The following is a 115,343-nucleotide window of genomic DNA, read 5'->3' as shown; positions in this document are numbered from 1 at the left end:
TATTTAGCTGATTTAGGGATTGATGCCATCTGGTTAAGTCCAGTTTATCAATCCCCTAATGACGATAATGGATATGATATTAGCGATTATCAAGCAATTTCTCCAGAATTCGGAACAATGGATGACATGGATGAGCTTATTCGAAAGTCCAATGATTTAGGAATCCGAATTGTCATGGATCTAGTTGTCAATCATACTTCTGATGAGCATTCTTGGTTCATAGAATCACGAAAAAACAAAGACAATGGATATCGAGACTATTATATTTGGCGAGAGGGACAACCCGATGACACGCCTCCTAATGAGTTAACGTCCATCTTCAGCGGATCGGCATGGGAGTTGGATGAACAAACCAATCAATATTATTTGCATCTATATAGTAAGAAACAGCCAGATTTAAATTGGGAGAATCCAAAAGTTCGCAATGAGATTTGGCAAATGATGAATTTTTGGCTGGATAAAGGGATCGGTGGATTTCGAATGGATGTTATTGATCTAATTGGAAAAATTCCAGATGAACTAATTACCGGCAATGGTCCGATGTTGCATACGTATCTTCAAGAAATGCATCAAAAAACATTTGGCAAGCTAGATGTTTTAACAGTAGGTGAGACTTGGGGAGTAACGACTGAAGATGCCAAATTATATTCTGCACCTGAGCGCAATGAATTATCGATGGTTTTCCAATTTGAGCATATTGGTTTAGACGAACAACCTGGTAAACCCAAATGGGATACTAGGCCCTTGGACTTTATTAAATTAAAACAAGTCTTTACAAAGTGGCAGTTAGCTTTGGATGGAGACGGTTGGAATAGTTTGTTTTGGAACAATCATGATATTCCACGCATTGTATCTAGTTGGGGCAACGATTCTTCGCAATACCGTGTCGTTTCCGCCAAGATGTTTGCGACTTTTTTACATTTTTTAAAAGGAACGCCATACATCTACCAAGGTGAAGAAATAGGTTTAACGAATACACCGATCTCTTCTATAGAAGAAGTTAACGATATAGAAAGTATTAATATGTACAATGAACGATTGCAGCAAGGTTACAACAAAGAAGAGATTATTCGTGCTATTAATAAAAAAGGACGAGATAATGCTAGGCGTCCGATTCCGTGGGATGAGTCTTTAAATGGAGGATTTACTACTGATACTCCCTGGTTGGCGCTCAATACTAACTATCAAGACTTGAATGTCAAAAAAGATCAACAAGACGAAGAATCCATTTTTAACTATTACAAAAAGTTGATTCGTTTAAGAAAAGAACACGAACTGATTGTATGGGGCGATTATAAAGAATTATTGCCAAATGATCCTCAACTTTTTGTTTATGAAAGAAGTTATCATGGTGAAACATGGCTAATAGTCATTAATTTTTATGAAAAACCGACCATTTATAAAGATAATGAACGGAAGGTTGAGACCATTGTAATCAGTAATTATAAGGACAGCAGTAAAAAAACAGATAAGTTAGAATTACGTCCATTTGAATCGATTGTTTATAAGTTAAAGAAAAGTCTCTAACGCAACTAAAATAAAAAGCGAACAAAAACCTTTTTTTATTTGCAATAGTTCCGATGTGAAAAGCGTTTTGAATATATATACGTCTTTTTATGAATTGCAAATAAAGAAATGTTCGCTTTTGTATTTTTTTTGTAAAGAATGTAAACTTTATGGTTGACCATCTGGGATAGACTTGTTATAGTAATTGATGTTGCAAGTAGTTTAACACTAGCAATAACGGAAAAAATCATTCTTAAATTAATCAATATTTCATTTGACAGTTAGCTGCAGATTGTGGTAATCTATTAAATGTCGCTAAGCCAAATAGGAAAAACGTTTTTGGATAATTATTCAAAAATAAAATAAAAAAGCTTGACGAATCAAAAAAACTATTGTATTATTTAGAAGTTGTCAGAAACGAGGCAACACGCTTTAGACCTTTGAAAACTAAACAAAGTAAGACGGACCAAATGTGAGGGTGACTTAGCAGTGCTAAGTCAACAGTAACAAAATTAGTGAATAATTATTCGCTAGCAATCAATATGAGCTTCAAGCATCATTTTATATGAGAGTTTGATCCTGGCTCAGGACGAACGCTGGCGGCATGCCTAATACATGCAAGTCGAACGCTTTGATTTCACCGGGTGCTTGCACCCACCGAAGTCAAAGAGTGGCGGACGGGTGAGTAACACGTGGGTAACCTGCCCATAAGTGGGGGATAACATTCGGAAACGGATGCTAATACCGCATACTTCTAATCGCCTCCTGGCGAATGGAAAAAAGGTGGCTTCGGCTACCGCTTATGGATGGACCCGCGGCGTATTAGCTAGTTGGTGAGGTAATGGCTCACCAAGGCGATGATACGTAGCCGACCTGAGAGGGTGATCGGCCACACTGGGACTGAGACACGGCCCAGACTCCTACGGGAGGCAGCAGTAGGGAATCTTCCGCAATGGACGAAAGTCTGACGGAGCAATGCCGCGTGAGTGAAGAAGGTTTTCGGATCGTAAAACTCTGTTGTTAGAGAAGAACAAGGATGAGAGTAACTGCTCATCCCCTGACGGTATCTAACCAGAAAGCCACGGCTAACTACGTGCCAGCAGCCGCGGTAATACGTAGGTGGCAAGCGTTGTCCGGATTTATTGGGCGTAAAGCGAGCGCAGGCGGTTCTTTAAGTCTGATGTGAAAGCCCCCGGCTCAACCGGGGAAGGTCATTGGAAACTGGAGAACTTGAGTGCAGAAGAGGAGAGTGGAATTCCACGTGTAGCGGTGAAATGCGTAGATATGTGGAGGAACACCAGTGGCGAAGGCGACTCTCTGGTCTGTAACTGACGCTGAGGCTCGAAAGCGTGGGGAGCAAACAGGATTAGATACCCTGGTAGTCCACGCCGTAAACGATGAGTGCTAAGTGTTGGAGGGTTTCCGCCCTTCAGTGCTGCAGCTAACGCATTAAGCACTCCGCCTGGGGAGTACGACCGCAAGGTTGAAACTCAAAGGAATTGACGGGGACCCGCACAAGCGGTGGAGCATGTGGTTTAATTCGAAGCAACGCGAAGAACCTTACCAGGTCTTGACATCCTTTGACCACCCTAGAGATAGGGCTTTCCCTTCGGGGACAAAGTGACAGGTGGTGCATGGTTGTCGTCAGCTCGTGTCGTGAGATGTTGGGTTAAGTCCCGCAACGAGCGCAACCCCTATTATTAGTTGCCAGCATTCAGTTGGGCACTCTAGTGAGACTGCCGGTGATAAACCGGAGGAAGGTGGGGATGACGTCAAATCATCATGCCCCTTATGACCTGGGCTACACACGTGCTACAATGGATGGTACAACGAGTCGCAAGGTCGCGAGGCCAAGCTAATCTCTTAAAGCCATTCTCAGTTCGGATTGTAGGCTGCAACTCGCCTACATGAAGCCGGAATCGCTAGTAATCGCGGATCAGCACGCCGCGGTGAATACGTTCCCGGGTCTTGTACACACCGCCCGTCACACCACGAGAGTTTGTAACACCCGAAGTCGGTGAGGTAACCCTTTTGGGAGCCAGCCGCCTAAGGTGGGACAGATAATTGGGGTGAAGTCGTAACAAGGTAGCCGTATCGGAAGGTGCGGCTGGATCACCTCCTTTCTAAGGAATATAACGGAAACCCACACATTCGTACTTACTTTGTTTAGTTTTGAGAGGTCTAATCTTCTCAAAAAACGCAACTTTGGTTGCGGCAAGACGTTGTTCTTTGAAAACTGGATAAAGTTAAAAAGTGTAATTCAAGTAACAAACCAGAAACACACCGAAAAGTTTTAAAAATGAGTTTTTTTAAGGTTCTCATCGAAAGATGAGGTTTAAAAATTAACTGTTAACCATAGGTTAAGTTAATAAGGGCGCACGGTGAATGCCTTGGCACTAGGAGCCGATGAAGGACGGGACTAACGCCGATATGCTTTGGGGAGCTGTAAGTGAGCTTTGATCCAAAGATTTCCGAATGGGGGAACCCAGCATCTTTGATAGGATGTTACTACTGACTGAATACATAGGTCAGTAGAGGTAGACGCAGAGAACTGAAACATCTAAGTACCTGCAGGAAGAGAAAGAAAAATCGATTCCCTGAGTAGCGGCGAGCGAAACGGGAATAGCCCAAACCAGAAAGCTTGCTTTCTGGGGTTGTAGGACTGAACACATAGAGTCATAAATGAGATTGGTAGAAGAAGCGACCTGGAAAGGTCCGCCGAAGAAGGTAAAAGCCCTGTAATCGAAACCCATTTCACTCTGATCAGTATCCTGAGTACGGCGGAACACGAGAAATTCCGTCGGAATCCGGGAGGACCATCTCCCAAGGCTAAATACTCCCTAGTGACCGATAGTGAACCAGTACCGTGAGGGAAAGGTGAAAAGAACCTCGGAAGAGGAGTGAAATAGCCCCTGAAACCGTGTGCCTACAAATAGTTAAAGCCCGTTAATGGGTGATAGCGTGCCTTTTGTAGAATGAACCGGCGAGTTACGATCCCATGCGAGGTTAAGTTGATGAGACGGAGCCGCAGCGAAAGCGAGTCTGAATAGGGCGAATGAGTATGTGGTCGTAGACCCGAAACCAAGTGATCTACCCATGTCCAGGTTGAAGGTGCGGTAATACGCACTGGAGGACCGAACCCACGTATGTTGAAAAATGCGGGGATGAGGTGTGGGTAGCGGAGAAATTCCAATCGAACTTGGAGATAGCTGGTTCTCTCCGAAATAGCTTTAGGGCTAGCCTCGGAATTAGAATCATGGAGGTAGAGCAACTGTTTGGACTAGGGGCCCTTCTCGGGTTACCGAATTCAGATAAACTCCGAATGCCATTGATTTATATCCGGGAGTCAGACTGCGAGTGATAAGATCCGTAGTCGAAAGGGAAACAGCCCAGACCACCAGCTAAGGTCCCAAAGTTTATGTTAAGTGGAAAAGGATGTGGAGTTGCTTAGACAACTAGGATGTTGGCTCAGAAGCAGCCATCATTTAAAGAGTGCGTAATAGCTCACTAGTCGAGTGACCCTGCGCCGAAAATTTACCGGGGCTAAACATAACACCGAAGCTGTGGATAGAACCATTGGTTCTATGGTAGGAGAGCGTTCTAAGGGCGTTGAAGCTAGATCGTGAGGACTAGTGGAGCGCTTAGAAGTGAGAATGCCGGTATGAGTAGCGAAAGACGGGTGAGAATCCCGTCCACCGAATGACTAAGGTTTCCTGGGGAAGGCTCGTCCTCCCAGGGTTAGTCGGGACCTAAGTCGAGGCCGAATGGCGTAGACGATGGACAACAGGTTGAGATTCCTGTACCAGTTTGTTTTGTTTGAACAATGGAGGGACACAGTAGGCTAAGGAATACGCGCTGTTGGATATGCGCGTCCAAGCAACAAGTTTTGAAGTGAGTCAAATGCTTGCTTCTTTAAGAACAAGTTGTGATGGGGAGGGAAATTAAGTACCGAAGTTCCCGATGTCACACTGTCAAGAAAAGCTTCTAGTTAGAAACAAACTGCCCGTACCGCAAACCGACACAGGTAGTCGAGGAGAGAATCCTAAGGTGTGCGAGAGAACTCTCGTTAAGGAACTCGGCAAAATGACCCCGTAACTTCGGGAGAAGGGGTGCTGACCAATTGGTCAGCCGCAGTGAATAGGCCCAGGCGACTGTTTATCAAAAACACAGGTCTCTGCAAAATCGTAAGATGACGTATAGGGGCTGACGCCTGCCCGGTGCTGGAAGGTTAAGAGGATGGGTTAGCTCTCGGGCGAAGCTCAGAATTGAAGCCCCAGTAAACGGCGGCCGTAACTATAACGGTCCTAAGGTAGCGAAATTCCTTGTCGGGTAAGTTCCGACCCGCACGAAAGGCGTAACGATCTGGGCACTGTCTCAACGAGAGACTCGGTGAAATTATAGTACCTGTGAAGATGCAGGTTACCCGCGACAGGACGGAAAGACCCCATGGAGCTTTACTGCAGTTTGATATTGAGTGTTTGTACAGCTTGTACAGGATAGGTAGGAGCCATTGAAGCCAGGACGCCAGTCTTGGTGGAGGCGTTGGTGGGATACTACCCTTGCTGTATGACCACTCTAACCCACAGCCCTTATCGGGCTGGGAGACAGTGTCTGACGGGCAGTTTGACTGGGGCGGTCGCCTCCTAAAGAGTAACGGAGGCGCCCAAAGGTTCCCTCAGAATGGTTGGAAATCATTCGCAGAGTGTAAAGGCATAAGGGAGCTTGACTGCGAGACCTACAAGTCGAGCAGGGACGAAAGTCGGGCTTAGTGATCCGGTGGTTCCGCATGGAAGGGCCATCGCTCAACGGATAAAAGCTACCCTGGGGATAACAGGCTTATCTCCCCCAAGAGTCCACATCGACGGGGAGGTTTGGCACCTCGATGTCGGCTCATCGCATCCTGGGGCTGTAGTCGGTCCCAAGGGTTGGGCTGTTCGCCCATTAAAGCGGTACGCGAGCTGGGTTCAGAACGTCGTGAGACAGTTCGGTCCCTATCCGTCGCGGGCGTAGGAAATTTGAGAGGAGCTGTCCTTAGTACGAGAGGACCGGGATGGACACACCTCTGGTGTACCAGTTGTTCTGCCAAGGGCATTGCTGGGTAGCTATGTGTGGACGGGATAAACGCTGAAAGCATCTAAGCGTGAAGCCCCCCTCAAGATGAGATTTCCCATCACGTAAGTGAGTAAGACCCCTGAGAGATGATCAGGTAGATAGGTTGGAAGTGGAAGTATAGCGATATACGGAGCGGACCAATACTAATCGGTCGAGGACTTAACCAAAGCAATACCCGGTGTACGAAGGTAAGCAAACGAATTACACTTTAAACTTTATCCAGTTTTGAGAGTCCAACGGACTTTCGATTGAAATTGTGTGGTGATGATGGCAAGAAGGTCACACCTGTTCCCATGCCGAACACAGAAGTTAAGCTTCTTAGCGCCGATGGTAGTGAAGGGTTTCCCTTTGTGAGAGTAGGACGTTGCCACGCAGATTCAATTATTCCGCAATAGCTCAGTTGGTAGTAGCGCATGACTGTTAATCATGATGTCGTAGGTTCGAGTCCTACTTGCGGAGTTCCATAGTCAAACTATGTAAACAAAAACGTGAATAGTTTTGGTGAACCGAATCTGGAGAGTTGTCCGAGCGGCCGAAGGAGCATGATTGGAAATCATGTAGGCGGTGAACACTGTCTCAAGGGTTCGAATCCCTTACTCTCCGTTCAAAAAACGGCCCGTTGGTCAAGCGGTTAAGACACCGCCCTTTCACGGCGGTATCACGGGTTCGATTCCCGTACGGGTCATCAGTAACGACGTTACTGGTTAAGGAATGCAGTAAGGATTCACTCGGAGGTTTAGCTCAGCTGGGAGAGCATCTGCCTTACAAGCAGAGGGTCGGCGGTTCGATCCCGTCAACCTCCATTGTTTCAAAAAGGTCTCGTGGTGTAGGGGTTAACATGTCTGCCTGTCACGCAGAAGATCGCGGGTTCGATTCCCGTCGAGACCGTTGGTTTAACAATTAAATAAACCATTTTTATAATGGCCTGGTAGCTCAGTTGGTAGAGCACTTGATTGAAGCTCAAGGTGTCGGCAGTTCGATTCTGTCCCAGGCCACCATTTATGGAGGGGTAGCGAAGTGGCTAAACGCGGCGGACTGTAAATCCGCTCCTTCGGGTTCGGCAGTTCGAATCTGCCCCCCTCCACCATTTTTTAAAAAGCAGCACCCTTTTATCAGATAGGGGTATAGTTTAAAGGTAGAACTATGGTCTCCAACACCATCAGTGTGGGTTCAATTCCTACTACCCCTGCCATTTTTTAGAATCAGATTGGCAAAAAAGAATAGATTATTACCATGGCGATTGTGGTGAAGTGGTTAACACACCGGATTGTGGTTCCGGCATGCGTGGGTTCGAACCCCATCAGTCGCCTTTTTTTTTAATGGGCTATAGCCAAGCGGTAAGGCAAGGGACTTTGACTCCCTCATGCGTTGGTTCGAATCCAGCTAGCCCAGTTTAATTGAATAGCATTCAACTAAAAAGATGGCGGTATAGCCAAGTGGTAAGGCAGAGGTCTGCAAAACCTTCATCACCGGTTCAAATCCGGTTACCGCCTTACATCAGAAAAGATGAAAAAGAGCAGTCCATATGCCGGCGTGGCGGAACTGGTAGACGCGCTGGACTCAAAATCCTGTGCCCGCGAGGGCGTGCCGGTTCGATTCCGGCCGCCGGTATACTAAAGAGCCCCAAGAACATTTCGTTCTTGGGGCTCTTTTTTTGTTTGAAAAAAGGTGTAGGTGATATAAAAAATTTAAGTGAAATTATAATAACCTAACTTAGCAGTTGTTTTGTTACACATAAACCAGCTGCAGATATAGCACCATTGATAGATAAATAAGGTTTAAATTCAATCTGTATTTTTTTCTCAGTTGCTAGCAAAGTACTATTATTTTCTAAGTAGTCGTTTATTAAATCTGCAAGTTGAGTTTCCGTAAATAATTCCCCATGAATAACCATTTTATCCATGTCAATCATCATAGATAAATTATTTATTGTAATTGAAAGATACTTAATCGCATTGTGCAATATATTTATGACGCCTTCGTCTCCTAATTTGTAGGCTTGTAGGATTGTTTCAATGGTTAGATGAGATCGATTAGTTGTTAATTGTCTTAAATAGGTACTGTCAGAATTGTCAAAAAGAATTTGTGATTTCTTTATAATCCATGATTCACTTGTATACGTTTGTAAGCAACCTCTTTTTCCGCATTCACAGAGCTCGCCATCTGGATGAACAACAATGTGTCCAACTTCTCCGACTAAAATAGCATTGTCACCGTAAAGTTTATTTTGATAGATGGATGAACAAAACATACCACGTCCTACATGTAAAAATGTAAAATTACTCATGTTCTTATCAAGGTTAAACAATCTCTCAGATAAAGCCATACATTGCACATTATTCTTAAAGTAAATGGGTAAATCAATATCAGATAAAATCTGGTCTAAATTAAAATTTTTCCAAAATAAATTATTTGTTAGGATCATCCGAGTGTTTTCATCAAAATGTCCAGGTAGAGCAATCCCAATACCTTTTGGCTGATATGCAAAACTCTGTTTGATGAACGAATGTAGTTCCTCAATAAAAAGTGTTTCAGTAAGATTAGTTTCTGATACTAGTTGGTTATATGGAATGATTTTTTTTTCAAGCAAGCTTCCTTTGTTATCAATAAGGCAATAGGAAAAGAATTTTTCAGATAGTTCAACGCCAATATAAAAACTATGATTAGGAGAAATATCCAATAATATTTTCTTTCTGCCTGATTTATTTAATGAAGAACTTACTTCACCTGTCTCATGAATCAGTTGCTCTTTGATCAAATTTCCAGATATCTCACTTACGGTTGCGGGTGTGATTCCAGTTTCTTTAGCAATATCAATTCTTGAGATAGGTCCTTTTGTATAAATTGTATCTAATAGTTTGATTTGTAAGGCATTCTGCCTTTTTGTCAGCTTCATAATATCCTCCTGTTCTTCACGCAAGTATTATACCTCATTAATTATTTTTTATAAACAATTAATACTCGTTTTAAAGTTGACATTCGTAAAAATGTCCATTAATATAAAGATATTAATAACTAACTATTATTAATTTGATAGGAAAATATCATTATTCGCTTATATTGGTTATAAATTATAATTAAATAATAGAGGAAAGGAGGTATGGATCTTTTAATAGACAATTTTTTTAGTATAGAATGATAACGGTATCATTCTATACACTTGTTAAGAGTACAAACAAAGTAGTTAAAAAAAGGAAGAAGAGGGAGTTTTATTATGACAAAAAGATTTATAAGCGCGAACGCTTCAGAAATAATGAGTATGACAGCTAGTGAGCTAAAACAAAGTATCAAGGCAAGTGAAGGAAGAATCGTGATGTCTGAAAACGTCGTTAGAAGAGAACCTTTTATTGAAGACATTACAAATGCAGAAATCGCTAGAGCTTTTGGTGCCGATTTGATTCTGTTAAATGGGATAGATGTATTAAATCCTAAAATTTCTGGACTAAGTAGTATGGAAGAATCATTTGTCGATCAACTACATAAATTGGTTGGTCGTCCAATTGGAGTCAACTTAGAACCCGTTGATGAAGAGGCAACTATGGCAGAGGATCGCTTAACTATTGCTGAAGGTAGACAAGCAAATTCAAAAACGATCAATGAAATTGAATCTTTGGGCTTAGACTTTGTTTGTTTAACGGGAAATCCAGGAACTGGCGTTACAAATACTCAGATTGAAAAAACAATCAGTGTTACGAGAAAACTGTTTTCGGGGTTAATTATTGCTGGGAAAATGCATGGAGCTGGTGTTTCAGAAAGTATCGTTGATTTGAAAACAGTTAAATCATTTATTAAAGCTGGGGCAGATATTATCTTAGTTCCAGCAGTTGGAACAGTTCCAGGTTTTGATGAAAATGAATTAAAAGAGATCGTTAAAGCTGTTCATAAAGAAGGCGCGTTAGTGTTATCTGCCATCGGAACTAGCCAAGAAAGTTCAGATGAAGATACAATTAAACAAATTGCAATCCGCAATAAAATTTGTGGTGTTGATATTCAACATATTGGAGACGCAGGATATGGTGGACTTGCTCCAGTAGAAAATATTTTTGCTTTAAGTAAAGCATTGCGAGGTATGCGCCATACAGCTTCAATGATGGCAAGATCGATACACAGATAAATGTGATAAATTGAGATTTTGGTAAGGGGTTAGGAGTAATTAAGACAATAAAAATTTGATAGAGGAGGAGATTTGCTTGAATAATATTAATGTGTTTTTAGAACAAAAATTAATGCCTATTGCTTCAAAGATAGGAAATAATAAATTTCTTGTTGCTATACGTGACGGTATCACATTGGCAATGCCGCTAATTATCATTGGATCTTTGTTTATGGTCGTTGCTAGCTTTCCAGTTCCAGGTTGGGAAAAATGGCTTGGTGAAATAGGTGTTGCTGATTTTCTCTGGAAAGGAACCGATAGTAGTTTTGGTTTGATTGGCTTAATAGCCAGTTTTGGGATTGCTTATAGTTTAACAAATCAATTTGGAGTTGATGGCGTTCCATCGGGTATTATATCATTGTCTTCTTTCATTGTAGTCACTCCATTTGTTACTTCTGATGCAGGTGCTGGGATGCCTACCTCTTATATGGCAGCAAAAGGTCTGTTTGTTGCTATTATCATAGGATTATTAAGTGGTTACATCTATCAATGGTTTATTAATCACAATATTCAAATCAAATTACCAGAAACTGTACCACCTGCAGTGGCAAAAAGTTTTAGTGCGATTATACCAGGAGCATTTATTGTTACTTTCTGGTTGATCATCTATGCAATTTTAATAAAATTAAATTTGCCGAACTTACATGATATTGCTCAAGTTGTTTTAGGGGGTCCTCTAGGATTACTAGGAAATAATGTGTTTGGTACTGTGATCGTTGTAGGTTTGAATAGTTTATTCTGGTTTGTTGGTATTCATGGGGGAAATGTTGTCAACTCGGTAATGCAACCTTTATGGATCGCTAATTTAGATGAAAACCGTGCAGCATACCAAGCTGGCACCGAAATGCAACATATTTTTACCATCGCGTTTATGGATAATCTTGTGTATATTGGTGGTGGCGGTGCAACACTTGGTTTGGTTTTAGTGTTGGGTTACCTAGCTCGAAAGAAAAAAACAAGTAAGCAAACAAAAGTACTAGCTCCAATTACTGTGGTTCCAGGAATTTTTAATATCAATGAGCCGACTATGTTCGGACTACCTGTAGTATTAAATGTTGTGTTGTTAGTTCCGTTTATTCTTGCTCCGATGGTCAATGTGGTTGTAGCGTACTTGGCTATGGCATCTGGACTTGTTCCTTTGACTCGAACAGTAGCGTCTTGGACAATGCCGCCAATCATCAGTGGGTTTTTAGTAACAGGGAGCATCAGCGGTTCCATTCTGCAAATTGTATTAATTGTATTAGATGTATTGTTATACTTGCCATTTTTCATAGCTGTTGAGAAGCGCTTTAAAGCTGAAGAATTGGGAGAATCAATGGTTCAGGAGCAAACGTTAAGTGAGTCGGAAGTTTATATAAAAAAATAAACTAATTGAAAAAAGGTTTAATTTCGGTTTAACACCGAAGTTAAGCCTTTTTTGATTGCATAAAATAAATTTGTAAATACAACTTTATTTTATGTCTTTACATTTTAAATGAAAAGGGTTACAATTCTTTTGTAGAAAACATATTAAAAGGAGGAGATAAGAATGGAAGATAATAAATGGATTATAATGCTGGGGAATATGGCTAGCAAAATTAACAGCTATAAGTATATTATAGCTATCAAAAATGCTTTTACTGCTCTAATACCGATCATCATCACGGGGGCTTTTGCAACACTATTTTCTAATATGGTTTTTGATTCAACAAATGGTTTGGCACAAATAGATGCTTTATCATTTTTAGAAGAATTGAAACCGATTGCACAATCGATTAATTATGCAACGATGAATATGCTGACAATTAGTGCAGTCTTTTTAATAGGACTGGAAATTGGTAACTTAAATAAAGAGAGTGGATACTTTCCTGGTTTACTAGCAGTTATCAGTTATATAACCGTCAACCCAACAACTTTAGAGTTGTTAGTGGATGACAAAATGCGTGTAGTAGAAAATGTTTTGTCTCGTAACTATACGGATACAAAAGGATTATTTTTAGGAATGTTTATCGCAATTGTTTCGGTAGAACTATTCACTTGGCTAGGCAAACAAGATAAAATAAACATAAAAATGCCTGACAGTGTACCTTCAAATGTATCAAGAAGTTTTTCAGCGTTGATTCCGACAATCTTAACGATCACTATGATAGCCACAGCAGGATTTGCTATTTTCCGTATAACTGGTATGTATCTATACGATATTATTTATATGGTTGTTCAAGCACCATTAGAAAATGTTATGCAAGGATTACCTGGTGTCTTAATTTTGATGTTCGTGGCTCAGTTCTTCTGGGTTATCGGAATACATGGAAACCAAATGATTAAACCGATTCGCGAACCATTATTATTAGCTTCAATAGCAGTCAACACAGATGCATTTAATGCAGGTAAAGAAATCCCGAATATTATCAATATGCCTTTCTGGGACATGTACATGAATATTGGTGGTTCTGGAGTAACGATTGGATTGTTATTTGCTATCTTTATCGTTGGTAAAAGGGATGACATGAAAGAAATTGCCAAATTATCTATGGGACCTAGTTTATTCAATATTAATGAACCCGTAATATTTGGAATGCCAATCATGTTAAACCCTATCTTAGCTATTCCATTTATCGTTACACCACTAATTACAGGTGTAATCGGTTATGTAGCAACTTATATTGGTTTTGCTGGAAAAGCAGTTGTCATGATTCCATGGACTACACCACCAATTATTAGTGCTTACTTAGCGACAGCAGGTAGTTTAGGAGCAGTTGCGACTCAATTAATTTGTATAGTCGTGTCTACATTAATTTACTTGCCATTTGTTAAAATTTCTAATAGCCGTCAACTCGTTGAAGAACCAGGTCGTACTGAAGAAGTAAAAGAATTAGATGAAGTTACTATAAATAATTAATAGTTTAATAAATTTAAAGTATTAATTGTACGCTGAAGTAAAATGATATGAGAACCTATTGAGCTTGAGAGTCCCATGATTTTACGAAAGGGGCATCTCAAGTTCTTTCTATTTGAGTTAATGGATGGTTTTGAGGATATGATATACTAAGGAAAATAGAGGGAATAACATAAATTATATAAGATGAAGTGAGTGAGAACAATGGCGAAATACAAAAATGTTGCAGATGAATTACGAAAACAAATTAAACAAGGGAATTACCCAAAAGGTGGTCAATTGCCCAATCAAAACGAATTAGCAGAAAAGTTTGATACAAGTAGAGTCACAATTAAAAAAGCACTAGATTTATTGTCTATCGAGGGACTGGTTTTTTCAGTTCAGGGTTCTGGCACTTACGTCAAAAAAAATATTGCGCAGACAACTGATACAGGAATTAAAATTGGACAAAATATTGGATTAACTCATCAAATAGGAGAACAGACCGAATTAGTTAACAAAGTATTAGCTTTTAATGTTCGATTTCCAAGTGAGGAAGAATGTGGACAATTAATGATCAAAAATGAATCTCCAGTATATGAAATCAAACGTTTAAGAGTTATTAATAATAAACCCTATTCGATAGAATATTCATTACTTCCAGTAGAACTGGTGCCGAACATAACCCCTACTATATTAGAACGTTCAGTTTATGACTATATTCGCCAAGATGTAGGACTAATTTTTGGTGGAAATCAACAGTTTATAAAGGCTGCACCTCCTAATGAAGAGGATCGACAGTATTTAAATTGCAAAGATAACGAGCCTGTTCTTGAGGTTACAAAAGTAATGTTCCTTGAAAATGGAAGACCTTTCGAATACTCAAAAGTAAGGCACCGTTATGATATGGTAGAAATGTGTTTTAATAATACGCAACATGAGTAAAGATTAATGAAAAAAGGGAATAGATTCGAATTTTTAAACCTATTGAACTTCGAGTCTAAATCCTAGAAAAATGGATAGAAAAAAATCTGTAGAGAGATAGAAGACTATTTATTGAATGAATCGGATTAATTTTAAGAACTTAAAGAAAAATAGTTGACAATTTTGTAAAAAGCATGTAAAGTTATAGGAGTTGTTAGAGCAAGTAACTTTCAAAAATATGAATAAAAATTCTTTTCAAATAATTTTTATAAAAAAGTTATTGACATTTAAAAAATAACTTGTTATTATATAGAAGTTGCAACGGACTGTTACAACACGCTTTAGACCTTTGAAAACTAAACAAAGTAAGACGAACCAAATGTGAGGGTGACTTAGCAGTGCTAAGTCAACAGTAACAAAATTAGTGAATAATTATTCGCTAGCAATCAATATGAGCTTCAAGCATCATTTTATATGAGAGTTTGATCCTGGCTCAGGACGAACGCTGGCGGCATGCCTAATACATGCAAGTCGAACGCTTTGATTTCACCGGGTGCTTGCACCCACCGAAGTCAAAGAGTGGCGGACGGGTGAGTAACACGTGGGTAACCTGCCCATAAGTGGGGGATAACATTCGGAAACGGATGCTAATACCGCATACTTCTAATCGCCTCCTGGCGAATGGAAAAAAGGTGGCTTCGGCTACCGCTTATGGATGGACCCGCGGCGTATTAGCTAGTTGGTGAGGTAATGGCTCACCAAGGCGATGATACGTAGCCGACCTGAGAGGGTGATCGGCCACACTGGGACTGAGACACGGCCCAGACTCCTACGGGAGGCAGCAGTAGGGAATCTTCCGCAATGGACGAAAGTCTGACGGAGCAATGCCGCGTGAGTGAAGAAGGTTTTCGGATCGTAAAACTCTGTTGTTAGAGAAGAACAAGGATGAGAGTAACTGCTCATCCCCTGACGGTATCTAACCAGAAAGCCACGGCTAACTACGTGCCAGCAGCCGCGGTAATACGTAGGTGGCAAGCGTTGTCCGGATTTATTGGGCGTAAAGCGAGCGCAGGCGGTTCTTTAAGTCTGATGTGAAAGCCCCCGGCTCAACCGGGGAAGGTCATTGGAAACTGGAGAACTTGAGTGCAGAAGAGGAGAGTGGAATTCCACGTGTAGCGGTGAAATGCGTAGATATGTGGAGGAACACCAGTGGCGAAGGCGACTCTCTGGTCTGTAACTGACGCTGAGGCTCGAAAGCGTGGGGAGCAAACAGGATTAGATACCCTGGTAGTCCACGCCGTAAACGATGAGTGCTAAGTGTTGGAGGGTTTCCGCCCTTCAGTGCTGCAGCTAACGCATTAAGCACTCCGCCTGGGGAGTACGACCGCAAGGTTGAAACTCAAAGGAATTGACGGGGACCCGCACAAGCGGTGGAGCATGTGGTTTAATTCGAAGCAACGCGAAGAACCTTACCAGGTCTTGACATCCTTTGACCACCCTAGAGATAGGGCTTTCCCTTCGGGGACAAAGTGACAGGTGGTGCATGGTTGTCGTCAGCTCGTGTCGTGAGATGTTGGGTTAAGTCCCGCAACGAGCGCAACCCCTATTATTAGTTGCCAGCATTCAGTTGGGCACTCTAGTGAGACTGCCGGTGATAAACCGGAGGAAGGTGGGGATGACGTCAAATCATCATGCCCCTTATGACCTGGGCTACACACGTGCTACAATGGATGGTACAACGAGTCGCAAGGTCGCGAGGCCAAGCTAATCTCTTAAAGCCATTCTCAGTTCGGATTGTAGGCTGCAACTCGCCTACATGAAGCCGGAATCGCTAGTAATCGCGGATCAGCACGCCGCGGTGAATACGTTCCCGGGTCTTGTACACACCGCCCGTCACACCACGAGAGTTTGTAACACCCGAAGTCGGTGAGGTAACCCTTTTGGGAGCCAGCCGCCTAAGGTGGGACAGATAATTGGGGTGAAGTCGTAACAAGGTAGCCGTATCGGAAGGTGCGGCTGGATCACCTCCTTTCTAAGGAATATAACGGAAACCCACACATTCGTACTTACTTTGTTTAGTTTTGAGAGGTCTAATCTTCTCAAAAAACGCAACTTTGGTTGCGGCAAGACGTTGTTCTTTGAAAACTGGATAAAGTTAAAAAGTGTAATTCAAGTAACAAACCAGAAACACACCGAAAAGTTTTAAAAATGAGTTTTTTTAAGGTTCTCATCGAAAGATGAGGTTTAAAAATTAACTGTTAACCATAGGTTAAGTTAATAAGGGCGCACGGTGAATGCCTTGGCACTAGGAGCCGATGAAGGACGGGACTAACGCCGATATGCTTTGGGGAGCTGTAAGTGAGCTTTGATCCAAAGATTTCCGAATGGGGGAACCCAGCATCTTTGATAGGATGTTACTACTGACTGAATACATAGGTCAGTAGAGGTAGACGCAGAGAACTGAAACATCTAAGTACCTGCAGGAAGAGAAAGAAAAATCGATTCCCTGAGTAGCGGCGAGCGAAACGGGAATAGCCCAAACCAGAAAGCTTGCTTTCTGGGGTTGTAGGACTGAACACATAGAGTCATAAATGAGATTGGTAGAAGAAGCGACCTGGAAAGGTCCGCCGAAGAAGGTAAAAGCCCTGTAATCGAAACCCATTTCACTCTGATCAGTATCCTGAGTACGGCGGAACACGAGAAATTCCGTCGGAATCCGGGAGGACCATCTCCCAAGGCTAAATACTCCCTAGTGACCGATAGTGAACCAGTACCGTGAGGGAAAGGTGAAAAGAACCTCGGAAGAGGAGTGAAATAGCCCCTGAAACCGTGTGCCTACAAATAGTTAAAGCCCGTTAATGGGTGATAGCGTGCCTTTTGTAGAATGAACCGGCGAGTTACGATCCCATGCGAGGTTAAGTTGATGAGACGGAGCCGCAGCGAAAGCGAGTCTGAATAGGGCGAATGAGTATGTGGTCGTAGACCCGAAACCAAGTGATCTACCCATGTCCAGGTTGAAGGTGCGGTAATACGCACTGGAGGACCGAACCCACGTATGTTGAAAAATGCGGGGATGAGGTGTGGGTAGCGGAGAAATTCCAATCGAACTTGGAGATAGCTGGTTCTCTCCGAAATAGCTTTAGGGCTAGCCTCGGAATTAGAATCATGGAGGTAGAGCAACTGTTTGGACTAGGGGCCCTTCTCGGGTTACCGAATTCAGATAAACTCCGAATGCCATTGATTTATATCCGGGAGTCAGACTGCGAGTGATAAGATCCGTAGTCGAAAGGGAAACAGCCCAGACCACCAGCTAAGGTCCCAAAGTTTATGTTAAGTGGAAAAGGATGTGGAGTTGCTTAGACAACTAGGATGTTGGCTCAGAAGCAGCCATCATTTAAAGAGTGCGTAATAGCTCACTAGTCGAGTGACCCTGCGCCGAAAATTTACCGGGGCTAAACATAACACCGAAGCTGTGGATAGAACCATTGGTTCTATGGTAGGAGAGCGTTCTAAGGGCGTTGAAGCTAGATCGTGAGGACTAGTGGAGCGCTTAGAAGTGAGAATGCCGGTATGAGTAGCGAAAGACGGGTGAGAATCCCGTCCACCGAATGACTAAGGTTTCCTGGGGAAGGCTCGTCCTCCCAGGGTTAGTCGGGACCTAAGTCGAGGCCGAATGGCGTAGACGATGGACAACAGGTTGAGATTCCTGTACCAGTTTGTTTTGTTTGAACAATGGAGGGACACAGTAGGCTAAGGAATACGCGCTGTTGGATATGCGCGTCCAAGCAACAAGTTTTGAAGTGAGTCAAATGCTTGCTTCTTTAAGAACAAGTTGTGATGGGGAGGGAAATTAAGTACCGAAGTTCCCGATGTCACACTGTCAAGAAAAGCTTCTAGTTAGAAACAAACTGCCCGTACCGCAAACCGACACAGGTAGTCGAGGAGAGAATCCTAAGGTGTGCGAGAGAACTCTCGTTAAGGAACTCGGCAAAATGACCCCGTAACTTCGGGAGAAGGGGTGCTGACCAATTGGTCAGCCGCAGTGAATAGGCCCAGGCGACTGTTTATCAAAAACACAGGTCTCTGCAAAATCGTAAGATGACGTATAGGGGCTGACGCCTGCCCGGTGCTGGAAGGTTAAGAGGATGGGTTAGCTCTCGGGCGAAGCTCAGAATTGAAGCCCCAGTAAACGGCGGCCGTAACTATAACGGTCCTAAGGTAGCGAAATTCCTTGTCGGGTAAGTTCCGACCCGCACGAAAGGCGTAACGATCTGGGCACTGTCTCAACGAGAGACTCGGTGAAATTATAGTACCTGTGAAGATGCAGGTTACCCGCGACAGGACGGAAAGACCCCATGGAGCTTTACTGCAGTTTGATATTGAGTGTTTGTACAGCTTGTACAGGATAGGTAGGAGCCATTGAAGCCAGGACGCCAGTCTTGGTGGAGGCGTTGGTGGGATACTACCCTTGCTGTATGACCACTCTAACCCACAGCCCTTATCGGGCTGGGAGACAGTGTCTGACGGGCAGTTTGACTGGGGCGGTCGCCTCCTAAAGAGTAACGGAGGCGCCCAAAGGTTCCCTCAGAATGGTTGGAAATCATTCGCAGAGTGTAAAGGCATAAGGGAGCTTGACTGCGAGACCTACAAGTCGAGCAGGGACGAAAGTCGGGCTTAGTGATCCGGTGGTTCCGCATGGAAGGGCCATCGCTCAACGGATAAAAGCTACCCTGGGGATAACAGGCTTATCTCCCCCAAGAGTCCACATCGACGGGGAGGTTTGGCACCTCGATGTCGGCTCATCGCATCCTGGGGCTGTAGTCGGTCCCAAGGGTTGGGCTGTTCGCCCATTAAAGCGGTACGCGAGCTGGGTTCAGAACGTCGTGAGACAGTTCGGTCCCTATCCGTCGCGGGCGTAGGAAATTTGAGAGGAGCTGTCCTTAGTACGAGAGGACCGGGATGGACACACCACTGGTGTACCAGTTGTTCTGCCAAGGGCATTGCTGGGTAGCTATGTGTGGACGGGATAAACGCTGAAAGCATCTAAGCGTGAAGCCCCCCTCAAGATGAGATTTCCCATCACGTAAGTGAGTAAGACCCCTGAGAGATGATCAGGTAGATAGGTTGGAAGTGGAAGTATAGCGATATACGGAGCGGACCAATACTAATCGGTCGAGGACTTAACCAAAGCAATACCCGGTGTACGAAGGTAAGCAAACGAATTACACTTTAAACTTTATCCAGTTTTGAGAGTCCAACGGACTTTCGATTGAAATTGTGTGGTGATGATGGCAAGAAGGTCACACCTGTTCCCATGCCGAACACAGAAGTTAAGCTTCTTAGCGCCGATGGTAGTGAAGGGTTTCCCTTTGTGAGAGTAGGACGTTGCCACGCAGATTCAATTATTCCGCAATAGCTCAGTTGGTAGTAGCGCATGACTGTTAATCATGATGTCGTAGGTTCGAGTCCTACTTGCGGAGTTCCATAGTCAAACTATGTAAACAAAAACGTGAATAGTTTTGGTGAACCGAATCTGGAGAGTTGTCCGAGCGGCCGAAGGAGCATGATTGGAAATCATGTAGGCGGTGAACACTGTCTCAAGGGTTCGAATCCCTTACTCTCCGTTCAAAAAACGGCCCGTTGGTCAAGCGGTTAAGACACCGCCCTTTCACGGCGGTATCACGGGTTCGATTCCCGTACGGGTCATCAGTAACGACGTTACTGGTTAAGGAATGCAGTAAGGATTCACTCGGAGGTTTAGCTCAGCTGGGAGAGCATCTGCCTTACAAGCAGAGGGTCGGCGGTTCGATCCCGTCAACCTCCATTGTTTCAAAAAGGTCTCGTGGTGTAGGGGTTAACATGTCTGCCTGTCACGCAGAAGATCGCGGGTTCGATTCCCGTCGAGACCGTTGGTTTAACAATTAAATAAACCATTTTTATAATGGCCTGGTAGCTCAGTTGGTAGAGCACTTGATTGAAGCTCAAGGTGTCGGCAGTTCGATTCTGTCCCAGGCCACCATTTATGGAGGGGTAGCGAAGTGGCTAAACGCGGCGGACTGTAAATCCGCTCCTTCGGGTTCGGCAGTTCGAATCTGCCCCCCTCCACCATTTTTTAAAAAGCAGCACCCTTTTATCAGATAGGGGTATAGTTTAAAGGTAGAACTATGGTCTCCAACACCATCAGTGTGGGTTCAATTCCTACTACCCCTGCCATTTTTTAGAATCAGATTGGCAAAAAAGAATAGATTATTACCATGGCGATTGTGGTGAAGTGGTTAACACACCGGATTGTGGTTCCGGCATGCGTGGGTTCGAACCCCATCAGTCGCCTTTTTTTTTAATGGGCTATAGCCAAGCGGTAAGGCAAGGGACTTTGACTCCCTCATGCGTTGGTTCGAATCCAGCTAGCCCAGTTTAATTGAATAGCATTCAACTAAAAAGATGGCGGTATAGCCAAGTGGTAAGGCAGAGGTCTGCAAAACCTTCATCACCGGTTCAAATCCGGTTACCGCCTTACATCAGAAAAGATGAAAAAGAGCAGTCCATATGCCGGCGTGGCGGAACTGGTAGACGCGCTGGACTCAAAATCCTGTGCCCGCGAGGGCGTGCCGGTTCGATTCCGGCCGCCGGTATACTAAAGAGCCCCAAGAACATTTCGTTCTTGGGGCTCTTTTTTTGTTTGAAAAAAATTAGTAAGCGACTACCAGTTCACCTTTTTTTGTAATATAAGGATACTTTATTCATTATTTTTATGCTATCTGTTATGATGGTGGTGTAAATATCGAATGTTTTCTTTTGATGTAAGCGTTTGGATGTTCGAGTAAATTCTATTGATTATATGTATAGTCCGTTCAAATTTATCACCCAAAAAGGAGAGGATAATATGTCAACAAGATCTACTTTTTCAAAAGCCGAAATTAGGAAAAATAACCCTCTATTTTCGCCATTACGTGCGGTAGTAGAAACAACGATGTATGGGAACAATATTAATGAAGTGGGAACAATAGAAGAGGCATACTTACTGGCTAAAGAGTCAATGCATACCGTTGTAACAGATTTATTAGTTAAGTATCCAGAAAAATTAGGCTTACCATATGGAGCAAAAGTTCTGGTAGAGAATGGTGGTGCTGTCGTAGGACGTACAGCTGCAGCAAAACGTATTCTGGGAGAAGATCCTGAAGAAGATGCTAAATTGGCTCCAATCATTCGGGAAGCTATTTATCAAGGTGAAAATAAAATGCGGTATAAAGGAACAGCTTACGTTGGTTTAGATCCTGAATTTATGGTGAAAGCTCATTTGAGTGTGCCTGTTGGCCAAGAAAATAACTTATACTCTTGGTTATTAAATTTTCAAATTTGTAATGAGTTGTACGATGAAATGTATCTTGAATCAAGACCTATAAATGAAGGCGATATCTTTATTTATCAAGATCCAGAATGGCATCATTCGGATTATCCGATGGGACTGGCTTATTTTGATTCAGAACACAACACAGCGGTCATTTTAGGTATGAATTATTTTGGAGAGTTAAAGAAAGCAACGTTAACTCTTGCTTGGGGCACAGCTCACAGGTTAGGATACGTTGCATGTCATGGTGGACAAAAAAAATTCACCTTAGCTAATGGAAAAAACTATGTGTCAGCTTTTTTTGGTCTATCAGGATCAGGGAAATCTACATTAACGCATGCTAAACACCAACACAAATATGATGTGGAAGTTTTGCATGACGATGCGTTTATTATTTCCTTAAAGAATGGTTCATCTATTGCATTAGAACCCGCTTATTTTGATAAAACACAAGATTACCCTTCAGACCATGTTGAAGTAGATTATTTTGTGACTGTACAAAATGTGGCAGTCACGCTAGATGAAAATGGCGATAAAGTCCTATTAACGGAAGATCTACGAAATGGAAATGGTAGAACTATAAAATCACGTTACTCTACTTCAAATCGTGTAGATAAATTTGATGAACCCATAGATGCAATCTATTGGATTATGAAAGATGAAAGCTTGCCACCCGTAATTAAAATAAATGATCCAATACTTGCTGCAACATTCGGAGCTACCTTAGCTACCAAACGTTCAACAGCTGAACGTTTGAAAAAAGGGATCGATGTCAATAAACTTGTGATTGAACCGTATGCAAATCCATTCCGTATTTATCCACTTGAAGAAGACTACAATCATTTTAAAGCATTATTTACTGACCAAAACATCGACTGTTATATTTTAAATACAGGCTATTTTGGAGACAAAAAAGTTACTGCAGCTGTTACATTAAGCAGTATTGAATCGATCGTTGAAGGAACAGCAGAATTTAAACCTTTTGGAACGCTTGGTAATTTGAATTATCTAGTAGTAGATGGATATGAGCCCGGATTTAACGATCAAGAGTATCGTCAATTAGTTCAAGAACGTCTAAAAATGCGTGTAGCTTATATTCATGAACAAAAGGAAAAAAATCAAATGAATGTTTTACCAGATGAAGCGTTAGAAGCTATGGAAGCATTGATTGAATAAAAAGTGTAGTACTTGCATTAAAGATAAGCTGTTTTATTCGTTTTAACTAATCCTTTTCATTTACTAGAAAGGAGTATAAAAAAATGAAAGAACGTACGATTGAAATTACGGAAACCGTTTTGAGAGATGCCCATCAAAGTTTGATGGCTACAAGAATGTCAACGCAAGAAATGTTGCCTATTATTGAAAAAATGGACCAGGTTGGATACTATTCACTGGAATGCTGGGGAGGAGCTACTTTCGATGCTGCGATTCGTTTTCTAAATGAAGATCCGTGGGAAAGGTTAAGAGCCATAAAAAAAAGAGCACCACATACAAAATTACAAATGCTATTGAGGGGCCAGAATCTACTGGGCTATCGGCATTATGCAGATGATATTGTAGAAAAATTTGTTGAAAAAGCTAGTGAAAATGGCATAGATATTTTTAGAATTTTTGATGCCTTAAATGATTCTAGAAATTTGGAAGCTTCTTTAAAAGCCGTGAAAAAATATGGAAAACATGCTCAATTGACCATTTGTTATACCATAAGTGAAGTACACACAATAGAGTATTACACTCAGCTAGCTCAAGAATTGGAAAAAATGGGCGCAGATTCGATTTGTATAAAAGACATGGCGGGTATATTAACACCACATGTGGCAAAGGAACTTGTGCACGCGCTGAAAAACGTTCTTACTGTACCGCTTAGTTTGCACACTCATGCTACGAGCGGTGTTTCGCAAATGACGTATTTAATGGCTGTTGAAGCTGGTGTGGATATGATAGACACCGCTATTTCACCTTTTTCAGAGGGAACTAGTCAACCACCTACTGAATCAATGGCTATTGCATTAAATGAAGGATTTGCAGCAACAAAATTAAATCTCCAACTGTTGGAGGAAATTGCTGATTATTTTAAGCCTATTCGAGATAAGTATTTAGCTAATCAGCAATTGGATCCAAAAATGATGGCTGTAGACCCGAAAGCACTGTTGTATCAAGTTCCAGGAGGTATGTTATCCAATCTGTATTCACAATTAAAACAAGCCAATGCGACTGAAAAATATGAAGCTGTCTTGAAGGAAGTCCCACAAGTTCGCAAAGATTTAGGATATCCACCACTGGTAACTCCTATGAGTCAAATGGTGGGTACCCAAGCGGTTTTTAACGTCCTAGCGGGAGAGCGTTACAAGATGGTTCCAAATGAAATCAAAGAGTATTTACATGGTTCATATGGACGTCCGCCAATGCCAATCAGCGACGATTTCAGAAAACAGATTATCCATAATGAACCCGTTATTACGGATCGACCAGCTGATCATCTTCAACCAGAGTTTGAACGTTTGAAAAAAGAGATAGGAAATAGTGCAAGAACGGATGAAGATGTATTAACGTATGCATTATTTCCACAAGTTGGAAAAGAATTTCTAATCAAAAAATACTCGACTCAAGAAGTTGATCAAAAACAAGAGACAAAAGCTAAGGAACAAACAATCAGAATATCGGCCTATCTATAAAAAATGAGGTGAACAAATGGAAAGTTTTTCTTATTTAGATGTGGTGGTGATTGCTGTTGTTGGATTTTTAGTCCTATTTGTACTGCTTATTGGGTGGCAATTGTTTCGTCAGCTGATTCAATTGCGATCAAAACAACATAGAGTCACTCATCAAACAGAGACATTTGTCCAAACAAACCAAAATTTTCCAGCACTTAATAAGGATGAAGATGAAGAAACAAAAATAATTGCAGTTTTAATGGCATTGATTTTAGCCAATGAAGATCAACAAGATAAGAGCTATCAAGTAACAAAAATTGAGCGAATTCGATAAAGGGAGTGCGCTGATGAAAAATTATGAGATAACAGTAAATGGTAAATTGTATCAGGTTTCAGTAAAGGAAATTGATGGGGAATTGAATAAGAATAAAGAAAAGGAACCCCTAAAATCGGCTAAAAGCAGCGTGGATCAGATGGAAGGAGTAACAATTACAGCTCCTATGCCAGGAAGGATTTTGTCTGTTAAGGTACAAGAAAATCAATCCGTAAAAGCAGGTGAAACAGTCTGTCTATTAGAAGCAATGAAGATGGAAAATGAAATTGTTGCTCCGGTTGATGGTGTCGTCTCGCAAATAAAGGCTCAATCTAATCAATCGGTAGAAGTTGGAGAAGTTTTAATCTTGATTACTCCAAATTAAGGATAAATATTTCCGTTTCAAATTCCTAGTGAGGGAGGAGATTTTTTGAGCACATTTTTTTCTGGCATGCTATCCATTTCAATTGGACAAATCATTATGATGGCCATTGGGGCATGCTTAATGTACCTAGGCATTAAGAAAAAATTTGAACCGACTTTGCTAGTTCCTATGGGAATTGGAACACTGTTGGTTAATTTTCCACAATCTGGCTTAATTACTCAACTAGTAAATAATCAAGAACAAGAGGGCATCCTCGATGTTTTGTTTGATTTTGGTATTGCGACAGAATTATTCCCACTGTTGATTTTTATTGGGATTGGAGCAATGATCGATTTTGGACCATTGCTGCAAAAACCGATTTTATTGCTATTTGGAGCTTCTGCTCAATTTGGGATCTTCTTTACTATCTTAGTTGCGGTTATTTTTGGTTTTGATATTTTAGAAGCTGCTTCGATTGGTATTATCGGTGCGGCAGATGGACCTACCTCTATTTTTGTAGCATTGCAGTTAGCCCCACAGTTATTAGGCCCTATTACCGTAGCCGCTTATTCCTATATGGCTTTGGTACCCATTATCCAACCATTAGCGATTAAGGCTGTAACGACAAAGAAAGAACGATTGATAAGGATGCATTATACCTCATCATCTATCTCAAAAACAGTTCGTATTCTCTTTCCTATCATTGTTATCATTGTGTCCGGATTTATAGCGCCAGTTTCTTTACCGTTAGTTGGGTTTTTAATGTTTGGTAACTTGCTAAGAGAGTGTGGGGTTTTAGATCGATTAAGCCATACTGCTCAAAATGAGTTAGTAAACATTGTTAGTATCTTACTAGGTTTAACCATTTCAGTTAAAATGACGGCAGAATTATTTTTAACTGTAGATTCGTTATTAATCATTGGATTTGGATTGATTGCATTTATTATGGATACCGTTGCTGGGGTACTATTTGCCAAATTTATTAATCTATTTCGTAAAGAAAAAATTAATCCTATGATTGGTGCGGCTGGTATTTCTGCATTTCCAATGTCTGCTCGAGTTATCCAAAAAATGGCTCAAGAAGAAGATAAAGAAAATTTTGTCTTGATGCATGCGGCAGGAGCAAATGTTTCAGGACAGATTGCTTCAGTAATTGCTGGTGGTCTATTACTAGGGTACTTTTCATAATTTTTTAAGAAGAAAGTGGTGAAAAGATGTTTAATATTGACTATACAGCCTTACAACAAGGTTTAGAATTAATGGGGTATGGAATGGTTGGTATTTTTATGGTATTAGGGATTCTTTTCTTAGCTTGTACTGGTTTAGTCAAATGGTTTTCCAATAAGAATTAAGGTAAGCAAAACAGGGTTCACCTCGAACTTTGTTTTGCTTTCTTAATTGTTCTTCGCTATACTTTTTTAGAAGAGTAAAAGCGAAAGGAGACAAAGAAATGAAACAATCAGCAGAAGAGTTAACAAAATATTATAATCACCTAAAAATAATTTATAACAAATATGTAGAGCAACCTTTGAATTTAAATATAAAAAGAGGCATACCGAGTAAGGAACAATTACAATTATCGGAACCAATGTTGGACGTATTTTCTTCCTCATCAGATTTTATGAGTCAAGGTAACGTAGATATTCGCAATTATGGAGAATTAACTGGTATTTATGAAGCTAAAAAGTTATTTTCTGAACTTTTAGAAACCGACTTTGATGAGATTTTGATTGGAGGCAACTCTAGTTTAAGTTTGATGCACTTAGCAATCGTATCTAATCTATTTTCCAGAAATAAAGGCCATCTTTCTAATGAAACAATTAAGTTTTTATGCCCCAGTCCAGGATATGATCGTCATTTTGCAATGACAGAAAATTTAGGTATTGAGATGATCTCGATTGAATTAAAAGAAGATGGTCCTGATATGGATGAAGTAGAAAGACTTGTAGAGAATGATGTTGCTATAAAAGGAATTTGGTGTGTTCCTACGTATAGTAATCCAACAGGTATAACCTACTCAGATGAAGTGGTTGATCGCTTAGCCAATATGAAGACAGGATCAGAGGATTTCATGGTTCTTTGGGACAATGCTTACCTTGTGCATCATTTGACGGAAGATAAGCATTCAGCTAAAAATCTATTAACAGCTTGTAAAGTTGCTGGGAATCCAGATCGTGCATGGATGTTTTGTTCAACATCAAAAATCACTTTTCCCGGTGCCGGTGTATCAGCTTTAGGAGCAAGTAAACGTAATATTGACTTAGTAGCAAAAGAACTTTCTTTTCAAACGATTGGATTTGATAAAATCAATCAAATGCGTCATGTGAAGTTTTTAAAAAATAAAACCCATATCTCTCAACATATGGACGACCATGCACGTATTTTAAAACCGAAATTTGATTTGATCAATCAAAAACTAACGGATTATTTTGCAGATAAAGATTATGTGAAATGGACAGAACCAAAAGGTGGTTATTTTGTTCATTTGACTACCAAAAACGGATGTGCAACTGATATTGTTCATGCATTAGCTGAAATTGGCGTTGCCATAACAGAAGCGGGTGCAACATATCCATATGGTGATAATCCTAAAGATAATAGCATTCGCTTGGCACCAACACCGGTATCATTACAGGATTTAGATGCAGCAATGGACGCCATTTGTTTATGTATTGAATCTATTAGTTTGAAAAAAGAATTATCTTTGTAAAATAAAACTGAAAATGAAAAAGGGTAACTTTTGTTATATTGAATCTAAAAATGTAGAATGATAGTAGAAGTAATTGAAGTCTAAAGTTTTTTATGGGAAACTTCAATTTTAGTTTTATTACAGAAAGGAAGATGACAAATGTCAAAAGGAACATTTTTATTTGGAGCAGTAATAGGGGGAGCGGCGGCATATGTAGCAGCTTACTTATTTGCACCTAAATCTGGAGAAGAGTATCAATTAGAGCTGAGAGATAAGGCAGAAATGCTTAAAGAATCTTCTAGCGATTATATGTCCATTGCTAAAGAACGTGGCGGAGATTTTAAAGCCATTGCAACCGATGCGGCAGTTGGTTTGAAAACAGATATGCAATTGGTTTCAAAACAATTAGCAGAACAACTTAAAATGGACTCTCAAATCCTAAAAGCGGATTTGAAAGATATTAAGGATGGCGTACCAGGAAGCAAAGAAAATTTAAAAGCTAATTTAAGTGAAGCTGTAAACGAAGCAAAATATACAGCTGTAAGTTTGAAAGATCAAGTCAGTCAAACAACTTCAGAAGCAAAAGATATTTCAATAGCGGTTGTTGATGAAGCAAAAATGGAAATTGATGAAGCTAAAGTTGAAAATAATACAGTAGATACTTTTTAAAGGATTGCTTATAAAAAAGTAAGGCACTTGCGATGAGGTTTCACCCATCACAAGCGCCTTACTTTACTGTTGTCGAGTACCATCTTTTTTATAAATAATGACTTCAGAGTCCTTATTTGCAGCAATTTCAGTAGCACGATCTACTGCATCACTCTTTTTATCAAATGTATCGCTAGCTCGTTTGGCTTCTTTGGTTTTTACGACCCAATGATCGTCTTCATAAAAAACTTCAACAGGATTATCTAGTAACTTGGGATTAGCACTTGAGGTATCGTGCTGATCCTTTTTATTAGGGTTTTTTTCTTTATGAAAAGCGTCTTTTTCATCTTTAGAAGCATCCTCCATCCACGATTTAGCTTGTGAAATTGCAATTGGAATAGCACGGTCATCTTCATATCCATTAGCTAAAAGAGCGTTAGCAATTTCAATCGTTTTTTTTCGTAATAGTGGGTCAAAATTTTTTAATGAAACAGGGTAATCGTTCATATCCCATGGCATCAAAATTAGCCTCCTTTTAAGTGATTGTTTAAGCCTGTTATACCATTCTTAGTTTAATCAAACAAATAAAAAGATTGAGTCAGTATTTTGATAGTAATTATGAAATAATCGGTTAATAATGGTATATTGTTAGATGGGTATTTAAACACTGTAATGGATAAGTAAGTAAGATACTATCTTAAATGAAAGAAGGCTATATATGAAGAAAATAGAAACAGCAGCATTATTTATGAAAGAACATAGTGAGCTGTTCCAGTGTCCAATTTGTGAAGAAGAAATTAGCAAAATAGAAGGAAATAGTTTAAGTTGTGTAAATGGACATCTTTTTGATATTTCGAAAAAGGGTACGCTTTATTTCTTATTAAAAGGAACAAAAAATGAGTATGATAAAGAAATGTTATCTTCACGATTTAACATTGCAACTGCAGGCTTATTTCATCCCTTATTAGATGAACTTTATCCAAGCATTGCTGAAAAAGAAAAAGGGCATACTTTAGATGTTGGTTGTGGAGAAGGTTCACAACTAGATTATTTAACAGAGTTAGGGTTAAAGGGCCAAAAGATTGGCTTTGATATCTCTAAAGATGCCATTCAATTAGCAGCTACTCATTTTTCTAGTGCCTTTTGGTGCGTTGCGGATTTAGCACAATCACCGTTTGCTACACAACAGTATGATACGATACTAAATATTTTTTCACCTTCAAATTACAAAGAATTTGATCGTCTTTTAAAAAAAGGCGGCCAAGTGATTAAAGTGGTTCCTGAAAAAGAATATTTAATTGAATTAAGACAATTACTTTACCGTGATCAAGAAGAAAAACAAACTTATTCAAATGAGGTCGTTATCGCGAAGTTTAAAGAACATTTTCCATCAATGGAAATAAAAAAAATCAAGTATTCATTTGATTTAACACCATCATTATTTGCAGACCTAATGAAGATGACACCATTAAGTTGGGGTGCAAGTCTAACTTCTAAAGAATATGCCATGGATCATCCATTAAAAAAAGTCACCATTGATATTTGTGTCTTAATTGGACAAAAATAAGGAGCATTGTGAACGAATTGTGAACTTTGTGTTAATATATACCGTTTTCATAAATAATCTCAGCCGCAGACACTTGCAACAATACCACAGCGATGTTATATTACCTATAAGTTCTTAAACGTCATTCGTTTTTATCAGGAATCCATCAGATTTTGATAAAAGTTAATGAATTGTAATAGGCTTAACTAACGTATCGTTTCGCAGTGCTGGACACCGAAGCGATGCGTTTTTTTGTGCTCTTTTTTATCTTGATGATCTATCTTTTAGTGTAATTGAATTTTTACGAAAGATTTTTTGTCTTTAAAGTGAAAATGCGCTAAAATAGACGAGAAGATTGAGTTTATGGGAGTGAAGCTTATGGTTGGAGAAGCAACTTCATTAAAAGAAAAAATTATTGAAGAAAGTAAACGAATTGGAATAGATAAAATTGGATTTACAACCGCCGATCCATTTAATGAACTAGAAGAAAAATTAGAGAAACAACAAGAACTTGGGCATCATTCTGGTTTTGAACATAAAGTGATCAAAGAACGGATTTACCCTGAATTGATATTTGAAAATCCACGTTCGATTATTTCAATTGCTTTAGCTTATCCTACAAAAATGGATGCTCCACCACCTAGGGTGAAGGGAGAACGTCGTGGAGAATTTGCACGAGCTTCTTGGGGAACCGACTATCATGATGTCTTACGGGATAAAATGGATCAATTAATTGCATATATCCGCCGTGAAGCTGGAGAAGTAGCTACGTATAAACCCATGGTAGACACTGGAGAACTGATAGATGTAGCTGTTGCACAGCGTGCAGGGTTAGGGTTTATCGGAAGAAACGGCTTACTGATTACCGAAGAATTTGGTTCCTATGTTTACTTAGCCGAAATTATTACGAATCTTGATTTTTCAGTAGATACTCCTGTCCCTTTTGGATGCGGAGATTGTACGCGTTGTGTGGATGCTTGCCCTACCGGAGCGTTACTAGGGGATGGACGAATTAATGCTAAACAATGTCTCTCATACCAAACCCAGACAAAAGGGATGATGGAAGAACCATTCAGGCGGAAAATGGGACATGTTATTTATGGATGTGACATTTGTCAAATTGTCTGTCCTTATAATAAAGGGAAAAATGCCCATTTCCATCCTGAGATGGAACCAGATCCTGAGAGTGTTATGCCAAAACTCAAACCACTGCTGACTATCAGCAATAGGAATTTTAAAGAACAATTTGGCCATATGTCCGGTTCTTGGCGTGGGAAAAAACCACTCCAACGTAATGCCATTATCGCACTAGGCAACTACCGAGACAAATCAGCTTTACCAGATCTATTGCGCTGCATTGATGAAGATGTTCGACCTGTAATCCGAGGAACAGCGGCTTGGTCAATAGCAAAAATTGTTTCTGCTAGAGATGAATTGGTCATTGAATTTCTAGAAGAAACTTTAACGAAAGAAGAAGACAAAGAAGCCTATTATGAAATACAACAGGCTATTGAAACGATTAAAAGTAAAAGAGAGAAAAAAAGATAATTCATTTGAAGGTTATTTTAGGAGGAACTTAATTAACATGACAAACCATATTGCTTTATTTGAACCGCAGATACCTGCAAATACAGGAAACATAGCTCGAACATGTGCAGCAACAAATACACATTTGCATTTGATCGAACCTTTAGGATTTCAAACGGATGATAAACATCTAAAAAGAGCCGGATTGGATTATTGGAACGAAGTCCATATCACGTACCACAAAAATTTAGCAGCATTTATGGAAGTCGCACAAAATGGTCAACTACATTTGATCACAAAGTTTGGTCATCGTGTCTATAGTGACGTTGATTATGCAACTACTGAAGGTGACCATTATTTTCTTTTTGGCAAAGAAACGACTGGTTTACCAGAGGAATTTATGCGTGAACATGAAGAAGATTGTTTGCGTATTCCAATGAACGACGAGCATGTACGTTCATTGAATTTATCCAATACAGCGGCTATTTTGATTTATGAGGCTCTTCGTCAACAAGGGTTTAAGGATATGGAATTATCGCATCATTACGACAACGACAAACTGGATTAATGATAACCGTTAAGGATCAAATTTATTTGATCCTTATTTGTTGAATAAATGACAATGATTATCTTAAATGTAAAGCTTTTCTTAATATTGCTTAAATAGGGCATTGTGGTTTGATAATCTTTTTTGCACGAATTATAATGAATAAGAATGCATCCCTATAAGTTAAGGAGAGGTTAAGTTTATGCCAAGATTTAAAACTGATGATCCCATTGTAATTGTTGGAGCAGCGCGTACACCAATTGGTGCTTATTTAGGAGGGGTAAAAACGGTTCCTACAGGAGAACTGGGAGCGGTTGCGCTCAAAGAGGCTATTAAACGAGCTGGCTTAACGAGTGAAGAGATAGATGAAGTCATTGCTGGTCAAGCAATGGGAACACAAGAGGAAAGCAATATTGGACGCGTAATAGGGTTGAAGGCTGGCTTGAGACATCAATCGACGGGAATGACGGTAAATCGCATTTGTGGTTCGGGCATTCAGTCTGCTATTTCAGCAGTTCAAGAATTGATGACGATGGATGTTAATTTCATTGCAGCTGGAGGAGTTGAAAGTTTGTCTCGCTCAGAATATTATTTGCCACTCGAATCGAGATGGGAAGGCTTTAAAGCTGGAAACTTTAATATTATTGATGCAAACTTAGCACTTCATATGCATGCTCAACCCAACGCTCAATACCCTGAAGTTCATCACATGGGAGACACTGCAGAAAAAATTGCTGAAATGTATACAATTACTAGAGAAGAACAAGATACTTATGCAATGGATAGTCAACGCAAAGCTGCTCAAGCAATTGAAAGTGGGCGTCTTGCTCAAGAGATCATTCCGGTTGAAGTAAAAGGGCGCAAAGGCAGTATAACTGTCATTGATGCAGATGAACATCCGAGACCAGGAACAAATATGGAGAGCTTAGCTAGATTAAAACCTGCTTTCCGTAAAGATGGTAAGGGTACAATCACTGCTGGGAATGCTTCTGGATTAAATGATGGGGCAGCTTTTGAAATTTTCACTAAAGCTTCTGTTGCAAAAGAGCGCGGATTAGATGTAATGGCTAAAATCGTTGATTTTGCAGTAGCTGGGTGTGACCCAAATGTAATGGGATTAGGTCCTGTTTATGCAATCAATAAAGTTTTGGCACAGAATAATTTGACACTTGAAGATATCGATATTTTAGAAATTAATGAAGCTTTTTCCGCTCAAATACTGGGTTGTATGAAAGAATTAGGAATTGAACCCGGTTCAAAACTGTACAAACGATTGAATCCAAATGGTGGAGCTGTAGCGTTAGGTCATCCTTTAGGAATGTCTGGGGCACGTATCATTACTTCACTTTGTTATGAATTTAAAAACCACCCTGAAAAAAAATATGCCATTGCATCAGCTTGTATTGGTGGCGGTCAAGGAATCGCATTATTATTAGAGAATGGATCTGTTTAAGTATGAATGAAAAAAGACTTGTAAAAAGATGTCGCGAATCATTAGTGGTTCAAACTCATAGTATCTTCCCAAATCAATTAAACAATCACGGAACATTATTTGGAGGAGAACTTATGAGCATGCTGGATGTTGCAGCTTCGATAGCCGTGACCAGACATGCTCGTACACAATCCGTAACAGCTTCAACGGATTCAGTAGATTTTCTGCATCCAATTCAACGAAATGATGCTATTACTATTGAAGCCTATGTTTCAGGTGTTGGAAAATCATCTGTAGAAGTTTTTTGTAAAGTTATTGGAGAAAATTTACTTACTGGAGAACAATATTTAGCGGTCACAGCCTTTTTAACATTTGTGGCATTTAAAACCGATAAAAATAAAGCAATCGTGCCTCTAATCGAACCTGAAACTGAAGAAGAATTATTTATCTGCAATGGGTACGAAGAACGGAATAAAAATCGCTTTATTAAAAGAGAATTCAACAAACAATTTTCTCAAAAGATTACATTGACGAACTCTTGGATGGATGAAGATTAAAAAAATAGATAACAAAAAGGGATTAAGACAAAATAAAATGTCTTAATCCCTTTTGTTGTTTATTACATTTGATCAGGTGCTTGAACACCTAATAATCTTAAATCTTCTTTTAGAATTGTTGCAACAGATTGAACAAGTGCTAAACGAGCAGGTTTTTGAGCATCGTCAGCAAGTACTTTACTGTTTGCATAGTATTTATTGAACGCTTGAGCTAAATGAATAGCGTGTTTAGCGATAACAGAAGGTTCAAATTTTTCATAGGCACGTTGAACATCATCTGGGTAGCTTTCTAGCAATTTGATAATTTCCCAGCTATAAGCATCATCTAAAGGATAGTCAGCAGTTGTATCGATTCCAGCAATCCCTGATTTTCTTATGATACTCATTGCGCGAGCTCTTGTGTATTGTACATAAGGACCCGTTTCTCCTTCAAAACGAACAACTTCTTCAATAGTAAAGTCAAAATTATTTAAGCGATCATTTTTTAAATCATGGAAGACAACAGCACCAATACCAACTTGATCAGCAATGATTTCTTTATTTGGCAAATCTGTATTTTTTTCTTCAATTTGTTCAAGTGCAGAAGCAACAGCGTCATCTAAAACTTCTTCAAGTAAAACGATTTTTCCTTTACGAGTAGACAATTTTTTGCCGCCTTGTGTAATCAAACCAAATGGAATGTGGTGCATATCGTCTGCCCAGTCATAACCCATCTCTTTTAACACAGCTTTTAATTGTTTGAAGTGGTGGCTTTGTTCATTACCGACAGCGTATAAAGACATTGCGAAATCATACGTACGTTTACGATAGATGGCTGCAGCTAAATCACGCGTAATGTATAACGTTGCTCCATCAGATTTTTTGATTAATGCTGGATTTAAGTTGTATTTTTCTAAATCAACGATAGTAGCACCGTCATTCACGGATAATACATTTTTTTCTTCCAGTAAGTCCATAACTTCTTGCATTTTGTCGTTATAGAAAGCTTCACCATCAAAAGAATCAAAAGTAATATCTAGGCGTTCGTAGACATGGTTAAATTCTTTAAGTGACTCTTCACGGAACCATTTCCATAGTCGTTGAGCTTCTTGATCGCCATCTTCTAATTTTTTGAACCATTCGCGAGCTTCGTCATCTAATTCAGGTTTTTCTTCTGCTTCTTCATGGAATTTTACATATAAGCGTAAAAGTTCGACAATCGGATCATTTTTTACAGCTTCTTCGCTGCCCCAAAGTTTATAACCGACAATCAATTTCCCAAATTGAGTTCCCCAGTCACCAAGGTGATTGATTTTAATGGGATTAAAGCCTACTTTTGTTAGGATATTTGCTAAAGAATTTCCGATAACGGTTGAGCGTAAGTGGCCCATTGAAATGGGTTTGGCAATGTTGGGTGATGACATATCAATGGGAACATTTCTGTTTCCACCAATCTCAGCATCGCCATAGTGAGGACCTTTTTCTAGAATTTCTTTTAATACGGCAGAACTAACTTCCTTTTTGTTTAAAAAGAAGTTTAGATAGGGTCCAACAACCTCAATTTTTTCAACAATAGGCGAATTAACCGTTTCTCCTAAATCAGTTGCAATTTGTTGTGGCGCTTTACGAAAAGCTTTTGCTAAAGCAAAGGCTGGGAACGCAATATCACCATGTTCTGCAGATTTCGGGTTTTCTAATAAGCTGACAATTTTTTCAATTGGTAATGCATCACCAATTTGCTCTTTTAAAGCTTGTGCAACACCTAATTTATAATCCATTCTTTTTCCTCCTAGATGAACGCCTTTTGACGATCAGAATTTAGTATTTTAGACATAAAAAAAACGCCTATTTTTGATTCTATGCTAATCAAAAAAGAGACGAGGTTTTCCCGCGGTACCACTCTTGTTGCTTCGTCCGTTGACGAAACCACTTGTTTTTAGATAACGGCAAACAAAACCGAATGAGCTGATGGATACAGGCGAACTGTATTTTAAACCAGCTTTATTCTCTCCGAAGTGCGGTTCCTGAAAGTTTACATTGTTGGCTTACACCGCCCCAACTCGCTTGAAATGTTTCTTAACAGTACTCTCTTCATCATAGAGCAGATATAGTTGAACTTTATTTATTATAGCAAATTGTCTAAGAGAATACCAATCTTTTTGGAGAATAGAATTTTTATTCACCTTTTTGTAAAAATATCGTAAAATATAAGCGTATACATCAATTGTTTGGTATACTACAAAAGAAGAATCGTTAAATTAGAAGGAGGCCTTGCAGTATGAAAAAATCAAATCGACAATTAGCAATCAAACAAATTATCACAAATCACGATATTGCTACACAAGAAGAGTTGTTGCATTATCTCAAACAAGAAGGGGTTGAGGCTACACAAGCAACCATTTCAAGAGATATCAAAGAAATGCATTTAGTAAAAACAACGTCATCCAATGGTAACGTTAAGTATACGATATTCCAAAACAATCGAATGTCTAATGAAGAAAAGTTACAATCTACATTAGGAGATGTTGTGATTCGATTGACCCAAGTACAGTTTACGAATGTATTGATGACTATACCGGGTAATGCGCATGTGGTGGCTGCATTGTTAGATGCCATTGATTTTCCAGAAATGGTTGGTACTGTAGGCGGCAATGACACTTGTTTAATTATTTCAAAAGATGAAGAAGAAGCTAAAAAAATGCATGAGTATTTAAAAAGATGGATCGAAGCGTAATCTTTAAAATTTCATAGGGAGTGGATCGATTATGGAGTCTGAATTTAATTTAGCTTCGTTGCAAAATGGATCTGACATTCGTGGGATAGCCATAAAAACGTCAGACCATGATATAACATTAACAAATGAAAACATTGAAAAAATTGCTTATGGATATGCTGTATGGCTAAAAGAAGTAAAGCAATTAGCTATAGAGGATGAAAAGAAGCCAGTGACCGTTTCTGTAGGTCATGACAGCCGGTTGTCAGCTGATCGGATTAAAGCAGTCTTCATAGAAGGGCTGAATAACGCAGGAATAGATGTTGTAGATGTAGGACTTTCTACCACACCTGCAATGTTTATGTCTACGCAATATGACTCATACAAATGTGATGGTGCCGTTATGATAACGGCTAGTCATTTGCCATTTGAATACAATGGATTAAAATTTTTCACAAAAGACGGTGGAGCGGAACACGAAGATATCGACTTTATTCTGCAACAGGCAGATTGGGAAAATGTTACTTGGGAAAACAATCAAGGAAAAGTTTCAGAAGCTCCCTTGCTGAATGATTATGCGAAAGATTTGGTAACTAAAATTCGAATAGGAATCAATGATAAAGATCATTATGAAAAACCGTTAACCGGTCGTCATATTGTTGTGGATGCAGGAAATGGAGCTGGAGGTTTTTTTGCTGAGAAAGTACTGGTTCCGTTAGGTGCTGATATCAGTGGCAGCCAATATTTAGATCCAGATGGTCATTTTCCTAATCATATTCCAAATCCTGATAATAAAGAAGCGATGAAGAGTATTCAAGAAGCTGTTCTGCAATATAAAGCAGATATGGGCGTTATTTTTGATACAGATGTAGATCGTTCAGCCTTAGTTGACCGTAAAGGTGACACGCTGAATCGAAACAATTTAATTGCTGTTATTTCAGCTATTTTGATAAAAGAAAACCCAAGTACGACAATTGTGACAAGTTCAGCTACTTCAGAACATCTAAAAACGTTTATCACGTCTTTAGGAGGCAAACAAGACCGTTACATTACAGGGTATCGGAATGTAATCAATCGTGCGATTCAATTGAATAAAGAAGGTGTAACAACCAGCTTGGCTATTGAAACAAGCGGACATGCTGCACTCCAAGAAAATTATTTTTTAGATGATGGTGCATACTTAGTTGCAAAAATATTAATGGCCGATGCGAATTTGAAAAAAGAAGGAAAAGACTTCTCAGATTTGATCACAACTTTAAAACAACCCGTTGAAACGGATGAAGTACGGTTTAAAATTTTGCCAGAAGATATTCATGCGACTGGTAAGAAGGTTATGGAAGATTTCAGTCGTTTTATTGAGAAAGAAAGCGATCTGTCAATTGAACTTGCCAATTTAGAAGGTGTACGCGTAAACACCTCTGGACAATATGGTATTGGGTGGATGTTGTTGCGTATGAGTTTACATGAACCTTTACTGGTTTTGAATCTCGAGAGCGATCAAGCTGGGTCCATTAAAAAGTTAAGAGAAAAAATGAAAGACTTTTTTTATGAACAAGTTGACTTAGATTCGTCTCGCTTGTAAATACCATTCAAAATGGTTTAAACTTATTAATGTAAAAATCATACCGAAGGAAGTGTAGTAAATGAGTGAACCGTTAGTAGAAAGCATTGAATTATACAATGGAGTTAAAATTCCTAAATTAGGTTTAGGTTTGTTTTTAATGAAAAATGAAGCTGAATTAGTGGATGCTGTTAAATATGCAGTTGAAGTAGGCTACCGTCATTTTGATACAGCTAAAATTTATGGCAATGAAAAATATTTAGCTCGTGGTTTAAAAGAAGCTGGGATTAAAAGAGAAGAAGTATTTATTACTTCTAAGGTATGGAATTACGATCAAGGTTATGAACAAACAAAAGTAGCATTCCAAGAAAGTTTAGACCTTTTAAACACAGATTATTTAGATTTGTATTTAATTCACTGGGCTGCTCCAAAATATGTTGAAACATGGAAAGCCATTGTTGAATTGTATGAAGAAGGAAAAATCAAAGCAATTGGAGTGTCTAACTTCCAAATTCATCACCTTGAAGAACTTAAAAATCAAGGGTTGATGCAACCAATGATCAACCAAATTGAAACACATCCAGAATTCCCACAAAATGAATTGCATGAATACATGAAGGCAAATGGCATCATTCATGAAGCATGGGGTCCTTTAGGCCAAGGGAAATCTGACCTACTAAACCATCCAATACTATTGGAAATCGGTCAAAAGTATTTCAAGACTCCTGCACAAGTGATTATCCGTTGGCATTTAGAACGAGGAGAAGTTGTTATTCCAAAATCAGTTCATGAAAATCGTATTTTAGAAAATAGCGATGTATTCAACTTTTCTTTGACAACAGAAGAGATAGAACAAATTAATTCATTAGAAACTGGAATAAGATATGGCAGTGATCCTGATGACCAGGAAAGATTATTAGAAACTTCCATTAGACCAGTATAAGAACAAAAAAATAGACGTAAGCAGAATGTGCTTACGTCTATTTTTTTTTGTGTTTTTTGATTATTCAGGTGCAATAGGGTTCCAATGCCAGTTAAAGCCGTCTTTTGCTAACAGGGCATCACTTTCTGTCGGACCCATAGAACCGCTTGGGTAACTTGGAAGATTTGTCTTATCTTGATCCCATTCTTTACGGATAACATCAACAAATTTCCAAGAAGAAGCTACTTCATCCCAATGCGTAAAGTTTGTTGAGTCACCATTTAAACAGTCAAAAATCAACTTTTCATAAGCTTCAGGGCTGTTTGCAACTGTTTCAGCTGAATGCTTGTGTTTAAGATTGAATGTTTCTGTTTCTAAACCAATGCCAGCCTTTTTTGTATTTAATTGAAGTGAGAAACCTTCAGTTGGTTGAATAAAAATGGTCAATACATTTGGTGGCAATTCTTCTTCAATATCTTCACTAAATAAGTTTAAAGGAACGTTTTTAAAGACAACATTGATTTGTGTGCCTTTTTCGGCCATTCGTTTACCTGTTCGAATATAGAAGGGGACACCCTTCCAACGGAATGTATCGATCAGAACTTTACCTGCCACAAATGTTTCTGTTTGAGAATCTTCTGCAACATTCAATTCATCTTGGTACTTGTTCAATAAACTATCGGTGTTAGTACCAACATCATATTGAGCGCGAACAAAATTTTCTTTCACTTCTTCAGGCTTGAAAAGACGAACAGCTCGTAAAGCTTTTATTTTTTCATTGCGAATATCTATGTCTGTAAGTTTTGCAGGAGGCTCCATTGCCAGAAGAGAGACAATTTGCAAAATATGATTTTGTACCATATCTCTTAAAGCACCACTTTTGTCGTAATAGCCGCCACGTTCTTCAACACCTAATGATTCGCTCAATGTGATTTGAATGTTATCGATGTAGCGATTATTCCACATAGATTCAATCATGTTATTTGCAAAGCGTACAGTAGAAATATTTTGTACCATTTCTTTGCCAAGATAATGATCAATACGGAAAATTTGATTTTCATCAAAGACTTCTCTAAGTTGTTCGTTTAAAATAGCTGCACTCTCATAGTCATGCCCAAATGGTTTTTCAATAATCAAACGATTGAATCCATTAGTTGACACCAATCCTTGTTGGTTTAATTGTTGAGTGATTGTGCCAAAAAAATTAGGCGACATAGCTAAATAAAATAAACGATTGCCGTTGATTTGGTAGCGTTCATCTAATTCTTCGGCTAATTGTTTTAAGTTAACGTAATGTTCTTCATCATTAACATTATGTGATTGATAGTAGAAGTGGCTGGCAAACTCAGTTGCAGCTTCTTCAGAAGTAACGAGGTCACTTATCGTTTCTTTAATAATTTCTCGATAATAGTCATTCGTCCATTCTCTTCTAGCAGTTCCAATTACAGCAAAATGTTCTTTCAAGAACCCTTTTTTATATAAGCGATAAAGAGATGGATACAATTTTCTCTTTGCTAAATCTCCGGTTCCTCCAAAGATTGTAAATAAAACATTCTGTTCAGTTGTCATCTATCTTTATACCCCTCTTCTAGAACAAAGACGTTCATCTTTTCTAAAACTATTGTACTGGTTTCTGCTTTTAGAATCAATCATTCGTTAATTCTTTCTTTTAAAAAGTAAGAGCTTATTACACATTTTTAGTTTGTTCAATTACCATTATACAATAGTACACAAAGAATGACGAATTGCTATGTTAAAAATGGTAGTAATTATTTTCTTAAACAGTGCAATAATGAGGAGCATTTGTCCACTAAATTAAGTTGTTGACAATGGCTTCGAAATTATTATAATAAAGGATGTTAATCAAACCATACAATTAAATAAGCCTATCAAATAGGGGAGTAGCTAGCATATATTATGTGTTTAAATCAACTAGTCTGTGTTAGTAGAACACTGGTTTGAACTTAAAAAGCAAGACCTATGCGTAATTTCAGAAGATTATGTATAGGTCTTGCTTTTTTGTATTGTTATAAAACAGATATATGAATACGGAAGGAACGGAACAGAAAATGGAAAATAAATTAACTACTAAACAAAAAAAGAGCCTATCTATTTCAGGTTTGTTAGTAACACTAGGAGTTGTCTACGGTGATATTGGGACATCACCGTTATATGTTATGAAAGCTTTAATAGAAGGCAATGGGGGACTAGTTTCCGTTACTAATGAGTTTATTTATGGAGCGTTATCTTTAGTATTTTGGACACTTACGTTATTGACAACAATTAAATATGTAATGATTGCTCTAAGAGCTGACAACCATGGAGAAGGCGGTATATTTTCTCTCTATGCATTAATTAGAAAAAAGGCGGGTTGGTTAATTATACCGGCCATCATAGGAGGGGCGGCTCTCTTAGCCGATGGGATATTAACGCCTGCAGTTACAGTTACAACTGCAATTGAAGGTCTAAGAACGATTCCTGCTTATGTTGCATTTTTTGGAACAGGTCAAGAAACCGTAATTATGATTACGCTAGTTGTGATTACTTTTTTATTTTTAATTCAACGTTTTGGAACAGAATTAATTGGTAAACTATTCGGTCCTTTAATGTTCCTTTGGTTTTTTATGATTGGAACAATCGGATTAGTGAATGTATTAGGGAATTTTGATATTTTCCGTTCACTTTCGCCTGTATATGGTATTAAATTTTTGTTTAGCGAAAATAATAAAGCTGGATTCTTAATCTTGGGCAGTGTTTTCTTAGCAACTACTGGAGCGGAAGCTTTGTATTCTGATTTAGGACATGTAGGTCGTAAAAATATCTATTTAACTTGGCCATACGTTAAAATTTGTTTGTTACTAAGCTATTTAGGACAAGGGGCTTGGCTTTTAGATGTTAAAGATAATGAACAACTGCAAGCGATAAAGGGTTTTAATCCTTTTTTTGAAATAATGCCCGATTGGTTTAGGATTATAGGTGTAGGGGCGGCAACGTTAGCAGCAATTATTGCTTCACAAGCATTAATATCAGGGTCGTATACCTTGGTTTCAGAAGCTATAAAGTTAAAGTTATTGCCACGTTTGAAAACCATCTATCCATCAAATTCTAAGGGACAACTGTATATTCCAGTTGTCAATACGATTTTGTGGTTATCTTGCTTAGGAGTCGTCTTATATTTCAGAAATTCAGAACATATGGAAGCAGCTTACGGACTAGCCATTACCATTACAATGTTAATGACGACAATTCTGTTGTTTAATTACCTAATTGTTAAAAAAATCCCTAAAGTATTAGCAGGTGTTATGATTGTTTTCTTCGGTGTACTTGAAGTCATATTTTTCATTTCAAGTATTTCAAAATTTTTCCATGGCGGATTTGTGACCATCATTATTGCAGCTACGATCTTAATGATTATGGTCGTATGGCACAAAGCAAATCAAATAGAGCAAAATGTTGTAAGAGAAGTGAGTCTTTTAGATTATAAAGACCAATTGAGTGAACTTCGATCAGAAGAGTCAATGCCGTATTATGCTACTAATTTAGTTTACCTTACCAGCAAAGAAACTGCGGGGATGATTGATAATGAAATTATTTATTCGATATTTGATAAACAGCCAAAACGAGCAGCTGTTTACTGGTTTGTAAATGTTCTTGTAACAGATGAACCTAGAACGATGGAGTATACCGTAGAAACATTTGAGACGGATTTTATTGTTAAAGTTCAATTGCGTCTTGGTTTTAGAGTTCCTCAACAAGTGAGTACCTATTTAAGACAAATCGTTATAGACCTTATGGCAGATGGGACGATTGAAAAACAACCCCAACATTGGTCTACAAATAATTTTAATCAAGACATTGGCGATTTTTGTTTTGTGTTGGTTCGCGAAGAGCTTTCTGTAGATTCTGAACTATCCGACAGAGGTCACTTTATTATGTCAGTCAAATTAGCAATAAAAAAAGTCTCCGTTTCTCCAATAAAATGGTTTGGACTTGAATACACAGATGTAAAAATTGAACATGTTCCACTATTGCTTGGAAATCGAAAAAAAACCAAATTAAAACGAGTAACTACAAAAAAATAAAGGAAGCATGCAAACAAAGAAGCCTACGGAAGAAAGTTACTTTCTTCCGTAGGCTTCTTTGTTTGCATAGAAAAGATAATTTTGAAAGCAAAATATATTTAAGTAACGAATACTTCAGTTTTATGGTATAATACAAAAGATGCAAAAGAGTATCAAGAGAAATGAGGCGATAAAATGGAACATACCTTTGAAAAGTTTGGGTTACAACCCTTTTTAATTGACGCAATAAATGAAATTGGTTTTACAAAGCCAACAGAAGTACAAGAAAAGCTTATACCAGCTATTAAAAGTGGGAAAAGTGTTATTGGTCAATCACAAACGGGGTCAGGAAAAACTCATACATTTTTACTTCCATTAATAAACAAAATTGATCCATCACGTAAAGAAGTGCAAGTGGTGATCACTACTCCTAGTAGAGAACTAGCAGAACAAATATATCAAGCAGCACTTCAATTAGTTGAAAAAGCTCCTGCAAAAATTATTGTACAAAATTTTGTAGGTGGAACAGATAAAAAACGACAAATAACTAAATTAGCTGGAACTCAACCACATATTGTAATCGGAACACCTGGGAGAATTTTAGATTTAGTAACTGAAAAAGCTTTATTGATTTATACGTCTCCAGTCTTGGTTATTGACGAAGCAGATATGACTTTAGATATGGGATTTTTAACGGATGTTGATCAAATCGCAAGTAAATTACCTGAAAAGTTGCAAATGCTTGTCTTCTCAGCAACTATCCCGATTAAGTTACAACCGTTTTTGAAAAAATATATGTCTAATCCGTTATTTGAACAAATTCAGCCTAAAGCAATTATTTCACCAACGATTGAAAATTGGCTTATTTCTACAAAAGGGAAAGACAGAATTGATGTTATTTATGAATTATTAACGATTGGACAACCGTATTTGGTTATGATTTTCGCAAATACGAAATCTAAAGTCGATGAATTAGCGGATGGTCTTAAATCTAGAGGGATTAAAGTAGCTAAAATTCATGGAGATATTCCTCCACGTGAAAGAAAACGTGTAATGAAACAAGTACAAAATCTTGAGTATCAATTTGTCGTTGCGACTGATTTAGCTGCACGCGGTATTGATATTGAAGGTGTTTCACATGTGATCAATGCTGAGATTCCAAGAGACCTTAGCTTCTTTATTCATCGTGTTGGTAGAACTGGAAGAAACAATCTTAAAGGAACTGCCATCACTTTGTATGCTCCAAGCGATGAAAACTTAATCATAGACATTGAAAAATTAGGGATTCCTTTTGAACCAAAAATGATTCAAAAAGGTGAAATAGTAGACACGTATGATCGTAAGCGTCGTACGACTCGTGAAAACACGGCTACTGATAAAATTGATCCTAAATTGAAGAGTATGATAAGTCAGACAAAGAAAAAAGTTAAACCAGGATACAAGAAAAAAATGTCTCGTGCCATTAAAGAGAGTGGTTTGAAACAGCGTCGTGTTGAACGTCGTAGTCAAGCTAATGCTATTAAAAAAAGCAAACAAGAAAAAATAATTTAAAAAAAGGAGTTGAGAATAAATTCTCAACTCCTTTTTAATCTTCATTTTTAGGGCATACGTTTCGTTTTAGGCAGTACTCGAATGGCTAAATAATAGATGAATAAAGTTACAATTGTTTTGATTTCTAATTGAAAAACAGGTATTAAATTAACACTATTTAATAGTGCAATGAATAGCGTTGGCAATGTAGAAGCAACTAAGACAATTTTCCAGTTATCGCCAAATTTCAACTTTCTTCCGGTAAGGATAGAGAGAATATTTGCAAATAAGGTGTACAGTAAAGTATACAAAAACGTAAGAAAAAGAGTAGACAACCATATGAGAATAAATGTAATAAGCGGCAAACTAATACCAAATGCTTGAACATTTAAAATAAGGTCGATAAATGTTTCGCTTGTTAAGCCGTTTAACTGAGTATACGGCAATTGGATAGGGTAATCTGGAAGAACAAAATAAAGACTGTCTTCTAAAAAAGCAATTCCCAATAAGTTTGCAACTAAATCTTGTTCTACATCTTCAATGGTTCTTTCTCCGTTTGGATCAAAAGTGAAGATAATCGAATCGGTTTGATATATATAACTTTTTACAGGTTCAGTTGTAACAATTTGATCATTTTCTATTTCAAAAGGTGGAATACTTTCCGCAATAATTTGACCATCTCGACTAAAATCATTGATTATTTGATTGCTTTGTATCCAAGTTGGAATTGTTGCGATAAAAGCGATGAATAAAAAATAAAGAAATACTTTCCCTTTTTTTAACGTAATTGCTTGTGCTAGCTTTTCTGGATGAAATAATGAATCTTTAATTAAAGTTATGAATTGGATAGTAATCTCTCCTGACTTGATAAAACGAATGAATTTTCTATTGCATACTAAATAGTGATTAATTTTATTGTAGCGGTTAAATTTGATAAACTCAATAGGCTATAGGTGTTAAAAAGTAATTGTGTTATTTTTTTCTAAAATAACTACCTGAATACTTTGTGTTTTCTATTGAAAGGTGTTACATTTATTAGGGAAAGCTTAAAAAAAAGATAAATGGAGGAATTGATTATGACATACGAATTACCAAAATTACCTTATGGATATGATGCATTAGAACCACATATCGACCAAGCAACTATGGAGTTTCATCATGATAAACATCATGCAACATATGTTGAAAAAACAAATGCTGCTCTTGAAAAATACCCAGAGTTAGCAAAAAAATCAATTGAAGAATTAGTAGCAGACTTAAATTCAGTTCCTGAAGAAATCCGTACAGCTATCCGTAACAATGGTGGCGGACATGCTAACCACAGCTTCTTCTGGGAAATTCTTTCACCAAATGGTGGCGGAGAACCAACTGGAACGTTAAAAGAAGATATTGAAGCGACTTTTGGAAGCTTTGATAAATTCAAAGAAGCAATTGAAACTGCTGGAGCTGGCCAATTTGGTTCAGGTTGGGCATGGTTAGTTCTTAATAACGGTAAATTAGAAGTAACTTCAACAGCTAATCAAGATTCTCCATTAACAGATGGAAAAACACCACTTTTTGGAGTAGATGTTTGGGAACATGCATACTACTTGAACTACCAAAACAAACGCCCTGCTTATTTAAAAGCAGTATGGAATGTTGTTAACTGGAATGAAGTAGCAAAACGTTACGAAGCAGCTAAATAAATTTTTAAATTTAAAAAGACAAGCACTCATGTGTTTGTCTTTTTTCTATAGAGTATTACGTTGCGAATCTTTGTAATCGCTTTCTTTTGTGGTAAAATTAAGATGTGAAAATAGGAACACCTTAATCAGTGAGGAGTGGTGAAATGAATAAACGATTCATTGGTGTCTATCCGTCTATAGAATCATTGATAGAAAAAGTAAACAAACTTTTAGGTGAGGGGCAAGCGATTAACCAAATGACACTCGTTACAAACAAAGACAGAGAAGATATTTTACATGAATTCCAAATGGCAGTTCCACTTTATGAAAATCGTCCAATTCTGTTAGAAAAAGCAACTTGGATGGTTCACCATACAGAATCTGATGATATTTTCTCGTTAGAAAAATATGGACTATCTGTAAAAGAAGAACAAGACCAATATAACCAAGCAATGTCTGAATTAACGTATGTTTTGTTGTTGGGTGAGAATTCAGATAAAGAATATTGGTATCAAAAAAATCGGTTAGGCCAACCCGTTACAGATCTTAAAGGAAACAAAGAATTTAATCATCAATCTGATTTTATCAATTCTGGTTCAGCGAATAGCGACATTAGCAGTCCGAGATTTAATGGCACGTACAATAATCAACCATGGTTTGGACCGGATTCAGATAATGATACCACCAGACGATGAAAATTCTCTAAAAAAAATAACCCTAGTTTCCTTAAAAAGGAAATCAGGGTTATTTTTATCTTCAAATCGTCCGTTAGTATTTACTAGAATACATTAATCAAAAGGAACGTTTGACCAGAAGCACGTTAGGATTATACAATTTGAATACCTAACATATTTGCAATAACAAGAGCTTGTCCAGCATTGAGTTTGCATCCTTTTACTAAATCAATGGATACCGATAAATTTTCAAATTCAGAATCGCTAAAATTTAATCCGTTGAGGTTTGTTTGCATAATAGATAGTTGATTCAATTGACACCGTACAAAATCTAGTTTTTTCCAAGTCACTTCGAAAAATTCACTTTCAAGCAATGAACAGTCTTGGAAACGAACTTGCTTCATTGAAGCATAATTGAAAGAACTGTAATTCCCGATACAATGATCAAACTGAGCATCAACAATAGAAGATTCAGCAAAATTAGTACCCAGAAATTTCGTATCTTTGAAAGTCGTGCGATGGAAAATAGCACCAATCCATTCATTGTTACTGATGTTGCATCCTTCAAACGTAACATCTAAACATTCAAAACGAGTAAATTGGCAATGTTCAAAGGTCACATTAATAAAAGAAACATGTTGGAAGCAGACATTTTCTAGCTGCTTACTAGATAGGGTACAGTCCTTAAATTGACAATTTGTGTAGTAAGACTCGTGATCGATTTCATCAAAATGCGAAGCTGATAGATTGGCAGGTATTCTAGGTTGAGCTATTTTTATTGATGTATTCATTGGTTTCCACCTTTAAGATTTTTTTTAAAGAAAAGACTTGTTACAAAAAGAAGCATTGCCGAAATGAGCGTTAAAATGGTTCCTTCAAAAAATAAGGGTGTCGTATAATTAAATTCAACAACGTGTTTACCTTCAGTGATAGGAATAACTAACAAACTGTCTAAAGCTTTCTTCGTTTGGATAGGAATACCATCAACCTTAACAGACCAACCTTCACTATACGGAATAGTCGTCATTAAGACTTCTTGGTCTTGCTGAATATCTACAGTGCCTTTAAAAGACGTGTTGCTATATTCCTCGATGGTTATGCCACCAGCTTTTAAAGATTGGATAGCTGACTCAAATGCGGTTGAATTTAAACGATACAGTTGAAAGTCTTTTAAGCGTATCGTAGATTCTTCTAATTCAATTTTAAACGTAAGAGTATCTCCTTTATTTTGACTGGCAATATTTAAAATTAATTGATCTCTATATGTCTCATATTGAGTGAACGGTTCTCCATTTAAAAATAAGTTAACATCTTCTTCTTTAATATTGGGGCTAAGTGTTAAATAGAAGGAATCATTAGTTTCCGGTGTAAATTGAAAACTCACGGATGCATCGTTATTCAAAACTTGTTTCCGGTAAATCTTCTCGTTAAGAGCATCAGATAGGGTCACATTTTGGTATACGGTACTATCAAAATCGCTAGGCATAAAGAACTGCTCTGTACCTCGATTATTGGTCAAAGCTTGTAAAATCGCTTCTTGTAACTGAATCGGCTGATCCTCTATTAAAGAAACGTCTAGGATAGAGTCAGAACTTCCGAAAGCAATTGGTAAGGTATTGGGATTTTCGTAAATAAACGTCTTATCCGTTTCGCCAATTTGTGTATAAGAGCGTAAATCGGGTTTTGTCTGCATGGTACTTAGTTCAAATTCCTCTTTTTTAGCATCTGAAACAGAAGGGATCAGTAAAGAATCTATTAATGATGGTACTTGTTGCGTCCGGCTCAAAGAATCTTTCAACCGGGTACTTTTGACGCCTAAAGGTTGGTTGGTTTCTGCAAGATAAAGATCCTTTTTTTCGCTCATGTAATACTGAATATTAAATAAAGCATCAGTTACCAGCGTTCCATTAGAATAGGCAAGAAAACCATCTCCTACAGGAAAACCAAGACTACCAAATAAGGCAGGTATTGTTCGCTCAAAAGTTGAACTGAAATGAGTCACACTCGGATAGTCAGCTTGAAAGCTATCATTTTTTGTTCGTAAAAATGTTTTTTCGACTCGATAAAAATTATCATCCATATCTTGTATGGCATCAATACTATCATCCAGCCCGGTTTGGTAAACCGTAAAGCTGTCTTGATCGACATAACTCAAACGAGATAAATCGATTTGGGCATTTACACCCATTTCTACTGCGGTGAGAAGAAAGAGTGCAGCAGGTAGCCAAGTGTATTGTTGTGGTTTGATAATAAAGAAAAAGATAACCATACAGGTAAAAAGAACCGTTAAAATAATTTGTTCTGTATAAATAAAATCAAATTCACCATTATAGACGTAAAAGCTTACTAAGGCCGTTAATAGCATGCTGACAAGTGTACTAATAGGCCGCATGCCTTCATAGTGCATAAAACTTCTAAATCCGTTAATTAACATAAAGAAGCAAACCACAAACGAAAAACGATAAGGGTACCAGATAGGGTACTGCATAGCATGCCAGATTTTGTTGAAAGCTTCTAAATTCATAGAAACAACAAATAGAATCATCATTACTAAGGCGGTCAATCGCTCTTTTTTTGAAAAGTAACTATTAAAGAAATAACAAATGAATGAGACAAGCGCTAAGCTGCCAATGAATAAATTAGGATAACCAGAAGGCATTTGGTCAAAATTAAAAGCGCCAATAAATAATTTGGATACCATTTCTGGAAACGGGTAGGCTAATTCCCAGTCAAATTCAAATTTCGTGTAGCTGGCTTTACTTTCCATAAGGGAATGAAATGTTGGCAGCAGTAATATCCCTGCTAATCCTGCTCCTAATAGAGAATGCCAAATGAACAATCCAATAGAAGTGAGCATGTCTGTAAACTTGGTTTTCCACTGAGTTCCATTTGGATAAGAAACACCGGTCAAACGAAAAATGAAATAACAGACTAGAAAGAGACAAATCATATAAGCGATGTAGTAATTTGAGAATAACATCAGTCCAAGAAAAAGAGAGTAATGTACTCCCTTTTTCTCAGCAATCAATTGTTCAAGACCCAGCACAATAAGTGGCATAAAAATGAGGCCGTCTAGCCACATGATGTTTAATTGATTGACAATCGTGTACCCCATTAAAGCGTAACTAATTGAAAAGGCTGCTAAGATAAATCCTGTTCCACTGAATGATTTTTTTAATAAATAACCAAAACTTAACCCTGCTAAACTAATTTTTAAAAGAGTCAAGCAAGTCACTGCTAACGAGATCTGAGTATACGGAAAGAGTAAAAATAATAAATTAAAAGGGCTGGTCAAGTAATAGGCCCATAACCCTACCATATCTCCACCGATAGCTTTAGAAAAAGAATAAAAAAATGTAGTTGGATCATCAAAAAAGGTTTGTCGATAATACGAATAAAAATCAATGTATTGTTGTCCTAAGTCGACTGTTAGTAGAGAATCATTTCCAAAAGGATAAACGCCTTGAAAAATATAAATGAGCGACATCGTAAAGAACGGAACAAAAAAAGCTAACAACATGGGCCATTGTTTTTGAATAAAGGTCTGCATTGTTTTTTGCATAAGTTTCAACTCCATTAACGGACTAGTAATTCTTTCAAGTACTAGAATAGCATAGAATGAGATGAAATAATTAAAGTTTTCTTTAATCAGTAGTTAATTCAAAACAAATTTGATACAATGAGACAAGTAATTTGAACAGGAAGGTGTCTTTTTTGAAAACAAATAAAAACAATAATAAGAAGAAAAAATCGCATATTCCTTTTCGGTTGAATTTTTTATTTTTCACTGTATTCTTGCTATTTGCTATGTTGATCCTTAGATTGGGTTATTTGCAAATTGTTAAGGGTGAAGAATTTGAAACAGAAGTTCAGCGAACTGAGACTACTTTGGCAACTGGAACCGTTCCTCGAGGTGAAATTTACGATAGTCAGCACCGTAAATTAGTCGGAAATGAAGCTCTTCAAGCGATTACTTATACTAGAGGTAAAGGTGTTTCTAGTGAAGATATGGCAAAAATCGCTATGAATTTAGCGCAGTACATCGAAATGCCGAATGTTACAGAATTTGAACAAGATAGTGATTTTGATTTGTCAAAACGAGACTTAAAAGATTTTTGGATTGCTCTAGATGAAGACAAAGTGAATAAACGCATAAGCGATGAGCAAAAGGAAACTTTAAGCGGGTCAGAACTTTATCAACTTCAAGTAGATAAAGTGACAGATGAAGATATTCAGTTTTCAGAGGAAGAACAAGAAGCAGCAGCTATTTTTAAACGAATGAATGGCGGTTATGCTTTATCAACAATCAACATTAAAAGCGAAAATGTGACGAATGACGAAATCGCAAAAGTAAGTGAAAATCTTTTGACATTACCTGGAATTGATACCGGTACAGATTGGGTCAGAACGTATCCAGAGGGGAACATGCTTAGGAGTATCCTTGGAGATGTTACAAGTGAGTCTGAAGGTCTTCCAGAGAATAAGGCAGCGACTTATTTAGCACAAGGATACGCACGTAATGACCGAGTCGGGAAAAGTTACCTTGAGTTGGAATATGAAGAAGTGTTAAGCGGATCAAAATCAAAATCCGAAACTGAATCGAATCAAAATGGAGATATCGTCAACACGATCCAAAGTTATGCGGGTGAAAAAGGCGATAATCTTGTTTTAACAACTGACATGGATTTTCAAAAAATTGTTCAAGATATTGCTAAGCAATCTGTAGCTACTGAAAGCGAAGGGCTGAATAACAGTATATATGTTGTGGCAGCTGATCCAAACAATGGTGAAATTTTAGCGATGACTGGTCAAAAACGGAATGCAAAAACTGGTGAAATTGATGATGCTACATTAGATATTATTAATTCAAGTTTTCAAATGGGTTCAGTAGTCAAACCGGCAACTGTACTGGCTGGATATATGGATGGAGCTATCACCCTGGCAGATAACACGTTAATTGATGAACCTTTAATGATTAGAGGTAGTAACACTATTAGTTCAGTTTTTAATCGTTCTGGCAGTGTCGCAGTAAATGATATTTCGGCACTGGAACGTTCTTCAAATGTTTATATGTCAAAAATTGCTCTGCGGATGGGCGGAGAGTACGATTACTATAGAAATATGGCGTTAGATATTGATTACAGAGCAGTTATAAAAAAATTGAGGAGTTATTATGCTCAATTTGGATTAGGTATAAAAACGGGAATTGACTTACCAGGTGAGGGTTCTGGATTCATAGGAACCGCAGAAAATCCAGGTTTAGCCTTAACATTTGCATTTGGACAGTACGATACGTATACTCCAATTCAAATGCTGCAATATGTTTCAACAATTGCAAATGGTGGAAAAAGGATTGCCCCTCGTTTGATAGACGAAATTAGAGAGACGGATGCAAATGGAAATATGGGCGCTATTCAAACGCAATTGGAAACAGAAGTTTTGAACATTGTTGATGTTGGAAAAGAAGAAATGAGTCGTGTGCAACAAGGAATGTATCAAGTAGCTAATGGGGCAAATGGTTCAGCCACAAGTTACTTTGCGGGGACTGAATACACTGTTGCCGGTAAAACAGGAACTGCTGAGGCGTTCTATGATGGAGTTGTTGAAAACAGAAAAGGGGAAAGTGTAACAAATAGAACTTTTGTGGGGTATGCACCATATGATAATCCTGAGATAGCAGTTTTTGTTATTGTTCCTTATTTACCAAATACGAATAGTAATCACGAAAATACAATCGTTGCTCGTAAAGTTTTTGATGCCTACTTCCAAGTTGGCGAATATAAGGAACTTTCGGGGGAAATTGCTGAAGATCATGATGAAAACACTGAAGAATGATTGATAGAATAAAAAGATTTTGCCTGATTCTCAGGTAAAGTCTTTTTATTTCACAAAAAATCAGAGTGCACTTAATAATTTTTAGATTCAAATGCTATTTTCCTGATTTAGCAAGATACATTGCTAAATTATTAAGTTTATTTTACAGAGTATTTTTTTAAACTAAGTTATGTTAAACTTGACTTTGAGATTAATAAAGAAGAGGTGAATTTGATGGACTTATGGATAATTGTGATTATCTTATTAGTCATTGCGGTTGCATTAATTGGCTGGTCATTTTATAAAAAAGATAATGGCGAGAAAATTAAAGAAGAATTTGAAGAATTGTCTCTGCAATTGCTACAAGACATTTATAGTTTGAAAAAACGTGTTTCAGTTTTAGAAGAAGAATTAAATATTCAAGTAACAGAAACCCCGACTTCAGCTAAGATTCATGATGTTTTGAAGAAACATGTAGTCAGTTTATATACACAAGGTGTGGCAGTGGAAGACATTGTGATGCAAACACGTTTATCTGAAGCAACTGTAAAAGTTGTTATCGATGAGTATGTTAAAAATAATTAACCCCTAATAAAGGAGAATAATAACATGAGTAAACCGGCATTACGTTACTTAGCATTAGGATTTTTAGTTTCTGCTATTGTTCTTGCAGGATATAGACTTTTCCTTTATGATGTTCAACCTATCGCCTCTGAAAATGAGAAGACTGAAGAGACTGTTCCAACTAAAGAAGAAATATCCTATCAAGAAAAATATGAAGCATTGCTAGCTGATAGGGAAGTTGCTGATTTAGAAAAAGAAACGGCAACAAGTGAATCTGCTGTTGTCAACGAAGAAGCAACAAGCGAATCAGCGGAGAGTGCTGATTCGGAATCTTCTGAACCAAGTGAGAAAAAAATCACGGTTATTATCAATGATGGAGATCCAAGCAGTGTTGCTAGTCAACAACTACAAGAGCAAGGATTAATTGAAGATGCTTTTGACTTTGATGGATTCTTAGAAGAGAATAGTTATGCTGCGCTTATTCGTCCTGGTTCTTATGAAGTATCAAGTGAGATGGATTATAATGAATTGGCTAGTGTATTGATGGATAATAATTAGGTTGAAATAAGGGGCGTAAAGTAAAAAAACTTTACAACCTCTAAAAAAATACTAGCATGTTTATACAAAAAGTGATATGATATTTAAGTCAGAAGACAACAACTATGTCTTCAAATACTGTTTAATGCTTGGAGGGAAAATCATGCGTGTAAACATCACATTGGAATGTACAGAATGTAAAGAACGTAATTACATCTCAAAGAAAAACAAACGTAACAGTCCGGACCGTGTTGAATTCAAAAAATACTGCCCGCGCGAACGTGTTGTAACTTTACATCGTGAAACAAAATAACATTTCTTGTTATTTTTAATTCGCAAAAAAATGAGATTAATATAGATAAAGCTGAAAGAAATTCTTTCAGCTTTTTTATATGGAGAAAATTCAGTTGAAAAGCTTAGCATTAGGTTCAACGACTTCTATTTGCTATACTAAAAGCAATAAATGAAAAGGTGGTTTTGAGGATGGATAAAAGTGAAGTACATTTAAGTAATGGAAAAACAGTAACCTTCAATAGTTCTGCTGAACAACTGCTAAATAAAGTAACAGATGAAGATGGAGAATTGTTAGAAAGTTTTGTCTTATTAGAAGACGAAAAAGGCATTTCATGCTATTTAAATCCAAGTCAAATCGTTACCATTTCAGTTCTTAAATCCAATACGAATGAAGAAAAATCAGATTCAAAAGGCAAACATACAAAAGAAAACTTAGATGCTATCAGCAATTTAAGCAAAGATATTGGGAATATGGAGTAAACTCATTTGTTTATTGAAAAAAATACTGTTGAAATTTAGTTGACCACCTAAATTTCAATAGTATTTTTTTGTTTAGATTGATAACAGGAACTTAAGTATTATTGTCAAGAATAAGCAGCTTTATGCTATAATAAATGTTAGAGGTTATTTGATTAGTTAGATCTTTTAACTAGTTCATTTAGTAATAGAATGGAGTTGATAGTTTGGAATACAGCACCCAAATGAAATTAAAGCGTTTTTTTAGAAAACCAGTTGTAACCTATGCTCTTTTGATCATTCAAATTTTGGCATTTGTTTTAATGACTTTAGATGGTGGAAGCACTAATGTTGCTACATTAATAAAATATGGAGCAAAGTTTAACCCGTATATTGTTTTAGGAGAATGGTGGAGATTGATTACACCGATGTTCTTGCATATCGGATTTATTCATTTATTAATGAATTCAGTGATTCTGTACTATTTAGGTGAACAATTAGAAGGTATGTTTGGTCATTTACGATTTGCTGGAATCTACTTACTTAGCGGTATAGCTGGAAATCTTGCGAGTTTTGCTTTTAGTGACGCTTTGTCTGCCGGTGCGAGTACAGCTTTATTCGGTCTATTTGGATCGACCATTATGCTTGGACAGACGTTTAAACACAATCCTGCAATCCAACAGATGGCGAAAAGTTTTGGTACGTTGATCATTATCAATATTGTATTTGGAATATTTAGTTCTTCTATTGATATGGCCGGGCATCTAGGGGGCTTGTTAGGCGGTTTCTTAATTGCCACAGCAATCAGTGTGCCTAATCCGTTAAAAACCTGGAGAAACAAGCGTTTGATTTATGGCGTCCTCTTTCTCTTAATGGTTATTGTTTTTGCTTATATAGGATACCTTAATACCGCTGTTCCTCTATTTGGACTTTAGGGAGTGAAGTAGTGAGGACATTATATGATGTACAACAATTATTGAAACGCTTTGGTATCTATGTGTATATTGGAAAACGAATTTGGGATATTGAATTAATGATGGTTGAATTAAAAAAACTGCATGAAAACGGGCTGATAGAAAATGATGAATATTTGCCCGCTTTACTAATTTTAAAACAAGAGCATCGTAAAGAAGACGAACAAACAAAAGAATAAAAGCTGAATGTGGAGGAAGAAGTATTATGACAAAAAAAATCATTGGAATCGATTTAGGTGGAACAACTGTAAAATTTGCTATTCTAACAAGTGAAGGGGATATTCAACAAAAATGGAGTCTTGTAACAGACACAACTGAAAACGGATCACGAATTGTTCCAGCTATTGTTGAATCGATCAATGAGCAGCTTGAAAAATATCAATTAACTCCAGATGACTTCATTGGAATCGGGATGGGATCGCCCGGAACGGTTGATCGTAAAGCCGGAACCGTTATTGGTGCATATAACTTGAATTGGAAAACAAGCCAGCCGGTTAAAAAAATAATCGAAGAAGGCACTGGAATTTCATTTGCTATCGATAATGATGCAAATGTAGCGGCTCTTGGCGAACGCTGGAAGGGCGCTGGAGCAAATGAAGAAGATGTCGTGTTTATCACTTTAGGAACTGGTGTTGGTGGTGGAATTATTGCTGGTGGACGGTTAATTCATGGTGTTGCTGGTGCTGCAGGAGAACTTGGACATATTACAGTGGATCCAGAAGGATACGACTGTACATGTGGAAAGAAAGGTTGTCTGGAGACTGTAGCAAGTGCTACAGGAGTTGTGCGTTTAGCTAGAGACTTTTCAGAAGATTACGCTGGCGAATCACAATTGAAATACAATATTGACGATGGTCAATTAATAACTGCCAAAGATGTTTTTGATTTTGCGAAAGAAAATGACAAATTAGCTGTTCTAGTGGTAGAAAAAGTAGCTTACTTTTTAGGCTTAGCATGTGCGAGTGTTGCAAATACGTTAAATCCATCTACCATTGTAATTGGCGGAGGTGTTTCTAATGCTGGAGTATTCTTAGTTGATCAAATCAAAGTATATTTTGATAAATTTACTTATCCAACTATTCGTGAAACGACAAAAATTAGATTAGCTCAATTAGGAAACAATGCAGGTGTAGTTGGAGCCAGTTCATTAATTAAAGAACATTTGAATGGAACTCTTTAATTTAATCATCTCTTTAGCTGTTAAAAATAGAACTATATTGAATAAAAAAAGACGACTTCGGTAACCGCCGAAATTGTCTTTTTTTATGTATCTAGAAGGTTGTTTTTGTATGGGGATACATTCATTGATGCTGTTATATAAAGGATAATGAGTGTTTAAACGTATAGCATATGTTATAATCTAACGAGATGATAAGAATACTTTCGAGAGGGAGAATCCTAAATAAATCAAAAATAAGGTGATTAGAATGAAAAGAAAAAAGAAAAAGTATATCATTTTTAGCTTAGTTATTTTACTTTTTTCCGCGACCTTATTTTTAATAAGTTGCACTAAAAAACAACCGACGGAAGCTCCTGACCCAGAAAAAAATCCTTTGTCGTATAAGGAAATCCCAATAGAGTATGAAAGTTTTAGAAAAGTGATTGGATGGATGTCAGATGAAGACGTTTTGTTACACACTGGTGAAGTGAATAATGACAGCTTATCTATTTTTAATATTTTTACGGGTGAGATCAAGCCTGTCTATGAAGCGGATGCCATTATTTTAACCGCTGTTATTTCAGAAGATCAGCAACAAGTGTTAATTCAAGTTGTTGGTGAAGATGGTGGAGAGTTAAGAATAGTTGACCTAAATGGAACGGTTATACAAAAATTGCCATTAGTGACTAAAGGATTTGTTAACGTAAACTGGAACCCAGCAAATCAAAATCAGATTTTCATTTCTTATTATCAGTCAGAAGCAGAAATAGTTGTTGGCAATTGGAACGTTGAGACTAATGAGGTTGTACCCGTTCCTTCTGCTTCGTTGACCCCTGCCTGGTATTCTTCTAATTTGTATTTATATGTAGATAATAAAGATGATTTTTCTCTTGAAACGGGTGATCTTTATATGGGGGATACTCGAACGAATGAATCTTTACGATTAAAGAGTCAGGTTTCTAATTTTTTTGTTCATGAGGATACTTTTATTACCTACACACCTTCTGATTTTTCAGATGATGAATTACTATTGAACTACCAATACCCTTTTATGGTGGATCAGTCATTTATGGCAATCCCTAAAGTAACAATGAACGATCGTCTGGTCTTTCCTTATCTAAGTCAGGCTGCAAGAAATACCCCTGTTTACGGAGTGTTTGCAAAAGAAGCGGTGAAATTAGAACTTGAAACAGGGGCTTTTGAATTTGGGCAGTTGGATTTTGATGGAAAGACGATTAAACCCATTTTAGATCTGCCAGATAATGCTCCGATTTCCATGTCGAAAAATGGCAAGTATAGCTTATATGGTTGGCGTTTTGAAAGTGTTATAGATATAGAAGCGCAAAAAATCTATTCATTGATTAGTATGCCTAATTAAGTGCATGATAAAGTCTGTAAAAAACAATGGTAATAAAAAAAGCTAGTAAAAGAGCCCGTTCTTGTGTACAATTATCCCTGTAGAAAGAGTTGAAAGGGGTAAGTAAGAATTGGATACAGGTCAAATGATTAATATCGTTTTATGGATCATCATTATTGTATGGGCAGGTTACGAAATCTATAGTTATTTCAGACGCAAAAATGCTTCAATTGAATTAACAGAGGAAGAGTTTAAAAAAGACATGCGAAAAGTTCAATTAATTGATGTCCGTGAGAAAAAAGATTATGATGCAGGGCACATCTTAGGAGCTAGAAATATTCCGTATTCAACTTTAAAAACACGTATCGTTGAAATAAGAAAAGACCAACCTGTTTATCTTTATGATCACAATAAAGCAGTTAGTTTACGAGCGGCTGTTCGTTTGCGTAAGGAAGGCCACACGGATATTCACCATCTTAAAGGCGGTTATCGTGATTGGACTGGAAAAACGAAAGCAACACAATAACATATAAACTAAACGATTGAATTTAATAGTCAAGAAAACGAGGCTGGGACAAAAATCCCAGCCTCGTTTTCTATATACAAATGTTTATTCCAACCAAGTCGCTAGGAAATAGAACTAACAAGCTCCTTCAATTAATTTAATCTTCGTCTTTTATATCAATATCTTCAGGAATAGGTTCGTTTAAATAATCTTGTAAATCTTTTTTGTATTTTTCAATTTCCTGTAAATATAAATTGAATTGTTCTTTATAAATTAAAATGGTTTCGCCATCTGATAAGGTGCGAATCTGTTTTTCGCGAATAAGACGTGTAATATCGGTGATGGACAGGTCTAAATATTCTGCGGTTTCTTCAATCGTTAAATACATCTCGATTCCTCCTTCTGACAGACTCTATTGTACAATAATTTAAAGAAAAAGACGACTATTTCATAGGATGAAATTGAGCTATCTATAGGGCATAGAATAGAAATATGCTATAATTATTAAGAATGTAAGCAATGGAGGGACTATACGTCATGAACCAAACGAAAATTATCGCTCATCGTGGAAGCAAAGGAACACATCCAGAGAATACATTAGAAGCAATCGAAGAAGCTGTTCGAGTGGGAAGCGATGGCCTTGAAATAGATGTACATTTAAGTTTAGATAAAGAAATGATCGTTATTCATGATGAAACTGTTGATCGTACAACAAGTGGAAAAGGAAAAGTTAAAGATTTAACGTTAACGGAACTGAAAAAAATGGATGCAGGTAATTGGTTTGCGCCTGAATACAGCAATTGTCGTATTCCAACATTAAAGGAAGTTTTTTATTTTCTTGAAAAAATAGATTACAAAGGATTAGTCAATATTGAGCTCAAAACAGATTGTTATTCATATCCCGGTATTGAGGAAAAAGTAATAGCCTTTGTAGCTGAAAAAAATTGGTCGTTTACTGTAGAATATTCTAGTTTTAATTATCAAACATTAATTCGACTAAAAAGAGTGGATTCTTCTTGTAAGATCGCTCTCTTATTTAAAAATAGTGGCGAAAACATTGCTTTTTTAGGTTCGGATATTCCGGTTAGGATGTGGCATCCTCAATTGAGTTGGTTCAGAAGCATTAGCCTTTTTCGAGCGCCAGAGATCCCGGTACGTGTCTGGACTGTCAATAAAAGTGAAGACATCCAATTTTGTTTAAGCAAACAAGTAGCAGGTATTATTACTGATTACCCTCAAAAGGCTCTTGAGATTAGAAATAATTTGTAATATGAAGGAGAATAGCGTGAAAAAGAAAAAAATTATTATCATCGTAGGACCAACGGCTGTTGGAAAAACAAGTTTAAGTATTTTCTTAGCTAAAGCTGTCAATGGTGAGGTTATTAGTGGCGATTCTATGCAGATTTACCGCAACTTAACTATTGGAACAGCTAAAGTTTCCAAAGAAGAACAACAAGAAATCCCGCATTACTTGATTGATGAAGTAGATGTCACAACAAGTTATGCAGTATCCGACTTTCAAAAGCGAGCGCGGTTTTTGATTGAGGAGATCTCTGCTAGAGGAAAAGTACCAATTATTGTTGGTGGCACAGGGTTGTATATTGAATCGTTGCTATATGATGTAACCTTTGGCGGCAGTGGCGAGAATGATCTCGCTTTTCGTGAAGCTCAAGAAGCATTAGCTATAGAAAAAGGGAATCACTATTTATGGGAACAGTTAATTAAAGTGGATCCTGTTGCTGCTGAAAACATCCATTTTAATAATCGTCGGCGTATCATTCGAGCTCTTGAAGTCTATCATGTAACTGGTCAACCTTTTTCCAGTTATCAAAGTGAACGCCAAGAGAAAGAACTGCTCTATGATGCTAAAATTATCGGGTTAACGACTGAACGAGAAGAATTGTATAAGCGAATCAATCTTCGTGTAGAGCACATGCTTGAAGCAGGATTGATTCAAGAAGCTGAGTGGCTGTATCAACAACAATTACCGGATGCCCAAGCTTCAAAAGGGATTGGGTACAAAGAATTGGTTCCCTATTTTGAAAAAAAAGCTACTTTACAAGAAGCGCAAGAAGCGATCCAACAGAACTCAAGAAGATACGCTAAACGTCAGCTTACGTGGTTTAAAAATAGATTAGAAAACGTAGAATGGTTTGATCTATTGGCTTCTCTTGAAGAAGAGGAACACATCAAAAACGAAGTGAAAAGATTTTTAAAAGAATAAGTTTATTAACGTCATTAAAATACTAGAATAGAAGGTGAGCGGAATGGAAACAAAAGAAACAGCTGAAACAGTAGAACGCGTCATCCTTGTAGGGGTGCAAACAAGAGAAAGCGATCAAGATTTCCGTTATTCGTTGACAGAATTGGCACAATTGACAGAAACTGCTCTTGGAGAAGTAGTAGGGGAACTTACTCAAAAAAGAGATCGAGTCGATTCACGTACCTTTTTAGGCAAAGGGAAAATGGAAGAGTTGATTTCTTTAGTGGATGAACTAGAAGCAGACACTGTTATCTTTAATCAAGGTTTAACACCTGGACAAACAAGAAACATTCAAAAACTTCTTTTGGATGACGTAAAAGTGATTGACCGTATTCAATTGATTTTAGATATTTTTGCAATGAGGGCTAAAAGTAAAGAAGGTAAATTACAAGTTGAGTTAGCTCAATTGCAATACTTGTTGCCGCGATTAGCCGGTCAAGGAATCAATTTGTCACGGTTAGGTGGAGGAATTGGAACACGTGGTCCAGGGGAAACAAAATTGGAAACGGATCGTCGTCATATTCGTGATCAAATTACTGATATCAAACGAGATCTTGCTGAAACCGAAAAACACCGAAGCCGTACGCGTGAACAACGCAAGGAGAGCGGAACTTTTCAAATTGGTTTAATGGGGTATACAAATGCTGGGAAATCTACCTTGTTAAATAAGTTGACTCAAGCAGATACGTACGAAGAAAACCAATTGTTTGCGACCTTAGATCCCTTGACTCGGCAATTATTGTTGCCAAGTGGAATGACGGTTACATTAACAGATACCGTTGGCTTTATTCAAGATTTGCCAACCCAATTAATTGAATCCTTTAAATCAACTTTAGAAGAAACGAAGGGCGTCGACCTGTTGCTGCATGTAGTAGATGCTTCTGCTGAAAATATGGCTGGACATGAACAGACAGTAGTTCAACTGTTGAAAGAATTAGGTATGGAATCTATTCCAATGATCACAGTGTACAATAAAAAAGATCTCGTCGAGGATGCATTCTATCCATCGCTTTTCCCTAATGTTTTTATCTCGGCGAATGATCCTGAAGATATCAATCAATTGCTGTCTGAGATCATGAACAAAATGAAAGAATTGATGGTCCCTTACCGGATTGAAGTTGAAGTTAGTCGTGGAGAACAGTTGGTTCGCTTAAAAAGAGAAACGCTTGTTGAATCAGAAGAATACGATGAAGAAAAAAATGTTTATGTAGTAAAAGGCTATGCGAAAGTAGAGTCGAAATGGAATGGAGAGAATCAAACGTCATGAGTTGGAACAAAAACTATGCACCCGAATTAATTGAAAAAATTAAAGCAGTAGAAGAAAAAATCAAGCCTATCCATGATCAGATTCATGAAATAGCATTATTCAATCAAAATAAAGTCTTGCAAAGTTTTAGAAATAAAAAAATCACGGAACAACATTTTACCCCCTCTACAGGATATGGGTACGATGATTTTGGAAGAGACGCTTTAGAAGAAGTATATGCTGAAGTCTTTGGAGCTGAAGCGGGTTTAGTTCGACCGCAGATCATTTCTGGGACACACGCTATCTCGACGGCTTTATTTGGTGTGATGCGCCCTGGAGATGATTTATTGTACATCACGGGGACTCCTTATGATACACTGCTTGAAATTGTGGGTGCTACTGGAAATGGCATTGGATCATTTAAAGAATACCAGATGGGATTTGATCAGGTAGATTTATTGTCGGATGGAACAGTGGATTTTGAAGCAGTAAAAGAAAAAATAAATGCGAAAACAAAAATGGTAGCTATCCAACGTTCTAGAGGTTATGCAAGCAGACCGTCATTTACGATAAGCCAAATTGAAGAAATGATTCAATTTGTTAAAGGGATCGATCCAGAAATCATTGTCTTTGTTGATAATTGTTATGGGGAATTCGTGGAAGGGCAAGAACCAATCGAAGTTGGAGCAGACTTGATGGCGGGATCATTAATCAAGAATCCAGGCGGAGGTTTAGCTAAAACAGGTGGGTATATTGTCGGAAAAACAGAACTGATTGATGCTTGTGGGTATCGCTTGACAACGCCCGGTATTGGTAGAGAAGCTGGTGCCTCTTTATATAGCTTACAAGAAATGTATCAAGGATTTTTCATGGCTCCTCATACTGTTGGTGAAGCCATAAAAGGAGCTGTTTATACAGCTGCACTTTTAGATGCTTGTGGTATTGAAAGTACACCAAAGTGGGATGATAAGCGAACGGATTTAATTCAAATGATTTCGTTGAATGACAAAGAAAAAATGGTTAAATTTGCGCAGACGATTCAAAAATATTCTCCTATCAATGCACATGTTTCTCCTATTGGTGCCTATATGCCTGGTTATGAAGATGATGTCATTATGGCAGCAGGAACCTTTATCCAGGGTTCAAGTATGGAATTAACGGCTGATGGCCCTATTCGTGCGCCATATACCTTATATGTCCAAGGTGGTTTGACGTATGAGCACGTCAAGTTAGCGGTCAGTTCTGCTGTAGAAGAATTATTTTTCCAATTATAAAAAAAATAATCATTTGTTATGCTGAAAATCGGGCTCTAAAGATATAAGATTTTTGACATTTTAAAAAGAGATTGTTACTGTAGTAATATGCTAGATGGGAGGATCCTCATGAACGAGAAAGAGCTAAGGCGTTCCATGTCTGTATTTCCAATTGGAACAGTCATGACATTGACGGACTTATCTGCACGTCAAATTCGGTATTACGAAGAACAAGAATTGATTTCTCCTGAACGTAATGAGGGGAATAGAAGAATGTATTCTTTAAATGATATAGATGTTCTTCTGGAAATCAAAGACTATTTAGCAGATGGCATCAATATGGCAGGAATAAAACGTATCTATGAATTAAAAGAAAAAGAAGTTGAAAACGAAGAGCAATCTGTTTTAACAGATGAAGACGTTCGTCGAATTTTACAAGATGAATTTTTAGCTCTACGAGGAATGAATCCAAAAGGTCCTTCACGTTTCTTTTAATTTTTTCATAGTAAAGTATAAAAAAACTATTATAAAAGGGAGTAAAGATAACCAAAATGAAGAATTTTACACGCAAAGAAATAGAAGTTAGTGCCAAGGAACAAAATGTTCGTTATTTAAGATTGATGTTTACAGATATTGACGGAACCATCAAAAATGTTGAGGTTCCAATTAGTCAATTAGAAAAAGTTATGGAAAATAAAATGATGTTTGATGGTTCTTCTATCGATGGATTCGTAAGAATTGAAGAAAGTGATATGATTTTACGCCCTGATTTATCTACTTGGTTGATTTTCCCTTGGGAAGAAGTAAACGGAAAAGTTGCTCGTTTGATTTGTGATATTTATAATCCCGATGGTACGCCGTTTTCAGGAGATCCTAGAAACAATTTAAAGCGTGTTCTGAAAGAAATGGAAGAACAAGGCTATACAGATTTTAACTTAGGGCCTGAACCGGAATTTTTCTTATTTAAATTAGATGAAAACGGAAAACCGACAACTGAATTAAATGATAATGGCGGCTATTTCGATTTTGCACCAACAGATCTAGGTGAAAACTGTCGTCGTGACATTGTATTGCAACTTGAAGACTTAGGCTTTGAAATTGAAGCCAGCCATCATGAAACGGCTCCAGGTCAACATGAGATCGATTGGAAATACGCGAGTGCAATAGAAGCTTGTGACAATATCCAAACCTTTAAGTTGATTGTTAAAACTGTTGCTCGTAAACATGGTCTGCATGCCACTTTTATGCCGAAACCTTTATTCGGCGTGAGTGGTTCTGGAATGCACTTTAATATGTCTTTGTTTAACAATGAAGGAAATGTTTTGTGTGATGAATCGGATGACCTAGGTTTAAGTAAAACAGCTTACCACTTCTTAGCAGGTATATTGGATCATGCTTTGGGATACACAGCGATTTGTAACCCGACTGTAAATTCTTATAAGCGATTGATTCCTGGCTATGAAGCGCCTGTATACATTGCGTGGAGCGCTCGCAATCGTTCACCTCTCGTACGTATCCCAAGTTCAAGAGGAATCTCTACTAGAATAGAGTTACGAAGCGTAGATCCTAGCGCAAATCCTTATTTAGCAGTAGCGGTATTATTACAATCAGGATTAGATGGCGTGAAGAAAGAAAGCAAAGTCCCTCAACCAATTGACCGTAATATCTACCGTATGTCTTCAGAAGAAAGATATAAAAAAGGTATCAAAGATCTTCCATCTACTTTGCACAATGCTGTAAAATATCTGCAAGAAGATAAAGTTGTGCAAAATGCATTAGGAGATCATATTTACAAAAGTTTTGTTAGCGCCAAACGTGTAGAATGGGCTGCTTATCGTGAACAAGTTTCTGAGTGGGAAAAAGATAAGTACCTAACGTTGTATTGATCAATTTAATAAAATCCGAAAAGAACCTGTGAATAGCTTATTCACAGGTTCTTTTTTAGCAATCGAACGATTGGTATAGTTCGATTCTTTCTTTTTAATCGGAACGAAAGAATTTTATATAATTTTAACGTTCGTTATATCATGTTAGGTTTTCTGACATTCGACGCATATTTTTGTTGACATCGAAAAAAAAGACTGATATTCTATAAAAGTAATCGAAAGGAGGACTAGAATGAGTGAGAAAGAACTACGGCGTTCACAATCGGTATTTCCGATTGGTACAGTTATGAAACTGACTGATTTATCTGCTCGACAAATACGTTACTACGAAGAGCAAGATTTGATTCATCCATTACGTAATGAAGGAAATCGGCGAATGTATTCTTTGAATGACATTGATGTTCTTCTTGAGATTAAAGATTATTTATCTGATGGAATCAATATGGCAGGCATCAAACGTATATATGAATTGCAAGAAAACAAAGAAAAAGCTAGGGAACAAGAAGTGTCTAAAGTGATGACAGATGATGATGTTCGCAAAATACTGCACGATGAGTTTTTAGCAGTAAGTGGTTTGGGTGTTAAGACACACCATTCATTTCTAGATCAAAATCGAATAGGATAAAATAAGATAGCGGAAACGTTAATCAAAAGGAGAGAAAAAGTGTATGGTTAAGTTTACGAGAAAAGAAGTAGAAGAAGCATCAAAGAAAGAAAATGTCCGTTTCTTGAGACTAATGTTTACTGATATTTTAGGAGTTATCAAAAATGTTGAGGTACCCATTAGTCAATTAAAAAAAGTATTGGATAATGAATTGATGTTTGACGGCTCTTCAATTGAAGGATTTGTACGGATCGAAGAAAGTGATATGTATTTAAGACCCGATCTAGATACTTGGTTGATTTTTCCATGGGAAACGACTGAAGGGGCTGGTAAAATCGCTCGACTAATCTGTGATGTTTACAATCCGGATGGCACTCCTTTTGCTGGAGATCCTCGTTCTAACTTAAAGCGTACACTAAAAGAAATGAAAGAATTAGGGTTCACAGATTTTAACTTAGGACCTGAACCTGAATTTTTCCTTTTTAAATTAAATGAAAAAGATGAACCAACTTTAGAGTTGAATGATGCTGGAGGCTACTTTGATTTAGCTCCGACAGACTTAGGTGAAAATTGCCGTCGCGATATCGTATTGCAATTAGAAGATCTAGGTTTTGAAATCGAAGCGAGTCATCATGAAGTTGCACCAGGACAACATGAAATCGATTGGAAATACGCCAGTGCAATAGAAGCGTGTGACAACATTCAAACGTTTAAATTGATTGTTAAAACAGTCGCTCGCAAACATGGATTACACGCTACATTTATGCCTAAGCCACTATATGGCGTGAACGGATCAGGTATGCACTTTAACTTGTCTCTATTTACTAAAGAGGGAAATGCTTTTTATGATAAAGATGGTGACATGGAATTAAGCGAGACAGCACGTCAATTCTTAGCTGGAATTTTAGACCATGCTAGAGCATTTACAGCAATTGTGAATCCTACAGTGAACTCATATAAACGTCTTGTGCCAGGATATGAAGCGCCCGTCTACATCGCTTGGAGCGGTCGTAATCGTTCGCCGCTGATTCGCGTGCCGCAATCAAGAGGTCTGTCTACACGAGTGGAATTGCGTAGCGTCGATCCTAGTGCAAATCCATACCTATCTATGGCTGTTTTATTAAAAGCAGGATTAGATGGCATAAAAAAGGAAATGAAAGCACCAGAACCTATTAACCGTAATATTTATGCAATGAGCGAAAACGATCGTCATGAAAGTGGTATTCATGATCTTCCAGGGACGTTGCAAGAGGCATTAGGATACTTGGCTAATGACAGCATTATTAAAGATGGATTAGGTGGACACATCTACGAAAACTTCATGAATGCAAAGAAAATTGAATGGTCTGCATTCCGTGAGCAAGTCACTGAGTGGGAGAGAGATCAGTACTTAAAAATGTATTAAAATAGAATAGGAAAAAGGAGCTAGGAAAAATTTCCTAGCTCCTTTTCCCTATTTGATTTGGGTCTAAACGCTCTTATCACACTACAGTACTCTAAAGAATAGCGACAGCCAATGCTTGTTGGATAGTGGTAATGTGTTTATCGTTTGTAAACTGTAATGTGATAGCTGGTTCGTTGGCGCTCGAAATAAAAATTTTTAATTCAGCATCTAAATCAAAATGTCCGGTTGTTTCGACTAAAAATCGACTGATCGATTTATAAGGTAAAGAATGGTAAGTTGTTTTCTTACCCGTAACTCCTTGTTTATTGATGATGATTAGCCGTTTATTTGTAAATATGATCAGATCACGGACTAACTTAAAAGCTAAATCAATTTCTTCAGACTCTAAAATAACTCCAACTAATTTTTTTCTAGCTTCATTCTCACTGATATTTCCAGCATTTCCTAAAAGGCCACCAATTAATCCCATGAAAACCCTCCTTGTCTACTCTATGGACCCATTGTAAACCGAGGTTTTTCTAAATTCAACTGATTAAAATAACATTCTTTGCTAAAAATTAAATTAATTCGTAAAAAGTGTTGACTTTTTATTCATTTTTACCTATAATTAATTTTGTTGCTAGTACATGTCTCAGTAGCTCAGTTGGATAGAGCATCCGCCTTCTAAGCGGACGGTCGGGAGTTCGAATCTCTCCTGAGACATCGATTAAAAAGTTAGAAAAGTTGAACAGTCAGCTTTTCTAACTTTTTTTCATGTTGAAATTAAAAAATATATCGTTTAAATTATTCACCAAATAATCGTTACACTTATCTACATATTTCTAAAACAGTTTAAAAGAATTATTCAAAAAAATGTAAAAATATTCTATATTTTTTTGAAATGATGGATTAATTTACGGTAAAAAAAATAAATTTTTCTCATCTTTTTTTTTATTCTTTTTTAAATGTGAAAAATACACGAAACTACTTTTGAATACAATTCTACTCAGGGTTCTTTACGCTTTATTATTCACAAACAATATTGCGGAACACTACATATAGAAAAAAACAAATATGTCAATAGGAAAACCACTATATATAGTGGTTTATTTATTTGCCAGTAGAGAAGAATAAGTGTAGAATACAAATAGAGAAGTAGAAGAAAGATCATTAAAAAAAGAAGCATAAAGGAGAATGTATGATGGCTCAAAAAACGATTATTGTTTACTCTAAACCAAACTGTATGCAATGTAATTTCACTAAAAAATATTTAGAAGATAAAGGTGTATCTTACGAAGTAAAAGATATTTTTGAATCAGAAGAAGCGTTAAATGAAGTCAAAGAACTTGGGTTCAGCTCTGTTCCGGTTATTTCAGTTGAAGGACAAGAAGCATTTAATGGATTTCGCCCAGATCTCCTTGATCAATTAGTATGAAAGTTGTTTACATTAGTTTAACAGGCCAAACACGAAAGTTTGTTAAAAAATTAGATATGGATTCGCTGGAATTGACGCCAACGAATCCATATCTTGCTTTAAATGAACCATTTATCATCGTCACCCCTACCTATGATAAAGAAGCAACGGACATATTAAATGATTTTATTGAGACAGCTGATAATAAAAACAATTTTAAAGGAGTAGCAGGTGGTGGGAATTTAAATTTTGGTAAGCTTTTCGCTTTTACAGCCAAAGATCTAGCACATGATTATCAAGTTCCATTGCTACATACCTTTGAATTCCAAGGTAACGAAGAAGACGTTGCACAACTAAAGAAAGCGGTGAATGAAATTGGATAAACCTAAATTAGCATCAAAGCCAAAAGAAGTTACGTATTTTAAGTTAAACAATGAACTGAATAGACCTGTAGATGGAAAAATCCCTTTAAACAAGGATCGTGAAGCTGTACGAGCTTATTTTTTAGAACACGTAAATCCGAATACAGTTTTCTTCTACACACTAGATGAAAAATTGAATTATTTAATTGAAGAAGATTATATAGAAGAAGAATTTTTATTAAAATACGACAGAGCATTTGTGCGTGCGTTGTTTGATGACATCTATAGCCGTAAGTTTAGATTTCGTTCATTTATGTCTGCATTTAAATTTTATACTCAATATGCCCTTAAAACAAATGACGGAGAACGTTTCTTAGAACGCTATGAAGATCGGATCGTTTTCAATGCACTGTATTTAGCTGATGGAGACACTGAATTGGCGAGTAGACTTGCGGATGAAATCGTAAACCAACGATACCAGCCTGCTACTCCAACATTTTTAAATGCTGGACGTAAAAGACGTGGAGAATTGGTTTCTTGCTTCTTAATTCAAGCAACAGATGACATGAACAGTATTGGTCGCGTTGTGAATAGTGCGTTGCAATTGTCTCGTATTGGAGGCGGAGTTGGAGTGAATTTATCTAATTTACGTGCTTCTGGCGATCCCATCAAAAAAATCGACAATGCTTCCAGCGGAGTCGTTCCAGTAATGAAATTACTAGAAGATAGTTTCAGCTATTCCAATCAGCTGGGTCAACGTAATGGAGCAGGGGCCGTTTATTTAAATGTCTTCCATCCAGATATTGTTTCGTTTCTTTCAACAAAAAAAGAGAATGCGGATGAAAAAATTCGTGTAAAAACCCTTTCTCTTGGACTAGTTGTGCCAGACAAATTCTATGAATTAGCAGCACATGATGAGCAAATGTATTTGTTTAGTCCATATGATGTTGAACGTATCTATGGGGAACCATTTGCTTATATTGATATCACTAAAGAATACGACAACATGGTGAACAATGAAGAAATACGCAAATCAAAAATCAGTGCCCGTGAATTAGAAAATGAAATATCTAAATTGCAACAAGAATCTGGTTATCCTTATATTATTAACGTCGATACAGCAAATCGTGAAAACCCAGTTTATGGAACCATCACAATGAGCAACTTGTGTAGTGAAATTTTGCAAGTCCAAGAACCTTCACTGATCAACAACGATCAAACATATGAGCATTTAGGAACAGATATCAGCTGCAATCTTGGTTCAACTAATATTGTAAACTTGATGAAATCATCTGATTTTGGAAACTCAATCGACACAATGGTACGGGCTTTAACAATGGTTACTGATCAATCAAGTATTGACGCTGTACCGTCAATTAAAAACGGGAACGATAAATACCATACGATTGGTCTTGGCGCAATGGGACTGCACACGTATTTAGCATTAAATCAAATTCACTATGGTTCACCAGAATCCGTTGAATTTACGGATGTGTACTTTAAACTATTAAATTACTATACGTTAGTATCTAGTAATAAAGTGGCGAAAGAAAGAAACACAACTTTTTATAATTTTGAAAAATCATCGTATGCGAATGGTACTTATTTTGATAAGTACATCAATGAAAATTTTGTTTTTTCAAGTGAAAAAGTTCAACACTTATTCGATGGAATCCAAGTGCCTACTATAGAAGATTGGGCAGCTTTAAAAGAAGCTGTAATGAGAGATGGTTTATACCATCAGAATCGTTTAGCTGTAGCACCAACGGGTTCAATTAGTTACGTAAATGAAACATCATCTAGTTTGCATCCAATCACACGTTTAATCGAAGAACGTCAAGAGAAAAAGACAGGGAAAACTTACTACCCAGCACCTTTCTTATCAAATGACACAATGCCGTATTACACATCAGCTTACGATATGGATATGCGTAAAGTGATTGATGTTTATGCAGCAGCCCAAAAACACATTGATCAAGGTATGAGTTTAACGCTCTTCTTACGCTCTGAAATTCCTGAAGGGTTGTATGAGTGGAAAAATGGACGCACAACCAAACAAACGACACGTGATTTAAATATCTTACGTCATTATGCTTGGAAAAAAGGTGTGAAATCTATTTACTACGTTCGTACATTTACCGAAAATTCAGAAGAAATTGGTTCAAATGCTTGTGAGAGCTGTACCATCTAAAAGGAGAGAACTAGAATGACAACGAACTATACAGCCATTAACTGGAACAACATTGAAGACATGATTGATAAGTTAACATGGGAAAAATTAGTAGAACAATTTTGGACGGATACACGTATCCCATTATCGAATGACTTAGACGATTGGGCACGACTTCCAAAAAATGAAAAAGACATGGTTGGTAAAGTATTTGGCGGGTTAACCTTATTGGACACACTTCAATCGCAAGATGGAGTGCAGTCGTTAAAACAATCTATCCGTACTCAACATGAAGAAGCTGTCTACAACAATATCCAGTTTATGGAATCAATGCATGCGAAAAGTTACAGTGCGATTTTTAGTACGCTAAATAGCAAACTTGAAATTGATGAAATTTTTCAATGGACAAATACAGACGAGTTATTGCAACTAAAAGCATCAACCATTAATGATATCTACCATAATGGAACAGATTTGCAACGAAAAGTTGCTAGTGTCATGTTGGAATCTTTCTTATTCTATTCAGGCTTTTTTGCCCCACTGCATTATTTAGGAAACAATAAGTTGCCGAATGTAGCTGAAATCATTAAATTGATTTTACGGGATGAATCCGTTCATGGAACATACATTGGGTACAAGTTCCAAATTGCGTTTAATCAGTTGCCTGATGACGAAAAAGAAGAAATAAAAAATTGGACGTATGAATTGCTCTTTAAACTATATCAAAATGAAGTGAAGTATGCAGAATATCTGTATGATGAAATTGGATGGACAGAGCGTGTAAAAGTTTTTCTTAGATACAATGCAAATAAAGCATTGCAGAATCTTGGATTTGACCCGTTATTTCCAGATACAGCTAATGATGTAGATCCAGTTATTATGAACGGTATTTCTACAGGTACATCTAATCATGACTTCTTCTCGCAAGTCGGGAATGGGTATCTACTTGGTATGGTCGAGTCTATGGAGACTGATGATTACGAAAAATGGACTATTTAATAATAAATTAAGCTTTCATTTGGAATTTTCGAATGGACTGGTTTAAATAGAGTACACCTTTGTTAAATTCATCTGATATGAATTTAACAAGGGTGTTTTTTACTGTGGAAATGAAAACAAACAAATGACTGGTGGTTAATAATTGTGAAGAAATAAAGTTTCAGTTATGATAAGATTGTTATTAAGATTGGTAAAAAGGAGGAGAAAAAATGGAAAGACGTGAAATAAAGAGAACCGCGAAGAAATTATTAAAAGGAAATTGGAAAGTTGCTATTTTAAATTTAATTATTATTTCTGTTTTGACAGGTGCAATTAGCCAAGGTATTTTTGCTTTGATTGGTTCTGGAAGCTCATTTACAATGCTTGATTCTGTCATGCAAGGGAATTTAGATAATTCAACAATGGCTGTTGAACCAACAATTACAGCAAGTTTATTAACTTCACTTGTTAGTATATTGATTAGTTTTATTTCTGGGTTGCTGACTGCTGGTTATGCTTGGAATATTTTAGACATGGTAGATGGAGCAAAATTGTCTATAGAAGGCATGTTTCAAACATTCAAGAAAGAACGTATCTTTAAAACAACAGGTTTGATTATTGTAATGACTATTTTAATCACGCTATGGTCATTATTGTTTATCATACCAGGTATTATTAAAAGTTATAGTTACAGTCAAGCATTGAACCTAATGAAAGATAATCCTTCCATTAGTATTATGGAGGCATTAGATCAAAGTCGTAAAATGATGAAAGGTAATAAATGGAAATTTTTCCTATTACAACTCTCATTCATTTGGTGGTACATCGTACCGTTTGTTCTTTTTGGTTTGTTTACATTAGGGAGTATTCAAACGATTAATGCGAGACTAGAAGCCAATCCTAATGAAGGAATCGTTGTTATTTTAGGTTTTATATTGGCATTTTTAGCCATCTTGCTATTCGTTATTCTGATTTCTTTCTACATTGAACCTTACCGTATAACTTCTCAACAAGTCTTTTATCGCTCGTTAACAGATGGAGATGCTTACAACACTGTACATCCAACTAACAACAATAAGGATGATAATCACTATAATGAGGATTACGAAGGCAAACAATTAGATGACGTAGACTTTTAAAAGTCAAAATTTAAAAAACTAGCAAGAAATAAATGTTAAAAACATTATTTCTTGCTAGTTTTTTTGCTAAATAGTAAAATAAATAACGCTGTTTATGAGTATATCTTTTTGTTATCAAAGGAAGATAGGATACAATAAAATTAAATATAAGTTTTCACAAATATTTATGTTTAAAGATTACATCCTCTAGTTTCAAAAATCCAAAGAGAATGGAGGGAAGGTTAATTAGCATAAGATCATTTCTTGATGCTAATCAGTACTTAAGAAAGAATGAAAAGTTGGGATTTCTACTCGTTTTCATTGTTGTTTTGGCCGGATGCGGTGTTGGAAAACTGGTAGATAAATTAACAGAAGAAATTATGTCTAGTTCTGTGAGCAGTGAAAGCACTCAAGATAAGACAAGCACTCAATTAACTGCTTCTAGTGGAGAAGATTCAGTCGCAATTGAAAGTGCTATTGAAGACATCGCTATGAATGATATTCGTTATCCACTGAGTTACAGCAACAAAGATGGGGAAATGACATGGGATTAAGATGTTGTTATTTTGAAAGAAGATATATTCGGTTCGTTAAAACCAAATACCGTTCTTCCTATGACGATTCCAAAGGGGAAAGTAGGTTTGTTGTTGTCCATTACAAATGAGAATCTATCAATTAAGTTGGATGAATTTACTTTTGAAGAATAAAACAAGTAGGAATAAATTAGACTTAAAGGGTAATAGAGTGAAAAAAGGGGAAGGATGATTAAGATGAGAAAAATATTAACGCTTCTAGGAGCAGTAGTTTTGTTGGCAGGTTGTGATTTTATTGGAGGAGGTAGTGAGTCGACATCTTCTAGTGAAACGAGTTCGGCAGTAACGAGTGAAAGTATGATGAGCTCCGAAATGTCTTCAGAGTCTTCTGCAGTTGCTTCTTCTCAATCAAGTAGTATTGCTACAGAAGAATCTATGGTAGATTCTAGTGCAACAGGTGAGACAGCAACAGATATGGTTATTCCACTTGTGCCACAAAAAATGGAATTAGACCAAGGGTTGACACTTGAAAGTGATTCTGTATTGCAAGAAATAGAAATGAGAATGGCAGAATCAGAAGATATTGGTATCGAAAATGATGTAGCAATTCACTTCACAGGGATGTATTTAGGTGAGACTGGCGAGATGCAGGCCATTTTTATTATCGTTAACAGAATGGAAGTAGCCATGACAAATATCGAGATTACGATAAGCTTTAGTACTGTCGATGGAGATGTTATTTTAGACAAAGCAGCCTTCCATCTAACAGAAGAATCTTTTGGAGTGTTAGAACCGGATACAGCGATGCCGATTTACTTAAATATTCCACCTGAAAATGAAGAAGCATTTTTCAGTACATCTGATATCAATAATTTAGTTTACACAATTGACGAGTTTGATTTTGAAGAAAGATAATTCATTACTTTTTTAAACTAAAAGCGCCCGATGGAATGCAAATACACAGCATTCCATCGAGCGCTTTTTTTATTGACCAGAATTTTTTTGAAAAAATTCATAAAAGTAGTTTAAGTGGCAATAAAAGTGGTAGGATTAACTTAATACATAAGTAATTATGCTATGTGAGAGGTGATGTTAAATGAAACTACAAGCAAAAGATTTTCTAACCCTTCCAAATATTTTATCGTATGTTCGTCTATTGCTCATTCCGGTCTTTATGATGCAGTACTTGACAGCTACAGAGATTGGTGATTACTATATTGCAGGAATAATCATTATTTTTTCAGGATTGACGGACTTGCTAGATGGGTATATTGCTCGGAAATTTAATCAAATTACGGAGTTAGGAAAATTACTCGACCCGATTGCTGATAAGCTTACTCAGGTAGCCGTCATTATTTGTTTGCTAGTTCATTATGAAAAAATGTGGATCATTATTTCCTTGTTTGTAGCCAAAGAACTATTTATGACAGTGAATAATTTTTTACTTTATCGCCAAGGTAAGAAACTTGATGGTGCTAAATGGTTTGGGAAAGTATCTACCGCAGTATTCTATGCGTGCATGACGTTTTTGGTGGCATTTCCTAGTATCCAAACAACGACTGCAAATAGCCTAATGATTATTACTGGTTTTTTCTTAACACTCTCATTTGTCTTATATGGGCGTGAGTTCTTTACTATGTATCAAAAAAATTGAAAGTAAATTTAATGTGTGATTAAATCACGAAAGGAGAACCAAATGAATAATGCAGAACGTTTTATTGCTAGTTTTAATCGTATCCATAATTTCTTGAGTTTTTCAGATAACGAAAAAGAATATAAAAAGCCATTTTACCGTTTATTAGATGAAAATGAACACCGCAATCCTGCCGTAAAAAAATATAAGAATGATCTACAAATTTTTGCGGATCTTAGAAATGTTATGGTGCACAAAAAATTAATTCCGAATAGTTATATTGCTCAACCGACAGATAATGTAGTCAAACATATTGAACAAATTGAAGATGAAATAAAAAGTCCTGAAAAAGTCTATCCTTTATTTAAACGTGACGTCGTTCAGTTTAATTTCGATGATTTATTTACAAAAGTGTTAACAACCATTAGTGAAAGAAAATTTACTCATTTTCCGGTGTATAAAAATAAGGAATTGATTGGTTTATTAACGGAAAAAGGAATCACGATGTGGTTAGCGAATCAATTAGAAGATGAAACTATTTATTTGAAGAAAACTATGGTGGAAGAAATCGTCTTAGAAGATACGAGAAGAAATAACTATTTGTTTATTAAAAAAAATATGTCTGTTGACGTTGCTGCAGATCTATTGAAAAATGATAGGCGTTTGGATGCTTTACTCATAACTGAGAATGGCAAAGTATCAGAATCACCTTTAGGTATTATTACTCCTTCCGATTTATAAGAGAGTTAAAAGATATTAAATAAAATTTGTGGAGGGAATTCATGAAATTTGTACTTATATTTGGGCCTCAAGCTGTGGGTAAAATGACTGTAGGACAAGAGTTGGAAAAGAAAACGGATTTAAAATTATTTCACAATCATATGACAATTGAATTGCTAGAACCCTATTTTGGATTTAGTTCTGAAATGTGGAAACTATCCGATTTATTTAGATGGGAACTGTTTAAAGCAGTATCTGATATTCAGCAAGAGGGTTTAATATTCACGTATGTATGGGCGTTCGATCAAAAAAGGGATTGGGACTACGTAGAAAGTATTTGTGAACTATTTGAATCAAAAGGAGCAACGATTTATTTTGTTGAATTAGCATCCGAAATTGAAGAGAGATTAAAACGAAATAAGAGTTCAAATCGTTTAGAGCACAAGCCTACAAAAAGAAATGTTGATTTGTCAGAAAAAGAATTAAAGGCAACAATAAAAACACATCGCTTGAATTCATTTGAAGGTGAAATTAAAAGAGAACACTATATCAAACTAACGAATACTACCTTAAGTGCTAATGAAGCAGCAGAAATAATTAAAGTTAGGTTTAATTTATGATTGATTAATTTTCTTCAAAGTATAATGAAAACTTAAATGCTGCAAAACTCTCTTCTACAGTTAGGATAAGGATAAATAGAACAAGGAATTTCGGTTAAGGTAGATTAGTTGCAGCGTAAAATAGTTTGGACTATAGTTACTTTAAGTTAGTGGGTTAAGCGCATTCATTTAAGGAGGAGAACTAAATGATAAAAATTGGAATCATTACGGGTAGTACACGTCCTGGACGTAATAGCTTGCAAGTAGCTCAATGGGTAAAAGAATTAGCTGACAAACATGGAGATGCACATTACGAAATTGTGGACATTGCAGAATACCATTTACCTTTATATAATGAACCAATTCCTGCATCAAGTAGCCAAAATTATGTTACTCCAGAAGCTATTCCCTGGTCTAAAAAAATAACTGAATTAGATGGTTTTATCTTTATTACTCCTGAATACAATCATGGCATAACAGCGGCATTGAAAAATGCAATCGATTATCTTTATCCTGAATGGAACAACAAAGCAGCAGGAATCGTTAGTTATGGTTCGTCGGGTGGTGTACGTGCTACTGAAGCTTTACGTGTTGTTTTAGCTGAATTGCAAGTAGCGGATGTTCGCTCACATACAGCAATGTCTATCTTTACAGATTTTGTAAATATGCATGAATTTAAGCCGGCTTCTTTACATGAAAATGCAGTAAATACAATGTTAACTCAACTAAATACTTGGGCTACAGCCCTGCAACCAATAAGAAATAAAAGTTAGAATAAAGGATAAATTTCCGATCATTAAAGTTGAAATAAGAGCGTTTTCTTGTTATTATAATGGTGTAAAGAAGGACAAGGTACAATGTCTTCTTTATTAGAGTCAATAAACTATCGACTCTAAAGTTAATAGTAGATTCACCGCTATTAACTCAATTTCATAGAGTGGCTAAGTTCCTGAAATAGAATAAGTCAAGACTGAAGTATTCAAACCCCACATGAAGGAAATAGAGTTCATGTGCATAATGACAATTTAGCAAATAAAGCATAGAAAAATAGAAACAAAAATGGGACTAGCTACAAAATGAATGGAGGGCTTCTAACAAGAGGCTCTCCTTTTTTTTATCTAAATTTCAGGAGTCATTAATTGACGTGTTAGCGTTTACATGATATATTATATATGTAAAGAGAGACATGCATATAAAGAGAGCATGACGCTCTTTATAGAAGCTAGTGAAAGTGGCTTCTAGGAAAGATAGCCGAGTAAAGCTATCTTATCCAAGCTCATTCATTTAGTTGATTGCTAATGCATGACCATTCTAAATGAAAACCAATCAGAAGTACTGGATGAATGAGCGCTAATATATTCAGCATGTAGTTCTAGTTTAAAAGAATTGAAACGATCAACCTTTGTAGAAGTTGATATCAGAGATTCGCTAGAACCATGCTATCAGTTTTAAGAGGAATATCCTAATTTTTAGGATGTTCCTCTTTTTACTATATTTTTTAGCTGAGCCTGTATAGATTGACAATTCCTCGTTTTTAATGGTATATTTATCTCGAATTAAAGATAATTTCAGTTTTGAAAAAAGTATTTATAGATAAGTTCATAATGGAAGGTGATCCGATAAAATGGAAGACTCAACTAAAGCATTAAAAGCGTTAACCGTATTGTTAAAATCTTCTTCAAGCGTTCTAGATGTTATAAAAAAAGATATGATAAAATACGGATTAAATCCGACCGAATTTTCAGTTTTGGAGCTTCTTTACAGCAAGGGAGATCAGCCGATTCAATATATTGGGAAAAAAATATTATTAGCCAGCAGCAGTATCACATATGTTGTAGACAAGTTAGAAAATAAAGGCTTCATACAACGCTGTCCTTCTGTTAAAGATCGACGTGTAACAAATATTTCAATATCTGAAAAAGGAACGGCTTTTATGGAAAATGCTTTTCCAGAGCATGAAGGATTGATCTCAAATGTGTTTGGTGTACTTAATGAAGAAGAAATAACTACTTTAACAGAGTTATTAAAAAAAGTAGGGTACAATGCTAATTCATTTAAATAAAAAATAAATAAGATTATTGATACGAAAGCAGCGCAGACCTTTCCATGTTTAGGATCAAATGTAAAGACTCACTTGTACTAGAGCTTCATTTTATTGCCAAAATATGGTATAATCAATTTTAGCAGAACATTTTATTGGAATACGCTCAAATTAAGAACCAAAGAAATGAGGGGATTTACATGGGGAAAGTTATTACCGAAGAAATTCAATCTTTAGTAGAAGTTGAACTTCGAAAAGGTGCCAGCAAATCAAGAATTGCGACCCTTTTAGGCGTACCATATGACGAAGCAATCGTTATCATTGACGAAATAAAAGCTTCATTTAGACCAGATGTAGGAGATAAAATTATTTTTTCATTCCGAGACGAAAAAATGGCTGGAACAATCATCAAATTATTGAATAATAGTGCCGTTGTAGAAATCTATTGGGATAAATCTTCTGATAAAATGAAGGACATAATGGAAAGTAAAACCATTGTTAACTTTAAAGATATAGAAGAATTCGTATCTAGTGAAACAGAATAATAGAACAAAAAAAGAGTTGAGGCAAATTGTCTCAACTCTTTTTTTGTTCTAAATTTTCCTGAAATAAATTAAAAATAAGAATTTTCCATGATTTTTTAAAGAGAGTTTTTTTGTTTTTTTTGAAAAACTACTTTGATATTCAAAATAATTTTAATACTTATAGACATTGGTATTAAAAGGTTTTGATTGATGAGATGAAAATAATAATATATTTATTCTTGACACATTCACTAAAAAATAATATAGTTTGATGGTCAAACAATTTGATGTTCAAAGTAATTAACTTAATTGCTAATTTGAAAGAACGGAGGAGTTGGTGTGGACGAATTAATTCCTGAAATTAATTCTTACTTGGTAACGATATTTAATGAAATTCTGATAATTGAAGAAGGTGCACTTCAAAGTAGCACATTTAAAGATATTTCAATAAAAGAAATGCATACAATCGAAGCTATCGGCATGTATGGTGTTCATACGACAACTGAAGTTTCAAAAAAACTTTCGGTTACTGTGGGAACATTAACTGTTTCTGTTAATAATTTAGTGAAAAAAGGATACGTTGAACGCATTCGGAATGATAATGATCGTAGAGTCGTTAAGTTGGGCTTAACTAAAAAAGGGCGGCTACTTTATCGTCTTCACGACAAATTTCACCGAGATATGGTTAAAGAGACGTTAGAAGGCTTAAACCGAGAAGATGCAGAAATGTTGATTAAAGGCTTAGAAAATCTTCATATTTTCTTAGACCGCACAAAAAATAATTTATAAGAACAGAGTTGAATTCTAATGAAAGCAAAAATTATGGGTGCTGGAAGTTACACTCCACATAAAGTAGTTTCCAATGCGATGCTAGAAAAAATGATGGATACCAATGATGAATGGATTAGAACTCGTACAGGTATAGAAACACGTCACATTAGTGAGGGTGAAAATACTTCAGTACTTTGTGGTAAAGCCGCAATGGACATTCTTGAAAAAACAGGTGTTTCTGCTAAAGAAATAGATTTTATTATCGTTGCGACTATGACTCCAGATGGATTAAGTCCTTCAACAGCTTGTTTAGTACAAGATTATATAGGAGCAAACCCTATAATGGCTTTTGACGTAAATGCAGCATGTTCTGGTTTCATTTATGCTTTATCGATTGCTGAGAAGTTAATTCAAAGCGGTACTTTCAAATACGGAATGGTTCTTGGCGGAGAGGTCATGTCAAAAATCATTGATTGGCAGGATCGTAGTACAGCAGTTCTGTTCGGTGATGGTGCTGGAGGCGTATTGCTAGGTGCAACAGAAACAGAAAATAGCTTTTTAGGAGAAGATATCCATTCTGACGGAAGTCGTGGAGAATCTCTCACAGCGGGCAGTCACTTGGTCACAAATTTTCATACAAAAGAAGACGAAAAAAATAAGTATCTTCAAATGGATGGAAGATCAATTTTTGATTTTGCTATTCGAAGTGTTCCTGAAAGTATTCGAACTGTTGTGGAATCTTCAAATTATACTCTTGAAGAGATAGACTGTATTGTTGCTCATCAAGCAAATTACCGTATTTTAAAAGCTATTGCAAAAAAACTGAAAATTCCTGCTGAAACATTTGCAACAAATATTGCTGAATATGGCAATACTTCTGCTGCAAGTATTCCAATCTTGTTAGATGAACTTATAACAAATGGAGATTTAGTTTTGGGAAGCAAGAAAAAAATCGTTCTTACTGGATTTGGTGGAGGACTCACATGGGGTTCCATACTTATTCAAATTTAAAGAGGTTATACCAGCCCGCTTAGGCTTAAAAAAATAAGCAAAATAAAAAACAACTATAATGGAGGAATTACAAAATGACATTCGAAAAAATTCAAGCAATTATCGTGGACCAATTAGACAAAGAGGAAGAAGAAGTACAATTAGAAACAAACTTCCGTGAAGATTTAGAAGCAGATAGCTTAGACTTATTCCAAATCATCAATGATATTGAAGACGAATTTGATATTAAAATTGAATCTGAAGAAGGTTTAACAACTGTTCAAGATATCGTAACATTTGTTGAAGTTGAATTAGCTAAAAAATAAACACCCATAAGAAAGCAGGTACTGTATGCAGTCTGAATTAATTGAAAAACTTGGAATCAAATACCCTATTATACAAGGCGCAATGTCTTGGGTTGCTAATCCTAGTTTAGTGAGTGCAGTTTCAAATGCTGGCGGTCTAGGAATATTAGCTTGTGGATATGCTTCAAGTGAAATTGTACGAGAACTGATTAGAGAAACAAAAAGTTTAACAGACAAACCTTTCGGTATCAACGTACTATTAACATCACCTAACGTAGATGATGTTGTAAAAGTTATCTGTGAAGAACATGTTAAAGTTGTAACGACTGGTGCTGGTAGCCCTGGAAGATACATGAGCCAATTTAAAAATGCGGGTACAGTAGTTATCCCCGTAGTTGCTTCAGTTGCTTTAGCACGACGCATGGTAAATGAAGGAGCAGATGCAATCATTTGTGAAGGTATGGAAGCTGGTGGTCATATTGGTAAAACAACTACTATGAACTTAGTGCCACAAGTGGTTGATACTGTCTCTGTTCCAGTCATTGCGGCAGGAGGTATTGCTGACGGACGTGGTGTTGCAGCTGCGTTTATGTTAGGCGCTTCAGCTGTCCAATTAGGAACACGTTTTGTTGTTGCACACGAAAGTACTGTTCATCAAAATTTCAAAGATGCCATATTAAAAGCAAAAGATATTGATACTGTGGTTACTGGTCAGATTACTGGTCATCCAGTACGTGTCCTACGTAACAAACTAACTCGCCAATACTTAAAAATTGAAAAAGACATCACAAGTGATGAAAATCCAGATTTTAATCGTTTGGAAGAACTTGGAACAGGTGCTTTGAGACGAGCTGTCATAGATGGCGATAAAGAAACTGGATCATTTATGTCTGGTCAAAGTGCTGGATTAGTAAATAAAGAACAAAGTAGTCATGAAATCATCCAAGAATTAATGCATGAATATCAAGAAGTAATAAAAGAACAAGCCAACCTCATTTTAAAATAAGGTGAACTTAAGTGAAAAATAACTAGAAAGCTAAAAGGAGTTCTTTTCGCTTCAGATTAGTTTTTCTTAGTTTTTTTTCGATTATTTCTCTTATTGATTGAATGTTTATGGAATGGATGATTTTTTTTATAGACAAATTACAGTGTTAAAGGAGAAGAAACCTATGAAAATTGCCTTTGTATATAGTGGACAAGGCGCTCAATACTTTGGTATGGGGCAAGACTTGTATGAGAAGTATAGTGTAGTTCGAGAGGTTTTTGATCAAGCTGGACAATCTTTGAATTTAGATATGGCTGAACTCTGCTTTAAAGAAAATGACTTGCTGAATCAAACTACTTATACTCAGCCTGCTATCCTTACTGTAAGCTTGGCTATTGATGCATTGTTAAAAGAAAAAGGGATCCATCCTGAGGTTGTAGCTGGTTTAAGTCTAGGAGAGTACAGTGCATTTGTAAAAGCGAATGTGCTATCTTTTGAAGATGCTGTTAAATTGGTTAAAAAAAGAGGGCAATACATGACTGATGCTGTTCCTTTAGGCAAAGGTGCTATGAGTGCCGTGATGGGATCAGATCGCCAAACAATTATTGATGCTTGTGATGAAGCAAGTGTACTTGGTATCGTTTCTCCTGCAAACTATAATATGCCTGGACAAATTGCTATTGCTGGTCTTAAAGCAGCTGTAGAAAAGGCAGGGGAACTTCTTCTTGAAAGAGGAGCAAAACGAGTTGTTCCTTTGCAAGTCAGTGGACCATTTCATACACAGCTATTAGAGCCCGCGTCGATTCAATTGGAAGAAGCACTTAAATCTGTTTCAATTCATGATTCTGAACTGCCTGTTATTAGCAACACCATTGCTAAAGTCTTTGAAGACAAAGAGCAAATAAGAACAATGATGGTGAAACAAGTGATGTCTCCTGTTTACTGGGAAGACAGTGTAAGAACAATGATTGACTTAGGCGTTGATACTTTTATCGAAGTAGGTCCTGGTAAGACATTAAGCAGTTTTATCAAGAAAATCGATAAAACAGTTACTATTCTAAATGTTGAAAATGAAAAGACCTTAGAAAAAACTGTAAATAAACTGGCTGAGCTGAACGCTCTGGGCTAGTACATTAAAAGGAGTGAGCACATGACTTTAAAAGATCAAACCGTTATTGTTACAGGTAGTTCAAGAGGTATTGGAAAAGCAGTAGCTGTAGAATTTGCAAAAGCTGGAGCAAACGTTGTTTTAAATGGACGTAAACCTATTTCTGATGAGCTAATCAGCGAAATAGAAGGTTATGGAGTTAAAACGCACACTATTTTAGGTGATGTTAGTGATTTTGAGTTTGCTAAACAACTGATTGAAGAATCAAAAGAAGTTTTTGGGAGCGTTGATATCTTAGTGAACAATGCTGGTATCACAAACGATATGCTTTTAATGCGGATGTCAGAAGAAGACTTTGACCAAACGATTTCAGTTAACTTAAAAGGAACGTTTAATACTATTCGCCATGCATCTAAAGTTATGTTAAAACAAAAGAGCGGAACGATCATTAACATGGCAAGTGTAGTTGGACTTGTTGGAAACGTTGGACAAGCAAACTATGCTGCAAGTAAAGCCGGTGTTGTAGGGTTAACAAAATCTGCTGCAAGAGAACTAGCTACTAGAGGAATTACGGTAAACGCTATTGCTCCAGGTTTTATTGATACAGAAATGACCGATGTATTGTCTGATAAGATGAAAGAACAAGCGGTTAGTCAGATACCTTTGAAACATTTAGGTAACGTAGAAGATGTTGCGAGAGCAGCGGTTTTCTTAAGCGAAAATAAATACATTACAGGTCAAGTCATCAATGTAGATGGCGGAATGGTTATGAATGGTTAAAAAGGAGGAAAAACAATGACGAATCGTGTAGTAATTACTGGAATGGGTGCTGTGACACCTTTAGGAAATACGGTTGATGAATTTTGGAATGGGCTTAAAGCTGGAAAAAACGGTATTGCTCCTATCACAAAATTTGATGCAACAGAGACAGGTATTACTGTTGCTGGTGAATTGAAAGACTTTGATGCAACAAACTATATGCAACGTAAAATTTCAAAACGTATGGACGAATTTTCAAGATATGGTGTCGCAGCAGCTGTACAAGCTGTAGAAGAAAGTGGTATTGATCGTGAAAAAACTGATATGAACCGTTTTGGTGTTATTGTTGGTTCTGGTATCGGCGGATTGAACGCTATGCAAGAGCAAATCATTAAGATGAACACAAAAGGACCTCAACGTGTAGCACCTTTCTTTGTGCCGATGGCAATCGGAAATATGGCCGCTGGGAATATTTCAATTGCTATTGGAACTAAAGGGATCAACACATCTATCGTAACAGCTTGTGCTTCTGGAAATAATTCTATTGGAGAAGCTTACCGTAATATTAAACACGGTTACTCAGACGTGATTCTTGCTGGAGGAGCAGAAGGTACGATCAATGAAATCGGTATCGCTGGTTTTGCTGCATTAACGGCTCTATCAAAAAGTACAGATCCTGACCGTGCTTCAATTCCTTTTGATAAAGAGCGTACTGGTTTTGTTATGGGTGAAGGCGCAGCTGTACTGATGCTTGAAAGTCTAGACCATGCTTTAGAACGTGGAGCAACAATCTACGCTGAGGTCGTTGGTTACGGTTCTACAGGTGACGGGTATCATATGACTGCACCAACACCAGACGGAAGTGGCGCAGGTCGTGCAATGCAAGACGCAATGGCTGAAGCCGGTATTACACCTGCTGATGTGGGCTATATCAATGCTCATGGAACGAGTACTGGAGCAAACGATTCTGCTGAGACAATGGCTATTAAATATGCATTTGGCGATGAGGCTAAAAATGTTGCAATTTCAAGTACGAAAAGTATGACCGGACACTTATTAGGTGCTGCAGGAGCCATTGAAGCAGTAGCATGTGTGAAAGCTCTTCAAGATGGTTTCTTACCTCCGACTATCGGACTTCAAGTACCAGATGAAGCGTGCGATTTGGATTATATTCCTAACGTTGGACGTGAAGCTGATGTTAAATACACACTAAACAATTCTTTAGGCTTTGGCGGACACAATGCCGTAACATGCTTTAAGAAATGGGAGGGGCAATAAAATGGATTTTGGTCAAGTGAAAGAAATTCTTGATCTAGTCAATCAATCAGAATTAACTGAATTTGATTTGCAAATGGATAATGTAACTTTACGTATGAGTAAAAATACATCTAGCCAACAAATCAGCAATCAAACGGTTCTTACTGATTCAGAAACTAGATTTAACGAACCTGTTCGTAAAGAGAATATACAAACTTCTTCTCCAGTTTTCGAAGAAGTATCCAATTCTGCTCCAATTGCAGAGATCGTTGCCGATGGTGCACTAGTTAATTCTCCAATTGTTGGAGTAATTTACACTGCGCCTTCACCTGATCAACCAGCCTTTAAAAAAGTGGGCGATAAAGTAACTGTTGGGGAAACACTTTGTATTATAGAAGCTATGAAATTGATGAATGAAATTAAAAGTGAAGTAGATGGAACGATTACTGAAATACTAATAGAAGATGAACAAGTTGTTGAATTTAATCAACCTTTGTTCAGAATTGCCTAGGAGGAAATACCAATGACAAAAATGAATATTAAAGAAATCCAAGAATTGATCCCGAACCGCTACCCAATCTACTTTATTGACCGTGTAGACGAAATGATTCCAGGTGAACATGTTGTAGCACTTAAAAATGTAACAATCAATGAAGAAGTATTCCAAGGTCACTTTCCAGGTGAACCGGTATTACCAGGAGTATACATTTTAGAAGCTCTAGCTCAAGCAGGATCGATTCCTTTATTGACACTAGACCGTTTTAAAGGACAAACAGCTTATTTAGGTGGAATGAACAAAGTAAAATTCCGTAAAAAGGTTGTTCCTGGTGACCAATTGATGTTGCAAGTCGACATTGTTAAATTGAAAGATTACGCTGGTATCGGAAAAGGTGTAGCATACGTAGATGGAAAAAAAGTTTGTGAAGCTGAATTAACTTTCATCATTGGTAGATAAGCCTATGTTTAATAAGATATTAATTGCCAATCGAGGAGAAATTGCTGTTCGAATTATTCGAGCTTGTCGTGAAATGGGAATCAAAACGGTTGCCGTTTATTCCGAAGCGGATCGTGATGCTTTGCATATGCAGTTAGCAGATGAAGCGATTTGTATTGGCCCAGCAAAAGCTACTGACTCTTACTTGAATATGCAAAGTATTTTAAGTGCAGCGGTTGTGACGAATGCTCAAGCGATTCACCCAGGTTTTGGGTTCTTATCTGAAAATAGTACATTTGCGACCATGTGTAAGGAAATGAATGTTACGTTCATTGGTCCAGATGCGGTTACTATTGATCAAATGGGAAATAAAGCGAATGCGCGTGCTCTTATGATTGAAGCAAATGTACCGGTTATTCCAGGAAGTGAAGGTTTCATTACCGATACTAATGAAGCTAAACAACTGGCAGATCAATTAGGTTATCCAGTAATGGTCAAAGCTGCAGCTGGTGGTGGCGGAAAAGGGATGCGTAAGGTCCTAAGAACCGAAGATCTAACTGCTGCATTTAATAGTGCAAAAAACGAAGCAAAAGCAGCTTTTGGCGATGATCAAATGTATATGGAGAAAATCATTGAACATGCACGCCATATTGAGGTACAATTATTAGGTGATCATTACGGAAATGTTATCCATTTAGGAGAACGCGATTGTTCTTTGCAACGCAATAATCAAAAAGTAATTGAAGAATCTCCTTCTGTAGCGATTAATGAAGAGCAAAGAAAAAATCTTGGTGAAACAGCTATTCGTGCTGCAAAGTATGTCGGTTATAAAAATGCAGGTACGATTGAGTTTTTATTGGATCAAAATGGAGAGTTTTATTTCATGGAAATGAACACTCGTATTCAAGTTGAACATCCAGTAACGGAGATGGCTACTGAATTTGATATTGTTAAAGAACAATTACTGATTGCAAGTGGAGTAGAGTTATCGATTCAACAAAGTGACGTTCGTTTGACTGGACACACTATTGAATGTAGAATCAATGCTGAAAATCCTGCTTTTAACTTTGCACCTTCTCCTGGAACGATTCAATACTTAATGATGCCGAGTGGCGGAAACGGCTTGAGAGTCGATAGTGCCATGTTTGCTGGAGCAGATATTCCACCTTATTATGATGCAATGATTGCAAAAATCATTACAAAAGGTGCCAATCGTGCTGAAGCCATCGCTAAAATGCAACGTGCTCTAGGTGAAATGGTAATCGATGGAATTATTAGCAACCAGTTTTTCCAAGAAGATTTGTTAATGGATAAACGCTTTGTTAATGGAGAGTATGATACAAGCTTTTTACAAGATGTCTTTCTTAAAGAATGGAAACCTCGTATTGAATAAGTTTGTTTTGAAGTAACAAAACCATCTTACTAAAAATGCAGTAAATAAAAGAGGTGACAACGTGCAGTTATTTAAAAAAAGAGCTTACATCCCTATTACGAAACGCTCACAAATCGATGAAGAAACAGATAATCCTATGGTGCCAGATGGCATGTTCGCACAATGTCCAAGTTGTAAAAAAGCCATTTATACAAAGGATTTAGGAGCAGAAAAAATCTGTCCTGAATGTGGCTATACCTTTAGAATACGGGCACAAAAGCGAATTGAATTAACCATTGATGAAGCTAGTTTTGAAGAGTGGTATCACGATATTCCATTTGAAAATCCTTTAAATTTCCCAGACTATGATAAAAAAATAGAATTAGCTCAGAAAAAGACAGATCTTCATGAAGCTGTTTTAACTGGAAAAGGTACGATCAATGGAATCGAAACAGCCATTTGTGTAATGGATTCTCATTTTATTATGGGAAGCATGGGGAAAATAGTTGGTGAAAAAATAACAAGAACATTTGAAAAAGCAACAGAAGAAAAATTACCTGTCATCATTTTTACTGCCTCAGGTGGAGCTCGTATGCAAGAAAGTATTTTATCTCTGATGCAGATGGCTAAAATTAGTGGTGCTGTAGCTCGTCACAGTGATGCCGGTTTACTTTACGTAACGGTCTTGACAGATCCGACTACTGGTGGGGTAACGGCTAGTTTTGCCATGCAAGGTGATATCATCTTATCGGAACCTCAAGCACTAGTTGGGTTTGCTGGCAGACGTGTAATTGAGCAGACGATAAATGAAGAACTTCCTGATGATTTTCAACTTGCTGAATCTGTTTTAGAGAACGGGTTTATTGATAAGATTGTACCAAGAAAAGAATTGAAACAGATTCTAAGCGATATCTTACACATGCATCAGTAAAATAGACAGGCAAGTATTTTATAAAGAAGGTGAACGAGTTGAAAGAAGCTATGGAAATCGTTGCTTTATCAAGGAAAACATCACGATTAACTGCTTTAGAAATAATGAAATCTGTTTTTGACGATTTTATTGAATTCCATGGCGATCGTTCTTTTCATGATGATAAAGCCATTGTCGGGGGCATAGCATCCTTAAATGGACAACCTGTAACGGTGATAGGCAATCAAAAAGGTCATGAAGTTAAAGAAAATATTATGCGTAATTTTGGATCTCCTCATCCAGAAGGTTACCGAAAAGCATTGCGTTTAATGAAACAAGCTGAAAAATTTAATAGACCGATAATAACGTTTGTTAATACTGCTGGTGCTTATTGTGGCGTCGAGGCTGAAAATAGAGGACAAGGTGAAGCTATTGCTCGTAATTTAATCGAAATGAGTAAATTAAAAGTACCGGTTCTTTCCATTATTATCGGTGAAGGCGGTAGTGGAGGAGCTTTAGCTTTGGCTATGGGGAATCAAGTCTGGATGATGGAACACACGATGTATTCTGTACTTTCACCTGAAGGGTTTTCTTCTATTTTATGGAAAGATTCAACAAGATCGAAGGAAGCAGCAGAATTGATGAAATTAACTGCTCAAGATTTATTTGGGCTTGATATAATTGACTTTATTTTGCCGGAAACAAATTCAGAAGGTTTGTTGTCTCAAGAGCAAATTCTGAAAGATATGAAAGATAATATAGGTTCGACCATAAAAGAACTTTCTACAAAAACACCTGATCAACTTGTTGAAGAACGCTATCAACGATTTAGAAAATATTGATTTCTACTAAATAATTAACAAAAAAAGAGCAAGTTAGTTGAAATCAACTGACTTGCTCTTTTTCTAGTTGTGGGAGATTAATTGTTGGTATTTTTACTGTAGAAGATTGATAAAGATATTTGCTATCATTTGTTTCAATCAAGATACTGTATCGATGATCGTCTAAAAGTAATTTTCCAAGCATTTCTCTAGAATAGATTCGTCCTAAAGGAAAATCCTCCGGTAATGTGACGGTCACTTTTTTCAATTCATAAAAACCATTTGCAATCGTTTCTACAAAGATAATATTTGCTAGAGATTGTAATTCAGTTTGTTCTTCACTAGTGAGGTCTTTTACAAAACCTTGATTCATTGAAGGATCCTCCTTAAAAGTTTTATTTGTTTTTTATATCAGCGCACCCGAAATAGTTTACCATATTTTATATCGTGTAGTATATAATTTTTTGAAAATAAGGCCACAATTTGTAAGCCCGGTGTAAGAGGAAATTTAGTTGTTTAAATTCCACTAATAGCTTCAACATAATCAACTTTAGCGAACAAATGTATGCTAAAATAAAGACTGAATAAAAAAAACAAAATGAATTTCTTTTTATTGAATGACATGAATGCAGGAGAGTGACAATATGGGAGAAACAGTACCCTTTCCAAAGAATTACGACTGGTATAAAAAAGAAGCGATGGAATATTTTTTATCAGGAAGAATGGAAGAAGCTATCCCGTTTTTCGAGGAAGCTTATCGGTTAGAACAAGATGAGTTATTAAATACAAATTATACAACTGCGTTATATCAAGTTGGAGATTATCAAAAAGCCAAAGAGATAGCAGATGATAAATATTCTTTTTATGAACAAGAAGAGTCGTTGGCTCTTTTTTATACAGCCATTTTAATAAAATGTCATCTGTTTCTCCAAGCAGAACAAGCCATTGTGTTTCGAAAGAAAAAATTTCCATTAACCGAAACTTCTGAAGAAAATTGGTCAGCTGTTCAAGAATTGTTAGAAGAAGAACAAACAAAAATTGAACTTGAGAAACAAAAAAAGGTCGACTATTTGCTAAAAGAATCTTACTCGCTAGGGAATAAATCTTTTACAGAACAATCTGCTATTATGAAAGAATTAGAAGAGATTCCATCAGAACCGTTTATCCAAGCTGTAAAACCAATATTATCTAATCCTTATGTGAATGGCATTATTAAGGCGACCGCAATAGAACGGTTAGCCATTGAAAAAGTATCAGGAGAATTTGATATTTACTGGATGAAAGAAAAAAAAGTTATCCAACCAACTTTATTGACTTCAATCAAGAATCATACGATTGTTCAAGAAGTGTTGTCGCTATTATCTGAGCGTGTTGAACAAAATGATCCGACTCTTTATCAAGCTATGGTCCAAGAAGTATCGCTTCATTTCTTTGTACTGTACCCTTTTATAGATGACGTGATCACCTCTCCAGTAGAATGGGTTGAACTGTATCAAAAACGCTACGACAATTCTTTTGCAGAAACGAATGAATCTAGTTTGGATAGTAAAAAGATGGAAGTCTGGATGCAAAGGATTGACCAAGAATTAATAGATTTAGTTTAAATAGTCATTCGTTAATTGAATGAGACCTTAGACAGAGTTTAATCAGATTTACCTTTAATTCGTTGTTTTTATTTACAAATTTCAGCCTTTAGTGTACTATTAATGAGTATGCAATTGCTTTTTTATTGCGAAAAATAGAGTGTTTCGGAGGGAAATATAATATGACTGCAAAATGGGAAAAAAAAGGCACAAATGATGGTGTCTTAACATTTGAAATTTCAGAAGAAAAAATTAAAGAAGGTTTAGATACAGCTTTCAACAAAGTGAAATCTACCTTAAGTGTACCAGGGTTCCGTAAAGGGAAGGTTCCTCGTACAATCTTTAACAAACAATACGGAGAAGAAGCTTTGTATGAAGATGCTTTAAATGCTGTATTGCCTGAAGCATATGATGCTGCAGTAGCAGAAGCTGGTCTTGATCCAGTTGCACAACCAAAAATCGATGTTAAATCTATGGAAAAAGGCGAAGCTTGGGTTGTCGAAGCTGAAGTTACTGTAAAACCTGAAGTTGAATTAGGGGAATACAAAGGCCTAACAGTTGAAAAACAAGACCGTGAAGTAACAGGTGAAGACGTTGAAAAAAATATTGAAGAAAAACGTGCTGCACAAGCTGAACTAGTATTGAAAGAAGATGCTGCAGTTGAAGGCGATACTGTTGTTATCGATTATGAAGGATTTAAAGACGGCGTTGCTTTCGAAGGCGGCAAAGGCGAAAATCATTCATTAGAATTAGGTTCAAACTCATTCATTCCAGGTTTTGAAGAAAAACTTGTAGGTGTTAAAGCTGAAGATGAATTAGATGTTGACTTAACTTTCCCTGAAGACTACCATGCTGAAGATTTAAAAGGTGCTTCTGTAACATTTAAAGTTAAAGTACACGAAGTTAAAGCAAAAGAATTACCAGCTTTAGATGATGAATTTGCTAAAGATGTTGATGAAGAAGTTGAAACATTAGCAGAATTAAAAGAAAAAATCAAAACTCAATTAACAGAAGCTAAAAATGCATCTGCTGATGAAGCAGTTGAAGAATCAGCTATTCGTCAAGCAGTAGACAATGCTAAAATTGAAGATCTTCCATGGGCAATGGTTCATGACGAAGTTCACCGTCAAATGGATGTCTTCTTAAACGATATGCAACGTCAAGGTGTTTCTCCTGAAATGTACTACCAAATTACTGGTACGACAGAAAAAGATCTACACAAACAAATGGAAGCTGATGCTGATTTAAGAACTCGTACTAACTTAGTTCTTGAAGCAATCGTTGAAGCAGAATCTTTTGAAACAACTGAAGAAGAAGTAAACGAAGAAATCAAAAACTTGGGCGAACAATATGGTATGGATGAAAAAGCTGTCCGTGCTGCATTGACTCCTGAAATGTTGAAACACGATATTGCAATGAAAAAAGCTATTGATCTAATTACTGAAACAGCTGAAGAAAAATAATCACTGTTCCGCTAATGATAAATAGTACCGACAAAAAGGAAGGACTTCAAAAAGGAACATCTTTTGAAGCTCCTTCTTTTTGTATGAAAGAGAAACAGTTTAAATTCTAGCATTAAAGGAAATATTATGCTATGCTATTTAAGATTTGAACGATTCTCATTGTAATATGAGTGACAAATCTGCTACTATTATAAGTGGTATGAATGAGAATAGAGGTGGACACGAATGTTTAATGATGAAGAAGCAAAAGGACCTGTGAGTTGCTCATTTTGTGGCAAATCACAAGACCAAGTAAAAAAAATTGTTGCTGGTCCAGGTGTATATATTTGTAACGAGTGCATTGATTTGTGTAAAGAGATTATTGACGAAGAGTTCAATGATGCAGGCTATGGTGAATTTTTAGAAGTGCCTAAACCTCATGAAATCAGAGGAATATTAAATGATTATGTTATTGGGCAAGAACAAGCGAAAAAATCGCTATCGGTAGCAGTATACAATCATTATAAACGTGTAAATCAAATGGGTGGCGAAGAAAAAGACGGCATCGAATTGCAAAAAAGTAATATTTGTTTGATTGGACCAACTGGTTCTGGGAAAACTTTCCTTGCTCAAAGTTTGGCTCGTATTCTAAATGTTCCATTTGCAATAGCAGATGCTACAAGTTTAACAGAAGCAGGCTATGTTGGAGAAGATGTTGAAAATATTCTTCTAAAACTAATGCAAGCAGCTGATTATGATGTAGAACGAGCTCAAAAAGGAATTATTTATATCGACGAAATTGATAAAATTGCGCGTAAAGGCGAAAATGTATCAATAACACGTGATGTAAGTGGAGAAGGCGTTCAACAAGCCTTGCTTAAGATCCTAGAAGGAACCGTAGCTAATGTTCCTCCACAAGGTGGAAGAAAGCACCCTCATCAAGAATTCATTCAATTAGACACAAGCAATATCTTATTTATTGTAGGTGGTGCTTTTGACGGAATTGAAACGATCGTTAAAAATCGTATGGGAGAAAAAGTAATTGGTTTTGGTTCTGCTAAGAAAAAATTAGATGAAAGCCAAAGTGTTATGCAACAAATTATCCCAGAAGATCTATTGAAATTTGGTTTAATTCCAGAATTCATCGGACGCTTGCCAGTAATGGCTGCGTTAGAAAAATTGACTGAAGATGATTTGGTTCATATCTTAACAAAACCGAAAAATGCTCTTGTAAAACAATACAAGAAATTGTTAGCATTGGATGAGGTTGAGTTGGAATTTGAAGATGATTCTTTAACAGAAATCGCTAAAAAAGCTATTGAGCGCAATACTGGTGCACGTGGTTTACGTTCTATCATTGAATCAATTATGTTAGAAATTATGTTTGACTTACCAAGTCGTCCAGAAATTGTTAAATGTGTGATCACAAAAGATACAGTAAGTGGTTCAGGAAATCCTGATTTCTTTGATATCGAAGGTAAAAAAATCAGCTAATTTTAATTGAAAAGTTAGTTTGAAGCAGTTAAAAAAATAAGCGAAGTTGGGCAGCTGTCCTAGCTTCGTTTATTTTTTTTAATTTGTGCTTTATTTTAAGAATAACATTAGACTCTATAGATAAAGTCGAGAAGGATTCAAATTTGGAATGTCATTGAGTGCTTTAATATGTTAGAATGATAAAAGAATTTATAATTAGAGATGGAGATTAAATCATGAAAGTAAATAAAGCTGATATTGTCATAAGTGCGGTTTCGCCTGCTCAATATCCAAATACTGGATTACCCGAGATTGCTTTAGCTGGACGTTCAAATGTTGGGAAATCATCGTTTATCAATACAATGATTAACCGAAAAGGTCTGGCTAGAACTTCAGGAAAACCTGGAAAAACGCAAACATTGAATTACTACATAATAGAAGATACATTCTATTTTGTTGACGTTCCAGGATATGGGTATGCTAAGGTATCTAAAACAGAACGTGCCAAATGGGGGCAAATGCTAGAAACTTATTTTACTCAAAGAGATACATTGAAAGCAGCTCTTTCTGTAGTAGATTTAAGACACCCGCCAACAGAAGATGATGTGCAAATGTACGAGTTTTTAAAATATCACTCTATTCCTGTGATCGTAATTGCTACAAAAGCTGATAAGATTCCTAGAAGCAAATGGAACAAACACATTAAAGTTGTTAAAGATAAATTGAACTTAAGAGAAGAAGACGAGTTTGTTCTTTTTTCATCTGAAACTGGAGAAGGAAAAGACAAAGCTTGGAGTTTAATCGAAAGCTACATTAAACTTTAGCAGTTTTAACGAATACAAATTTAAAATAGTTGATAAGTGAACCATAGAAAGGGTAGAAAGTTAGTTTTATTCTATCTTTTCTATTTATTATCAGTTAGAACGATGAAAAATAAGAGGATGGTACTATTGAAAATCTTATTATATGGGGTTAGTCATAAAACAACACCGATAGAAATTAGAGAACATTACACAATTGAAGAAAACAAAATACCAGAACAACTTGCTGAAGTACTCTCTTTTTCAGGAGTTAAAGAGGCTGTTATTCTTTCAACGTGCAATCGAACAGAATATTATCTTTACATTGACCAAAATGAATTTATGCATGGGGATATGCTTCGTTATCTTTCAAATCATACAGGATATGAAATATCTGAAGTTATTTCAACAAGTTATGGAAAATCAAATCTAGATGCTGCAAAACATCTTTTTAATGTAGCTACGGGACTTGATTCATTGATCATTGGAGAGACCCAAATTCTTAGTCAAGTAAAACAGGCTCTTGCAATAGCTATTGAACAGCACACATCTGGTCCAATTTTAAATTCTTTATTTCATAAGTCTATTTCTTTTTCAAAAAAAATGCATACTAAAACAAACTTAGATCAACTATCTTATAATCCTGGATCAGCTGCAGTTAAACTCTTTAAAGAAGAGTGGGAAAGTATAAGTGATAAACGTTTTCTTCTAATTGGATCAGGAAAAATGATTCGTTTAGCAGCAAAAACGTTATTTCATCAAGGTGCTACTCATATAACGCTCATTGGTCGAAATGAACAAAAAGTGAATGATTTAGCCCATGAAATGAATGTATGGGCTAAAACGAAGCGTAACACAGATATACTGAACCGTTGTTTCTTTACTGCAGACTTCAATCATCTGCCAATGTCATTAGCTGTTGCTGATGGAGTTATCATTGCTACCAAAGCGCAACATTACCTAGTTACAGAAAAAACAATTGAGGAAATGGCTACGATTCGTTTAACAAAGAAAAAACAACTTTTCATGGATTTAGCAGTTCCACGAAATATCGAACCTAGTCTTCAATATATTGAAGGCATTCAAGTTTTTGATATGGATCAAATTAGTTTTCGTTTAGATGAGGTTGATCTAGATAAAGATAAAATCGTGAAAAAAATTACTTCCGATTTAATTGAAGAAGTAATGGCCTTTGATCATTGGTACCAGGAAAGACAAGCTGTTCCCTATTTACATGAGCTCCACGACCAAGTGATAGAGCTAAAAGAAAAGACGCTCTCCAGCTTAGAAAGAAAATTGCCTGACTTAACAGAACACCAGATGCTTTTAATCGATAAGCATGTTCAAAGTGTCATTAACCAAATGAAACGCAAACCAATTGAATCATTAAAGGGTTTGGCGAGAAAAAAATCTTCAAGAAATTCAAGGAAAGAATTGAATTTTTTTGCTAAAGCATTAGGTTTTTCGGTTGAATCTGAAAATACAGAAGAAACAACTGAAGTTCTTACAGCAGAAAGTGAGGAGAATATCGTTGAGAATAACAACACGATCTGAGGAGGCTTTTGAAAAAGCCGTCCATTTAATGCCGGGAGGAGTTAACAGCCCAGTAAGAGCATTTAAATCAGTTGACGTTCCTCCTGTATTTATTCAAAAAGGTAAAGGTAGTCACATCCATGATATAGATGGTAATGAATACATTGATTATGTTTTAGGATGGGGCCCACTGATTCTAGGTCATGCAAATGACCTTGTAATAAGTGAAATTCAGCGTACAGCAAGTTTTGGAACTAGTTTTGGAATGCCAACTCTTTTAGAAAATCAATTGGCGGAATTGGTCATCCAACGCGTACCTTCTGTAGAAATGGTTCGTTTTGTAAACTCAGGCACGGAAGCGACAATGAGTGCTTTACGTTTAGCAAGGGGTTTTACAAGTAGAGATAAAATAGTCAAACTAGAAGGAAGCTATCATGGTCATGACGATGCTCTATTAGTAAAAGTAGGTTCTGGGGTTGCAACGTTAGGTTTGCCAGATTCACCCGGAGTTCCAAAAAGTACGACATCAAATACTTTAGTTGCCCCTTATAACGATTTAGAAGCGATTAAAGCGTTGTTTCAAACTTATCCTGGAGAGATTGCGGCTGTGATTGTTGAACCTGTAGCGGGAAATATGGGCGTTATTCCACCACTAAAAGGATTTTTAGAAGGATTGCGCACAATTACAAAAGATGACGGTGCATTATTAATCTTTGATGAAGTAATGAGCGGATTTAGAGTAGGTTACCACAGTGCTCAGGGGTACTATAATGTATTGCCAGATTTAACTTGTTTAGGAAAAGTGATTGGTGGAGGTGTACCTGTAGGAGCCTATGGTGGAAGAAAAGATATCATGGAACAAATTGCTCCAGCAGGTAGCGTTTATCAAGCAGGTACTTTATCTGGAAATCCAATCGCAATGTCTGCTGGGATAGCTACACTGTCTCAGTTAACAGAAAAAGATTATATTTACTTTGAGACTTTAGGGGATGCACTTGAAAAAGGAATTCTTTCATTAAGTGCTTTGTACAGTGTACCGATTACGATCAATCGTGCGGGGAGTATGATCGGTTTATTCTTTAATGATGGACCCGTGACCAACTATGCGCAAAGTAAAGCAAGTGATACACTATTTTTTGCTGACTATTATAAAGAAATGATTAATCAGGGTATATTGTTGCCTCCGTCTCAATTCGAAGGAATATTTTTATCCACTACTCATACTATAGAAGATATCGAACGAACTTTAGATGCTATGGAAGCGAGCTTTAAAGTATTGAAAAACGTAAAATAGAAAGACTAAAGGAGTTATTTCAAGATGGAATTTAATGAATATCAAAAATTAGCCAATCGTACTTTATATGGAAATGAACAAGTCTTAACCAATTGCGCTTTAGGTGTAGCCAGTGAAGCTGGTGAGTTGGTCGATTTAGTTAAAAAGTATACCTTTCATGGTCATGATTTAGATAAGAAAGAGCTAACCAAAGAACTGGGTGACGTTTTATGGTACTTATCTCAAATTGCGGAGTGGGCTGATATTCCTTTTGAAGAAGCAGCAGTACAAAACATCGAAAAATTGAAACGTCGCTATCCAGATGGATTTTCTACAGAGCGAAGTCGCAATCGTATTGAATAAAAAAATAGAAATGCTGAAAGCACATGTGCTATTCAGCATTTCTATTTTTTTTATCGAATAAACTTTTTTTTCTTTTCATCATCTATCAATTGTTCTTTTTCAGGTGCTGGAAAAACAAGTTCGTCTTCAGGATCAACCGCAAATTTACTGAATAAATCATCTAAACTTGTTTCATTTTTATGAATTTGTCCCATAATAAACCTCCTTTTTCTGTAATCTCATAGTAGACCCAAACTGCAAATAAAACAACTCTTTCTTAGAAAAAATCATTTTAACCTTAATATATACATTTAAAAATGTATATATTAAGGTTAAAAGACTAAAAAAGTAAATATTCGTAAAAAATATTGTATAAATATTCCTAATCTGTTATGATGTTTTATAAGTCAAAAAGAAGAGATCATCAGGAAAGAGGAAGAGATATGAAAAAGAACTCATTTTATTTAATTGTACTTAGTTTATTAACTGTATTTGGTCTATTTGCACCAGTTGAAACAGTATCAGCCGCAGATACCGGCTTAGAAGATGTTCAAGAAAAAGGAACCTTAGTCATCGGAACCAGTGCTGATTTTCCACCTTACGAATTTCATAGTACGGTCGATGGAAAAGACACGATTGTAGGGATGGATATTTCCATTGCTCAAAAAATTGCAGAGGATCTTGGTGTAGAGCTAAAGATTGAAGATATCGGTTTCGATAGCCTATTACCAGCATTAGAATCAGAAAAAGTCGATATGGTCATTTCAGGTATGAGTCCTACCGATGAACGTAAAAAAAGCGTTGAATTCTCCGATGTTTACTATACAGGAGGACAAAATATTGTTGTAAGAGATGCGGATAAAGAAATTTATACAAACGTTGACGATTTAACAGGAATGAAAGTTGGTGTCCAAACAGGCTCTCTACAAGAAACACTTGCTAAGGAACAAATGCCTGATTCAGAATTGTTGAGTTTATCAAAAATCACCGATCTAATTCTGGCTTTAAAAACAAATAAAATTGAAGCTATTTTAATGGAAAAACCTAGTGCAGAAGCTTATATAGGAAATGATGATCAATTAGTAACCTTTGATGGAGGTTTCCTTTTAGAAGATGGTGAGCAGGGATCAGCAATTGCCTTTAAAAAAGACACACAGTCGTTAGTAGATGCTGTAAATGCTTCACTAGCAGAAATTAATGAACAAGACTTAATTACTGACTATTTAGAAGAAGCTGGAACTCATCTTCAAGCTGCTCAACAAGAAACGAGTGGTGAAGGTAGTAATAGTATTTTTAATTATTGGCAGTACTTTTTAAGAGGTACAGGATATACGATTCTTATTTCAGTAGTGAGTGTATTTTTTGGTTCAATATTAGGAATTGGTTTATCCTTTATGAGAATGAGTAAGAATAAAATCATGCATTTTGTAGCAACAGCCTATGTTGAATTTGTTCGTGGAACACCTATGATGATTCAAGTAATGTTTATCTATTTTGCTGTAGGTTACCTTATTAATATTCCAGCACTAGCTTCTGGGATTATAGCCGTTTCCTTAAACAGTGCAGCCTATATTTGTGAAATTATCCGTTCTGGTTTAAACTCTGTACCTAAAGGACAAGCTGAAGCAGCAAGAAGCTTAGGAATGAGTAAAAAGATTTCTATGCGTCAAATTATTTTCCCACAAGCACTTAAGAATATTTGGCCAGCATTAGGTAATGAGTTTATAACTGTTATTAAAGAAAGTTCGATCGTATCTATTATCGGTGTAAGTGATTTGATCTTCCAAACAAAAGTTGTGACATCTGTTTCATACAGAGGGATCGCACCATTAGTGGTTACCATGATTATCTACTTTATCTTAACATTTAGTTTAACTAAGTTATTAAATCACTATGAAGGGAAGATGAATCATGATTAAGATAGATCATTTGAAAAAAGTCTTTGGTGACAATGAAGTTTTGACAGATATCAACCAGGAAGTAAAAAAAGGGGAAGTAGTGGTTATTATAGGTCCTTCTGGATCAGGTAAGAGCACTTTGCTTCGTTGCTTAAATTTATTAGAAAAGCCAACTAGTGGAGAAATCGTTTTTGAAGGAACTGCTTTAACAGGTCTAAAGGAAACAAAATTAAATCAACTACGTGAAAAAATGGGAATGGTTTTTCAAAGTTTTAATCTTTTCCCTCATATGACCGTCTTAGAAAACCTAAAAGTAGCACCGGTAAAAGTTAAAGGTGTCCCTGATAAAGAAGCTCAAGAACAAGCCATTCGACTATTACAACAAGTCGGACTATCCGATAAAGCTGATGCTTATCCATCAAGTCTATCAGGTGGACAACAGCAAAGGGTAGCTATTGCTCGTGCTTTAGCGATGGATCCAGACGTTATGCTTTTTGATGAGCCAACTTCAGCATTAGATCCTGAAATGGTTGGTGAAGTGCTTAAAGTGATGCAAGACTTAGTTGAAAGTGGTATGACGATGGTCGTTGTAACACATGAAATGGGCTTTGCTAAAGAAATGGCAGACCGTGTAATCTTTATGGATGGCGGTTATATCGTTGAAGAAGGCAAACCTGATGAGCTGTTCAATAAGCCACAGCATCAAAGAACACAAGACTTTTTAGCTAAAATATTATAACCAATAAGAGACTGTGTTTATCAGTTAAAGCCATACAAAAAGGAACCTGCGATAATTCTATCGTAAGTTCCTTTTTGAGTTGTCTATTGTCTTATTCACTTGGTTCAACATGAACTTTTGTATCGAAGACGCCAAAATCATCTGCTAATAATTGTTCGACCTGTTCCGTTAATTCATGGCTTCTTTTAACAGTCATCTCTGGGTTTGTTTTTATAATAACATCTACATGAATAATGGTCCCATAAGTTCTGCCTTTAATGGATTCAACTTTCAAAACTTCAGGCAAAGTGAGTATCGTTTGCTTGAATTCTTTTAAATCATTTTCATTAAAACCATCAGATAACTCGAAAGCACTTTCTCTGAAAATTTCAAATGCTGTCTTCAAGATGATAAGAGAGACGATAATAGCCATTACACTATCTAACCAAGGCATATTAAAATTAGAAGCAAAAATAGCTATAGCAGTTGATAAACTGATTAGACTATCATTGAAAGTATCTTTAGATGCAGCTTGTAATGATTTACTTTTTTGTTTTTTTGCGAGCTTATTATTGTATATATAAATAGCCATCAAGATAATGCTGGAGAATAATCCTACATAACCTGCAATTAAGTCTGGTGAATTTCTTTCGGGTGCAAAAAGATGCTTTACAGCAGAAATAAGAACTTCTAGTCCAACAGCTAGCATGATGAATGAAGTAACCATGCTTGCAACAGTTTCAGCTTTCCAATGTCCATAAGGATGATTGTCGTCTGGCGGTCGTCTAGCTAGCCTTAAACCAATCAGAACAGCAATCGAGGCAATTGTGTCCGTCGTATTGTTTAAACCATCCGCTCTCAAAGCGCTTGAGCCAGAATAGTTGGCAATAATTAATTTTAGTGTAGCAATAAAAAGATAGGTCACAATGCTAAGCACCGCTCCACGTTCAGCAAGTTTTAATTCCTCATAACGATCTTTTATCATCGTCAAACTGTTCGACGTCCTTTCAAAATGAAATTAAGTAATAGCATTTAGTTTACCTAAAGTTAAGATGAATAGCAATTAGTTTTTATTTGGACAAAAAAACTGAGATTAGGGCATAACGCCTTAACCTCAGTTCAAAATGTAACTACTTTTTCAAAACTATGCTTCTAAAAGTATGCTTATTTAAGCAATCCTTCAGTTGTAACAGGCTTTCTCCAAAGACCAAGGATAACAGCTGAAATGATTGTTCCAATAGCTAAGGCTACTAAAAATAAGAACCAGTGATTTGAAAGTGCTACAACGAATATCCCACCATGTGGTGCTGGGATAGTAATCCCCCATAATTGAGTTAGTCCACCAGCAATTGCTGCTCCCACAACAGATGATCCGATTGTACGAAGTGGATCAGCAGCTGCAAAAGGAATAGCTCCTTCAGTAATAAATGACAGTCCCATTACGTAATTTGTAAGAGCAGATTTCTTTTCATTGTCGTTAAATTTATTTTTAAAGAAAGTACTTGCTAAAGCGATTGCTAAAGGTGGAACCATACCACCGGCCATAACTGCAGCCATCAAGCTTCCGTCTCCAGTATCAGTAAAAATTCCAATTGAAAAAGCATAAGCTGCTTTATTGAATGGGCCACCCATATCGATTGCCATCATTCCTCCTAATAACGCACCTAAAATAACTGCGTTAGCCGTACCTAAGTTTTCTAAGAAAGTAATCATTGCAAGATTAATTGTTGCGAAGATAGGTCCAACAATAAAGAACATAAGAGCACCAGTAATCAACAACCCAAGAATAGGGTAGAAGAGAATTGCTTTTAAACCGTTAAGTGATTTTGGTAATCCATTTAACGCTTTTTTCAAAGCTAAAATCGTATAACCAGCTAAGAAACCTGCAGCAAGACCGCCTAGGAAACCAGCATTACTATTGACAGCAAGTAATCCACCAACCATACCAGGCATTAAACCAGGTCGATCTGCAATGCTTAACGCAATGTAACCAGCTAAAATAGGAATTAAGAAATTAAAGGCATTAGACCCAACAGTATTTAAGAATAAGAAGAGAGCATTTGTATCACCTAAAAAGCTTTCTACTAGGAAAGAGATGGCCATCAATATTCCGCCACCGATAACAAATGGCAACATAGTAGATATCCCATTCATTAAATCTTTATAGACGCGATTGACCCAGGTTCCTGTTTCTTCTTCAGTCGATTCATCTTTTTCTCCATTTGAAGAAAAGATTGGTGCTTGTTTGTTCATTGCTTTTGTAATTAATTCTTCAGTTTTACGAATACCGTCACTGACTGGACGTTGTAAGACAGGTTTTCCATTAAAACGAGCTAATTCAACTTTTTTATCAGCAGCAATAATTACACCATCAGCTCTTTTAATATCTTCAGCTGTTAATTTGTTCTTGATTCCGTCAGAACCGTTTGTTTCAACTTTAATTTCCACGCCCATTTCAGCGGCTTTCTTCTTTAATGCATCCTCAGCCATGTATGTGTGTGCAATTCCAGTCGGACAAGCCGTTACAGCTATAACAAAAGGTTTTTTACCCTCCTGATCTAGAGATGGAGAAGTCGTTTCTTTGATTTCAGCTGCAGCTTCTTTTTCTTGTACTTCTTGAGCAGCTGCAAAAAGAGAACGAACTTCTTCAGCAGTTTTTGCTTCTTTTAAAGATAGAACGAAGTCTGGGTGGATCAATAAACGAGAAAGGTTAGCTAACGCTTGTAAATGAGTATCGTTTGCGCCTTCAGGAGCTGCGATCATAAAGAACAAATGAGCAGGTTGGCCATCTAATGAATCGTAGTCAACACCATTTGTACTTTTAGCGAATAAAACAGTTGCTTCATTTACAGCAGTTGTTTTAGCATGTGGCATAGCAATTCCGTCTCCTAAACCTGTAGAGGTTAGAGATTCACGGTGCATGATTCCTTTCTTAAATAGGTCAGCATCATTAATACGATCGTTTGCTTTTAAGCTCGCAATCATTTCATCTATAACACCTTCTTTAGTTGTTGATTGTAAATCCATTATCATGACATCTTTAATCAATAAATCGTTGATATCCATAGTTGTTTTCCTCCTAAATTAATTTTATAAAGTTAATTCTGTAATTGTAACGTTGGTTAATAAAGCTTCTATTTCCATTTTAGTTGCTAGGTCATCTGAAAATGCTGTAGCACTTCCAGTGGCCACACTTTTTTGAAAAGCTTTTAACGGATCTTTCGTATCAACTAATGCTCCAACAAAACCGGCAATCATAGAATCTCCAGCTCCTACAGAATTTTTTACGATTCCTTTAGGGACAGTCGCTTGATAAACTCGTTCGTTTGTAAAGAATAAAGCTCCATCGCCAGCCATTGAAACTAAGGCATATTGAGCACCTAAATCAATTAGTTTTTTGCCATGCACGATAATATCTTCCAATGAATGGAATGTAGTATTAAACAACTCGGCTAACTCATGATGGTTTGGTTTAACTAATAACGGTTTATGCACTAAGGCATTTAATAATTCAGAACCGGTTGTATCAATTACGAAATCTGCTTGTTTTAAAACAACTTTTGCAATTAGTTTTTGATAAAAATCTTCAGGTAGAGAAGGGGGCTTGTTTCCTGAAAGAATGATGATGTCGTCAGCTGTTATTAGATCGACTTGACTGATTAATTGATCTGCTTCGGCTTGTGTAATAACCGGACCTTGAGCATTTAACTCTGTCTCAGTATCTGACTTTAATTTAACGTTGATACGTGTATCGCCTTCAATAGAAATAAACTGCGTGTGAACGCCTTCTTTTTCTAACCAATTAGCAATAAAACCACCTGTGAAACCGCCTAAAAAACCTAAAGCCGTTGAGGGTTGATTAATGTGATTTAACACACGAGAAACATTGATTCCTTTTCCACCAGGAAGTTTTATATCTTTATCCATACGATTCAATTCACCTAATTGTACGGACGGGACATGTACAATATAGTCGATTGATGGATTTAGTGTTACTGTATAAATCATGATTTTGCCTCCAATATTGTTGTTGTATTAAAATAACTTTCATAATTATTTGTAGATAGACCATCTGTGATAATCAATGCGTCATCAATATTACAAACCTTTACAAAAGTAACTTTATTAAATTTTGTTTCATCAGCGAGAATATACGTCTTCGAACTGTTCATAAATGCTTGTTGTTTAACGTTAGCTTCTTCCGGATCAGGAGTAGTAAATCCATAATCTTTATCGATACCATTCATTCCCAAAAAAGACTTATTAAAACGATAACGAGATAATTGTTCAACACTGGTAGTTCCAACAATCGCTTGTGTAGTGTTTTTTAGCTTTCCTCCAATGAGCAAAACATCATTATTTTGATTGGCAAGTAAAAGAGCATGTTGAACAGCATTGGTTACAATACGAATATTTTTTTCTTTTAAAAAAGGGACCATAAAAAAAGTAGTTGATCCTGCATCTAAGAAAATAGTGTCTCCATCTTCAACAAAAGAAGCGGCTAATTTTGCAATTTTTTCTTTGTTGTGAATGTTTTTGACTGATTTCTCAGTAAGAGATTGCTCTTGTTCAATCGTGTAAACTCTTTTTGCGCCACCGTGCACACGTACAAGTTTGCCTTGTTCTTCAAGTGAAGCGAGATCACGTCGTATAGTGGATTCTGAACAATCCATTTCTAACATAAGTTCTTGGGACTTAATAACTCCATATTGGTTTAATTTTTCTAATATGAAGTTGTAACGTTCTTCAGTAAGCATTATATCCCTCCAATAGCGCTACTTTACCACCAAAAACAGTCAAAAGCAATCAAAAGTAAACCGATTTCATCATTTTTTAATTGCTTTGCAAGTAGGATAATATTAAAGAGAAATATAATCAACATATACCAGATAGAGCAATAAAAATAAAACGCTAGTGTTTTCAGAATGCAGTCTAGTATACCAGTTCAGCGTTACCAAAAGTAGATAGGGAAAAACCAACACAAAAAAAGAAAGAAATCATTTAGATTCCTTTCTTAACTTAATGACTGTTTAATTGTGTCAACTATCATTGCTATAGTTTTTAGTCTATTACTTCAATAGATTCAATTTTAACCTCTTGCAAAGGTTTATCAAGTGAATCAGTTTCAATTTCACTTATGGCATCAATTACATCCATACCTTCAATTACTTGACCAAAAACGGTGTAATGCTGATCAAGGGAAGGATAGCCTCCTGAAGTATAGGCCTCTAATATATCATCAGGAGTAGTAGAAGGGTCAGCCGACGCGCTCACATCTACTGGATTTTGAACAATGTAAAATTGACTGCCTATTGAAACGGGAGCATTTGTTTTAGCCATTGCTAAAGCACCACGGATATGGAATAACTGAGGTGAGATTTCTGTTTCAAACGGTTCGCCCCAGATACTCTCCCCACCAGTACCGTCTCCTTTAGGATCACCGCCTTGAATCATAAAGTTTGCTAAGACCCGATGGAAGGTTGTCTCATCATAGTAACCATCTTTACTATGCGTAATAAAATTTTCTACTGCTTTTGGTGCCAAATCCGGAAAGACTTTAACTTTGATCAGACCAAGAGTGGTGGTGATATGAACTTCAATCTCATTTTTACTTACTTCATTAGTCAGTTGTGGCAAATTTACCGGATGTTCATTAGTAGAAGAAGTATGATTAAGAGAACTTTCAGGATTAAACATAGTCGTGAAACTTGCTCCAGTACTCTTTGATAAAGTATGGATTCCGAAAATCACTAAACTTATTGCAATTATAAATAATGTAGATCCGACAATGTAACTTTTCTTTCTTTTCATGGTGCACGCCCTTTTAGTCTTTAAGCTGTTTCGCTTAATATTAAAAATTCATCTTTCTATCTAAATGAGTATCCAAATAGAAAATGTCTTAGTAAATCATACTACAAATGAGAGAATAATTAAATAGTTAAAATGAAATGATGGTATAATGAGTAAATTGGAACCGAAAAGATGTAGTTTGAGTTATACAGAAGCAAATCTGACTGTATCCTCATTTAAAAATAGACAAATGCATCAATTAGACGTACAATAGATAATGGACTAAAATTGGGTACACTGAACGTATTTCATTTTTAGAGGATATGTGATAATTGGCTTTCTTGTTTACATCTTGGAACAAATGTAATATTAAGATTCAGCGCCAGATCCATTGTGTAACCTAGAAAATAACTAAATCTCATACACTTAAAAATGAGGAGGAAAATAAAAATGTCAATGTTTTTAGATCAAGTAACAATTAACGTAAAAGCCGGAGATGGCGGTAATGGAATGGTAGCTTTCCGCCGCGAAAAATTTGTGCCCGATGGAGGCCCAGCTGGTGGAGATGGTGGTAAAGGTGGGGATGTCGTTTTTATCGTAGACGAAGGTTTACGTACATTAATGGATTTCCGATTTAACCGTCACTTTAAAGCAGAAGATGGCGAAAATGGCATGAGTAAAAACATGCATGGCCGTGGAGCAGGAGACAATGTCATTAAAGTACCACCTGGTACAACGGTTATAGAAGCAGAGACGGGCAAAGTTTTAGGCGATTTAGTTCATCATGGACACAAAATTGTTGTAGCTAAAGGTGGACGTGGCGGACGTGGAAACAGCCGTTTTGCTACACCTAGAAATCCAGCTCCTGAAATTGCTGAAAACGGTGAACCAGGAGAAGATTATAAAATTGAAATGGAATTAAAGGTTTTAGCTGATGTAGGATTAGTTGGTTTCCCTTCTGTTGGAAAATCTACACTGTTGTCAGTTGTTTCAGCTGCTCGTCCTAAGATTGGAGCTTATCATTTCACAACTTTAGTGCCAAATTTAGGAATGGTTCAAACGCCAGACGGACGTAGCTTTGTTATGGCAGATTTACCAGGATTAATTGAAGGAGCTTCTCAAGGAATTGGCTTAGGAACACAATTCTTACGTCACATAGAGCGTACTCGTGTTATTTTACATGTTATCGATATGAGTGGAAGCGAAGGCCGTGATCCATATGACGATTACGTTGCCATCAACAAAGAATTAGAAACGCATAATCTACGTTTAATGGAGCGTCCACAAATTATTGTTGCTAATAAAATGGATATGCCAGGAGCAGAAGAACATTTAGTTGAATTTAAAGAAAAAATAAAAGCTCTTAAAAAAGATGAGTATGATGAGTATGAAGAAGACCTTCAAATATTTGCTATTTCAGCTATTACACATAAAGGAACACAAAACTTATTAAACGCAACAGCTGATGTATTAGATGTAACACCAGAATTTCCTTTATATGAGTTGGATCAAGAAGAAGATACCGTTATGTATAAACATACTGCTGAAGAAAAAGGATATGCTATTACAAGAGATCCCGACGCTACATGGGTATTGAGCGGTGATAAACTTGAAAAGCTATTCAAGATGACCAATTTTGATCACGATGCTTCTGTTTTAAGATTTGCTCGTCAGTTAAGAACGATGGGAATTGATGAAGAGATGCGTGAACGTGGCGCGAAAGATGGAGACTTAGTACGTATCTTGAAATACGAATTTGAGTTTGTTGAATAAAAATCAAACTAAAACGACCAAGCAATCAAAAAGTTGATTGCTTGGTCGTTTCTTTTTCACCTCATTATCGCTTATTTGAGAAAAGTTTGGTAAAATATATCGAACGGTCAAGTACAATTTTGGAGTTAAATGAACGATACTTTAATGGTTAGGACAGGATGAAATGGAATTATTATTTTTAGGTACAGGTGCAGGAGTACCGGCAAAGCAACGAAATGTAACTAGTATTGCACTAAAATTATTAGAAGAACGGAATACAATTTGGCTTTTTGATTGTGGAGAAGCAACTCAGCAACAAATTTTACACACCACTTTAAAGCCACGTAAAGTCGATAAGATCTTTATTACACATTTACACGGAGATCATATTTTTGGATTGCCTGGTTTCTTAAGCAGTCGTTCTTTTCAAGGAGGAGACGGTCCATTAACCATTTATGGTCCTGTAGGAATTAAGAATTATGTCCAAGTGTGCTTAAAAACTTCAGGAACTGTTTTGAAGTATCCGCTGCATTTTCATGAAATTATCGAAGAAGGTGTGATTTTTGAAGATCGGTATTTTAAAGTCATTTGCCGTAAATTAAAGCATGGGATTCAGTCTTTTGGCTATCGTATTGAAGAAGCAGATCACCAAGGAATGTTACAAGCAGATAAGGTAAAAGAAGCCGGTATTCCTTTTGGTCCGTTGTACGGAAAATTAAAACAAGGTGAAACGATTACCTTAAAAGATGGTCGAACATTTAATGGAAAAGATTTCATCGGAGAAACTCAAAAAGGTCGTATTGTGACCATTTTAGGTGACACTAAGAAAACAAAAAATAATGTATTGCTTGCTGAAAATGCCTCTATTTTGGTTCATGAAAGTACATTTGACGGAGCGAATCGTAAAATGGCAAGAGATTATAACCATTCTACAAATTTAGACGCTGCAGAAGTTGCTAAAGAAGCAAATGTTGCTAAATTAGTGTTGACTCATATCAGCGCTCGCTATTTAGGTAGAGATGTTTATTTATTAGAAAAGGAAGCACGAAAAGTATTTCCTAATACTCAAATTGCGAACGATTTTGATGAAATTGATATCCCGCTTATTAGAACGGATAAATAAATAAAAAAGGAGCTTATGATGAAAAAAATATGGATACACTTAAAGATAAAGTTGTTTTTATTACTGGTGCTTCAACTGGATTAGGTGAAAAAATCGCTTATGAAGCTGCAAAAAAAGGGGCTATTGTGGTCGTTACCGCAAGGAGAAAAGATTTACTTTTACAAGTTAAAGCAAATTGCGAGCAACTATCAAATAAATCAGCTTTTGCTTTTGAGTTAGATGTTTCAGATCCTGAGCAAGTAAAAAAAGTGATCAACGAAATTTATCAGACTGTCGGAACAGTAGATGTTCTTGTCAACAATGCAGGATTTGGACATTTTGAAAATGCATTAACTTTTGATATGGATGTAGCAGAAAGAATGTTTCGTGTAAATGTTCTAGGTCTAATGTATGTGACTCAATTAGTTGCAATTGAAATGGCTGAAAGGCAACAAGGTCACATTATTAATATTGCTTCTCAAGCTGGAAAAATGGCTACACCTAAATCAACTATTTATTCTGCAAGTAAATTTGCAGTTATTGGTTATTCAAATGCATTGCGTTTAGAATTAAAACCGTTAAATATTTTTGTAACAACAGTCAACCCAGGTCCTATTGAAACAAACTTTTTTGATATCGCAGATGAAAGTGGAGACTACTTAGAAAAAGTGGGAAATATGGTATTAAATGCTGAAGTTGTTGCAGGTCGTATTGTTTCTTTAATGGGGACACCTAGGAGAGAATTAAACATGCCTGCACTATTAGAAATTGCAGGGAGATTTTATAACCTCTTCCCTCGTATTGGAGATTACTTAGCTGGAGATTTGTTTAACAATAAATAAAGCGCACAAGCATTTTCATAGTGTTCTTACGGACTATTGTGTTAAAATAACACCATACAATAGAATGAATGAGTCTATTTGAAAGGGGATATACGCTTTATGAAAAAACAATGGGGAACAATTGTAGCACTTATACTTATTGTGATCGTAGCATTTTTTGCTGTTTTAAATGTTGAGTCCGTTCCAGTTAGTTTTGGTTTTACAGAAGTAACTTGGCCTTTAATTATGATTATTTTAGGATCGTTATTTATTGGAGCTTTAACGACTGTTCTAATTTCTACTAGTACGACTTATAGAAACAAAAAAGAGTTAAAGAATGGTAAAAAAGAATTAGAAAATGCAGAAAACAGAAAAGAAGAAGCTATTGCTCAAATCAAAGCAGAATATGAGGATAAATTAACTCAAAAAGATTTTATCATTAGTGAAAAAACAGATAAAATAAGCAGTCTAGAAAGAGAATTGGTCAATCGAATGACACAAACAACGGTCACCTCTTCAAACGTACCGACTGATTCAGTACCAAAACAATAAAAGATAGTATGTTGATGAAAAAAGAATAAACTTTGGGGTTTATTCTTTTTTTATTTGTACTGAATTCATTTTTAATTCCGTCATCTAGTATGTAAAACTAGTTTGTCTAGTGAATGTAATTGTGTTAAACTATTACTAACAGAAATGAGATAAAAAGGTGATTATATGCATAAAATTGAGGAAGATCTATTAGAGTGGTCAAATGAAATAAGCCAATATACTTTTCCAAGATGGGAAGAATTACCTGATTTTGATCTTTATATGGACCAAGTGTTAAATCTAATTGAACGCTATTTAGCTATTTTTAAAGTAAATGATGAAAAACAAATTGTTACTTCGTCGATGATTAATAACTATGTCAAGTTAGGGTTAATTCCTCCTCCAGTGAAGAAACGATACACAAAAAAACATTTAGCCTATTTAATTGCTATTTCAATTTTAAAACAAGTTGTCACGATACCTGAAGTAAAAGAAGGTATCCTCTATCAAGCATCCATAAGTGGGATTAGAGAGGCATATGATTTATTTTGTACCGAGCAAGAGTATGCATTAAGAGCTGTTGCTTCTCATATAAAACAAGTTGATAAGAAGCCATTATTGCCCGATAGTACAGACAATACAACTCTGATCGTTCGAACAGCCACAATAGCTGTCGCTACAAAAATTGTTACTGAAAAAGTTCTCTATTTTGCTCATATACAGCAAGAAGAGAGTGAAAAGAAAAAAAATAAAACAAAAAAGGTGGAGGAGTAAGTTATGAACAAACAAAAAATAGGGTTCTTAGTTGATTCAGGTTCGGATGTTCCTATAGAGATTATTAATAAAGCTGATATGAAAGTCATTCCTTTAAAAATCATCTATAAGGATAAAGAATACACCGATAAAGTAGATATTCATGCGCAAGATGTATACGATCGTTTAGAACAAGAGATACCAAAAACTTCTTTACCAAGTGGTGAAGTAATTAGTCAGATGTTACAAGAGTTCAAAAACGAAGGCTATGAAAAGGTTATTGCTGTTACCATTTCAAGCGGACTAAGCGGCACAAACAATATGGTTCGTTTAATGGCTGAAAATGTTGAAGAACTAGACGTTTTTACTTTAGATACCAAGAACATTGGTATCGGCAGTGGTTTTTTAGCTATTCAGGCTGCAGAATACGTTGGAAAAGAGTTGGAATGGGAAGTTATTAAAGAAAAATTAAAGCAAGATGTAAAAAAATCTAAAATATTTTTCCATGTACCCACTCTAGAATACTTGCAAAAAGGCGGACGAATCGGATTAGTATCTTCTATCTTAGGAAATGTTTTAAATTTAAAACCAGTTATTTCTTGTAATGATAATGGGATCTATCATACAGTTGCAAAAGTGCGTGGAAATAAAAAGAGTATTCAACGAGCTATTGACTTAGCAACAGAATTTGCAGGAGATGCCAAAAGATACCATTTAGCCATTGCTTATGGTGGTAAGACAGCGGAAGTTCAAGTTGACGATATTCGACTAGAACTTAAAAAGAAATTACCAAACTTTGTTACAATATTTGAAGATCAAGTCAGTCCAGCTTTAGGAGTGCATACTGGTCCTGGATTAATTGGGATTGGTGTTCATATTATTGAAGGTTAATACTGGGTTAAATCAGTCAATTAAAAGATCGGGACAACTTGTCCGATCTTTTTTGCTGTTCAATTGATGACCAATTGGATAACTGAGTTAAGCTGAGGTTGTTCAATAACAATTTTGTTCTGTTTTAAAAGGAAGAAATACTATATCTATACCTATAATTTTTGATATAATGGTGCAGTTAGGAGTGAGGTACTTTGTTGAAATCACGTACAAAATGGAAATTAAAAGAACAAAACAGTAACATTGATGTAGCAACTGATCTAAGTAAAGCATTAAGCTTGTCTCCCTTGTTTATTGAATTGTGTTTACAAAGAGGCCTAGATTCTAAAGAAAAAATAGAACGATTCATTAAGCCTGATGAATCATGGATCTATGACCCTTATTTGATATATGGCATGGAAAGTGCGGTTTCTCGGATCACAGATGCCGTTGAACAAGGAGAGCAGATAACAATTTATGGCGACTATGATGCAGGTGCGATACGTTCACAAGTGAAAAGTTTGTGCACATGTCTTTAGTTTACTAAGACATGGAGAACTGATCAAATGAGAGTTGGAATGAGAGAGTAACGACTTGAAACGACTCCCCTAATCCTCCGATATGCTTTTGGATAGGTAAAAATCCAACAAAGTATAAAGCTCGGTGAAGTCAGCTGAAAAAAGCCGTAAGTAAGGCAAGTTTCTTACACGAAAAAAGTCCAGAGGTGGATTGTGCTTTTGATAGGCTGGGGGTCTTATAAATTATCTATGGTTAGAATGTTTCTCAAAAGGAAACTGACGAATTTTCGAATGTACGAGTCGATACGTAGGCGCTGTAGAAATGCAGCGCTAAGATTGCGCCTTAAGCCAATCTTATTGCATGTGGTAGAGTAAAAATCTGACGTTATGAAATACCATATTATCTTAAAGGGATAATCAAGTGCAACGGCCCATAGAAGAAACCTAAGGGTATATAGAACAAGATAATTTGATTGGAACGTATGAAGCTTAGGATGTGGATGCTTTTACCAGCAAACGAAACAGTTTAGACGAAAATCTCGTAAGAGTACAATAAGCTAATTTACCTAAGTGAAAGTAGAGCCATAGTACCAGTGAAGCTATGATAATAAATAGTGGAGGGAGGGGCTCAAATCGATTTAGGGTGTCTTTATAAACTAGAGTAGCAGCAACAATTAGATAACTTCATTTCAGTTAAAAGAAATTTTTTCTAGTGATAAATTTGTAGCATTTATACCTTTTATCTAATGTGCGATAGCAACTTTAAGTTCAGACAGTCTAGAACGATGGAACGCCGTGTGAGGTGAAAGTCTCACGCACGGTGTGGAGTGGGGGAAAACCTGGAGATCAGTTCAAAAGGTTACCTATCACTATATGGTGTCACAAGTACAGCTGTGTTAAAAGAAACAATTGAAATGATTGGTGGAGAAGTCAACTACTACATTCCAAATCGTTTCACAGATGGATACGGACCTAATGTAGCAGCCTTTGAACGCTTAATTGAACAAGGTACACAATTGATTGTCACTTGTGACAATGGTGTTGCTGGACATGATGCGATCGAACGGGCGAAAGCATTAGGAATAGATGTCATTGTAACGGATCACCATGAATTGCCAAGTACTTTGCCCGCGGCTTATGCTGTCATTCACCCTAGACACCCGAAAGGTTCTTACCCCTTTGGAGAACTATCTGGAGTGGGCGTTGCTTTCAAATTAGCAACGGCATTATTAGGAGAAATACCGGTAGAATTATTGGATTTAGTTGCGTTAGGAACGATAGCCGACCTAGTCTCGTTAACGGATGAGAATCGTGCTTTAGTGATGCAAGGATTGGTTGTTTTACAAAATACCCAACGCATCGGCTTATCCGCTTTATTTAAATTAGCAAAAATAAAGCGTGAAGAAATTGATGAAGAAACAGTTGGATTTATTATAGGACCTCGCTTGAATGCCGTTGGAAGATTAGGGGATGCTTCTCCAGCTGTAGAGTTGCTGACAACATTTGACGATGATGTAGCAGCCTCATTAGCTCAATTGGTCCAAGAAAAAAATATCGAACGTCAAGCATATGTTTCTACTATAACGAATGAAGCATTTGATATGATTGAAAAAAGTGATGTAGATTCAGATGTCTATGTTTTAGCAAAAGAAGATTGGCATGAAGGCGTCTTAGGTATTGTAGCTAGTAAAATTGTAGGCAAAACTGGAAAACCTGCTCTAGTCATGAACATTGATCCAGCTAAAGGTTTGGCTAAAGGTTCTGGTAGGAGTATACCAGCATTCCATCTGTATAATGCGTTGGATAATGTCCGAGAATTTACGACTACGTTTGGTGGACATCATATGGCCGCTGGTTTAACCGTTCCTTTAGAAAATATTGACCGCATTCAAAGTGAACTCAATCAATATGCTATTGAAAATGGAGCTTCACAAGAATTGGGTGAAGAAACACAAATAGACGGCCAGTTGAGCATCAAAGAAGCAACTGTAGAAGTAGTGGAAGAACTGAACCGTTTAGCTCCATTTGGTACGGATAATCTTAAACCAACCTTTCTTTTTAAAAATGTTGAGTCTCAAGATGTTCGCCGAATTGGTGGAGATCAAGCTCACTTAAAAATGAAACTTGCGGAAGATAACGCTTTTCTAGACGTGATTGGTTTTCAATTTGGCCCTGTTGCGGAGGAAATAGGACTACATTCAGCTATTTCTGTAGTAGGAAAATTAGCTATCAACGAATGGAATGGTTCGCGTAAAACACAAATAAT

102 protein-coding genes, 25 tRNA genes, 6 rRNA genes and 1 other annotated feature (2 of these 134 running past the window's edge) are annotated in these 115,343 nt (G+C 36.6%); of the genes, 117 read left to right on the top strand and 16 right to left on the bottom strand.

Features of this window, described 5'->3' with window-relative positions; genetic code table 11:
* The 16 genes from CAR_RS06935 to CAR_RS06860 all read left to right on the top strand — a co-directional run.
* Nucleotides 1-1,527, top strand: partial view of a glycoside hydrolase family 13 protein gene (locus tag CAR_RS06935; protein ID WP_013710992.1) — the 3' portion only. It extends 114 nt beyond the left edge of the window; 1,527 of the gene's 1,641 nt are visible here — the last part of the coding sequence; the start codon falls outside the window, past its left edge; the stop codon is at nt 1,525-1,527.
* A gap of 540 nt (nt 1,528-2,067) precedes the next feature.
* Nucleotides 2,068-3,629 (top strand): 16S ribosomal RNA (locus CAR_RS06930).
* A 235-nt stretch (nt 3,630-3,864) separates the two neighbouring features.
* Nucleotides 3,865-6,785 (top strand): 23S ribosomal RNA (locus tag CAR_RS06925).
* A gap of 90 nt (nt 6,786-6,875) precedes the next feature.
* A 5S ribosomal RNA gene (gene rrf, locus CAR_RS06920) occupies nt 6,876-6,991 on the top strand.
* The 16S, 23S and 5S rRNA genes sit together here with 12 tRNA genes alongside, the layout of an rRNA operon.
* 12 nt (nt 6,992-7,003) lie before the next feature.
* A tRNA-Asn gene (locus CAR_RS06915) sits at nt 7,004-7,077 on the top strand.
* A gap of 55 nt (nt 7,078-7,132) precedes the next feature.
* Nucleotides 7,133-7,221 (top strand) — tRNA-Ser (locus tag CAR_RS06910).
* 10 nt (nt 7,222-7,231) lie between these two features.
* Nucleotides 7,232-7,303: transfer RNA gene (locus CAR_RS06905), tRNA-Glu, on the top strand.
* 45 nt (nt 7,304-7,348) lie between these two features.
* Nucleotides 7,349-7,421: transfer RNA gene (locus CAR_RS06900), tRNA-Val, on the top strand.
* Nucleotides 7,422-7,433: 12 nt separating this feature from the next.
* A tRNA-Asp gene (locus CAR_RS06895) sits at nt 7,434-7,506 on the top strand.
* Nucleotides 7,507-7,540: 34 nt separating this feature from the next.
* A tRNA-Phe gene (locus CAR_RS06890) sits at nt 7,541-7,616 on the top strand.
* A 5-nt stretch (nt 7,617-7,621) separates the two neighbouring features.
* Nucleotides 7,622-7,705: transfer RNA gene (locus CAR_RS06885), tRNA-Tyr, on the top strand.
* 31 nt (nt 7,706-7,736) lie between these two features.
* Nucleotides 7,737-7,810, top strand: a tRNA-Trp gene (locus CAR_RS06880).
* Between the two features lie 44 nt (nt 7,811-7,854).
* Nucleotides 7,855-7,927, top strand: a tRNA-His gene (locus CAR_RS06875).
* Between the two features lie 11 nt (nt 7,928-7,938).
* Nucleotides 7,939-8,010, top strand: a tRNA-Gln gene (locus CAR_RS06870).
* A 30-nt stretch (nt 8,011-8,040) separates the two neighbouring features.
* Nucleotides 8,041-8,111, top strand: a tRNA-Cys gene (locus tag CAR_RS06865).
* Between the two features lie 34 nt (nt 8,112-8,145).
* Nucleotides 8,146-8,229: transfer RNA gene (locus CAR_RS06860), tRNA-Leu, on the top strand.
* A gap of 97 nt (nt 8,230-8,326) precedes the next feature.
* On the opposite strand, the gene CAR_RS06855 is transcribed toward CAR_RS06860, so the two are convergent.
* Entirely contained in the window at nt 8,327-9,514 is a 1,188-nt protein-coding gene (locus tag CAR_RS06855) for an ROK family transcriptional regulator (protein ID WP_041556372.1), read from the bottom strand.
* Between the two features lie 318 nt (nt 9,515-9,832).
* On the opposite strand from CAR_RS06855, the gene CAR_RS06850 reads away from it, so the two are divergent.
* The 27 genes from CAR_RS06850 to CAR_RS06725 all read left to right on the top strand — a co-directional run bounded on the left by CAR_RS06850 (nt 9,833) and on the right by CAR_RS06725 (nt 28,586).
* Nucleotides 9,833-10,732: a DUF7916 family protein gene (locus CAR_RS06850; protein ID WP_041556371.1), complete on the top strand. Its 900-nt coding sequence runs from the start codon at nt 9,833-9,835 to the stop codon at nt 10,730-10,732.
* 112 nt (nt 10,733-10,844) lie between these two features.
* A complete protein-coding gene (locus tag CAR_RS06845) occupies nt 10,845-12,137 on the top strand; it encodes a PTS sugar transporter subunit IIC (protein WP_052303160.1) in 1,293 nt (430 codons plus the stop codon).
* A gap of 162 nt (nt 12,138-12,299) precedes the next feature.
* Nucleotides 12,300-13,649 (top strand): PTS sugar transporter subunit IIC, encoded by a 1,350-nt coding sequence (locus CAR_RS06840; protein WP_013710988.1) that lies wholly within the window; start codon nt 12,300-12,302, stop codon nt 13,647-13,649.
* A gap of 201 nt (nt 13,650-13,850) precedes the next feature.
* Nucleotides 13,851-14,570: a GntR family transcriptional regulator gene (locus tag CAR_RS06835; RefSeq protein ID WP_013710987.1), complete on the top strand. Its 720-nt coding sequence runs from the start codon at nt 13,851-13,853 to the stop codon at nt 14,568-14,570.
* A gap of 449 nt (nt 14,571-15,019) precedes the next feature.
* Nucleotides 15,020-16,581, top strand: a 16S ribosomal RNA gene (locus CAR_RS06830).
* A 235-nt stretch (nt 16,582-16,816) separates the two neighbouring features.
* Nucleotides 16,817-19,737: ribosomal RNA gene (locus CAR_RS06825) — 23S ribosomal RNA — on the top strand.
* Nucleotides 19,738-19,827: 90 nt separating this feature from the next.
* Nucleotides 19,828-19,943: ribosomal RNA gene (gene rrf, locus CAR_RS06820) — 5S ribosomal RNA — on the top strand.
* A 12-nt stretch (nt 19,944-19,955) separates the two neighbouring features.
* Nucleotides 19,956-20,029 (top strand) — tRNA-Asn (locus CAR_RS06815).
* Nucleotides 20,030-20,084: 55 nt separating this feature from the next.
* A tRNA-Ser gene (locus CAR_RS06810) sits at nt 20,085-20,173 on the top strand.
* Between the two features lie 10 nt (nt 20,174-20,183).
* Nucleotides 20,184-20,255: transfer RNA gene (locus tag CAR_RS06805), tRNA-Glu, on the top strand.
* 45 nt (nt 20,256-20,300) lie between these two features.
* A tRNA-Val gene (locus CAR_RS06800) sits at nt 20,301-20,373 on the top strand.
* A 12-nt stretch (nt 20,374-20,385) separates the two neighbouring features.
* A tRNA-Asp gene (locus tag CAR_RS06795) sits at nt 20,386-20,458 on the top strand.
* 34 nt (nt 20,459-20,492) lie between these two features.
* Nucleotides 20,493-20,568, top strand: a tRNA-Phe gene (locus tag CAR_RS06790).
* Nucleotides 20,569-20,573: 5 nt separating this feature from the next.
* Nucleotides 20,574-20,657 (top strand) — tRNA-Tyr (locus CAR_RS06785).
* Nucleotides 20,658-20,688: 31 nt separating this feature from the next.
* A tRNA-Trp gene (locus CAR_RS06780) sits at nt 20,689-20,762 on the top strand.
* 44 nt (nt 20,763-20,806) lie between these two features.
* Nucleotides 20,807-20,879: transfer RNA gene (locus CAR_RS06775), tRNA-His, on the top strand.
* A gap of 11 nt (nt 20,880-20,890) precedes the next feature.
* Nucleotides 20,891-20,962: transfer RNA gene (locus tag CAR_RS06770), tRNA-Gln, on the top strand.
* Between the two features lie 30 nt (nt 20,963-20,992).
* Nucleotides 20,993-21,063, top strand: a tRNA-Cys gene (locus tag CAR_RS06765).
* 34 nt (nt 21,064-21,097) lie between these two features.
* Nucleotides 21,098-21,181: transfer RNA gene (locus tag CAR_RS06760), tRNA-Leu, on the top strand.
* 251 nt (nt 21,182-21,432) lie between these two features.
* Nucleotides 21,433-23,073, top strand: a complete 1,641-nt coding sequence (locus tag CAR_RS06755; protein WP_041556370.1) for a phosphoenolpyruvate carboxykinase (ATP) — start codon at nt 21,433-21,435, stop codon at nt 23,071-23,073.
* A gap of 83 nt (nt 23,074-23,156) precedes the next feature.
* The gene (locus tag CAR_RS06750; protein ID WP_013710985.1) at nt 23,157-24,572 is read left to right on the top strand and encodes an oxaloacetate decarboxylase subunit alpha; all 1,416 of its coding nucleotides are present in this window, start codon (nt 23,157-23,159) and stop codon (nt 24,570-24,572) included.
* Nucleotides 24,573-24,588: 16 nt separating this feature from the next.
* Nucleotides 24,589-24,885: an oxaloacetate decarboxylase gene (locus CAR_RS06745; protein WP_013710984.1), complete on the top strand. Its 297-nt coding sequence runs from the start codon at nt 24,589-24,591 to the stop codon at nt 24,883-24,885.
* A gap of 13 nt (nt 24,886-24,898) precedes the next feature.
* Nucleotides 24,899-25,249 carry a biotin/lipoyl-containing protein gene (locus tag CAR_RS06740; protein WP_013710983.1) on the top strand — a complete coding sequence of 117 codons (351 nt, stop codon included), beginning with the start codon at nt 24,899-24,901 and terminating at the stop codon, nt 25,247-25,249.
* 45 nt (nt 25,250-25,294) lie between these two features.
* Nucleotides 25,295-26,416: a sodium ion-translocating decarboxylase subunit beta gene (locus CAR_RS06735; protein WP_041556369.1), complete on the top strand. Its 1,122-nt coding sequence runs from the start codon at nt 25,295-25,297 to the stop codon at nt 26,414-26,416.
* Between the two features lie 26 nt (nt 26,417-26,442).
* Complete coding sequence (locus CAR_RS13230) at nt 26,443-26,580, top strand: OadG-related small transporter subunit (protein ID WP_013710981.1); 138 nt, start codon at nt 26,443-26,445, stop codon at nt 26,578-26,580.
* 98 nt (nt 26,581-26,678) lie between these two features.
* Nucleotides 26,679-27,938 carry an aminotransferase gene (locus tag CAR_RS06730; RefSeq protein WP_013710980.1) on the top strand — a complete coding sequence of 420 codons (1,260 nt, stop codon included), beginning with the start codon at nt 26,679-26,681 and terminating at the stop codon, nt 27,936-27,938.
* A gap of 138 nt (nt 27,939-28,076) precedes the next feature.
* Complete coding sequence (locus tag CAR_RS06725) at nt 28,077-28,586, top strand: YtxH domain-containing protein (RefSeq protein ID WP_013710979.1); 510 nt, start codon at nt 28,077-28,079, stop codon at nt 28,584-28,586.
* Nucleotides 28,587-28,649: 63 nt separating this feature from the next.
* On the opposite strand, the gene CAR_RS06720 is transcribed toward CAR_RS06725, so the two are convergent.
* Nucleotides 28,650-29,084: a DUF2188 domain-containing protein gene (locus tag CAR_RS06720; protein ID WP_013710978.1), complete on the bottom strand. Its 435-nt coding sequence runs from the start codon at nt 29,082-29,084 to the stop codon at nt 28,650-28,652.
* 199 nt (nt 29,085-29,283) lie between these two features.
* On the opposite strand from CAR_RS06720, the gene CAR_RS06715 reads away from it, so the two are divergent.
* The 5 genes from CAR_RS06715 (at nt 29,284) to CAR_RS06695 (ending at nt 34,174) form a co-directional block, all read left to right on the top strand.
* Complete coding sequence (locus CAR_RS06715) at nt 29,284-30,132, top strand: methyltransferase domain-containing protein (RefSeq protein WP_013710977.1); 849 nt, start codon at nt 29,284-29,286, stop codon at nt 30,130-30,132.
* Between the two features lie 357 nt (nt 30,133-30,489).
* Nucleotides 30,490-31,659, top strand: a complete 1,170-nt coding sequence (queG, locus tag CAR_RS06710) for a tRNA epoxyqueuosine(34) reductase QueG (RefSeq protein ID WP_013710976.1) — start codon at nt 30,490-30,492, stop codon at nt 31,657-31,659.
* 37 nt (nt 31,660-31,696) lie between these two features.
* Nucleotides 31,697-32,206 carry a tRNA (uridine(34)/cytosine(34)/5-carboxymethylaminomethyluridine(34)-2'-O)-methyltransferase TrmL gene (trmL, locus tag CAR_RS06705; RefSeq protein ID WP_013710975.1) on the top strand — a complete coding sequence of 170 codons (510 nt, stop codon included), beginning with the start codon at nt 31,697-31,699 and terminating at the stop codon, nt 32,204-32,206.
* Nucleotides 32,207-32,387: 181 nt separating this feature from the next.
* On the top strand, nt 32,388-33,638 hold the full coding sequence (locus CAR_RS06700) for a thiolase family protein (protein WP_013710974.1): 1,251 nt from the start codon (nt 32,388-32,390) through the stop codon (nt 33,636-33,638).
* Between the two features lie 2 nt (nt 33,639-33,640).
* Nucleotides 33,641-34,174 carry an acyl-CoA thioesterase gene (locus tag CAR_RS06695; protein WP_013710973.1) on the top strand — a complete coding sequence of 178 codons (534 nt, stop codon included), beginning with the start codon at nt 33,641-33,643 and terminating at the stop codon, nt 34,172-34,174.
* Between the two features lie 62 nt (nt 34,175-34,236).
* Here CAR_RS06695 and argS read toward each other — a convergent pair whose 3' ends face one another.
* Nucleotides 34,237-35,931, bottom strand: a complete 1,695-nt coding sequence (gene argS, locus CAR_RS06690; protein WP_013710972.1) for an arginine--tRNA ligase — start codon at nt 35,929-35,931, stop codon at nt 34,237-34,239.
* A gap of 92 nt (nt 35,932-36,023) precedes the next feature.
* Nucleotides 36,024-36,260, bottom strand: a binding site (T-box leader).
* 171 nt (nt 36,261-36,431) lie between these two features.
* On the opposite strand from argS, the gene argR reads away from it, so the two are divergent.
* From argR to CAR_RS06675, 3 genes are all read left to right on the top strand, one after another.
* Entirely contained in the window at nt 36,432-36,887 is a 456-nt protein-coding gene (argR, locus tag CAR_RS06685; protein WP_013710971.1) for an arginine repressor, read from the top strand.
* Between the two features lie 31 nt (nt 36,888-36,918).
* Nucleotides 36,919-38,448 (top strand): phosphoglucomutase, encoded by a 1,530-nt coding sequence (locus CAR_RS06680; RefSeq protein WP_013710970.1) that lies wholly within the window; start codon nt 36,919-36,921, stop codon nt 38,446-38,448.
* Between the two features lie 61 nt (nt 38,449-38,509).
* Nucleotides 38,510-39,370 (top strand): aldo/keto reductase, encoded by an 861-nt coding sequence (locus CAR_RS06675; RefSeq protein ID WP_013710969.1) that lies wholly within the window; start codon nt 38,510-38,512, stop codon nt 39,368-39,370.
* A 60-nt stretch (nt 39,371-39,430) separates the two neighbouring features.
* Here the strand turns inward: CAR_RS06675 and zwf are convergent, their stop codons facing one another.
* Nucleotides 39,431-40,918 carry a glucose-6-phosphate dehydrogenase gene (zwf, locus tag CAR_RS06670; protein ID WP_013710968.1) on the bottom strand — a complete coding sequence of 496 codons (1,488 nt, stop codon included), beginning with the start codon at nt 40,916-40,918 and terminating at the stop codon, nt 39,431-39,433.
* Nucleotides 40,919-41,418: 500 nt separating this feature from the next.
* On the opposite strand from zwf, the gene CAR_RS06665 reads away from it, so the two are divergent.
* The gene (locus CAR_RS06665; protein ID WP_041556368.1) at nt 41,419-43,431 is read left to right on the top strand and encodes a KUP/HAK/KT family potassium transporter; all 2,013 of its coding nucleotides are present in this window, start codon (nt 41,419-41,421) and stop codon (nt 43,429-43,431) included.
* A gap of 174 nt (nt 43,432-43,605) precedes the next feature.
* Complete coding sequence (locus CAR_RS06660; RefSeq protein ID WP_013710966.1) at nt 43,606-44,961, top strand: DEAD/DEAH box helicase; 1,356 nt, start codon at nt 43,606-43,608, stop codon at nt 44,959-44,961.
* A 47-nt stretch (nt 44,962-45,008) separates the two neighbouring features.
* On the opposite strand, the gene CAR_RS12945 is transcribed toward CAR_RS06660, so the two are convergent.
* Nucleotides 45,009-45,770 (bottom strand): DUF1189 domain-containing protein, encoded by a 762-nt coding sequence (locus CAR_RS12945; RefSeq protein WP_274413433.1) that lies wholly within the window; start codon nt 45,768-45,770, stop codon nt 45,009-45,011.
* A gap of 246 nt (nt 45,771-46,016) precedes the next feature.
* Here CAR_RS12945 and CAR_RS06650 point away from each other — a divergent pair, with 246 nt between their 5' ends.
* On the top strand, nt 46,017-46,625 hold the full coding sequence (locus CAR_RS06650) for a superoxide dismutase (protein ID WP_041556364.1): 609 nt from the start codon (nt 46,017-46,019) through the stop codon (nt 46,623-46,625).
* 143 nt (nt 46,626-46,768) lie between these two features.
* Nucleotides 46,769-47,299: a hypothetical protein gene (locus CAR_RS06645; RefSeq protein ID WP_041556362.1), complete on the top strand. Its 531-nt coding sequence runs from the start codon at nt 46,769-46,771 to the stop codon at nt 47,297-47,299.
* A gap of 131 nt (nt 47,300-47,430) precedes the next feature.
* On the opposite strand, the gene CAR_RS06640 is transcribed toward CAR_RS06645, so the two are convergent.
* Together CAR_RS06640 and CAR_RS06635 are read right to left on the bottom strand one after the other, a co-directional pair.
* On the bottom strand, nt 47,431-48,069 hold the full coding sequence (locus CAR_RS06640; protein ID WP_013710962.1) for a pentapeptide repeat-containing protein: 639 nt from the start codon (nt 48,067-48,069) through the stop codon (nt 47,431-47,433).
* The gene (locus tag CAR_RS06635) at nt 48,066-50,840 is read right to left on the bottom strand and encodes a YfhO family protein (RefSeq protein WP_041556360.1); all 2,775 of its coding nucleotides are present in this window, start codon (nt 50,838-50,840) and stop codon (nt 48,066-48,068) included. Before CAR_RS06635 ends, CAR_RS06640 begins: the two co-directional genes overlap by 4 nt.
* Before the next feature lie 143 nt (nt 50,841-50,983).
* On the opposite strand from CAR_RS06635, the gene CAR_RS06630 reads away from it, so the two are divergent.
* From CAR_RS06630 to CAR_RS06585, 10 genes are all read left to right on the top strand, one after another.
* Complete coding sequence (locus CAR_RS06630; RefSeq protein ID WP_443101011.1) at nt 50,984-53,113, top strand: peptidoglycan D,D-transpeptidase FtsI family protein; 2,130 nt, start codon at nt 50,984-50,986, stop codon at nt 53,111-53,113.
* Nucleotides 53,114-53,326: 213 nt separating this feature from the next.
* Complete coding sequence (locus CAR_RS06625; RefSeq protein WP_013710959.1) at nt 53,327-53,677, top strand: hypothetical protein; 351 nt, start codon at nt 53,327-53,329, stop codon at nt 53,675-53,677.
* A 24-nt stretch (nt 53,678-53,701) separates the two neighbouring features.
* Entirely contained in the window at nt 53,702-54,214 is a 513-nt protein-coding gene (locus tag CAR_RS06620; protein WP_013710958.1) for a hypothetical protein, read from the top strand.
* A gap of 142 nt (nt 54,215-54,356) precedes the next feature.
* A complete protein-coding gene (rpmG, locus tag CAR_RS06615) occupies nt 54,357-54,506 on the top strand; it encodes a 50S ribosomal protein L33 (RefSeq protein ID WP_007724164.1) in 150 nt (49 codons plus the stop codon).
* Between the two features lie 170 nt (nt 54,507-54,676).
* Complete coding sequence (locus CAR_RS06610; protein ID WP_013710956.1) at nt 54,677-54,967, top strand: hypothetical protein; 291 nt, start codon at nt 54,677-54,679, stop codon at nt 54,965-54,967.
* Nucleotides 54,968-55,188: 221 nt separating this feature from the next.
* The gene (locus CAR_RS06605) at nt 55,189-55,878 is read left to right on the top strand and encodes a rhomboid family intramembrane serine protease (RefSeq protein ID WP_013710955.1); all 690 of its coding nucleotides are present in this window, start codon (nt 55,189-55,191) and stop codon (nt 55,876-55,878) included.
* An 11-nt stretch (nt 55,879-55,889) separates the two neighbouring features.
* Complete coding sequence (locus tag CAR_RS06600) at nt 55,890-56,096, top strand: YqgQ family protein (protein WP_013710954.1); 207 nt, start codon at nt 55,890-55,892, stop codon at nt 56,094-56,096.
* Between the two features lie 26 nt (nt 56,097-56,122).
* Nucleotides 56,123-57,097 carry an ROK family glucokinase gene (locus CAR_RS06595; RefSeq protein WP_013710953.1) on the top strand — a complete coding sequence of 325 codons (975 nt, stop codon included), beginning with the start codon at nt 56,123-56,125 and terminating at the stop codon, nt 57,095-57,097.
* Between the two features lie 247 nt (nt 57,098-57,344).
* On the top strand, nt 57,345-58,454 hold the full coding sequence (locus CAR_RS06590) for a hypothetical protein (RefSeq protein WP_013710952.1): 1,110 nt from the start codon (nt 57,345-57,347) through the stop codon (nt 58,452-58,454).
* Between the two features lie 109 nt (nt 58,455-58,563).
* Nucleotides 58,564-58,959, top strand: coding sequence for a rhodanese-like domain-containing protein (locus tag CAR_RS06585; RefSeq protein ID WP_013710951.1), 396 nt, complete (start codon nt 58,564-58,566; stop codon nt 58,957-58,959).
* 136 nt (nt 58,960-59,095) lie between these two features.
* On the opposite strand, the gene CAR_RS06580 is transcribed toward CAR_RS06585, so the two are convergent.
* Nucleotides 59,096-59,326 carry an excisionase family DNA-binding protein gene (locus tag CAR_RS06580; RefSeq protein WP_013710950.1) on the bottom strand — a complete coding sequence of 77 codons (231 nt, stop codon included), beginning with the start codon at nt 59,324-59,326 and terminating at the stop codon, nt 59,096-59,098.
* 149 nt (nt 59,327-59,475) lie between these two features.
* Between CAR_RS06580 and CAR_RS06575 the strand changes: the two genes are divergently transcribed.
* The 8 genes from CAR_RS06575 (at nt 59,476) to glnA (CAR_RS06540) (ending at nt 67,595) form a co-directional block, all read left to right on the top strand.
* Nucleotides 59,476-60,207: a glycerophosphodiester phosphodiesterase gene (locus tag CAR_RS06575; protein ID WP_041556356.1), complete on the top strand. Its 732-nt coding sequence runs from the start codon at nt 59,476-59,478 to the stop codon at nt 60,205-60,207.
* Nucleotide 60,208: 1 nt separating this feature from the next.
* On the top strand, nt 60,209-61,162 hold the full coding sequence (miaA, locus tag CAR_RS06570; RefSeq protein WP_013710948.1) for a tRNA (adenosine(37)-N6)-dimethylallyltransferase MiaA: 954 nt from the start codon (nt 60,209-60,211) through the stop codon (nt 61,160-61,162).
* Nucleotides 61,163-61,205: 43 nt separating this feature from the next.
* On the top strand, nt 61,206-62,468 hold the full coding sequence (gene hflX, locus CAR_RS06565) for a GTPase HflX (RefSeq protein WP_041556354.1): 1,263 nt from the start codon (nt 61,206-61,208) through the stop codon (nt 62,466-62,468).
* Complete coding sequence (locus CAR_RS06560) at nt 62,465-63,721, top strand: methionine gamma-lyase family protein (protein WP_013710946.1); 1,257 nt, start codon at nt 62,465-62,467, stop codon at nt 63,719-63,721. Before hflX ends, CAR_RS06560 begins: the two co-directional genes overlap by 4 nt.
* Before the next feature lie 108 nt (nt 63,722-63,829).
* Nucleotides 63,830-64,195, top strand: a complete 366-nt coding sequence (locus CAR_RS06555) for a MerR family transcriptional regulator (protein ID WP_041556352.1) — start codon at nt 63,830-63,832, stop codon at nt 64,193-64,195.
* 56 nt (nt 64,196-64,251) lie between these two features.
* Nucleotides 64,252-65,586: a type I glutamate--ammonia ligase gene (glnA, locus tag CAR_RS06550; protein ID WP_013710944.1), complete on the top strand. Its 1,335-nt coding sequence runs from the start codon at nt 64,252-64,254 to the stop codon at nt 65,584-65,586.
* Nucleotides 65,587-65,818: 232 nt separating this feature from the next.
* A complete protein-coding gene (locus tag CAR_RS06545) occupies nt 65,819-66,211 on the top strand; it encodes a MerR family transcriptional regulator (protein WP_013710943.1) in 393 nt (130 codons plus the stop codon).
* Nucleotides 66,212-66,254: 43 nt separating this feature from the next.
* The gene (gene glnA, locus CAR_RS06540) at nt 66,255-67,595 is read left to right on the top strand and encodes a type I glutamate--ammonia ligase (protein WP_013710942.1); all 1,341 of its coding nucleotides are present in this window, start codon (nt 66,255-66,257) and stop codon (nt 67,593-67,595) included.
* Between the two features lie 91 nt (nt 67,596-67,686).
* Here glnA (CAR_RS06540) and CAR_RS06535 read toward each other — a convergent pair whose 3' ends face one another.
* Nucleotides 67,687-68,064 carry a PH domain-containing protein gene (locus CAR_RS06535; RefSeq protein ID WP_013710941.1) on the bottom strand — a complete coding sequence of 126 codons (378 nt, stop codon included), beginning with the start codon at nt 68,062-68,064 and terminating at the stop codon, nt 67,687-67,689.
* 159 nt (nt 68,065-68,223) lie between these two features.
* Between CAR_RS06535 and CAR_RS06530 the strand changes: the two genes are divergently transcribed.
* The 27 genes from CAR_RS06530 (at nt 68,224) to CAR_RS06405 (ending at nt 89,899) form a co-directional block, all read left to right on the top strand.
* Nucleotides 68,224-68,297 (top strand) — tRNA-Arg (locus CAR_RS06530).
* A gap of 478 nt (nt 68,298-68,775) precedes the next feature.
* Entirely contained in the window at nt 68,776-69,009 is a 234-nt protein-coding gene (nrdH, locus tag CAR_RS06525; RefSeq protein ID WP_041556350.1) for a glutaredoxin-like protein NrdH, read from the top strand.
* Nucleotides 69,006-69,371, top strand: a complete 366-nt coding sequence (nrdI, locus tag CAR_RS06520; RefSeq protein ID WP_013710939.1) for a class Ib ribonucleoside-diphosphate reductase assembly flavoprotein NrdI — start codon at nt 69,006-69,008, stop codon at nt 69,369-69,371. The genes nrdH and nrdI overlap by 4 nt, the downstream gene beginning before the upstream one ends.
* Nucleotides 69,358-71,541: a class 1b ribonucleoside-diphosphate reductase subunit alpha gene (nrdE, locus tag CAR_RS06515; protein WP_052303137.1), complete on the top strand. Its 2,184-nt coding sequence runs from the start codon at nt 69,358-69,360 to the stop codon at nt 71,539-71,541. Before nrdI ends, nrdE begins: the two co-directional genes overlap by 14 nt.
* Before the next feature lie 15 nt (nt 71,542-71,556).
* Nucleotides 71,557-72,519 (top strand): class 1b ribonucleoside-diphosphate reductase subunit beta, encoded by a 963-nt coding sequence (nrdF, locus tag CAR_RS06510; protein ID WP_013710937.1) that lies wholly within the window; start codon nt 71,557-71,559, stop codon nt 72,517-72,519.
* 209 nt (nt 72,520-72,728) lie between these two features.
* Nucleotides 72,729-73,637 carry a DUF975 family protein gene (locus CAR_RS06505; protein ID WP_013710936.1) on the top strand — a complete coding sequence of 303 codons (909 nt, stop codon included), beginning with the start codon at nt 72,729-72,731 and terminating at the stop codon, nt 73,635-73,637.
* 278 nt (nt 73,638-73,915) lie between these two features.
* Nucleotides 73,916-74,170, top strand: a complete 255-nt coding sequence (locus CAR_RS06500; RefSeq protein ID WP_013710935.1) for a hypothetical protein — start codon at nt 73,916-73,918, stop codon at nt 74,168-74,170.
* Between the two features lie 12 nt (nt 74,171-74,182).
* The gene (locus CAR_RS13170; protein WP_013710934.1) at nt 74,183-74,323 is read left to right on the top strand and encodes a hypothetical protein; all 141 of its coding nucleotides are present in this window, start codon (nt 74,183-74,185) and stop codon (nt 74,321-74,323) included.
* A 63-nt stretch (nt 74,324-74,386) separates the two neighbouring features.
* Complete coding sequence (locus CAR_RS06495; protein ID WP_148229390.1) at nt 74,387-75,064, top strand: lipoprotein; 678 nt, start codon at nt 74,387-74,389, stop codon at nt 75,062-75,064.
* 181 nt (nt 75,065-75,245) lie between these two features.
* Nucleotides 75,246-75,803, top strand: a complete 558-nt coding sequence (locus CAR_RS06490) for a CDP-alcohol phosphatidyltransferase family protein (RefSeq protein ID WP_013710932.1) — start codon at nt 75,246-75,248, stop codon at nt 75,801-75,803.
* Nucleotides 75,804-75,845: 42 nt separating this feature from the next.
* Nucleotides 75,846-76,523, top strand: coding sequence for a CBS domain-containing protein (locus CAR_RS06485; protein ID WP_013710931.1), 678 nt, complete (start codon nt 75,846-75,848; stop codon nt 76,521-76,523).
* Nucleotides 76,524-76,564: 41 nt separating this feature from the next.
* On the top strand, nt 76,565-77,122 hold the full coding sequence (locus CAR_RS06480) for an AAA family ATPase (RefSeq protein WP_013710930.1): 558 nt from the start codon (nt 76,565-76,567) through the stop codon (nt 77,120-77,122).
* Between the two features lie 185 nt (nt 77,123-77,307).
* On the top strand, nt 77,308-77,874 hold the full coding sequence (locus CAR_RS06475) for an NADPH-dependent FMN reductase (protein ID WP_013710929.1): 567 nt from the start codon (nt 77,308-77,310) through the stop codon (nt 77,872-77,874).
* An 851-nt stretch (nt 77,875-78,725) separates the two neighbouring features.
* The gene (locus CAR_RS06470; protein WP_013710928.1) at nt 78,726-79,163 is read left to right on the top strand and encodes a MarR family winged helix-turn-helix transcriptional regulator; all 438 of its coding nucleotides are present in this window, start codon (nt 78,726-78,728) and stop codon (nt 79,161-79,163) included.
* A 179-nt stretch (nt 79,164-79,342) separates the two neighbouring features.
* Complete coding sequence (locus CAR_RS06465) at nt 79,343-79,687, top strand: DUF2187 family protein (protein ID WP_041556349.1); 345 nt, start codon at nt 79,343-79,345, stop codon at nt 79,685-79,687.
* 318 nt (nt 79,688-80,005) lie between these two features.
* Nucleotides 80,006-80,455, top strand: coding sequence for a fatty acid biosynthesis transcriptional regulator FabT (fabT, locus tag CAR_RS06460; RefSeq protein ID WP_013710926.1), 450 nt, complete (start codon nt 80,006-80,008; stop codon nt 80,453-80,455).
* Between the two features lie 18 nt (nt 80,456-80,473).
* A complete protein-coding gene (locus tag CAR_RS06455) occupies nt 80,474-81,448 on the top strand; it encodes a beta-ketoacyl-ACP synthase III (RefSeq protein WP_013710925.1) in 975 nt (324 codons plus the stop codon).
* 74 nt (nt 81,449-81,522) lie between these two features.
* Nucleotides 81,523-81,753 (top strand): acyl carrier protein, encoded by a 231-nt coding sequence (locus CAR_RS06450; RefSeq protein ID WP_013710924.1) that lies wholly within the window; start codon nt 81,523-81,525, stop codon nt 81,751-81,753.
* A gap of 25 nt (nt 81,754-81,778) precedes the next feature.
* Nucleotides 81,779-82,738, top strand: coding sequence for an enoyl-[acyl-carrier-protein] reductase FabK (gene fabK, locus CAR_RS06445; RefSeq protein WP_013710923.1), 960 nt, complete (start codon nt 81,779-81,781; stop codon nt 82,736-82,738).
* A 163-nt stretch (nt 82,739-82,901) separates the two neighbouring features.
* Entirely contained in the window at nt 82,902-83,846 is a 945-nt protein-coding gene (gene fabD, locus CAR_RS06440; protein WP_041556347.1) for an ACP S-malonyltransferase, read from the top strand.
* 21 nt (nt 83,847-83,867) lie between these two features.
* Nucleotides 83,868-84,605 (top strand): 3-oxoacyl-[acyl-carrier-protein] reductase, encoded by a 738-nt coding sequence (gene fabG, locus CAR_RS06435; RefSeq protein WP_013710921.1) that lies wholly within the window; start codon nt 83,868-83,870, stop codon nt 84,603-84,605.
* 15 nt (nt 84,606-84,620) lie between these two features.
* Nucleotides 84,621-85,862 carry a beta-ketoacyl-ACP synthase II gene (fabF, locus tag CAR_RS06430; protein WP_013710920.1) on the top strand — a complete coding sequence of 414 codons (1,242 nt, stop codon included), beginning with the start codon at nt 84,621-84,623 and terminating at the stop codon, nt 85,860-85,862.
* A gap of 1 nt (nt 85,863) precedes the next feature.
* Nucleotides 85,864-86,352 (top strand): acetyl-CoA carboxylase biotin carboxyl carrier protein, encoded by a 489-nt coding sequence (accB, locus tag CAR_RS06425; protein ID WP_013710919.1) that lies wholly within the window; start codon nt 85,864-85,866, stop codon nt 86,350-86,352.
* Between the two features lie 21 nt (nt 86,353-86,373).
* Nucleotides 86,374-86,796 carry a 3-hydroxyacyl-ACP dehydratase FabZ gene (fabZ, locus tag CAR_RS06420; RefSeq protein ID WP_176944148.1) on the top strand — a complete coding sequence of 141 codons (423 nt, stop codon included), beginning with the start codon at nt 86,374-86,376 and terminating at the stop codon, nt 86,794-86,796.
* A gap of 4 nt (nt 86,797-86,800) precedes the next feature.
* Nucleotides 86,801-88,168, top strand: coding sequence for an acetyl-CoA carboxylase biotin carboxylase subunit (locus CAR_RS06415; protein WP_013710917.1), 1,368 nt, complete (start codon nt 86,801-86,803; stop codon nt 88,166-88,168).
* A 61-nt stretch (nt 88,169-88,229) separates the two neighbouring features.
* On the top strand, nt 88,230-89,078 hold the full coding sequence (accD, locus tag CAR_RS06410; RefSeq protein ID WP_013710916.1) for an acetyl-CoA carboxylase, carboxyltransferase subunit beta: 849 nt from the start codon (nt 88,230-88,232) through the stop codon (nt 89,076-89,078).
* A gap of 50 nt (nt 89,079-89,128) precedes the next feature.
* The gene (locus tag CAR_RS06405) at nt 89,129-89,899 is read left to right on the top strand and encodes an acetyl-CoA carboxylase carboxyl transferase subunit alpha (protein WP_041556875.1); all 771 of its coding nucleotides are present in this window, start codon (nt 89,129-89,131) and stop codon (nt 89,897-89,899) included.
* A gap of 43 nt (nt 89,900-89,942) precedes the next feature.
* Here the strand turns inward: CAR_RS06405 and CAR_RS06400 are convergent, their stop codons facing one another.
* Nucleotides 89,943-90,251 (bottom strand): hypothetical protein, encoded by a 309-nt coding sequence (locus CAR_RS06400; RefSeq protein WP_013710914.1) that lies wholly within the window; start codon nt 90,249-90,251, stop codon nt 89,943-89,945.
* 271 nt (nt 90,252-90,522) lie between these two features.
* On the opposite strand from CAR_RS06400, the gene CAR_RS06395 reads away from it, so the two are divergent.
* From CAR_RS06395 to CAR_RS06365, 7 genes are all read left to right on the top strand, one after another.
* Entirely contained in the window at nt 90,523-91,482 is a 960-nt protein-coding gene (locus tag CAR_RS06395) for a hydrolase (RefSeq protein ID WP_013710913.1), read from the top strand.
* A gap of 161 nt (nt 91,483-91,643) precedes the next feature.
* The gene (gene tig / locus CAR_RS06390; RefSeq protein WP_013710912.1) at nt 91,644-92,924 is read left to right on the top strand and encodes a trigger factor; all 1,281 of its coding nucleotides are present in this window, start codon (nt 91,644-91,646) and stop codon (nt 92,922-92,924) included.
* A 225-nt stretch (nt 92,925-93,149) separates the two neighbouring features.
* Nucleotides 93,150-94,397: an ATP-dependent protease ATP-binding subunit ClpX gene (gene clpX, locus CAR_RS06385; protein WP_013710911.1), complete on the top strand. Its 1,248-nt coding sequence runs from the start codon at nt 93,150-93,152 to the stop codon at nt 94,395-94,397.
* A 215-nt stretch (nt 94,398-94,612) separates the two neighbouring features.
* Complete coding sequence (gene yihA, locus CAR_RS06380; protein ID WP_013710910.1) at nt 94,613-95,200, top strand: ribosome biogenesis GTP-binding protein YihA/YsxC; 588 nt, start codon at nt 94,613-94,615, stop codon at nt 95,198-95,200.
* Between the two features lie 117 nt (nt 95,201-95,317).
* A complete protein-coding gene (hemA, locus tag CAR_RS06375) occupies nt 95,318-96,730 on the top strand; it encodes a glutamyl-tRNA reductase (RefSeq protein ID WP_013710909.1) in 1,413 nt (470 codons plus the stop codon).
* Nucleotides 96,708-98,003, top strand: a complete 1,296-nt coding sequence (gene hemL / locus CAR_RS06370; protein WP_041556344.1) for a glutamate-1-semialdehyde 2,1-aminomutase — start codon at nt 96,708-96,710, stop codon at nt 98,001-98,003. The genes hemA and hemL overlap by 23 nt, the downstream gene beginning before the upstream one ends.
* A gap of 24 nt (nt 98,004-98,027) precedes the next feature.
* A complete protein-coding gene (locus CAR_RS06365; protein ID WP_013710907.1) occupies nt 98,028-98,345 on the top strand; it encodes a nucleoside triphosphate pyrophosphohydrolase family protein in 318 nt (105 codons plus the stop codon).
* 50 nt (nt 98,346-98,395) lie between these two features.
* On the opposite strand, the gene CAR_RS13225 is transcribed toward CAR_RS06365, so the two are convergent.
* Nucleotides 98,396-98,539, bottom strand: a complete 144-nt coding sequence (locus tag CAR_RS13225; RefSeq protein ID WP_013710906.1) for an SPJ_0845 family protein — start codon at nt 98,537-98,539, stop codon at nt 98,396-98,398.
* Between the two features lie 228 nt (nt 98,540-98,767).
* On the opposite strand from CAR_RS13225, the gene CAR_RS06360 reads away from it, so the two are divergent.
* A complete protein-coding gene (locus CAR_RS06360) occupies nt 98,768-100,243 on the top strand; it encodes an ABC transporter substrate-binding protein/permease (RefSeq protein ID WP_041556342.1) in 1,476 nt (491 codons plus the stop codon).
* A complete protein-coding gene (locus CAR_RS06355; protein ID WP_013710904.1) occupies nt 100,236-100,961 on the top strand; it encodes an amino acid ABC transporter ATP-binding protein in 726 nt (241 codons plus the stop codon). The genes CAR_RS06360 and CAR_RS06355 overlap by 8 nt, the downstream gene beginning before the upstream one ends.
* Before the next feature lie 91 nt (nt 100,962-101,052).
* Here CAR_RS06355 and CAR_RS06350 read toward each other — a convergent pair whose 3' ends face one another.
* From CAR_RS06350 to CAR_RS06330, 5 genes are all read right to left on the bottom strand, one after another.
* A complete protein-coding gene (locus CAR_RS06350) occupies nt 101,053-101,925 on the bottom strand; it encodes a cation diffusion facilitator family transporter (protein ID WP_013710903.1) in 873 nt (290 codons plus the stop codon).
* Between the two features lie 179 nt (nt 101,926-102,104).
* Entirely contained in the window at nt 102,105-104,006 is a 1,902-nt protein-coding gene (locus CAR_RS06345; protein WP_013710902.1) for a PTS fructose transporter subunit IIABC, read from the bottom strand.
* Between the two features lie 24 nt (nt 104,007-104,030).
* Entirely contained in the window at nt 104,031-104,948 is a 918-nt protein-coding gene (gene pfkB / locus CAR_RS06340; protein WP_013710901.1) for a 1-phosphofructokinase, read from the bottom strand.
* Nucleotides 104,945-105,697 carry a DeoR/GlpR family DNA-binding transcription regulator gene (locus tag CAR_RS06335; RefSeq protein WP_013710900.1) on the bottom strand — a complete coding sequence of 251 codons (753 nt, stop codon included), beginning with the start codon at nt 105,695-105,697 and terminating at the stop codon, nt 104,945-104,947. The genes pfkB and CAR_RS06335 overlap by 4 nt, the downstream gene beginning before the upstream one ends.
* Before the next feature lie 304 nt (nt 105,698-106,001).
* Nucleotides 106,002-106,751, bottom strand: coding sequence for a peptidylprolyl isomerase (locus CAR_RS06330; RefSeq protein ID WP_013710899.1), 750 nt, complete (start codon nt 106,749-106,751; stop codon nt 106,002-106,004).
* A 429-nt stretch (nt 106,752-107,180) separates the two neighbouring features.
* Between CAR_RS06330 and obgE the strand changes: the two genes are divergently transcribed.
* The 8 genes from obgE to recJ form a co-directional block, all read left to right on the top strand.
* Nucleotides 107,181-108,503, top strand: a complete 1,323-nt coding sequence (gene obgE / locus CAR_RS06325) for a GTPase ObgE (RefSeq protein ID WP_337999048.1) — start codon at nt 107,181-107,183, stop codon at nt 108,501-108,503.
* Nucleotides 108,504-108,666: 163 nt separating this feature from the next.
* Nucleotides 108,667-109,605 carry a ribonuclease Z gene (gene rnz / locus CAR_RS06320; RefSeq protein ID WP_013710897.1) on the top strand — a complete coding sequence of 313 codons (939 nt, stop codon included), beginning with the start codon at nt 108,667-108,669 and terminating at the stop codon, nt 109,603-109,605.
* Between the two features lie 29 nt (nt 109,606-109,634).
* On the top strand, nt 109,635-110,426 hold the full coding sequence (locus CAR_RS06315) for an SDR family NAD(P)-dependent oxidoreductase (RefSeq protein WP_013710896.1): 792 nt from the start codon (nt 109,635-109,637) through the stop codon (nt 110,424-110,426).
* Between the two features lie 99 nt (nt 110,427-110,525).
* Nucleotides 110,526-110,957, top strand: a complete 432-nt coding sequence (locus CAR_RS06310) for a lipopolysaccharide assembly protein LapA domain-containing protein (RefSeq protein WP_013710895.1) — start codon at nt 110,526-110,528, stop codon at nt 110,955-110,957.
* A gap of 165 nt (nt 110,958-111,122) precedes the next feature.
* Entirely contained in the window at nt 111,123-111,710 is a 588-nt protein-coding gene (locus CAR_RS06305) for a DUF1836 domain-containing protein (protein WP_013710894.1), read from the top strand.
* Nucleotides 111,711-111,713: 3 nt separating this feature from the next.
* Nucleotides 111,714-112,580 (top strand): DegV family protein, encoded by an 867-nt coding sequence (locus tag CAR_RS06300; RefSeq protein ID WP_013710893.1) that lies wholly within the window; start codon nt 111,714-111,716, stop codon nt 112,578-112,580.
* A 194-nt stretch (nt 112,581-112,774) separates the two neighbouring features.
* Complete coding sequence (locus CAR_RS06295; protein WP_013710892.1) at nt 112,775-113,098, top strand: hypothetical protein; 324 nt, start codon at nt 112,775-112,777, stop codon at nt 113,096-113,098.
* 806 nt (nt 113,099-113,904) lie between these two features.
* Nucleotides 113,905-115,343, top strand: the 5' portion of a protein-coding gene (recJ, locus tag CAR_RS06290) for a single-stranded-DNA-specific exonuclease RecJ (protein WP_013710891.1). Its footprint extends 661 nt past the window's final position; 1,439 of the gene's 2,100 nt are visible here — the first part of the coding sequence; the start codon lies at nt 113,905-113,907; the stop codon falls past the right edge of the window.

The sequence above is a fragment of the Carnobacterium sp. 17-4 genome (genome assembly GCF_000195575.1).
GTDB lineage: Bacteria > Bacillota > Bacilli > Lactobacillales > Carnobacteriaceae > Carnobacterium_B.
The sequence above is the reverse complement of the archived record's forward strand: the minus strand, read 5'-3'. Positions and strand labels throughout refer to the sequence as shown.

Coding starts and splice junctions, on each gene's coding strand:
- CAR_RS06855 (WP_041556372.1), bottom strand. CDS start 9,514: ATGAAGCTGACAAAAAGGCAGAATGCCTTACAAATCAAACTATTAGAT.
- CAR_RS06850 (WP_041556371.1), top strand. CDS start 9,833: ATGACAAAAAGATTTATAAGCGCGAACGCTTCAGAAATAATGAGTATG.
- CAR_RS06845 (WP_052303160.1), top strand. CDS start 10,845: ATGCCTATTGCTTCAAAGATAGGAAATAATAAATTTCTTGTTGCTATA.
- CAR_RS06840 (WP_013710988.1), top strand. CDS start 12,300: ATGGAAGATAATAAATGGATTATAATGCTGGGGAATATGGCTAGCAAA.
- CAR_RS06835 (WP_013710987.1), top strand. CDS start 13,851: ATGGCGAAATACAAAAATGTTGCAGATGAATTACGAAAACAAATTAAA.
- CAR_RS06755 (WP_041556370.1), top strand. CDS start 21,433: ATGTCAACAAGATCTACTTTTTCAAAAGCCGAAATTAGGAAAAATAAC.
- CAR_RS06750 (WP_013710985.1), top strand. CDS start 23,157: ATGAAAGAACGTACGATTGAAATTACGGAAACCGTTTTGAGAGATGCC.
- CAR_RS06745 (WP_013710984.1), top strand. CDS start 24,589: ATGGAAAGTTTTTCTTATTTAGATGTGGTGGTGATTGCTGTTGTTGGA.
- CAR_RS06740 (WP_013710983.1), top strand. CDS start 24,899: ATGAAAAATTATGAGATAACAGTAAATGGTAAATTGTATCAGGTTTCA.
- CAR_RS13230 (WP_013710981.1), top strand. CDS start 26,443: ATGTTTAATATTGACTATACAGCCTTACAACAAGGTTTAGAATTAATG.
- CAR_RS06730 (WP_013710980.1), top strand. CDS start 26,679: ATGAAACAATCAGCAGAAGAGTTAACAAAATATTATAATCACCTAAAA.
- CAR_RS06725 (WP_013710979.1), top strand. CDS start 28,077: ATGTCAAAAGGAACATTTTTATTTGGAGCAGTAATAGGGGGAGCGGCG.
- CAR_RS06720 (WP_013710978.1), bottom strand. CDS start 29,084: ATGCCATGGGATATGAACGATTACCCTGTTTCATTAAAAAATTTTGAC.
- CAR_RS06715 (WP_013710977.1), top strand. CDS start 29,284: ATGAAGAAAATAGAAACAGCAGCATTATTTATGAAAGAACATAGTGAG.
- queG (WP_013710976.1), top strand. CDS start 30,490: ATGGTTGGAGAAGCAACTTCATTAAAAGAAAAAATTATTGAAGAAAGT.
- trmL (WP_013710975.1), top strand. CDS start 31,697: ATGACAAACCATATTGCTTTATTTGAACCGCAGATACCTGCAAATACA.
- CAR_RS06700 (WP_013710974.1), top strand. CDS start 32,388: ATGCCAAGATTTAAAACTGATGATCCCATTGTAATTGTTGGAGCAGCG.
- CAR_RS06695 (WP_013710973.1), top strand. CDS start 33,641: ATGAATGAAAAAAGACTTGTAAAAAGATGTCGCGAATCATTAGTGGTT.
- argS (WP_013710972.1), bottom strand. CDS start 35,931: ATGGATTATAAATTAGGTGTTGCACAAGCTTTAAAAGAGCAAATTGGT.
- argR (WP_013710971.1), top strand. CDS start 36,432: ATGAAAAAATCAAATCGACAATTAGCAATCAAACAAATTATCACAAAT.
- CAR_RS06680 (WP_013710970.1), top strand. CDS start 36,919: ATGGAGTCTGAATTTAATTTAGCTTCGTTGCAAAATGGATCTGACATT.
- CAR_RS06675 (WP_013710969.1), top strand. CDS start 38,510: ATGAGTGAACCGTTAGTAGAAAGCATTGAATTATACAATGGAGTTAAA.
- zwf (WP_013710968.1), bottom strand. CDS start 40,918: ATGACAACTGAACAGAATGTTTTATTTACAATCTTTGGAGGAACCGGA.
- CAR_RS06665 (WP_041556368.1), top strand. CDS start 41,419: ATGGAAAATAAATTAACTACTAAACAAAAAAAGAGCCTATCTATTTCA.
- CAR_RS06660 (WP_013710966.1), top strand. CDS start 43,606: ATGGAACATACCTTTGAAAAGTTTGGGTTACAACCCTTTTTAATTGAC.
- CAR_RS06650 (WP_041556364.1), top strand. CDS start 46,017: ATGACATACGAATTACCAAAATTACCTTATGGATATGATGCATTAGAA.
- CAR_RS06645 (WP_041556362.1), top strand. CDS start 46,769: ATGAATAAACGATTCATTGGTGTCTATCCGTCTATAGAATCATTGATA.
- CAR_RS06640 (WP_013710962.1), bottom strand. CDS start 48,069: ATGAATACATCAATAAAAATAGCTCAACCTAGAATACCTGCCAATCTA.
- CAR_RS06635 (WP_041556360.1), bottom strand. CDS start 50,840: ATGCAAAAAACAATGCAGACCTTTATTCAAAAACAATGGCCCATGTTG.
- CAR_RS06625 (WP_013710959.1), top strand. CDS start 53,327: ATGGACTTATGGATAATTGTGATTATCTTATTAGTCATTGCGGTTGCA.
- CAR_RS06620 (WP_013710958.1), top strand. CDS start 53,702: ATGAGTAAACCGGCATTACGTTACTTAGCATTAGGATTTTTAGTTTCT.
- rpmG (WP_007724164.1), top strand. CDS start 54,357: ATGCGTGTAAACATCACATTGGAATGTACAGAATGTAAAGAACGTAAT.
- CAR_RS06610 (WP_013710956.1), top strand. CDS start 54,677: ATGGATAAAAGTGAAGTACATTTAAGTAATGGAAAAACAGTAACCTTC.
- CAR_RS06605 (WP_013710955.1), top strand. CDS start 55,189: ATGAAATTAAAGCGTTTTTTTAGAAAACCAGTTGTAACCTATGCTCTT.
- CAR_RS06595 (WP_013710953.1), top strand. CDS start 56,123: ATGACAAAAAAAATCATTGGAATCGATTTAGGTGGAACAACTGTAAAA.
- CAR_RS06590 (WP_013710952.1), top strand. CDS start 57,345: ATGAAAAGAAAAAAGAAAAAGTATATCATTTTTAGCTTAGTTATTTTA.
- CAR_RS06580 (WP_013710950.1), bottom strand. CDS start 59,326: ATGTATTTAACGATTGAAGAAACCGCAGAATATTTAGACCTGTCCATC.
- CAR_RS06575 (WP_041556356.1), top strand. CDS start 59,476: ATGAACCAAACGAAAATTATCGCTCATCGTGGAAGCAAAGGAACACAT.
- miaA (WP_013710948.1), top strand. CDS start 60,209: ATGAAGGAGAATAGCGTGAAAAAGAAAAAAATTATTATCATCGTAGGA.
- hflX (WP_041556354.1), top strand. CDS start 61,206: ATGGAAACAAAAGAAACAGCTGAAACAGTAGAACGCGTCATCCTTGTA.
- CAR_RS06560 (WP_013710946.1), top strand. CDS start 62,465: ATGAGTTGGAACAAAAACTATGCACCCGAATTAATTGAAAAAATTAAA.
- CAR_RS06555 (WP_041556352.1), top strand. CDS start 63,830: ATGAACGAGAAAGAGCTAAGGCGTTCCATGTCTGTATTTCCAATTGGA.
- glnA (WP_013710944.1), top strand. CDS start 64,252: ATGAAGAATTTTACACGCAAAGAAATAGAAGTTAGTGCCAAGGAACAA.
- CAR_RS06545 (WP_013710943.1), top strand. CDS start 65,819: ATGAGTGAGAAAGAACTACGGCGTTCACAATCGGTATTTCCGATTGGT.
- glnA (WP_013710942.1), top strand. CDS start 66,255: ATGGTTAAGTTTACGAGAAAAGAAGTAGAAGAAGCATCAAAGAAAGAA.
- CAR_RS06535 (WP_013710941.1), bottom strand. CDS start 68,064: ATGGGATTAATTGGTGGCCTTTTAGGAAATGCTGGAAATATCAGTGAG.
- nrdH (WP_041556350.1), top strand. CDS start 68,776: ATGGCTCAAAAAACGATTATTGTTTACTCTAAACCAAACTGTATGCAA.
- nrdI (WP_013710939.1), top strand. CDS start 69,006: ATGAAAGTTGTTTACATTAGTTTAACAGGCCAAACACGAAAGTTTGTT.
- nrdE (WP_052303137.1), top strand. CDS start 69,358: ATGAAATTGGATAAACCTAAATTAGCATCAAAGCCAAAAGAAGTTACG.
- nrdF (WP_013710937.1), top strand. CDS start 71,557: ATGACAACGAACTATACAGCCATTAACTGGAACAACATTGAAGACATG.
- CAR_RS06505 (WP_013710936.1), top strand. CDS start 72,729: ATGGAAAGACGTGAAATAAAGAGAACCGCGAAGAAATTATTAAAAGGA.
- CAR_RS06495 (WP_148229390.1), top strand. CDS start 74,387: ATGAGAAAAATATTAACGCTTCTAGGAGCAGTAGTTTTGTTGGCAGGT.
- CAR_RS06490 (WP_013710932.1), top strand. CDS start 75,246: ATGAAACTACAAGCAAAAGATTTTCTAACCCTTCCAAATATTTTATCG.
- CAR_RS06485 (WP_013710931.1), top strand. CDS start 75,846: ATGAATAATGCAGAACGTTTTATTGCTAGTTTTAATCGTATCCATAAT.
- CAR_RS06480 (WP_013710930.1), top strand. CDS start 76,565: ATGAAATTTGTACTTATATTTGGGCCTCAAGCTGTGGGTAAAATGACT.
- CAR_RS06475 (WP_013710929.1), top strand. CDS start 77,308: ATGATAAAAATTGGAATCATTACGGGTAGTACACGTCCTGGACGTAAT.
- CAR_RS06470 (WP_013710928.1), top strand. CDS start 78,726: ATGGAAGACTCAACTAAAGCATTAAAAGCGTTAACCGTATTGTTAAAA.
- CAR_RS06465 (WP_041556349.1), top strand. CDS start 79,343: ATGGGGAAAGTTATTACCGAAGAAATTCAATCTTTAGTAGAAGTTGAA.
- CAR_RS06455 (WP_013710925.1), top strand. CDS start 80,474: ATGAAAGCAAAAATTATGGGTGCTGGAAGTTACACTCCACATAAAGTA.
- CAR_RS06450 (WP_013710924.1), top strand. CDS start 81,523: ATGACATTCGAAAAAATTCAAGCAATTATCGTGGACCAATTAGACAAA.
- fabK (WP_013710923.1), top strand. CDS start 81,779: ATGCAGTCTGAATTAATTGAAAAACTTGGAATCAAATACCCTATTATA.
- fabD (WP_041556347.1), top strand. CDS start 82,902: ATGAAAATTGCCTTTGTATATAGTGGACAAGGCGCTCAATACTTTGGT.
- fabG (WP_013710921.1), top strand. CDS start 83,868: ATGACTTTAAAAGATCAAACCGTTATTGTTACAGGTAGTTCAAGAGGT.
- fabF (WP_013710920.1), top strand. CDS start 84,621: ATGACGAATCGTGTAGTAATTACTGGAATGGGTGCTGTGACACCTTTA.
- accB (WP_013710919.1), top strand. CDS start 85,864: ATGGATTTTGGTCAAGTGAAAGAAATTCTTGATCTAGTCAATCAATCA.
- fabZ (WP_176944148.1), top strand. CDS start 86,374: ATGAATATTAAAGAAATCCAAGAATTGATCCCGAACCGCTACCCAATC.
- CAR_RS06415 (WP_013710917.1), top strand. CDS start 86,801: ATGTTTAATAAGATATTAATTGCCAATCGAGGAGAAATTGCTGTTCGA.
- CAR_RS06405 (WP_041556875.1), top strand. CDS start 89,129: ATGGAAATCGTTGCTTTATCAAGGAAAACATCACGATTAACTGCTTTA.
- CAR_RS06400 (WP_013710914.1), bottom strand. CDS start 90,251: ATGAATCAAGGTTTTGTAAAAGACCTCACTAGTGAAGAACAAACTGAA.
- CAR_RS06395 (WP_013710913.1), top strand. CDS start 90,523: ATGGGAGAAACAGTACCCTTTCCAAAGAATTACGACTGGTATAAAAAA.
- tig (WP_013710912.1), top strand. CDS start 91,644: ATGACTGCAAAATGGGAAAAAAAAGGCACAAATGATGGTGTCTTAACA.
- clpX (WP_013710911.1), top strand. CDS start 93,150: ATGTTTAATGATGAAGAAGCAAAAGGACCTGTGAGTTGCTCATTTTGT.
- yihA (WP_013710910.1), top strand. CDS start 94,613: ATGAAAGTAAATAAAGCTGATATTGTCATAAGTGCGGTTTCGCCTGCT.
- hemA (WP_013710909.1), top strand. CDS start 95,318: ATGGTACTATTGAAAATCTTATTATATGGGGTTAGTCATAAAACAACA.
- CAR_RS06365 (WP_013710907.1), top strand. CDS start 98,028: ATGGAATTTAATGAATATCAAAAATTAGCCAATCGTACTTTATATGGA.
- CAR_RS13225 (WP_013710906.1), bottom strand. CDS start 98,539: ATGGGACAAATTCATAAAAATGAAACAAGTTTAGATGATTTATTCAGT.
- CAR_RS06360 (WP_041556342.1), top strand. CDS start 98,768: ATGAAAAAGAACTCATTTTATTTAATTGTACTTAGTTTATTAACTGTA.
- CAR_RS06355 (WP_013710904.1), top strand. CDS start 100,236: ATGATTAAGATAGATCATTTGAAAAAAGTCTTTGGTGACAATGAAGTT.
- CAR_RS06350 (WP_013710903.1), bottom strand. CDS start 101,925: ATGATAAAAGATCGTTATGAGGAATTAAAACTTGCTGAACGTGGAGCG.
- CAR_RS06345 (WP_013710902.1), bottom strand. CDS start 104,006: ATGGATATCAACGATTTATTGATTAAAGATGTCATGATAATGGATTTA.
- pfkB (WP_013710901.1), bottom strand. CDS start 104,948: ATGATTTATACAGTAACACTAAATCCATCAATCGACTATATTGTACAT.
- CAR_RS06335 (WP_013710900.1), bottom strand. CDS start 105,697: ATGCTTACTGAAGAACGTTACAACTTCATATTAGAAAAATTAAACCAA.
- CAR_RS06330 (WP_013710899.1), bottom strand. CDS start 106,751: ATGAAAAGAAAGAAAAGTTACATTGTCGGATCTACATTATTTATAATT.
- obgE (WP_337999048.1), top strand. CDS start 107,181: ATGTCAATGTTTTTAGATCAAGTAACAATTAACGTAAAAGCCGGAGAT.
- rnz (WP_013710897.1), top strand. CDS start 108,667: ATGGAATTATTATTTTTAGGTACAGGTGCAGGAGTACCGGCAAAGCAA.
- CAR_RS06315 (WP_013710896.1), top strand. CDS start 109,635: ATGGATACACTTAAAGATAAAGTTGTTTTTATTACTGGTGCTTCAACT.
- CAR_RS06310 (WP_013710895.1), top strand. CDS start 110,526: ATGAAAAAACAATGGGGAACAATTGTAGCACTTATACTTATTGTGATC.
- CAR_RS06305 (WP_013710894.1), top strand. CDS start 111,123: ATGCATAAAATTGAGGAAGATCTATTAGAGTGGTCAAATGAAATAAGC.
- CAR_RS06300 (WP_013710893.1), top strand. CDS start 111,714: ATGAACAAACAAAAAATAGGGTTCTTAGTTGATTCAGGTTCGGATGTT.